Annotated in this window: 73 protein-coding genes and 1 riboswitch (1 of these 74 only partly in view); of the genes, 19 read left to right on the top strand and 54 right to left on the bottom strand. The window is 72.2% G+C overall.

Annotated elements, in window-relative coordinates; genetic code table 11:
- The 3 genes from ACFZCP_RS39560 to ACFZCP_RS39550 form a co-directional block, all read right to left on the bottom strand.
- Positions 1 to 212: carboxyl transferase domain-containing protein (locus ACFZCP_RS39560; protein ID WP_391439381.1), on the bottom strand; the 212-nt coding region annotated here is incomplete at its 3' end.
- 154 nt (positions 213 to 366) lie between these two features.
- Complete coding sequence (locus ACFZCP_RS39555; RefSeq protein WP_391439411.1) at positions 367 to 2,682, bottom strand: polysaccharide lyase family 8 super-sandwich domain-containing protein; 2,316 nt, start codon at positions 2,680 to 2,682, stop codon at positions 367 to 369.
- Positions 2,683 to 2,704: 22 nt separating this feature from the next.
- Positions 2,705 to 3,202: a hypothetical protein gene (locus ACFZCP_RS39550; protein ID WP_391439406.1), complete on the bottom strand. Its 498-nt coding sequence runs from the start codon at positions 3,200 to 3,202 to the stop codon at positions 2,705 to 2,707.
- Between the two features lie 294 nt (positions 3,203 to 3,496).
- On the opposite strand from ACFZCP_RS39550, the gene ACFZCP_RS39545 reads away from it, so the two are divergent.
- The 3 genes from ACFZCP_RS39545 (at position 3,497) to ACFZCP_RS39535 (ending at position 4,597) form a co-directional block, all read left to right on the top strand.
- Complete coding sequence (locus ACFZCP_RS39545) at positions 3,497 to 4,102, top strand: YceI family protein (protein WP_391439376.1); 606 nt, start codon at positions 3,497 to 3,499, stop codon at positions 4,100 to 4,102.
- A gap of 111 nt (positions 4,103 to 4,213) precedes the next feature.
- Complete coding sequence (locus tag ACFZCP_RS39540; RefSeq protein WP_391439372.1) at positions 4,214 to 4,336, top strand: hypothetical protein; 123 nt, start codon at positions 4,214 to 4,216, stop codon at positions 4,334 to 4,336.
- A gap of 24 nt (positions 4,337 to 4,360) precedes the next feature.
- Positions 4,361 to 4,597, top strand: a complete 237-nt coding sequence (locus ACFZCP_RS39535; RefSeq protein WP_362700496.1) for a hypothetical protein — start codon at positions 4,361 to 4,363, stop codon at positions 4,595 to 4,597.
- On the opposite strand, the gene ACFZCP_RS39530 is transcribed toward ACFZCP_RS39535, so the two are convergent.
- The gene (locus ACFZCP_RS39530) at positions 4,552 to 5,607 is read right to left on the bottom strand and encodes an FUSC family protein (RefSeq protein WP_391439366.1); all 1,056 of its coding nucleotides are present in this window, start codon (positions 5,605 to 5,607) and stop codon (positions 4,552 to 4,554) included. The two genes, ACFZCP_RS39535 and ACFZCP_RS39530, sit on opposite strands and share 46 nt — an antisense overlap.
- A 61-nt stretch (positions 5,608 to 5,668) precedes the next feature.
- Here ACFZCP_RS39530 and ACFZCP_RS39525 point away from each other — a divergent pair, with 61 nt between their 5' ends.
- Positions 5,669 to 6,109 carry a MarR family transcriptional regulator gene (locus tag ACFZCP_RS39525; RefSeq protein ID WP_391439361.1) on the top strand — a complete coding sequence of 147 codons (441 nt, stop codon included), beginning with the start codon at positions 5,669 to 5,671 and terminating at the stop codon, positions 6,107 to 6,109.
- 123 nt (positions 6,110 to 6,232) lie between these two features.
- Here ACFZCP_RS39525 and ACFZCP_RS39520 read toward each other — a convergent pair whose 3' ends face one another.
- Both ACFZCP_RS39520 and ACFZCP_RS39515 read right to left on the bottom strand, forming a co-directional pair.
- Complete coding sequence (locus ACFZCP_RS39520; RefSeq protein WP_391439356.1) at positions 6,233 to 7,588, bottom strand: hypothetical protein; 1,356 nt, start codon at positions 7,586 to 7,588, stop codon at positions 6,233 to 6,235.
- Positions 7,589 to 7,792: 204 nt separating this feature from the next.
- Complete coding sequence (locus tag ACFZCP_RS39515; RefSeq protein WP_391439353.1) at positions 7,793 to 10,804, bottom strand: carbohydrate binding domain-containing protein; 3,012 nt, start codon at positions 10,802 to 10,804, stop codon at positions 7,793 to 7,795.
- A 231-nt stretch (positions 10,805 to 11,035) separates the two neighbouring features.
- Here ACFZCP_RS39515 and ACFZCP_RS39510 point away from each other — a divergent pair, with 231 nt between their 5' ends.
- The gene (locus ACFZCP_RS39510; RefSeq protein WP_391439349.1) at positions 11,036 to 11,677 is read left to right on the top strand and encodes a GPP34 family phosphoprotein; all 642 of its coding nucleotides are present in this window, start codon (positions 11,036 to 11,038) and stop codon (positions 11,675 to 11,677) included.
- A gap of 96 nt (positions 11,678 to 11,773) precedes the next feature.
- On the opposite strand, the gene cimA is transcribed toward ACFZCP_RS39510, so the two are convergent.
- The 5 genes from cimA to ureA all read right to left on the bottom strand — a co-directional run bounded on the left by cimA (position 11,774) and on the right by ureA (position 17,781).
- Positions 11,774 to 13,384: a citramalate synthase gene (gene cimA / locus ACFZCP_RS39505; protein WP_391439343.1), complete on the bottom strand. Its 1,611-nt coding sequence runs from the start codon at positions 13,382 to 13,384 to the stop codon at positions 11,774 to 11,776.
- A gap of 300 nt (positions 13,385 to 13,684) precedes the next feature.
- Positions 13,685 to 14,296, bottom strand: coding sequence for a TetR/AcrR family transcriptional regulator (locus tag ACFZCP_RS39500; protein WP_362700482.1), 612 nt, complete (start codon positions 14,294 to 14,296; stop codon positions 13,685 to 13,687).
- Positions 14,297 to 14,312: 16 nt separating this feature from the next.
- Positions 14,313 to 15,353: an agmatine deiminase family protein gene (locus ACFZCP_RS39495; protein WP_391439332.1), complete on the bottom strand. Its 1,041-nt coding sequence runs from the start codon at positions 15,351 to 15,353 to the stop codon at positions 14,313 to 14,315.
- A gap of 11 nt (positions 15,354 to 15,364) precedes the next feature.
- Positions 15,365 to 17,089 (bottom strand): urease subunit alpha, encoded by a 1,725-nt coding sequence (locus ACFZCP_RS39490; protein ID WP_391439328.1) that lies wholly within the window; start codon positions 17,087 to 17,089, stop codon positions 15,365 to 15,367.
- The gene (gene ureA / locus ACFZCP_RS39485) at positions 17,086 to 17,781 is read right to left on the bottom strand and encodes an urease subunit gamma (protein WP_362700476.1); all 696 of its coding nucleotides are present in this window, start codon (positions 17,779 to 17,781) and stop codon (positions 17,086 to 17,088) included. Before ureA ends, ACFZCP_RS39490 begins: the two co-directional genes overlap by 4 nt.
- A 145-nt stretch (positions 17,782 to 17,926) precedes the next feature.
- On the opposite strand from ureA, the gene ACFZCP_RS39480 reads away from it, so the two are divergent.
- Positions 17,927 to 19,375, top strand: a complete 1,449-nt coding sequence (locus ACFZCP_RS39480; protein ID WP_391439322.1) for a cytosine permease — start codon at positions 17,927 to 17,929, stop codon at positions 19,373 to 19,375.
- Positions 19,376 to 19,497: 122 nt separating this feature from the next.
- Here ACFZCP_RS39480 and ACFZCP_RS39475 read toward each other — a convergent pair whose 3' ends face one another.
- Both ACFZCP_RS39475 and ACFZCP_RS39470 read right to left on the bottom strand, forming a co-directional pair.
- Positions 19,498 to 20,586: a branched-chain amino acid aminotransferase gene (locus ACFZCP_RS39475; protein WP_362700472.1), complete on the bottom strand. Its 1,089-nt coding sequence runs from the start codon at positions 20,584 to 20,586 to the stop codon at positions 19,498 to 19,500.
- A 326-nt stretch (positions 20,587 to 20,912) separates the two neighbouring features.
- On the bottom strand, positions 20,913 to 21,956 hold the full coding sequence (locus ACFZCP_RS39470; RefSeq protein ID WP_362700470.1) for a 3-isopropylmalate dehydrogenase: 1,044 nt from the start codon (positions 21,954 to 21,956) through the stop codon (positions 20,913 to 20,915).
- 143 nt (positions 21,957 to 22,099) lie between these two features.
- On the opposite strand from ACFZCP_RS39470, the gene ACFZCP_RS39465 reads away from it, so the two are divergent.
- Positions 22,100 to 23,653 (top strand): fibronectin type III domain-containing protein, encoded by a 1,554-nt coding sequence (locus ACFZCP_RS39465; protein WP_391439314.1) that lies wholly within the window; start codon positions 22,100 to 22,102, stop codon positions 23,651 to 23,653.
- A gap of 176 nt (positions 23,654 to 23,829) precedes the next feature.
- On the opposite strand, the gene ACFZCP_RS39460 is transcribed toward ACFZCP_RS39465, so the two are convergent.
- The 4 genes from ACFZCP_RS39460 to ACFZCP_RS39445 form a co-directional block, all read right to left on the bottom strand.
- Positions 23,830 to 23,961, bottom strand: a complete 132-nt coding sequence (locus ACFZCP_RS39460; protein WP_359061336.1) for a hypothetical protein — start codon at positions 23,959 to 23,961, stop codon at positions 23,830 to 23,832.
- Between the two features lie 396 nt (positions 23,962 to 24,357).
- On the bottom strand, positions 24,358 to 24,897 hold the full coding sequence (locus tag ACFZCP_RS39455; RefSeq protein WP_391439307.1) for a GNAT family N-acetyltransferase: 540 nt from the start codon (positions 24,895 to 24,897) through the stop codon (positions 24,358 to 24,360).
- Positions 24,898 to 25,011: 114 nt separating this feature from the next.
- Positions 25,012 to 26,643, bottom strand: a complete 1,632-nt coding sequence (gene pruA, locus ACFZCP_RS39450; protein WP_391439304.1) for an L-glutamate gamma-semialdehyde dehydrogenase — start codon at positions 26,641 to 26,643, stop codon at positions 25,012 to 25,014.
- Positions 26,644 to 26,682: 39 nt separating this feature from the next.
- Positions 26,683 to 27,609, bottom strand: a complete 927-nt coding sequence (locus ACFZCP_RS39445) for a proline dehydrogenase family protein (RefSeq protein WP_391439301.1) — start codon at positions 27,607 to 27,609, stop codon at positions 26,683 to 26,685.
- 284 nt (positions 27,610 to 27,893) lie between these two features.
- Between ACFZCP_RS39445 and ACFZCP_RS39440 the strand changes: the two genes are divergently transcribed.
- A complete protein-coding gene (locus ACFZCP_RS39440) occupies positions 27,894 to 29,132 on the top strand; it encodes a helix-turn-helix domain-containing protein (protein WP_391439294.1) in 1,239 nt (412 codons plus the stop codon).
- Positions 29,133 to 29,443: 311 nt separating this feature from the next.
- Here ACFZCP_RS39440 and ACFZCP_RS39435 read toward each other — a convergent pair whose 3' ends face one another.
- Entirely contained in the window at positions 29,444 to 30,886 is a 1,443-nt protein-coding gene (locus ACFZCP_RS39435) for an aminotransferase class I/II-fold pyridoxal phosphate-dependent enzyme (RefSeq protein ID WP_391439288.1), read from the bottom strand.
- Positions 30,887 to 30,933: 47 nt separating this feature from the next.
- Between ACFZCP_RS39435 and ACFZCP_RS39430 the strand changes: the two genes are divergently transcribed.
- Positions 30,934 to 32,196, top strand: coding sequence for an MFS transporter (locus ACFZCP_RS39430; RefSeq protein WP_391439281.1), 1,263 nt, complete (start codon positions 30,934 to 30,936; stop codon positions 32,194 to 32,196).
- Positions 32,197 to 32,387: 191 nt separating this feature from the next.
- On the opposite strand, the gene ACFZCP_RS39425 is transcribed toward ACFZCP_RS39430, so the two are convergent.
- The 3 genes from ACFZCP_RS39425 to ACFZCP_RS39415 form a co-directional block, all read right to left on the bottom strand.
- On the bottom strand, positions 32,388 to 34,175 hold the full coding sequence (locus tag ACFZCP_RS39425; protein WP_391439401.1) for an Ig-like domain repeat protein: 1,788 nt from the start codon (positions 34,173 to 34,175) through the stop codon (positions 32,388 to 32,390).
- Positions 34,176 to 34,230: 55 nt separating this feature from the next.
- Positions 34,231 to 35,310: a hypothetical protein gene (locus tag ACFZCP_RS39420; RefSeq protein WP_391439277.1), complete on the bottom strand. Its 1,080-nt coding sequence runs from the start codon at positions 35,308 to 35,310 to the stop codon at positions 34,231 to 34,233.
- A 422-nt stretch (positions 35,311 to 35,732) separates the two neighbouring features.
- Positions 35,733 to 36,317 carry a TetR family transcriptional regulator gene (locus ACFZCP_RS39415; RefSeq protein ID WP_391439273.1) on the bottom strand — a complete coding sequence of 195 codons (585 nt, stop codon included), beginning with the start codon at positions 36,315 to 36,317 and terminating at the stop codon, positions 35,733 to 35,735.
- Between the two features lie 97 nt (positions 36,318 to 36,414).
- On the opposite strand from ACFZCP_RS39415, the gene ACFZCP_RS39410 reads away from it, so the two are divergent.
- Positions 36,415 to 37,959 (top strand): MFS transporter, encoded by a 1,545-nt coding sequence (locus ACFZCP_RS39410; protein WP_391439268.1) that lies wholly within the window; start codon positions 36,415 to 36,417, stop codon positions 37,957 to 37,959.
- 257 nt (positions 37,960 to 38,216) lie between these two features.
- Here ACFZCP_RS39410 and serA read toward each other — a convergent pair whose 3' ends face one another.
- The 6 genes from serA to ACFZCP_RS39380 all read right to left on the bottom strand — a co-directional run bounded on the left by serA (position 38,217) and on the right by ACFZCP_RS39380 (position 48,395).
- Positions 38,217 to 39,818, bottom strand: a complete 1,602-nt coding sequence (serA, locus tag ACFZCP_RS39405) for a phosphoglycerate dehydrogenase (RefSeq protein WP_391439265.1) — start codon at positions 39,816 to 39,818, stop codon at positions 38,217 to 38,219.
- A gap of 281 nt (positions 39,819 to 40,099) precedes the next feature.
- The gene (ilvC, locus tag ACFZCP_RS39400; RefSeq protein WP_362698011.1) at positions 40,100 to 41,098 is read right to left on the bottom strand and encodes a ketol-acid reductoisomerase; all 999 of its coding nucleotides are present in this window, start codon (positions 41,096 to 41,098) and stop codon (positions 40,100 to 40,102) included.
- 124 nt (positions 41,099 to 41,222) lie between these two features.
- Complete coding sequence (gene ilvN / locus ACFZCP_RS39395) at positions 41,223 to 41,747, bottom strand: acetolactate synthase small subunit (RefSeq protein ID WP_362698014.1); 525 nt, start codon at positions 41,745 to 41,747, stop codon at positions 41,223 to 41,225.
- 30 nt (positions 41,748 to 41,777) lie between these two features.
- Positions 41,778 to 43,625 (bottom strand): acetolactate synthase large subunit, encoded by a 1,848-nt coding sequence (locus ACFZCP_RS39390; protein ID WP_362698017.1) that lies wholly within the window; start codon positions 43,623 to 43,625, stop codon positions 41,778 to 41,780.
- Between the two features lie 353 nt (positions 43,626 to 43,978).
- Positions 43,979 to 47,026 (bottom strand): EAL domain-containing protein, encoded by a 3,048-nt coding sequence (locus ACFZCP_RS39385; protein WP_391439256.1) that lies wholly within the window; start codon positions 47,024 to 47,026, stop codon positions 43,979 to 43,981.
- A 394-nt stretch (positions 47,027 to 47,420) separates the two neighbouring features.
- Positions 47,421 to 48,395, bottom strand: a complete 975-nt coding sequence (locus ACFZCP_RS39380) for an NAD(P)-dependent oxidoreductase (protein ID WP_391439253.1) — start codon at positions 48,393 to 48,395, stop codon at positions 47,421 to 47,423.
- Positions 48,396 to 48,480: 85 nt separating this feature from the next.
- Here ACFZCP_RS39380 and ACFZCP_RS39375 point away from each other — a divergent pair, with 85 nt between their 5' ends.
- Both ACFZCP_RS39375 and ACFZCP_RS39370 read left to right on the top strand, forming a co-directional pair.
- On the top strand, positions 48,481 to 49,479 hold the full coding sequence (locus tag ACFZCP_RS39375) for an aldo/keto reductase (protein ID WP_391439248.1): 999 nt from the start codon (positions 48,481 to 48,483) through the stop codon (positions 49,477 to 49,479).
- Between the two features lie 103 nt (positions 49,480 to 49,582).
- A complete protein-coding gene (locus ACFZCP_RS39370) occupies positions 49,583 to 50,731 on the top strand; it encodes a PQQ-dependent sugar dehydrogenase (protein ID WP_391439244.1) in 1,149 nt (382 codons plus the stop codon).
- A 21-nt stretch (positions 50,732 to 50,752) separates the two neighbouring features.
- On the opposite strand, the gene ACFZCP_RS39365 is transcribed toward ACFZCP_RS39370, so the two are convergent.
- The 7 genes from ACFZCP_RS39365 to ACFZCP_RS39335 form a co-directional block, all read right to left on the bottom strand.
- Complete coding sequence (locus tag ACFZCP_RS39365) at positions 50,753 to 50,950, bottom strand: DUF6191 domain-containing protein (RefSeq protein ID WP_391439239.1); 198 nt, start codon at positions 50,948 to 50,950, stop codon at positions 50,753 to 50,755.
- A gap of 37 nt (positions 50,951 to 50,987) precedes the next feature.
- Positions 50,988 to 54,062, bottom strand: coding sequence for an AAA family ATPase (locus tag ACFZCP_RS39360; protein WP_391439234.1), 3,075 nt, complete (start codon positions 54,060 to 54,062; stop codon positions 50,988 to 50,990).
- 158 nt (positions 54,063 to 54,220) lie between these two features.
- Positions 54,221 to 54,445 (bottom strand): hypothetical protein, encoded by a 225-nt coding sequence (locus tag ACFZCP_RS39355; protein ID WP_391439231.1) that lies wholly within the window; start codon positions 54,443 to 54,445, stop codon positions 54,221 to 54,223.
- A gap of 165 nt (positions 54,446 to 54,610) precedes the next feature.
- Positions 54,611 to 55,294 (bottom strand): hypothetical protein, encoded by a 684-nt coding sequence (locus tag ACFZCP_RS39350; RefSeq protein WP_391439228.1) that lies wholly within the window; start codon positions 55,292 to 55,294, stop codon positions 54,611 to 54,613.
- A 35-nt stretch (positions 55,295 to 55,329) separates the two neighbouring features.
- On the bottom strand, positions 55,330 to 55,905 hold the full coding sequence (locus ACFZCP_RS39345) for a GNAT family N-acetyltransferase (RefSeq protein ID WP_391439220.1): 576 nt from the start codon (positions 55,903 to 55,905) through the stop codon (positions 55,330 to 55,332).
- Positions 55,883 to 58,114, bottom strand: a complete 2,232-nt coding sequence (locus ACFZCP_RS39340) for an MMPL family transporter (protein WP_391439215.1) — start codon at positions 58,112 to 58,114, stop codon at positions 55,883 to 55,885. Before ACFZCP_RS39340 ends, ACFZCP_RS39345 begins: the two co-directional genes overlap by 23 nt.
- Positions 58,115 to 58,317: 203 nt before the next feature.
- On the bottom strand, positions 58,318 to 58,758 hold the full coding sequence (locus ACFZCP_RS39335) for a hypothetical protein (RefSeq protein WP_391439211.1): 441 nt from the start codon (positions 58,756 to 58,758) through the stop codon (positions 58,318 to 58,320).
- Between the two features lie 183 nt (positions 58,759 to 58,941).
- Here ACFZCP_RS39335 and ACFZCP_RS39330 point away from each other — a divergent pair, with 183 nt between their 5' ends.
- The gene (locus tag ACFZCP_RS39330) at positions 58,942 to 59,745 is read left to right on the top strand and encodes a methyltransferase domain-containing protein (RefSeq protein ID WP_362698049.1); all 804 of its coding nucleotides are present in this window, start codon (positions 58,942 to 58,944) and stop codon (positions 59,743 to 59,745) included.
- A 252-nt stretch (positions 59,746 to 59,997) separates the two neighbouring features.
- On the opposite strand, the gene gatB is transcribed toward ACFZCP_RS39330, so the two are convergent.
- From gatB to ACFZCP_RS39275, 11 genes are all read right to left on the bottom strand, one after another.
- Positions 59,998 to 61,512, bottom strand: coding sequence for an Asp-tRNA(Asn)/Glu-tRNA(Gln) amidotransferase subunit GatB (gene gatB, locus ACFZCP_RS39325; protein WP_391439206.1), 1,515 nt, complete (start codon positions 61,510 to 61,512; stop codon positions 59,998 to 60,000).
- 16 nt (positions 61,513 to 61,528) lie between these two features.
- Entirely contained in the window at positions 61,529 to 61,768 is a 240-nt protein-coding gene (locus ACFZCP_RS39320) for a hypothetical protein (RefSeq protein ID WP_362698055.1), read from the bottom strand.
- A complete protein-coding gene (gene gatA, locus ACFZCP_RS39315; protein ID WP_391439199.1) occupies positions 61,765 to 63,258 on the bottom strand; it encodes an Asp-tRNA(Asn)/Glu-tRNA(Gln) amidotransferase subunit GatA in 1,494 nt (497 codons plus the stop codon). The genes ACFZCP_RS39320 and gatA overlap by 4 nt, the downstream gene beginning before the upstream one ends.
- 2 nt (positions 63,259 to 63,260) lie before the next feature.
- Positions 63,261 to 63,557 carry an Asp-tRNA(Asn)/Glu-tRNA(Gln) amidotransferase subunit GatC gene (gatC, locus tag ACFZCP_RS39310; protein ID WP_067301103.1) on the bottom strand — a complete coding sequence of 99 codons (297 nt, stop codon included), beginning with the start codon at positions 63,555 to 63,557 and terminating at the stop codon, positions 63,261 to 63,263.
- A 104-nt stretch (positions 63,558 to 63,661) separates the two neighbouring features.
- The gene (locus ACFZCP_RS39305) at positions 63,662 to 64,156 is read right to left on the bottom strand and encodes a cupin domain-containing protein (RefSeq protein WP_391439192.1); all 495 of its coding nucleotides are present in this window, start codon (positions 64,154 to 64,156) and stop codon (positions 63,662 to 63,664) included.
- 121 nt (positions 64,157 to 64,277) lie between these two features.
- Complete coding sequence (locus ACFZCP_RS39300) at positions 64,278 to 64,649, bottom strand: DUF4267 domain-containing protein (protein ID WP_391439188.1); 372 nt, start codon at positions 64,647 to 64,649, stop codon at positions 64,278 to 64,280.
- A 412-nt stretch (positions 64,650 to 65,061) separates the two neighbouring features.
- Positions 65,062 to 67,302, bottom strand: coding sequence for an EAL domain-containing protein (locus tag ACFZCP_RS39295; protein WP_391439184.1), 2,241 nt, complete (start codon positions 67,300 to 67,302; stop codon positions 65,062 to 65,064).
- A gap of 257 nt (positions 67,303 to 67,559) precedes the next feature.
- A complete protein-coding gene (gene ligA / locus ACFZCP_RS39290) occupies positions 67,560 to 69,758 on the bottom strand; it encodes an NAD-dependent DNA ligase LigA (protein ID WP_391439177.1) in 2,199 nt (732 codons plus the stop codon).
- 15 nt (positions 69,759 to 69,773) lie between these two features.
- Positions 69,774 to 70,781 carry a methionine synthase gene (locus tag ACFZCP_RS39285; protein WP_391439174.1) on the bottom strand — a complete coding sequence of 336 codons (1,008 nt, stop codon included), beginning with the start codon at positions 70,779 to 70,781 and terminating at the stop codon, positions 69,774 to 69,776.
- Positions 70,782 to 70,888: 107 nt separating this feature from the next.
- Positions 70,889 to 71,587 (bottom strand): SDR family oxidoreductase, encoded by a 699-nt coding sequence (locus tag ACFZCP_RS39280; protein WP_391439169.1) that lies wholly within the window; start codon positions 71,585 to 71,587, stop codon positions 70,889 to 70,891.
- 7 nt (positions 71,588 to 71,594) lie between these two features.
- A complete protein-coding gene (locus ACFZCP_RS39275) occupies positions 71,595 to 72,134 on the bottom strand; it encodes a TIGR00730 family Rossman fold protein (RefSeq protein WP_391439166.1) in 540 nt (179 codons plus the stop codon).
- 51 nt (positions 72,135 to 72,185) lie between these two features.
- On the opposite strand from ACFZCP_RS39275, the gene ACFZCP_RS39270 reads away from it, so the two are divergent.
- Positions 72,186 to 72,509, top strand: coding sequence for a DUF427 domain-containing protein (locus tag ACFZCP_RS39270; RefSeq protein WP_362698087.1), 324 nt, complete (start codon positions 72,186 to 72,188; stop codon positions 72,507 to 72,509).
- A 37-nt stretch (positions 72,510 to 72,546) separates the two neighbouring features.
- Positions 72,547 to 73,329: an alpha/beta fold hydrolase gene (locus tag ACFZCP_RS39265; RefSeq protein ID WP_391439159.1), complete on the top strand. Its 783-nt coding sequence runs from the start codon at positions 72,547 to 72,549 to the stop codon at positions 73,327 to 73,329.
- A 51-nt stretch (positions 73,330 to 73,380) separates the two neighbouring features.
- On the opposite strand, the gene mnmA is transcribed toward ACFZCP_RS39265, so the two are convergent.
- On the bottom strand, positions 73,381 to 74,535 hold the full coding sequence (gene mnmA, locus ACFZCP_RS39260) for a tRNA 2-thiouridine(34) synthase MnmA (RefSeq protein WP_391439156.1): 1,155 nt from the start codon (positions 74,533 to 74,535) through the stop codon (positions 73,381 to 73,383).
- Between the two features lie 59 nt (positions 74,536 to 74,594).
- Here mnmA and ACFZCP_RS39255 point away from each other — a divergent pair, with 59 nt between their 5' ends.
- Entirely contained in the window at positions 74,595 to 75,356 is a 762-nt protein-coding gene (locus tag ACFZCP_RS39255) for an N-acetylmuramoyl-L-alanine amidase (RefSeq protein WP_391439152.1), read from the top strand.
- Positions 75,345 to 75,525: riboswitch (TPP riboswitch) on the top strand. (Overlaps the previous gene by 12 nt.)
- Before the next feature lie 133 nt (positions 75,526 to 75,658).
- Here the strand turns inward: ACFZCP_RS39255 and ACFZCP_RS39250 are convergent.
- The 3 genes from ACFZCP_RS39250 to ACFZCP_RS39240 form a co-directional block, all read right to left on the bottom strand.
- Positions 75,659 to 76,828, bottom strand: a complete 1,170-nt coding sequence (locus tag ACFZCP_RS39250; RefSeq protein ID WP_391439148.1) for an aminotransferase class V-fold PLP-dependent enzyme — start codon at positions 76,826 to 76,828, stop codon at positions 75,659 to 75,661.
- 164 nt (positions 76,829 to 76,992) lie between these two features.
- Positions 76,993 to 77,265, bottom strand: a complete 273-nt coding sequence (locus tag ACFZCP_RS39245) for a DUF4190 domain-containing protein (RefSeq protein ID WP_391439144.1) — start codon at positions 77,263 to 77,265, stop codon at positions 76,993 to 76,995.
- Positions 77,266 to 77,297: 32 nt separating this feature from the next.
- A complete protein-coding gene (locus ACFZCP_RS39240) occupies positions 77,298 to 77,465 on the bottom strand; it encodes a hypothetical protein (protein WP_362698105.1) in 168 nt (55 codons plus the stop codon).
- Between the two features lie 146 nt (positions 77,466 to 77,611).
- Here ACFZCP_RS39240 and ACFZCP_RS39235 point away from each other — a divergent pair, with 146 nt between their 5' ends.
- Positions 77,612 to 78,238 (top strand): TetR family transcriptional regulator, encoded by a 627-nt coding sequence (locus ACFZCP_RS39235; RefSeq protein ID WP_391439141.1) that lies wholly within the window; start codon positions 77,612 to 77,614, stop codon positions 78,236 to 78,238.
- Between the two features lie 145 nt (positions 78,239 to 78,383).
- Here ACFZCP_RS39235 and ACFZCP_RS39230 read toward each other — a convergent pair whose 3' ends face one another.
- Positions 78,384 to 79,364, bottom strand: coding sequence for a WYL domain-containing protein (locus ACFZCP_RS39230; RefSeq protein ID WP_391439139.1), 981 nt, complete (start codon positions 79,362 to 79,364; stop codon positions 78,384 to 78,386).
- 291 nt (positions 79,365 to 79,655) lie between these two features.
- Between ACFZCP_RS39230 and ACFZCP_RS39225 the strand changes: the two genes are divergently transcribed.
- Positions 79,656 to 80,255, top strand: a complete 600-nt coding sequence (locus tag ACFZCP_RS39225; RefSeq protein WP_391439136.1) for a TIGR03086 family metal-binding protein — start codon at positions 79,656 to 79,658, stop codon at positions 80,253 to 80,255.
- Here the strand turns inward: ACFZCP_RS39225 and ACFZCP_RS39220 are convergent.
- Positions 80,242 to 81,138 carry an acyl-CoA thioesterase domain-containing protein gene (locus tag ACFZCP_RS39220; RefSeq protein ID WP_391439134.1) on the bottom strand — a complete coding sequence of 299 codons (897 nt, stop codon included), beginning with the start codon at positions 81,136 to 81,138 and terminating at the stop codon, positions 80,242 to 80,244. The genes ACFZCP_RS39225 and ACFZCP_RS39220 overlap by 14 nt on opposite strands.
- Before the next feature lie 164 nt (positions 81,139 to 81,302).
- On the opposite strand from ACFZCP_RS39220, the gene ACFZCP_RS39215 reads away from it, so the two are divergent.
- On the top strand, positions 81,303 to 82,577 hold the full coding sequence (locus ACFZCP_RS39215) for an alpha/beta hydrolase-fold protein (RefSeq protein ID WP_391439131.1): 1,275 nt from the start codon (positions 81,303 to 81,305) through the stop codon (positions 82,575 to 82,577).
- Here ACFZCP_RS39215 and ACFZCP_RS39210 read toward each other — a convergent pair.
- From ACFZCP_RS39210 to ACFZCP_RS39200, 3 genes are all read right to left on the bottom strand, one after another.
- Positions 82,486 to 83,145: a trimeric intracellular cation channel family protein gene (locus ACFZCP_RS39210; protein ID WP_362698123.1), complete on the bottom strand. Its 660-nt coding sequence runs from the start codon at positions 83,143 to 83,145 to the stop codon at positions 82,486 to 82,488. The two genes, ACFZCP_RS39215 and ACFZCP_RS39210, sit on opposite strands and share 92 nt — an antisense overlap.
- Before the next feature lie 47 nt (positions 83,146 to 83,192).
- A complete protein-coding gene (locus ACFZCP_RS39205; protein ID WP_391439126.1) occupies positions 83,193 to 84,584 on the bottom strand; it encodes a M1 family aminopeptidase in 1,392 nt (463 codons plus the stop codon).
- A 99-nt stretch (positions 84,585 to 84,683) separates the two neighbouring features.
- A protein-coding gene (locus ACFZCP_RS39200) for a dipeptide ABC transporter ATP-binding protein (protein ID WP_391439120.1) crosses the window boundary here: on the bottom strand, positions 84,684 to 85,259 show its 3' end. It continues 888 nt past the right edge of the window; the window shows 576 of its 1,464 coding nt (coding positions 889–1,464); the start codon falls outside the window, past its right edge; the stop codon is at positions 84,684 to 84,686.

The following is an 85,259-nucleotide window of genomic DNA, read 5'->3' as shown; positions in this document are numbered from 1 at the left end:
AGCTGCTCGACCTCCTGGAAGGACCCCGGGTCCAGGAGCAGCTCGATGCGCTCCCGCGCCGTCAGCTTGCCCTTGGCGTGCTGCGCCTCGGTCGCCTTCTCGCTGGGGCCCGCCACGGCCTGCGCACGGATCTCGTGCAGCTCGGCGACCCGCCCGCGCGCGTCCGTCGGCTCGCCGGTCGGCTCACCCGTCGTCTCTTCCAAAACGGTCATGTAGTGACCTTACGAAGGACGCCAAGGAAAGCGAGCCGTCGACTCCGTACAGTCTCCAGCCCGTTTTCCTGGTACCACCGAACAGAACCAAAACCGCATGCAGCCGTTCCGACTGCTCAGAGGCCGCAGGTGTTGTAGGAGGGCCACAAAGACGTCACCGGAGAGTCACCTCACATTCGTGGGTGGCACATGCCATCCCTGGAGTGACACGGAGCCTCAGACGGCCCCCCGTGGAGAGGACCTCGACGGTGTCGTCGGCGCGGACGACGGAGCGCACCGGACGGTCCCAGACGACCTCCAGCGGCGCGCCCGTGCGGGGCGGCTCGCTCATGCACAGGGTAGCGGTCCCCGCCCGGCGCCTGACAAGCACACTCGCGGGCGCGGAGACCGCCAGGTCACCGGCTTCCTGCGCCTCCCAGAAGTTGGCGGCGGTCAGTCCGCTCGCGGGTACGGCCACGGCCTGGCGGCGGGCGTCGTTGGCGAGGACGCGCAGCCAGTGGCGGTCGGCGGACCGGGCGGCGACCTCGGCACGGGAGGCGCCGGGCAGCAGGACGTAGACGTAGGCGGCGTCGGCCGGATCGGTGCCGTGGTCGAGCCAGAGGGTCTGCCAGCGGCGGGTGCGCCGCTCGGTGGTGCTGGTGGTGTTGATGTCGGACCACGCGCCGCTGCGGTCCTCGCGCAGCGTGCGCAGGGCGCCGCCACAGGGCAGGAGCCAGCCGCCGTGGCCCTCCAGGTGGGCCCAGCCGGGGCCGCGGACGAAGGCCTGGGTGCCTTTCTCCCCCAGGTTGCGGTTGTCGACGACGGTCTCGACCGGGACGCCGTCGGCGCAGCCGATCCCGGCGCCGAGGCAGACGACCGCGTCGGTGAGGAAGAACCAGGACTTGCGCGCCTGAAGCGTCGAGCCGAGTCCCTTCAGGTGCTGGCCCACGGCCGCGTACGTGCCGTCGGTCGTGCCGCCGACCCAGCGGACGTCCGGCCGGGGGGCGCCCCACTCGCCGCCCGCCCGGTCGGCGAGCCGCTTGGTGGACACGGTGGTGCCCGGGAGCCGGTACCAGTCGACCGTCGGCCAGAACCAGTCCGTGTACTGGTCGCTCGTCCCCTCGGGCCACCAGGAGAGCATTCCGGAGCCGGTGTGCCAGCCGCGCGGGTTCTCGCCGTTGCCGCACTCGTAGTGCGCGATGCGCTCGTCGGCCATCGAGAGGGCGGCGGTGAAGCGGGGGCCGCGGTGCACGGCCCGCTCCATGGCCGGGAAGAGGTGGGTACCGGCGGGTTCCGCGGCGGCTGGCACGGGTGCGGAGGCGACCGTGTGCAGGCGGGCGAGGTCGGCCACCCCGAACTGGCCGGCCGTCAGGACCGGGGTCACGGTGTCCCGTTCGATCCAGCCCTTGATCCTGCCGTACCAGCGTTCCCGTTCCGCCGCGCTCGCGGCGCCCGCGAGCAGGGCGACGGCTGCGATCAGGGCCTGTCCGTGGTAGTGGTCGCTGCGCATGAGGTGCAGGTCGTCGGCGAGCAGGTAACCCCGGCTGACGGCACGGCCGTTGACGCAGTCCATCACCAGTCCGTCGTGGATCAGCGGCGCGAAGGCGCGCTCGACGCTGTCCAGGACGTTCTGCCGGGCCGGGTCGGTGACCGCCCAGTCGGAGCCGGCCAGCAGGGTGAGGAGCCGGCCGAGGCCGTCGAGCAGGACCTGGCCGTACGTCCCCGAGTAGGCGACCCAGGTGTGCTGGACGAAGGAGCCGTCGGCGTGGAGCCCGTCGCCCCGGGTGACGTACGGGAAGACCGGCGAGAGGGCGTCCCGGGCCAGCGCGATGCGCTCGCCGGCCCGGCCGAGGATGCCGCGCAGGACGACGGAGCGGCACAGGTCGACGCGGTTGGCGCCGGTGGAGGTGCCGGAGTAGTCGGTGAGCATCGCGTCCGGGATGAAGTGGTCGACGGCCGCGCAGGCCGCGGCGATGCGGGCCTCGCCGAGGTGGTCGTGGAGCGCGGCCGTGATGTCCATGAGGAGCCGGGGGCTGCCGATCTGCCACTCCCACCAGTTGCCGTAGCGGGTGGTGGCGGGGTTGTAGACGGTGGCGGAGAGGTGGTCGAGGCCGCGCAGGACGGCGGCGAGGAGGGTGCCGTCGCCGGTGACGCCGGTGCCGGGCTGGGTGTGGGCCTGGGCCATGGTCCACAGGCGGTCGTAGCTGAAGGTGATGCCGGAGGGCGGGTCGAAGGGGTGGCCGGGCCAGAGGGAGTCCGGGGACGGGGCCATGGTGGCCCGGAACTCCCGGGCCCGTTCCCCGAGTCCGGCGAGCCGGGAGGCGTACGGCTCGGCACTCGCGTCGTAGCCGGTGCCGAGCGCGAGGCCGAGCCAGCGGCTGCGGAGGGTGTCGTAGGGGTCGGCCGGGGCCGTACGGGCCCTGGGGACGGGGGCCGCCGCGAGGGCGGTGGCCAGCAGGAGTGTGCGCCGGGTCGGTCCGTTCGGGCCCATGTCGCCGGTCACCGCCCTCCGTTCAGCAGCCGCCGCAGTTGTAGTACAGGGCGTCCCAGTGGTTGCCCTCGTCGGCGTAGACGTTGCCGGATCCGGACTGCCACTGCGGGTAGCCGTCGCCGCGCAGGCCGATGTAGGTGAAGTTGTTCTTGATGTACGACGTGAGGCAGGTGTTCTTGCCGTAGTCGAGCTTGTAGCCGTTCCAGTGGGAGTAGGTGCCGGAGGCGTGGCCGGTCTCGGTGCCGCCGGTGATGTTGAGGGCGCAGCCACTGGCCCGTCTGAGCGTCTGGGCGCCCTGCGCGGTGGCGAGGTTGAGCTGCTCGAAGGACGTGCAGGTGGAGTTGTTCCGGTCGGTGCAGTTGCCGGACGACGACCAGGTGATGCCCACGCTGCGGAACATCTGGGCGGCGGTCGCCTGGCTGATCTTGGTGACGGCGAAGGCGTCGGTGGCGGTGCCCACGACGGCGACGCCGGGGGCGACGACGAGGGCGAGTGCGGTGAGGGCGGAGCGGACCTTCATGGCCTTCATGGCCTTCATGGCCTTCATGGCCTTCATGGGGACCCTTCCTGCGGTCGGCCGTGCTTCCTGTCGGGGCGGCTGTGCAGGTGGCGCACGCAGATGGTGCCCGAGGTCCGCCCATGTCCACCAGAAGGCGCATACGGTGACTCCCGGTTACCGTGAAAACACGATGCCGATGATGTTGAAACTTGAACTGAATGGGTCTACTGTCGATTCCGTCAGATTCGTTGAACGTTAAACAGGTAACGTCGCGGTCGGCACCAGCCGGCCGCACCCGTCCCCAAGGAGTACGTCATGGGCATCTTCAGTCGTAAGGAAAGCAACTCCGCCGCCTCCGCGCCCGCCGCCGTCAGCCCCGAACTGGCCGCGCTGACCGGTGACTACACGATCGACCCGGCCCACACCACGATCGGTTTCGTGGCCCGTCACGCGATGGTCACCAACGTCAAGGGCAACTTCCACGACTTCACCGGGGCGCTGCACCTGGACGGCACGGACCCGGCCAAGTCCACCGCCACCATCGATGTGCAGATGGCCAGCGTCGAGACCGGCAACGCCGACCGTGACGGCCACCTGAAGTCCTCGGACTTCTTCAAGACCGACGAGTTCCCGGTCATGACCTTCCGCTCCACCGGGGTGGAGGCCCAGGGCGGCGACGAGTACCGCGTCACCGGCGACCTCTCCATCCTGGGTGTGACCAAGCCGCTCACCATCGACCTGGAGTTCAACGGCTCCGCGAAGGACCCCTTCGGCAACGAGCGCGTCGGCTTCGAGGGCAAGGCCGACATCCTGCGCTCCGAGTGGGGCCTGACCTGGAACGCGGCGCTGGAGACCGGCGGCTTCCTGGTCTCCGACAAGATCAAGCTGGTCTTCGACATCTCGGCGATCAAGAACGCGTGAGCCACCGGCGGTCCGCCGGCACCGCCACGCCCGGGCCCCCGGTGACCCGCCCCTTCGCTCCCCCGCGAAAAGGGCGGGCGGGCGCTCGCGTGTGCGTGCCAGGATGACCCGATGAGATCGCCCTCGGAACACTCCGAACGGTACGAGTCGTACGAACAGACCGACTGGGTCCACCTCACCTCGTACGCGAACCTGCCGGGCTGCCCCCGCCCCGTGTGCGTCCTGCTCGGTTGACTGCGGGAACGCGGCATCGACTGGATGCCGTTCGAGGGGCACGAGATACGGATCGACCTGATGTGCGGCAGGGACGCGGAGGGGCGACCGCACGGCACGTTCGGGCTGAACGTGGACGCCCGGGCGCTGCGGCGCCTCGGACTGCATCCCGGCCAGCCGTCCTCGGTCGTCGACGGTCCCTCCCCGCCCGCCTGGTGGCATGCCGCCGGTGAGCGTTACGCCACCCGCTCGGTGGTACGCCGGCGCCACGACGGCCGCTGAACCGGCAGCAGGTACCAGGACGCCCCGACCGACAGGAGCGCGCCCACGGCGATCCCGCCGAGACGGGTGGGCAGCAGGCCTTCCGCGTCCTGGCCGAACCAGCCGAGGAGCAGGGACAGGGCGGTCGTCATGCCGGCCGCCCAGTAGGCGTAGTCGAGCGGGCGTAGCCACAGGGCCACGGCCAGCACGGCGAACATCACCGCCACCGCCGTACGGCCGCTGAGGCCGGCGGCTGCCACGCCCGTGGCCAGGAGGGTGCCGGCGCAGGCGCCGAGGAGACGCTCGACCCCCTTGCGCAGGACGTCGGTCCGGCCGCGGTTGCCGCTCACCACGACATACGCCGTCAGGACCGGCCAGGGCCAGTGCTCGCCGTAGAGCAGCCGGCCGAGGGCGAAGGACGCGGCCACCCCCACCGCCATCTGGACGGCCATGCGGGTGCTGGGGCGCGGGCGCAGCCGGGAGACGCGCCGGGGCCCTGCCGGTTCGGCTTCGGCGGGCCAGGGGCCGTAGGTGTCGGCCAGCGTCTGGACCAGGCAGACGCAGGACCAGGCCAGGACGCCGATCAGGGCCGACCAGGCCCAGTTCACGAGTGCGTGCTGGGCGCCGGGCGGCAGGGCGGGGCCCGGCACGACCAGCAGCGCCACGAGCGGAAGCGTGATCAGGGTGCCCGCCCTGGTCGCGGCGGGGCCGTAACGGCGGATCCAGACGGCCAGGGAGAGACCGGCGGTGAAGACGGCCGCGCCGAGCCAGTAATGGGCGGCGATCAGGCGGCCGACCAGGGCGCAGAGTGCGGCCACGGCCGGCAGCAGGGCGAGTGCGGTCAGACGGCCGCGCCGGTCGGCCGTCCGCTGCGTCCTCGCCAGTGTCACGGTCAGGACGACCGCGAGAACCACCGAGTCCGTGTGCAGCCCGGCCGCGCCCTCCAGCCACAGGGCGATCGACCAGGCGAGCAGGACGGCTGTCATGGTGACGGCAGATTCGTACGCGTTGCGTATCAGTCTGTCGGACACAGGCCCAGAGTAGGGCGCACAGCAGTGTCAAAGAAGTACGCGTTGCGTATCATCCTCTGGTGTGGATCACCTTTCCGAAGCCGCGCGTCTGCGGCGCGGCGCCGTCCGGCTGAACCGGCGTCTGAGGCAGGAGCGCGGGGACGGGAGCCTCAGCCCCAATCAGCTCGCCGTCCTCGGCCATCTGCGTCGGCACGGGTCGGCGGCACCCGGCGATATCGCGGCCGAGGAGCGGCAGCGGCCGCAGTCGCTCACCCGGGTCTTCGCGGAGCTGGAGGCGGAGGGGCTGATCGCGCGGGAGGCGGGCACGGCGGACCGGCGCCGGTCCGTGCTCACCCTCACCGAGCCGGGGCGACGGGCGCTGGAGCGGGACATGGCCGAGCGGGACGCCTGGCTGGCCGAGGCGCTGGGCACGCTCGGCGAGACGGAGCGGGGGGTCCTGGCGCTGGCGGCGACGCTGATGGAACGGCTGGCCTCGACGGACGCACCGGTCCGGCACGACTGAGGCGCCATCGCTCGGTACGGCACGGCTGATGCCCCGCCGGCTGGTACGGCACGGCTGGCGTTGCGTCGCCCGCTCCGGCACGGCTGAGGCGCGGGCTGGTGCTCCGTCGCCCGGTGCGGGGTGTCAGAAGCCGCCGCCGAAGTCGCCTCCGCCGTCCCCGCCGCCGTCGAAGCCGCCGCCGTCACCGAACCCGCCGCCGAAGTCCCCGGAGTCGAAGTCGGCGCCCGACACGTCGCCGCCCTGATAGCCGCCGCTGCCGAAGTCTCCGTAGCCGGTGCCGTAGTCGGCCCCGTACGACGGGGTGGCCATCACGCCGCCGAGCAGGGTGCCGACGAGCAGGCCGGGCAGGAGACCGCCGCCGAAGTAGCCGCCGGCCCAGGGGCCGTAGGCGGGGCCCGCGTCCCAGTAGGGGCGACGCCCGTGGTCGGTGTCGACCTCGCGGATCACCGGGTCGCGGCCGTCGGCCAGGCGGGTGGCGTCCGCCGCGCAGACCGGGACCCGGCGCGCGGCGCCGCCCGGCGGGGCCCAGTCGGCATCGGTGGCCGAGGGGCCGTGGCGCGGGTCGAAGAAGCAGGGCGGACGGCGCTCGGGGAGGGGGCGGTGCTCGCGGCGGGCGGCGAGCTGGGCGAGGGAGAAGCGGCCGTCCTCCAGAGCCTCGGTGACCGCGCGGACGTCCTCCGGCCTGCGGGCGTCGGCCATGTACTGCTTCGCCTTCTCGTAGGCGTCCAGTGCCCGCTCGTAGTCCGCGCGCATGCCGTCGTCGGCGCCCGCCTCGGCCGGGTGGAAGTCCAGCCGGTCCAGTTCCTCGCCGAAGGCGGTGATGTCCTCGTCCACGACCACCCGCAGCCGGTCCAGGGCCGCCCGCTGCTCCTCGGCGCGCCGACGGCGGCCGCGGCGGACCAGTGCGTAGGCGCCGGCGGCCCCGGCCACCACGACCGCGCCGACGGCGATCAGGGCCGCGCCGGACACCCCGCCGCCCGAGCCGGGGGCACCCCAGGTCGAGGGGGCATGGCCGCCCATGTTGGCCAGGGCGCGGTCGGAGAAGTCGGTGAGCTGGGTCCTGGCCTTCTCGCCCTGGACGCTGGTGACGAGGTTCTGCACGGCGGCGCGCGGGACGACCGAGGAATCGGCGCGGGCGTCGAAGCGGTCGCCGAGACGGATGGCGTACAGGCCGGTGATTCCGGTGGCCGTGCGCAGGCCGGAGAAGAGGTTCCGGGTGGGGTAGCCGGCGGGCAGGACCGCGATGAACAGGGGCTTGTTCGCGTCCTTGATCCGCTTCGCGAGGGCGTCCGCGTCGGCGGCGGACAGCTGGGCGGAGGCCGCCGGATCGACGTAGACCGGGCTCTTGCGCAGGGCCTCGGCGATCGTGGAGACGCTGGTGGCCGCCGTCGCGCCGGGCGTCAGCACCGTCACGATCACCAGGGTCAGGGCGGCCAGCAGCAGTGCCGGGAGGCTTCGGGTCCGCAGGACGGCCTTCATCCTTCGACGCTACCCGAAGCCTCCTGAAATGGAGCATTCATCCCAGCCGGGCGACCTCGCCCGGCATCCGTGTGGGGCAGTCCCGCCGGCCGTCCCTGACAGGGCCCCTCGGCGGGGACACCGTGTCGGGGCCCTCTCGGGGATCCCTCCCAGGGACCCCTCCCGAAGGGACCCCCCTCGGGGATCTCTCCGGGAGGGGCTGGGCTATGCGGCCCGGTACGCCTCCGTCAGCTTCCGCACCGCCTCTGCGTACCTGCCGGTCAGCAGCAGGTGGTCGGCGTCCGCGAACGGCCCCGCGACCGCCTCCGTGATCCGCTGCCCGGCCTTCTGCTGGACGATCAGCCGCGCCCGGTCGACCGCCTCCCGTCCGGTCCGGTCGGCGCCCGCCCGCTCGGCCGCCGCTGCCGACGCCGCGAGCGCACGCAGGGTCGCCGCGCCGCCCTGCGGGACGTGGGTGAGGGTGGTCAGGCCCCAGCCGTAGGGGAACTGGGGGTCGTAGGACGCGTCACCGACGTTGATCGGCAGCTGGGCCTCGGACCTGGGCCAGGTGACGGGGAGTTGTCCGGTGAAGGGCCGGGTGCCGTAGAGGACGTCGGCGACACCCTCGCCCTCGGTGCCGGGCAGCCAGGACGCCACGAGCGCGTCGATCCCGTCGAGCCGGTCCCCGATCAGCTGGGGGCGCCCGGAGACGACCAGCACGACGCACTTCATGGCCGCGCAGACCTTGTCCACGGCGGCCCGGTCGGCGGCGGACAGCTGGAGCGAGTGACCGTTGCCGACGTCACCGACGCCCTCGGCGTACGGGGTCTCGCCGACGACGACCACACCGGCGTCGTAGCCGCCGGTCGGTGCCGAGGCGTCCTTGGACCAGGTGACGTTCCCGCCCGCCTCGCGCATGCCCTGGAGGATGGTCGTGCCCCGGGTGATGTTCCCGGAGGAGCCCTGCCAGGTGAGGGTCCAGCCGCCGGTCTGGTTGCCGATGTCGTCGGCGTTGGACCCGGCGACGTACACCTTCTCGCTCTTCTTCAGGGGCAGCAGTCCGCCGCTGTTCTTCAGCAGCACCTGGGACTCGGCGGCTGCCTGCCGGGCCACGGCCCGGTGCGCCGGGGAGCCGATGCGCGCGGCCCCGCTGGTGTCGGCGTAGGGGTGCTCGAACAGGCCCAGCCGGAACTTCTGGGTGAGGATGCGGGAGACGGCGTCGTCGATCCGCCGCTCGCTGATCCGCCCGGCGCGCACCTCGTCGGCGAGCGTCGCGCCGAAGTCCTTGTAGGTGTACGGCACCATCATCATGTCGACGCCCGCGTTCACCGCCGTGCGGACGTGGGACGCGTAGTCGCCGGGGAGCTGGTCGATGGCGTTCCAGTCGCTGATGACGAAACCGTCGAAGCCCATCCGGCCCTTGAGGACGCCGTTGATCATGTCCGCCCGGGCGTGCATCTTCACCGGGCCCTGCCCGTCGCCGAGCACGTCCAGGGAGGAGTAGGACGGCATGACCGTGCCGATGCCCCGGTCGACGGCGGTCCGGAACGGCGCCAGGTGGACGGCCTCCAGCTGCTGCCGGGTGGCCTTGGTGACGCCCTGGTCGATCGTGTACGTCCCGGTGGTCGAGGAGCCGTACGCGGTGCCGCCGTCGCCGACGAAGTGCTTGGCGGTGGCCAGGACCTTGTCGTCGCGGCCGAGGTCCTTGCCGTTCGCGCGGCCCTGGAGGCCCTGGATGATCGTCTCCATGGACTGCACGAGGGCCGGGTCCTCGCCGAAGGACTCGTAGGAGCGGCCCCAGCGCTCGTCGCGGCTCACGCACAGACAGGGCGCGAAGTCCCAGGGGATGCCGGTGGCCCGTACCTCGGCGGCCGTCACGGCGCCGGTCCGCTCGGCGAGTGCGGGGTCGCGGGTGGCGCCGATGCCGATGTTGTGCGGCATGATCGTGGCGCCGGCCAGGTTGTTGTGGCCGTGGACCGCGTCGACGCCGTAGATCAGCGGGATCTGGAAGCGGGTCGCGCGGGCGCGCAGCTGGAAGCCGTCGATCATCTTCGCCCATGCCTCGGGGGTGTTGGGCGTGGGGGTCGAGCCGCCGCCGGAGAGGATCGAACCGAGTGCGTAACCGGCGACGTCCCCCTGGTTCGTCAGGGCTCCCCGCTCGGCCTGGGTCATCTGGCCGGCCTTCTCCGCGAGTGACATGCGGGACAGCAGGTCGGCGACGCGCTTTCGGACGGGCAACCCGGTGTCCAGGTACGGCAGTCCGTGCGCGTCGACGACGACCTGCGGGTTCTCGGCGGGGGCCTTGGCGCCGGTCACCGTGAGCTTCAGCGGAATCGTCCGGGCGGGTGCGGCGCCGGTGCCCTTCGCGGTCGGCACCTCGATCGTCCGTGTGGTGCCGGACGCCGTGCCGGCCGGGAAGGTGAGGGTGCCCGACACCGGCGTGTAGTCCTTGCCCGGGGTCGCGGTGCCGCCGGCGGTCTCGTACGTGACCGTCACCGGCTCCTCGATCGGGGCGGAACCGGTGGTGGCGACGGCGACCTCGACCGTGGCCGTGTCGCCCGCCCGGACCGTGTGGACGGCGGAGTCGGTGGTGACGGAGGCGCGCAGCGACTGGTCGGCCCTGCCGTACAGCTCGACGTCGTCCATCGCGAAGTCGCCCTTGGTGCCGGCCGGGAGGGTGACGGCGTACCCCCACATCTGCGTGAGGCCGAGGACGTGGTCGATGCCGCCGACGGGCTGGTAGTCGGTGCGGTAGACGAAGTCGGTGAAGGGGATCTCGATCTGCTTCCAGCCGGTGAAGTCGTCGGCGAAGGAGGTCGTCCACAGCTCGGAGGCCTCGCCGTTCGCGCCGCCGTCCTTGATCTCGAAGGCGATCTTCCTGGCGGTGTCCCGGCCGTCCCACCAGAAGCGGATGCCCCGGTGGGCGGACCAGTCGTGGGCGGGCTCGGTGGCGGCGAAGTCGTGGGTGAAGCCGCCGTAGCCGCTGATGTCGTAGCTGCCGGTGAGGACCTTGGTGCCCTCCGGTGCGTCGGAGCGGGCGGTCAGGTGCAGGGTCGGCGGGTCGTCGGAGTCGCTCCCCCAGGTGAAGATGCCCTCGGCGGGCTGGGAGGCGAAGGGGACCTCGCCCTCGAATCGGTCGACGGGAGAGGGTGCGGGGTCGTCCGCGGCGCGCGAGACGGCCGGGGACAGCAGTGCGGCGAACAGGACGGCGGAGACGAGCAGGGCGGTTCTTGGCATGGACCTTCCCTCGACTCTCTGGCTCACTCGGGCTCCCACGGTTCACTCATGACTTAGATCACGCCGTGAGTTAACTAAGGGCTCGCAGACCCGTCAAGACGTTCCGTCAGGAAGGGCCACGCCCCCATGAGGAGAACCCCCGCGCGCGTGCCCCAGTGGGTGGGGGACGATGAAGGAGTACGGCGCCCCGCCGGACGCCTCACGCCCGACGATTGCGACCTGGAGTGCGAGATGACCACAGCGCGGGACCTGTTGATCGTCGCCCTGGACGTGCCGTCCGCCCGGGACGTGGGCCAGGGCGACCTCTCGCTCGCCCTCGCCGGGGCGGAGGTGCTCGACCTCCTCGAAGTCCAGGCCCTCACTCTCCGGGAAGACAGCCTCGTCCCCTCCGCCGAGCGCGTCACCGATGACCGCCTGCTGGACGAGGCTCAGACCCGGCTCGTGAGGCAGGAACCGTACGAGACCGTCGAGGACTGGCTGTGGCGCCGCGGGCGCGGGCTGGCCTCCGCCTATGCCGACGCCCTGGAGAAGGAGGGGGAGAGCGGCGGGAAGCGCCGGCACCGGCTGCCCTGGCGCAGCGAGCGCACCGCACCCGCCGACTCGCCGGCCCGGCGCCACGCCACCGACCGCTGGAACGCGCACGAGCCCGTCCTCGTGGGCCTCGCGGCGGCCCTCGGCATCCAGGACGCGCCGCCGGCCGAGCGCACGGACTCCGAAGCCGCCGAGCGCGGGGACTCCGACACCACGGTCGACCCGGACGCCCTGGAGGCGGTCCTGGCCGCCGTCGGCGACGCCCTCACGGAACTGGAGGCCGTGCGGCAGCGGCGGCGCATCGAGGAGGACGCGTTCGACAACGTCTGGCGCGCCCCCTGAGGCGGATCGGGCGGGCGCGGCCCCTGGGGCGGACACCGGGGCGGACACTCTGGCACGGTCCCCGAGTCGGACACTCCGGCGTGCACCCGGGGCCGATCACTCGGCCGGTTCGACCCCGGCGCGCAGCAGGCCGTAGGTGCAGGCGTCCTCCAGGGCCTGCCAGGAGGCGGCGATGACGTTGTCCGCGACACCGACCGTGGCCCACTCGCCCGTGCCGTCGGAGGTGGAGATCAGGACGCGGGTGGTGGAGGACGTGCCGTGCTTGCCCTCCAGGATGCGGACCTTGTAGTCCACCAGCTCCAGCTTGGCCAGCTGGGGGTAGATCTTCTCCAGGGCCACGCGCAGCGCCCGGTCCAGGGCGTGGACCGGGCCGTTGCCCTCGGCCGTGGCCACGATCCGCTCGCTCTTGGCCCACAGCTTGACCGTGGCCTCGTTGGCGTGGCTGCCGTCGGGGCGGTCCTCGACGATCGCCCGCCAGGACTCGACCTCGAAGTACTTCAGCGGCCTGCCCTCGACCTCGGCGCGCAGGAGCAGCTCGAAGGAGGCGTCCGCGGCCTCGTACGTGTAGCCCTTGAGCTCCCGTTCCTTGACCCGCTCGACGACGCGGCCCACCAGCTCGCGGTCGCCGCCCAGGTCGATGCCGAGCTCCTTGCCCTTCAGCTCGATGGAGGCGCGGCCCGCCATGTCGGAGACCAGCATGCGCATGGTGTTGCCGACCAGCTCGGGGTCGATGTGCTGGTAGAGGTCCGGGTCGACCTTGATCGCGGAGGCGTGCAGGCCCGCCTTGTGCGCGAAGGCGGAGACTCCGACGTACGGCTGGTGCGTGGAGGGGGTGAGGTTCACGACCTCGGCGATCGCGTGCGAGATGCGCGTCGTCTCGCGCAGGTGGCCCTCCGGCAGCACCTTCTTGCCGTACTTCAGCTCCAGGGCGGCGACGACCGGGAAGAGGTTGGCGTTGCCGACGCGCTCGCCGTAGCCGTTCGCCGTGCACTGCACATGGGTCGCGCCCGCGTCGACCGCGGCCAGCGTGTTGGCAACCGCGCAGCCGGTGTCGTCCTGGGCGTGGATGCCGAGCCGGGCACCGGTGTCGGCGAGGACCGTGGAGACGACCGCCTGGACCTGGGCGGGGAGCATGCCGCCGTTGGTGTCGCACAGGATCACGACGTCGGCGCCGGCCTCGGCGGCGGTACGGACGACGGACTTGGCGTACTCGGGGTTGGCGCGGTAGCCGTCGAAGAAGTGCTCGCAGTCCACGAACACCCGGCGGCCCTGCTCACACAGGTAGGAGACGGTGTCCCGGACCATCTCCAGGTTCTCCTCCAGCGTGGTGCGCAGCGCCAGCTCCACATGCCGGTCGTGCGCCTTGGCGACCAGCGTGATCACCGGGGCGCCCGACGCCAGCAGCGCGTTGACCTGCGGGTCCTCGGCGGCCTTGGCGCCTGCGCGGCGGGTGGCGCCGAAGGCGACCAGCTGGGCGTACCGGAAGTCGATCTCCTGCTGGGCGCGGGCGAAGAACTCGGTGTCCCGCGGGTTCGCGCCGGGCCAGCCGCCCTCGATGAAGCCCACGCCGAAGTCGTCCAGGTGCCGTGCGATGGCGAGCTTGTCCGCGACGGTGAGGTTGATGCCCTCGCGCTGCGCGCCGTCGCGCAGCGTGGTGTCGAAGACGTGGAACGAGTCGTCGAGCTCGCTGGTTGCCGTCTCGGTCATGGTCTCAAGGCTCCTGAATGTGAATCTTCGGTCTTACCGGGATGACCGGCTCCACCGTCCCCCCAATACTCCCTCGCGCTCCGTGTCCCGGCTGGTGGTGGGCCGGAAAACGAAAAAACCCCTCGCGGGTGCGAGAGGTCTGCGCGCGGGTCGAGGACGACGATGGCCACCCGTACCTGGTCGTACGTGTGGTCACTGCGGACCGGCGCGCCTGCTGCCCATAATCATGGCGAACGAGAGCACGACGGCAGTCTGGCACAGCACAGCCCCCGGCTCACCGACCGTCTCAGGATGCGGGCGTCAGGCGTCCGGCGCGAGGAGTGTCTCGCCGAGGAACTCCCGCACATGGGTGATCACTTGGTCCCGCCCCGTGCCGCGCAGGCCGATGGCGACATGGATGGAGAAGCCGTCGAGCAGGGCGCGCAGCCGGGAGGCGTAGCGGTCGGCGTCGACGGGGCGGAACTCGCCGCGCGAGACGCCCTCGGCGAGCAGCGCGACCAGGTCGCGGTGCCAGGCGCCCTCGATGGCGGCCTGCCGCTCGCGGGCGTCGTCGTCGGCGTTCTGCGAGCGGTTCCAGACCTCCAGCCACAGCGTCCAGTGCGGGTCGCGGTGGCCGTCGGGGACGTACAGGTCGACGTACGCCTCCAGGCGCTCGCGGGCGGAGCCCGGGCGGGTGAGCAGGCGGCTGCGCTCGGCGCCGAGCCTGCCCTCGCTCCACTCCAGGGTCTGCAGCAGCAGTTCGTCCTTGGAGCGGAAGTAGTAGAGCAGATGGCCGCTGCTCATGCCGACCTCGCGGCCCAGCCCCGCCATGGTGAGCTTCTCCAGACCGCGCTCGGCGATCATGTCCATGGCGGTGACGAGAACCTCCTCGCGCGGCGGCGCGTTCCTCCGGGCACGGGCCGCACCGGCCATCTGCTGCTCCTGTGTGTCAGACCTTCGGCTGCTGCTGGGTGATGCAGTGGATGCCACCACCACCGGAGAAGATCGTACGGGCGTCCACCAGGGTCACCGTCCGCTCCGGGAAGAGACGGCGGAAGATCCCGGCGGCGATCTCGTCACGCGGGTCGTCGAAGCCGCACAGCACGACGCCGCCGTTGCACAGGTAGTGGTTGATGTAGGAGTAGTCGGCCCAGTGGCCGTCGGCCTCCAGGGCGGTCGGGGCGGGCACCTCGACGACCTCCAGGCTGCGGCCGTGGGCGTCGGTCGCCGACCTCAGGATGCCGATGACCTCCTGGGTGACCTCGTGGTCGGGGTGGGCCGGGTCCGGCTGGTGGTGGGCGACGACCACGCCGGGGCGGGCGAAGGCGGCGACGATGTCGACGTGGCCGAGGGTGCCGAAGCCGTAGGGGGGGTAGTCGCCGGTCAGGCCGCGCGGCAGCCAGATCGCCTTGCGGGTGCCGAGGTGGGCGTGGATCTCCGCCTCGACCTCCTCGCGCGACCAGCCCGGGTTGCGCTCGGGGCCGAGCTGCACGGTCTCGGTCAGCAGCACCGTGCCCTCGCCGTCGACATGGATCGCGCCGCCCTCGTTGACCAGCTTCGAGGCGTACGTCCTCGCGCCCGCGAGGTCACCGACGTACGAGGCGATCTTCGCGTCGTGCTCCCAGCGGGCCCAGTCCTGGGCGCCCCAGCCGTTGAACGTCCAGTCCACGGCGGCCAGTGCGCCCCGGCCGTCGGTGAGGAAGGTGGGGCCCATGTCCCGCATCCAGGCGTCGTCGAGGTCGCGCTCGACGGTCTCGACGCCCGGGCCGAGCAGCGTCCGGGCGTGCGCCGACTGGCCGGGGCCGCACACGACCGTCACGGGTTCGAAGCGGAGGACGGCGCGCGCCACGGACGCCCAGGCCATGCGGGACAGGCGGAGGTCGTCCGGGTCGTCGAAGGTGGGGTTGGGGCCCGGCCACGCCATCCAGGTGCGCTCGTGCGGGGTCCACTCGGCGGGCATGCGGAAGCCGTCGGCTGCGGGGGTGGTCATGTCCGGGGTCCTTAGAGGAAGTAGAGGCGGTTGAGGGAGACGGAGTCGGCGGGCGCGGAGCTGAGCGCGTCGCCGTCGAGGGTGACGAGGCCGGTGCGCCGGTCGACGTCGACCGCGCCGACGCGGTCGTTCAGCCGCAGGTCGGCCGGGCCGATGCCGCGGGTGCCGCGCACGGCGACCCGGCGGCGGCGGGTGGGCATCGTGTCGTTGCCCTGGTCCACTGCCGCCTGGGCGACGAAGGCGACGGAGATGTCGGCGGGGGTGGCGCCGTAGGAGCCGAACTGCGGTCCGAGGACGAGGGGTTCGCAGGTGTCGGTGGCCGCGTTGGGGTCGCCGGTCACGCCGTAGGCGGGGAAGCCGGACTTGAGGACGAGCTGGGGCTTGGCGCCGAAGTACTCGGGGCGCCAGAGCACGATGTCGGCGAGCTTGCCCGTCTCGATCGAGCCGACCTCGTGGGCGAGGCCGTGGGCGATGGCGGGGTTGACGGTCAGCTTGGCGATGTAGCGCAGCACGCGCGCGTTGTCGTCACCGGCGCCGTCGCCGTCCATCGGGCCCAGCTCGGCCTTCATCTTGCCGGCCATGGCGAAGGTGCGGCGGACCGTCTCGCCCGCGCGGCCCATGCCCTGGGCGTCGGAGGAGGTGATGCCGATCGCGCCCAGGTCGTGCAGCACGTCCTCGGCGCCCATCGTGCCGGCCCGGATGCGGTCACGGGCCATGGCCGCGTCGCCGGGCAGGTCGGTCTTCAGGTCGTGGACGGAGACGATCATGCCGTAGTGCTCGGCGACCGCGTCCCGGCCGAAGGGCAGGGTGGGGTTGGTGGAGGAACCGATGACGTTCGCGACACCGGCCATCTTCAGCACGTTGGGCACGTGCCCGCCGCCGCAGCCCTCGATGTGGAAGGCGTGGATGGTCCGGCCCTCCAGGACGCGCAGGGTGTCCTCGACCGAGAGGCACTCGTTCAGCCCGTCGCTGTGCAGGGCGACCTGGACGTCGTGCTCCTCTGCCACCCGCAGGGCGGTGTCCAGGGCGCGGGTGTGGGCGCCCATGTCCTCGTGCACCTTGAACCCCGAGGCACCGCCCTCGGCCAGGGCCTCGACCAGCGGAGCCTCGTGCGAGGACGAACCCCGGCCCAGGAAGCCGATGTTCACCGGCCAGGCGTCGAAGGCGTTGAAGGCGTGCCGCAGCGCCCAGGGCGAGTTGACACCCACACCCCACACCGGGCCGAACTCCTGCCCGATGACCGTGGTCACGCCGGAGGCGAGGGAGGCCTCCATGATGCGCGGCGAGAGCAGGTGGACGTGGGTGTCGACGGCGCCGGCGGTGGCGATCAGGCCCTCGCCGGAGACGATGGAGGTCCCGGTGCCGACGACGACGTCGACGCCGTCGAGGGTGTCGGGGTTTCCGGCGCGGCCGATGGCGTGGATGCGGCCTTCCCGGATGCCGATGGACACCTTGCGGATGCCCTGCACCGCGTCGATCACGACGACGTTGCTGATGACCACGTCGCAGGTCTCACGGACGGCGGCGGCCTTCAGGTGCAGCCCGTCCCGGGCGGTCTTGCCGAACCCGGCCAGGAACTCGTCGCCCGGCTTCTGGGAGTCCGACTCCACCCGGATCACCAGGCCGGAGTCGCCGAGACGGATGCGGTCCCCGGCGCGGGGGCCGTGCGTGGCCGCGTAGGCGTGCGGGTCGATGTGGATGGACTCGTCGATCTCGCGTCCCTTGGAGCGGCTCATCGTTCGCCTCCTTCCGGTGTCACTCCCAGATATCCGCAGGCAGCGGCCCTGCGCAGCGCCTCCTGCTTCGCTCCGGGCGCGTCCAGCGGCCCGTCGACCAGCCCGGCGAAGCCGATCGCGACGCGCTCACCGCCGATCGGGACCAGCCCGACCTCGGCGCTCTCCCCCGGCCCGAACCGGACCGAGGACCCGGCGGGTACGGCGAGCCGCATGCCGTAGGCCCGCTCCCGTACGAAGTCCAGGCGCGGGTTGGCCTCGAAGAAGTGGAAGTGGGAGGTGACCGAGACCGGCACGGTCGCGGTGTTGGCGACCGTGAGCCGGACGGCCGGCTCGGGGTCGGCGTGCGCCGGGCCCGGCAGCAGCGCGCCCGGGGCCTGCTCGCCGAGGCCGCCTCCGATGGGGTCGGAGACCACCGCGAGCCGGGAGCCGTCCTCGAAGACGGCCTCCACCATCACCTCGGTGACGACGTCGGCGACGCCCGGCAGAACGTCCTCGGGACCGAGGACCGACCGGGCCGCCTCGATGGCCTCCGCGAGCCGCCTGCCGTCCCGCGCCGCCTCGCAGACGGTGTCCGCGATCAGCGCGGTGGCCTCCGGCACGTTGAGCCTGAGGCCGCGCGCCCGGCGGGCCCGGGCCAGTTCGGCGGCTCCGAAGAGCAGCAGCCGGTCACGTTCCGTGGGGGTGAGTCTCACGACGCGGCACCTCCTTGTCTTCCACACTTTAGAGCATCACTCTAAACGCAGAATTCATGAAACAGAAGCATTGACCTGGGAACCGCGTTCACGCCACATTGAACGTCGCTCTAAACACGAAGGCGGCCGTCGAAGGAGACCAGCCATGCCGATAGAACAGCGCGGAGTCGACACCATCCCGGACGCGGAACGGACCAGCGGCCCGCGGGACCTGGTCTCGATCCTGCTCGGGTCCAACCTCTGCCTCGGAGTGATCATCTTCGGCTGGCTGCCGCCGTCCTTCGGGCTCGGCTGGTGGGCGTCGGTGACCGCGATCGTGGCGGGCACGGTGATCGGCACGCTGTTCACGGCCCCGCTGGCCCTGGTCTCCCTGCGCACCGCGACGAACCTCTCCACCTCCTCCGGCGCCCACTTCGGCGTGCGCGGCAGGCTGGTCGGCTCGGTCGTCGGCCTGCTCCTCGCCCTCGGCTACACCGCGCTGACCGTGTGGATCGGCGGCGACGTGATGCTGAGCGTCCTCGGCCGGCTCTTCGGGCTGCCCGCGGACGGGACGGCGTACGCCCTCGTCTACGCGCTGCTCGCCGCGGCGACCGTCGCGGGCGCGGTCTACGGCTACCGGGTGCTGCTCGCGATGTCCCGGGTGCTGGCGATCGGCATGACCGCCCTGCTGGTCCTCGGGATCTTCGCCTACGCCCCGCACTTCACGACCGCGGCACTGCCGGGAGCGGGCGGCTATCTGCTGGGCTCCTTCTGGCCGACCTGGTTCCTCGCGGCCGTCGCCGCGGGCCTGTCCGGTCCCATCGCCTTCATCACCCTGCTCGGCGACTACACCCGCTACATCTCCCCGGCCCGTCATACGAGCCGCCGTGTCCTGCACTCCACGTGGCTGGGCCTGGTCCTGGGCCTGCTGGTGCCCCAGCTGTTCGGCACCTTCACCGCGTACGCGGCCCACGCGGCCACCGACTACGCGGGCCCCCTGGTGTCCGCCTCCCCCACCTGGTACCTGGTCCCGCTGCTGCTGTCCGCCTCCGCCGGCTCGGTCGGCAACGCGGGCCTGATGCTGTACTCGATGGGCCTGGACCTGGACGCGATCCTGCCCCGCGCCTCCCGCGCCCGGGCCACCTGCACCGTCGCCGTCGTCGCCACCGCCTGTGTCTTCGTCGGCCACTACGCCTGGAACGCCCAGTCCGCGATGACGTCGTTCGTGCTGCTGCTCACCGCCATCGGCACCCCGTGGGCGGTCATCACCCTCATCGGCTTCGCCCGCTGTCGCGGGGTGTACGACGCCGACGCCCTCCAGGTCTTCAACCGCCGCTCGCGGGGCGGGGTCTACTGGTACCGGGCCGGCTGGAACGTGCGGGCCACCCTCTCCTGGGCCGTCGGCGCGGCGGTCGGGCTGCTGGCGGTCTCCCTGCCGTCGTACCAGGGCCCGCTGCTGCAGCTCACCGGCGGGGTGGACTGCAGCTTCCTGCTGTCGGGCGCGGCCGGCGGGCTGGTGTACCTGCTGCTGACGCCGGCCCGGGAACGCACAGGGGCCGCCGTGGAACTCGGGGAGGAGTCCACAGCGGCCCTGAGCACGTCCGGGAAGAGCTGAGCGGCGGCGCCCCGCAGGGGCGCGCGGCCGTCGTCGATGTGCGGCCCCGCCGCGCGGGCGCGACCGGCCGCAACGGCCCCGCAGACGCCCGGCGCCCCCTCGCCGCACGTTCGGCCGTGCGGTCAGCCGATCTTGCGCATCCAGCCGTGCTTGTCCTCGGCCGTGCCGCGCTGGATGTCGAGGAGGGCCTGGCGCAGGCGCAGGGTGACCTCGCCGGGCTCCGAGCCCGACTGCTTCCACTCGGCGCTCGCGCGCTTGACGGTGCCGACCGGGGTGATCACGGCCGCGGTGCCGCAGGCGAAGACCTCGGTCAGGCTGCCGTTCTCGGAGTCGCGCTGCCACTGCTCGACGGAGACGCGGCCCTCCTCGGACTCGTAGCCGAGGTCGCGGGCGACGGCCAGCAGGGAGTCACGGGTGACGCCCTCCAGGATGGAGCCGGTCAGCGTGGGCGTGACGATCTTGTTCCCGTACACGAAGTACAGGTTCATGCCGCCGAGCTCCTCCACCCACTGGTGCTCGACCGCGTCGAGGTAGCAGACCTGGTCGCAGCCCTTGGCGGCCGCCTCGGCCTGGGCGAGCAGCGAGGCCGCGTAGTTGCCGCCGGTCTTCGCGTCGCCCATGCCGCCGGGGACGGCACGGACGCGGTCCTCGGAGACCCAGATCGACACCGGCTTCACCCCGCCCGGGAAGTAGGCGCCGGCCGGCGAGGCGATGACGATGAAGAGGTACTCGTTGGCGGGCTTGACGCCGAGACCGACCTCGGTGGCGATCATGAACGGGCGCAGGTAGAGGGACTCCTCGCCGCCGTGCGCGGGCACCCAGTCCTTGTCCTGCTGGACCAGGGCGTCGCAGGCCTCGACGAACGTCTCGACGGGCAGCTCCGGCATGGCCAGACGGCGCGCGGAGCGCTGGAAGCGCTTGGCGTTCTGGTCGGGACGGAAGGTGGCGACCGAGCCGTCCGGCTGCCGGTAGGCCTTCAGGCCCTCGAAGATCTCCTGGGCGTAGTGGAGGACGTTGGTGGCCGGGTCGAGGGGGATCGGCGCGTACGGAACGAGCTGGCCGTCGTGCCAGCCGCGGCCCTCGGTCCACTTGATCGTCACCATGTGGTCGGTGAAGTGGCGGCCGAATCCGGGGCTGGCCAGGATCGCCTCACGCTCCGCGGCGGCGAGCGGATGGGCGGAGGGCTTGAGCTCGATCGTGGGCGTCGTCATGAGTGGGCGTCCTTCACTTCCTGATATAGAGCGGGGCAGCTCCGGTCTTCCGGCCGGGGTCCGGGGGTGATCCCCGGAAGATGCAGCACCGGTGGTGGTGTCGGGCCGCGCTCACTCCCGCACCGGCTCTCCGGGTGGTGCTAGGACGTCCGAGCTTTCCCTCATACCGCGGCTCCGCGTTCGATTATCGCGCGGGGCTGCGGGCGGAAGGAATCGGGGTGAATGCGGCCCAGGGTTGATGGTGGCACCCGGCGACCGCATAGGAAAAGCCGCCGGGTGCGGATGCGACCCGGCGGCTTCGAAACGATGTCGAGTGACGCGGCAGGTCAGCCGGCTACTCGTACGGCGAGCGCGTCGCCGATCCGGGAGGTGCTGCGGGCCGGCTCGCCGACGCGTTCCGTGAGGTCGGCGGCGACGGCCGCGTCGATCCGGTCGGCCTCGGCGTCGTAGCCGAGGTGGCGCAGCAGCAGGGCGACGGACAGGACCGTGGCGGTCGGGTCGGCCTTGCCCTGGCCCGCGATGTCCGGGGCCGAGCCGTGCACCGGCTCGAACATGGAGGGGAACTCGCGGCTCGGGTTGATGTTGCCGGAGGCGGCCACGCCGATGCCGCCGGAGACGGCGGCGGCGAGGTCGGTGATGATGTCGCCGAAGAGGTTGTCGGTGACGATCACGTCGAACCGCTCGGGCTGGGTGACCAGGTAGATGGTGGCCGCGTCGACGTGGATGTAGTCGGTCTCGACCTCGGGGTACTCGGCGCCGACCTTGGTGAAGACGTTCGTCCACAGGTGACCGGCGAAGGTCAGCACGTTGTTCTTGTGGACCAGCGTGAGCTTCTTGCGCGGGCGGGCCTGGGCACGCTCGAAGGCGTCGCGGACCACGCGCTCCACGCCGAAGGCCGTGTTGACGGAGACCTCGGTGGCGACCTCGTGCTCGGTGCCCTTGCGGATGGTGCCGCCGTTGCCCGTGTAGGGGCCCTCGGTGCCCTCGCGGACGACGACGAAGTCGATCTCCGGCTGGCCGGCCAGCGGGGTCGCGACACCGGGGAGCAGCTTGGAGGGACGCAGGTTGACGTGGTGGTCGAAGGCGAAGCGGAGCTTGAGCAGGAAGCCGCGCTCCAGGACGCCGGAGGGAACGCTCGGGTCCCCGATCGCGCCGAGCAGGATGGCGTCGTGCTGCTTGAGGGCGCCGAGATCGGCGTCGGTGAGGGTCTCACCGGTGGCGTGGTAGCGCTTGGCGCCGAAGTCGTACTCCTTGGTCTCCAGCTTCACATCCTGCGGCAGGACGGCGGAGAGGACCTTGAGACCCTCGGCCACGACCTCCTGGCCGATGCCGTCACCGGGGATCACTGCGAGATTGATGCTGCGAGACATGTCGGCACCCTACTCCTCGTCCCAGGGGATGACATGTCATGTCCGCCATACGGACACCCGGACGGGTTGCCGGCGTCATCCCGTCGGCTGTCGTTCACCCAGGCGTGGCACGGGTGTTGGCCCTCGGTGCAAGGGTCCCCGCCATGGAGACACCCGACGTCGGCATCCCGCGCCCGCTCGCGGAGCGGATGAGCATGGCCGAGCAGTACGAGTACCTGCGCACCCGGACGGTCCGGCGCCGCACCCTGGTGACGGCGGGCGCGGTCGCGGGCGGCCTGCTCACCGGCTGCTCCGGCGGCTCGGGCGCGGCGGGACACCCGGCGCCGGAGGCCTCGCGGGTGCCCGGCTCGGTGGTCCGCCCCTTCGGCCGCCATCTGGCCTTCGGCGCCGACCCGAAGACACAGATGCGCGTCTCCTGGCAGGTGCCGTTCACGGTCCGGCGGCCGTACGTGCGTGTCGGGCTGCGACCCGACGACCTCGGCCGGCGGGTCGACGCCGAGGTGCGCCCTCTGCACACGCCCGGGGTGCAGGGGGTGCGGCCCGCGGTCGAGCAGTACTACGTGCACGCGGCCTTGGACGGTCTCGCTCCCGGCACGACGTACTACTACGGCGTCGGCCACGACGGCTGGGACCCGGCCGCCCCCGCCCACCGCGCCGCCCTCGCCTCCTTCCGCACGGCACCCGCGAGGGCGGAGCGCTTCGTCTTCACGGCCTTCGGCGACCAGGGCGTGGGCCGGGCCGCGAACGCCAACGACCACCTCATGCAGCGCCAGAACCCCGCCTTCCATCTGCACGCGGGCGACATCTGCTACGCCGACGTCAACGGCGCCGGGCAGACCTCGGACGGCTACGACCCCACCTTCTGGGACCAGTTCCTGAAGCAGAACGAGCCGGTCGCCCGCTCCGTGCCCTGGATGGTGACCACCGGCAACCACGACATGGAGGCCTGGTACTCGCCGGACGGCTACGGCGGCCAGCTCGCCCGCTTCTTCCTGCCGGACAACGGCTTCGACCCGCGCGGGACACCGGGCGCCTACGCGTTCACCTACGGCAACACGGCTTTCGTGGCCCTGGACGCCAACGACGTGTCGTACGAGATCCCCGCCAACCTCGGGCACAGCGGCGGCCGGCAGACCAAGTGGCTGGACGCGACGCTGGGCGAGCTGCGCGCGGCCGAGGGCGTGGACTTCGTGGTCGTCTTCTTCCACCACTGCGCGTACTCCACCTCGCAGCACGCCTCGGACGGCGGGGTGCGGGCCGAGTGGCTGCCGCTGTTCGCCCGGCACCGGGTGGACCTGGTGATCAACGGGCACAACCACGTCTACGAGCGCACGGACGCGATCAGGGACGGGGAGGTCGGCCGGTCGGTGCCGGTCGGCGGCTCCACGGACCCCGCGCGGGACGGGATCGTGTACGTGACCGCGGGCGGCGGCGGCCGGGACCTGTACTCCTTCCCCTCGGGCGTCAAGGACAGCTACGAGGGGCACGTCACCCGGCACGACGCGGTGGAGACCTTCCACTGGGCCAAGGGCAAGGAGCGCGCGCCGGAGACGGCTCAGTGGTCGCGGGTGCGCTACACCGGCTTCTCGCTCCTGTCCGTCGAGGCGCGGCCGGGCCCGTCCCCGCGGCTCACGGTGTCGGCGCTCGCCGGGGACGGGCGGCGGATCGATCACTTCGAGGTGCGGCGCGGGAGGTGAAGCCGCGCCGCACCCCGCGGGGTCTCCCCCACTCGGGCGAGACCGTGAGTGGGGAAGGGTGCGGCTCCCGGATCAGTGACGGCGGCCCGGTGACCGACCCGGCGAGGGCCCGGTGACCGACCCAGCGGCGGCCCGGTGACCGGTCAGTGGTGACCCGGTGACCGGTCAGTGGTGGCTCAGTGGCCGGTCTCGCCGCCGTTGTCGCGGCGGTCGAGGGCGCGCTGGAGTGCGGCGGCGGCGTTCTTGCGGTCGGACTCGCTCGTGCGGGACACGTGGCGGACTCGGCGGCGGATGGTCGTCTCGGCCATGGTGAATCGACTCCTTCGGCGCAACGGAGTGCGGATGAGGGGTTACGAGACGCCGGGGGCGGGGGGCGGGCCGCAGGGGTTGCCTGCACGGGGCCCGGCTCACGACCGCCATTCGCTTGATCGAGCGAGACGTTCGGCTCCTACAAAAGTAAGGGAGCCGGCCGCGCCTGTCTGCACAATTACTCGGACTTCCTACTATCTGAGACGGCGGCCTGCGTCACACCCCGCTGACCTGCTCTTTCTCTGTCCGGCGGCGGAGTCGACGCCACTCCTCCAGGAGCGTTTGAACGGCGGAGGCCGCGACCGCGCCGGGCGCGGCGCGCGGCGGGAGCGGGGCCGGGTGGTGCGTGCCGGCAGCACGGTGGGCGGTCCCGATCCGGAGGGCAGGACGTGCCGTCAGGCGACATCCCCGTCACGCCAGTCGAGGACCAGGGCGTGAGCCGGGTCCAGGGGTGCGGCGAGGGCGGGCCTGACGTACAGGTCCCCTTCCTCCTCGGGCAGCCGCACGATCCCGTCCGGCGAGAGGGCGCACACCTGTCCGCCCCACCGCTGCCAGCCGCGGGCCGTGTACAGCAGGGCGCCGTCCTCGCTCGCGGAGAGCGCGCCGAGGTCGTAGGCCCGGTCGACGATGCCCTCCAGGGCCGCCATCACCCGGCCGCCGAGCCCGGTCCGGCGCACGTCGGCCCGTACCGCTACGGCCTCCACGTATCCGGTGCGCAGCCAGCGCCCCCGGTGCCGTATCCGGCGCATCACGACCGAGCCGTGCGCGGCGAGACCGGCGCCGTCGTGGACGAGGGCGTGCATGCCGCCGAGGCCGTGCTCCCAGTCCTGCTCGCCGAAGTCCCCCTCGAACGCCTCGTCCAGGAGGGCGCGGGCGGCGCGGAGGTCGGCGGGGCCAAGGCCGGCGGTGTGGGCCATGTGCAGGCGAGGGGTCATGGGGTCAGGCTGTCACCGCCGTGGGTCCCGTGTGACCGGCCGGGAATTGGAAACGGGCCGGGAAGCCTGTTCGGGTGGCAGGCTTCCCGGCCCGTTGCTCGGGGAAGGGGCTGATCAGCCCATGTGCGGGTACGCGTAGTCGGTCGGCGGGACCAGCGTCTCCTTGATGGCGCGGGTCAGGGTCCAGCGCAGCAGGTTCTGCGGGGCGCCGGCCTTGTCGTTGGTGCCGGAGGCGCGACCGCCGCCGAAGGGCTGCTGGCCGACGACGGCGCCGGTCGACTTGTCGTTGATGTAGAAGTTGCCGGCCGCGTAGCGCAGCTTCTCCATCGTGTACGCCGCTGCGGCGCGGTCGTTGGAGATGACCGAGCCGGTCAGGGCGTAGTCGGAGACCGACTCCATCTGCTCCAGCATCTCGTCGTACTTGTCGTCCTCGTAGACGTACACCCCGAGGAACGGACCGAAGTACTCGGTGCGGAAGATCTCGTTGTCCGGGTCGGTGGAGACGACGACGGTCGGGCGGACGAAGTAACCGACCGAGTCGTCGTAGGTGCCGCCCGCGACGACCGTGCAGGTCGGGTCCTCCTTGGCGCGGTCGATGGCGGCCTTGTTCTTGGCGAAGGCACGGTCGTCGATCACGGCGCCGATGAAGTTCGACAGGTCGGTGACGTCACCCATGGTCAGGTAGTCGACCTCGGCCGCGAACTCCTCCTTGAAGCCCGAGTTCCAGATGGAGGCCGGGATGTAGGCGCGGGAGGTCGCGCTGCACTTCTGGCCCTGGTACTCGAAGGCGCCGCGGGTCAGGGCGGTCTTCAGGACGGCGCGGTCGGCGCTCGGGTGGGCGACCAGGAAGTCCTTGCCGCCGGTCTCGCCGACCAGGCGCGGGTAGGTGCGGTACTTCTCGATGTTGGTGCCGACCGTCTTCCACAGGTACTGGAAGGTCCTGGTCGAGCCGGTGAAGTGGATGCCCGCGAGGTCGCGGTGGACCAGGGCGACCTCGGAGACCTCGATGCCGTCGCCGGTGACGAGGTTGATGACGCCCTTGGGCAGGCCCGCCTCCTCCAGCAGCTGCATGAGCAGGACGGCGGCGTGGGTCTGGGTCGGGGACGGCTTCCAGACCACGACGTTGCCCATGAGAGCGGGCGCGGTGGGCAGGTTGCCCGCGATGGCGGTGAAGTTGAACGGCGTGATCGCGTAGACGAAGCCCTCCAGCGGGCGGTGGTCCATGCGGTTCCACACGCCCGGAGAGTTCGCCGGGGGCTGCTCGGCGAGCAGCTGGCGGGCGTAGTGGACGTTGAAGCGCCAGAAGTCGACCAGCTCGCAGGGGGTGTCGATCTCGGCCTGCTGGGCGGTCTTGGACTGGCCGAGCATGGTGGAGGCGGCGAGGGTCTCGCGCCAGGGGCCGGCAAGCAGCTCGGCGGCGCGCAGGATGATCGCGGCGCGGTCGTCGAAGGACATCGCGCGCCAGGCCGGCGCGGCGGCGAGGGCCGCGTCGATGGCGTCCTGGGCGTCCTGCCGGGTGGCGTTGCGCAGGGTGCCGATGACGGCCTTGTGGTTGTGCGGCTGGACGACCTGGAAGGCCTCGCCGCCGCCCATCCGCTTCTCGCCGCCGATGGTCATCGGCAGGTCGACCGGGTTCTCGGCCAGCTCCTTGAGCCTGGCCTCCAGGCGGGCGCGCTCGGGCGAGCCGGGCGCGTAGCCGTGCACCGGCTCGTTGACGGGGGTGGGGACCTGGGTCACAGCGTCCATGAGATCCTTGACTCCTTGTACGTGAGCGGGTGTTCGGGCTCAGCCCTTGCTGACCATGCTGCGCAGGAAGAAGCGCAGGTTCGCCGGCTTCTCCGCCAGACGGCGCATGAAGTAGCCGTACCAGTCGGTGCCGTAGGCGGTGTAGACGCGCATGCGGTGGCCCTCCGCGGCCAGTCGCAGGTGCTCCTCGCTGCGGATGCCGTAGAGCATCTGGAACTCGTACTCGTCCAGTTTGCGCCCGGCCTGGTGGGCGAGCTCCTGGGCGATGGAGATCAGGCGCGGGTCGTGGGACCCGATCATCGGGTAGCCCTCGCCCTCCATCAGCGTCTTCAGGATGCGCACGTAGGCCTTGTCGATCTCGTGCTTCTGCTGGTAGGCGACCTCGGCGGGCTCCTTGTAGGCGCCCTTCACCAGGCGCACGCGGCTGCCGGCGGCGGCGAGACGGCGGGCGTCGGCCTCGGTGCGGAAGAGGTAGGCCTGGATGACGCAACCGGTCTGCGGGAAGTCCTTCCGCAGCTCCTCGTGGATGGCGAACATCGAGTCGAGGGTGGTGTGGTCCTCGGCGTCGAGGGTGACGGTCGTCCCGATGGCGGCGGCGGCCTCGACGACCGGGCGGACGTTGGCGAGGGCCAGCTCGTGGCCGTTGTCCAGGGCCTGGCCGAACATGGACAGCTTGACGGACATCTCGACCTTCTCGCCGAGCTCCAGCTCGCGCAGCCGGTCGATCAGCTGGAGGTAGGCGTCCCGGGCGGCGGTGGCCTGGCCGGGAGTGGTGATGTCCTCACCGACGACGTCCATCGTCAGCTCCAGGCCCTTGTCCGTCAGGTCCTGGATGATCGGGACGATGTCGGCCACGGTCTCACCCGGGATGAAGCGGTCCACGACCTGCTTGGTCACCGGGGCCGCCGAGATCAGGCGTCGCATCCGGTCGCTGCGCGACGCAGCGAGAATCACGGGACCCAGCACGGGGCACCTCCACAACAAAGGACCAAAAGACGGCCGAGAGCCCACGATTCGGGTACGGCACGGAGAACCACCGTGAAACCTAAGGATCTCTCCGATCGTCGGCCATCGACAGCTGTCACGCATCCGTGCCCTGGATCTCAGACAGATGTATGAAGGCCTCACGGAAATGCGGCAGAATGCCCGGATGACGGCCGATGCCGCGTCCCTGCCAGGGGGCGCCCCCGGATCCTCAGCCGGACGACCCGGGCGGCCCTGCAGAGCGGCGCGGAGATGTCGAGGAGAGTGTGATCAACAGCGATTCCCACCGGGGTGACTACCAGGAGCTGGTGGATGAGATCTCGGAACTGCTGGGCGCGCCCGCGACCCTGGAGAACCGGGACTTCGAGCTGATCGCCTTCGGCGCGTACGACAGCGAGGGCGATCTGGACGCCTCGGCTCTGGACCCGGTGCGCACCCGCTCGATCCTGACCCGGCGCTCCACGGCCGCGGTGCGGACGTGGTTCGAGGGCTTCGGCATCACGCGCGCCACGGGACCGGTGCGGATCCCGCCGACGCCCGAGGCCGGTGTCTACCGCGGCCGTGTCTGCCTGCCGGTACGCCATCGGGGCGTCGTCCTCGGCTACGTCTGGCTCCTGGACGACGACCCCGGTCCGACCGACGCGCAGCTGGCGGCCGCCATGCAGGTGACGGGCCGGATCGGCGCGCTGCTCGCCGACGAGGCGCAGGCGGGGGCGGGGCTGAGCCGGGAGCTTCGGGCAGTGCTGGGCGCGGAACGCGGCTGGCAGCAGGACATGGCGGTGGCCGAACTGCGCACGGCCCTCGGCGCGCGCGCCGCCGCACCCCACACGCTGGTCTGTGTCGCCCCGTGGCTCTCGGCCGATCCCGACGAGGCCCCGTCCGCGCGTACGGTCCCGCATGCCACGGCGCTGTGCACGGTGCCGTGGGGGGCCACGGCGCAGAGCCTCGCGGTCCTGGTGCGACTGCGCTCGACGGACGTGGGGGCGCCCGCGCTCACCGTGGCCACACGGCTGCTGAAGGAGGCGGAGGGGGCGCGGGGGGCCGCCGGACGCGCGTCCGGAAGCAGGCCGGGGGCGGGCGGGTCCGGCACCGGGGTTGCCGCCGGTGTCGGCGAACCACGCTCCGGGCTGGCCGAGCTGGGGGCGGTCTGGGAGGAGGCCTCCGCCGCCGCGCGGGCGGCGCTGGCGGACCCACGGTTCGGGCCCGTCGCCCAGTGGCGGGGCATCGGGCCGTACCGGCTGCTGACCGCGCTGCCGTCGCAGCCCGCGCACGACCCGGTGGTGGGCCCGCTCCTCTCCCCCGTCCACCAGGAGCTGGCCCGCACCGCCGAGGTCTACCTCGACTGCGCGGGGCAGGCCGGCCGGACGGCCGCCGAACTCGGCATCCACCGGCAGACCCTCTACTACCGCCTGTCCCGCGTGGAACAGCTGACGGGCCTGGACCTGGACGACGGCGAGGACCGCCTGCTGCTCCACATGACGCTGAAGAGGGCCCGCCTGCTCTAGCGGTCCGGGACGGCCCGGACGACGAGCCCGCCCGGACCCGGACGGCACCGAGGCCCCTGCTGCCGCTCACGACACCGGAGGTCACAGCTCCGGCTGCCCGACGCGGACCGCATGGCACCGAGGAGGGCACGGCGGCGGCCGAAGAGGGCGTGGCACTGCCCGAAGAGAGCGCGGCTCCGGCCGGACGCGGCGCTGTTTCAGCTGTCGGGGTAGGTACGGCACCGGCCGGACGCGGCGCAGCTCCGGCCGTCGGGGAAGGGGCGGCTCCGGCCGTCATGCAAGGCGCGGCTCCGGCCGGAGGTGGCGCGGTGTTAGCCGACGGAGAAGGTGCGGCCCGGGGGGTTCGGGCGGCCGTCGAGCAGGTCCCCCACCGTCGCGATGGCCTCCGTGATCGCGCGCTCGGGCACATCGCCGAAGCCCAGGACCAGTTGGGGCGGGCCGGGTGCCCGTGACGCGCGGCAGGCGCTCATGCCGTACAGGCCGACGCGTCGGGACAGGGCGTCGGCGAGCACCTGCTCCTCCCGGGCCCCCGCGGGCAGGTGGGCCACCGCGTGGAAGCCGGCGGCGAGGCCGGTCAGCCTCACCCGTGGCGCGTGGACGGCGAGGGCCTCGACCAGGGTGGCGCGGCGGGCCGCGTACATCGTGCGCATGCGGCGCAGATGGCGGTCGTAGCGGCCGGACTCGATGAGCCCGGCGAGGGCCAGCTGGTCGAGGGTGGGGGTGCCGCGGTCGGCGATCCGCTTCAGCTCGGTGAGCGGTGCGGTGAGCGCGGGCGGGCACAGCAGCCAGCCGATGCGCAGGGCCGGCGCGAGGGACTTGCTGACCGTACCGATCGAGATCACCCGGTCGGCCGCCAGGCCCTGGAGCGCGCCGACCGGCTCCCTGTCGTAGCGGAACTCGGCGTCGTAGTCGTCCTCCACGACGTAGGCGTCGCGCCGCCGCGCCCAGGCGAGCAGCTCATGGCGGCGATCCGGTGCAAGGACGACACCCGTCGGCCACTGGTGGGCGGGGGTGACGATCACCGCGCGCACTCCGGTCGCGTCCAGGGCCCGTACGTCGATGCCGTGCGCGTCGACGGGGACCGGGACCGGGGTGAGGCCCGCCGCCCGCACGGAGGCCGTTGCGGTGGCGGGGCTGCCGGGTTCCTCGTGGGCGACGGCCCGCACACCGGCGCGCGCCAGGGCCTGGAGGGTGAGGCCGAGTCCCTGGGCGTAACCGGAGCAGACGAGCGTGTGGCCGGGGTCGGCCGCCGCCCCGCGGACCCGGCGCAGATAGCCGGCGACGACCGTGCGCAGGGCGAGGCTGCCGCGCGGGTCGCCGTAGTCGAGGTCGGCCGTCGGCATGCGGCGGGCCGCTTCCCGGATCGCCCACAGCCAGTCGGCGCGCGGGAAGGAGGCGAGGTCGGGGACGCCGTGCCGGAAGTCGGCGATGAGGCGCGGGAGTTCGGCCTGCGGCTCCGGTGCGGTCGGTGCGGGGGGCTGTGCGCAGGGGGCCACGCGGGTGGCCGAGCCGGCGCGGGTGACCAGATAGCCCTCGGCCTGCAGTTGGGCGTAGCAGTCCTGGACGAGACCGCGGGACAGGCCCAGGGTGCGGGCGAGTTCGCGGGAGGAGGGCAGCCGTTCGCCGGCGGGTAGCCGCCCGGTCCGGATCGCGTCGCGCAACTGCCGCTCCAGTTGCGCGCGCAGCTGTTCGCCGCTGGCGCGGTCGACGGTCAGCAGCAACTCGGGGGACCGACCGGCCCACTGCACAGGCATGGAACCGGAGCTTACCGGGGGGCCGGTCGCCGCCTAGCGTCGACGTCATGACGACCTCCGCGAACCCCCGTGCCGCAAGCGGGACTTCACCCGCCCGGCCACCCCTGCTGACCCGTGCCCTGCTCCTGCGGTTCGTGAGCATGCTCGGCGCCTCGGTGAGCTTCTTCCTGCTGCTGTCGGCGGTGCCCGCGCACGCCGGCCGTGGCGGGGCGGGCCTCGCCACCGGTGCGCTGATGCTCTCCACGGTTCTCGGCGAGCTGGCCGGCCCCTGGATCATCGCCCGGTACGGCAACCGGCTGCCGCTGATGGCCGGGCTGTTCCTGCTCGGCGCGCCCGCACTGGCGCTGCCCGCCGCCGACGGCCCGGCCTGGACCGCGGCGGTCTGCCTGGTGCGCGGCCTGGGGTTCGCCCTCACGCTGGTGGCGGGCGGCGCCCTGACCGCCACGCTGATCCCCGCGGAGCGCAGGGGCGAGGGACTCGCCCTCGTCGGCCTGGTCGCGGGTGTCCCGTCGCTCGTCAGCCTGCCGCTGGGTGTGTGGCTGGCCGGGAACGTCGGGTACGGGCCGGTCACCACGGTCGCGGCCGTGGTGGCCCTGGCGGCGATCCCTTCGGTGCCGGGGCTGCGGGAGGGCGCGCCGGACAGGCGGGCAGACGCGCCGGGGCCGCGGGAGGCCCTCGGCATGGTCGGGGCCATGCGCCGCGCGGAACTGCGGCGGCCCGCGGTGGTCTTCGCCGCCACCGCGCTCGCCGCCGGGATCCTGGTCACGTTCCTGCCGCTGGCCGTCCCCCGCGCGTCGGCCGGTGTGGCGACGGCGGCCCTGCTGGTGCAGAGCGCCGCCTCGACCGGGGCCCGCTGGGTGGCGGGGCGGTACGGGGACCGGCACGGCTCCGGGAGGCTGGTCGTCCCGGGCCTCGTGCTGTCGGCCGCCGGGCTGCCGGTCGTGGCGGCGACCTCCCGTCCGGTGGCCGTGATCGTGGGTGCGCTGATCTTCGGAACCGGCTTCGGTGTCGCCCAGAACGCCACCCTCGCGGTCATGTACGGCCGCGTCCCCCGGGCCTCGTACGGGACGGTCTCCGCCCTGTGGAACCTCGCCTACGACGCAGGTATAGGCGTGGGCGCCGCGGGCTTCGGCCTCCTTGCCGGGCACACCGGGTACGGGTGGGCTTTCGTGCTGACGGCGGTGGCGATGGCGGCCGCGCTGGGCCCGGCGGTGCGTGACCGCAGGGCCGGTCACGCACCGCCGCACGGGGCGTCGGACACCCCGCTGACGGACGGGGGGTCGGACACCCGGCTGCCGCACGGAGACTGAGGCACCGGGCCGCCGCACAAGACCTCAGACACCCCACCCCGCACAAGAGCTCTCCCCCGGCGCGAAGGCCACGACACCCCACCCCCGCACGGAGACTGAGACACCCGGCCGCCGCACAACAACTCAGACCCCCACCCCGCGCAAGAGCTCTCTCCCCACCCCACACGAAGGCCGAGGCGCCCTTCAGCGGGTCATCGGCACTGTCCGGACCGGGGGCCGGTCACGGTGTTGCCGCCGTGGTCCAGGCCCGGCCGGTTGCCGTCGCAGGAGAGCGGACCGTCGACGCGGTTGCCCTCGAAGGCGGGCGTGTCCTCGCCGGGCATCGGCCCGCTGCCGCTGTTGCCGGTGATCCGCACCGCCCCGGTCACCTCGTTGCCGTCGGCGCCGATGCCGCCGGTGTTGGCGTCCAGGGTCAGCGGACCACGCACGACGTTGCCCGGGCAGGCCTGTGCGTCGCCGCCGAGCCGTACGAAGCCGCTGCTGTGTCCGACGGTGAACGGCCCGGTGAGAGCCGAGCCGCAGACGGCGACGGCGAGGGCTCCGTCGGCGGTGACGGGCCCCTCGATGCGGGCGTCCGAGACGGCCAGCGACCCCCCGGGCCGCACGGTGACCCTGCCGTCCTGGCTTCCGCCGGAGGCGATGCACACGGCCTGGCCGGCGTCGACGGTCAGGCCGCCGTGGTGGGCCGTGTCGAGGCAGGGCCGGCTGAAGCCGACCGTGAGATCCGTGGGCTCGCCGGTCGTGCTCGGAGCGAAGACGGGGTCGCCGCTGTAGGCGGCGGTGATCGCGTGGTGGCCGGGTCGCAGCCCGGCGGTGGTGAAGCGGGCCCGGCCGTGGTCGAGCGGCACGGTCGCCAGCGGGGCCGGGCCGTCCGAGAAGGTCACCGTGCCGCCGGGGGTACCTGCGTTCGCCGGGTCGACGACGGCGGTGAGGGTGACGGCGTGGCCGAACAGCGGGGCGGGCGTGTCCGCAAGGAGCGAGACGGAGGTGCCGTACCGGAAGGAGACGACCGCCCTGCCGGCGCCGTGGTTGACGCCCTGCAGGAGCCGGGCCTCGAATGCGGCGGGGGTCGCGTAGCTGCTGCCGCCGCCCCCGCCGGCCCCGTAGAGGTTGCCGGGGTTCCCGCCGCCGGAGCCGCCTCCGCCGCCGAAGTAGCCGCCTCCGCCTCCGCCGCCGCCGTTGCCGCCCCGGGCACCGTTGCCGCCCGTGCCTCCGCTGCCCGGGTTGGGCAGGCCGGTGTCGGGGTCGGTGTCGCTGCCGGCGCCTCCGGGGCCGCCGAGGGCGGAGTTGGGGCTGCCGGTGCCGGGCGCGTCCGGGCCGCCCCCGCCGCCGGCGACGCCGGAGCCGTCGGGGCCGCCGCCCTGGCCGCCGTCCCGGCCGGCCGGTCCGCCGCCGTCCCCTCCCCCCAGCAGGGGGCCGCCGTTGCCTGCGCCTCCTCCGCCGCCGGCGACCAGGACCCGGTCCGAGGGTCCGAAGCCGCCCACCCGCACGTCGGAGGCGCCGCCGCCGGAACCGCCCCCGCCATGGGCTCCCCCGCCGCCGGAACCGTGGCCGGATCCGCCGGGCCGGGCGAATTCGCCGTGCCGGGAAGTGCCCGGGACGCCCGCGGCCCCCACGGTGATCTGGAGCTGCTCGCCCGCGCTGACGGCAAGCCGTGCCCGGGTCTCGCCGCCGAGTCCGCCGGGTGCTCCGGCGTTCGGCGGGTTGGGGGCGACGAAGCCGGCCGCGCCGCCGCCCTCGGCGCCGTACAGGTCGACGGTGAGGGCGCTCACCCCGTCCGGCACGGTGAAGACGTCCGTGCCGGAGGCGCTGTAGGTGCAGGTGGGCGGGGTGGAGGTGAACAGGCCGCCGGCACCGCAGGGCGACACGGCGGGCAAGGCGGCGGGGCCGGCCGGTTCGGCGGCCGCGGCCGGCAGCGGCGCGAGGACCGCCACGACGAGACCGGCCGCGCCGAGGGCGGACAGGAACGGGGTGCGCATGGGGCTCAACGGGGTTTCCCTCAGGCAGGAGTTCGAAAGGAGGCGGGGCGTCGGCTCAGACGCCGTCGTCGGCGCACAGCGCCCAGACGTCCGAGTAGGTGCTCGGCGAACTGCCGCCGCCGGTGTGGGTGGAGGCCGTCCAGTACGCGGCGCCGGTGGTGCCGTCCGCGACCGGGGTGCCGCCGAAGTCACTGGGGTAGCTGCCGTTGAGGTGGTCACCGGGGGAGCCGGGACCGGTGAAGTCGGTGGTGGTGACGCTGCCCCCGCTGATCGCGGCACCGCCGCCGACCAGCTTGCCGTCGTTGCCGCCGCAGCCGACGGTCGCACTCTGGCCGCTGGTGGCGGCGGTGGGGCCGCTGACCTCGCCGAAGCGCACCTTGACGGTCACACCGCCGATGTTGATGCCGCTGCCGCTGCAGACGGCGTAGGCGTAGGTGGTGTTGCTGCTGTTGCCGCCACCGCCGTTCCAGCCGACGGCGGTCCAGGAGTCGGGGTCGCTCTCGCCGTCGGCGGCGGCCTTCTGCCCGTGGTCGTGCGCGGCGTCGTCGAAGGTGGGGAAGCTCGCGATCGGCTTGAGGCTGCCGACGCTCGCGGGTGTGATGCGGGCCCCGCCGCCGAGCAGGCGGGTGCCCGCGGGACAGGTGGCGGTGACCAGGCCGACCGTGCTGCTGCCGGTCGGACCGGCGAGCTTGTTCATCACCACCTGGGTGTGGTTGATGAGGCTGCTGTTCAGGCACACGGCGTACGGGGTGGTGGAAAAGCCGGCGTCGACCGCTCCCCCGCTGCCGCCGATGCCGAGCCAGTGCGTGACGTCGGTGCCGACCACTCCGGTGGTACCGGTGTACTCGGTACTGCCGTCGGGGCTCGGCGAACTACCGTTGATCTTGTTGCCGTTGGACGCCGTGCCGGTGCCGATGGCCTGGTCGACGCCGCCCCCGGAGATCAGGCCGCCGGCACAGCCGGCACTCGTGGTGATCTCGGAGAAGGTGGAGGCCGGTCCGGCGGTGGCGCCGGGGGTCTTCACCGTGACTGCCACGGAGTTGGCGTGGGCGACGCCCGGCGCGGCCAGGACGAGCGCAGCGGCGATGACGCATGTCTTCCCTGCGGCGATTCGCCGCACGAGTCCGGTCCTCATCGAGTACTCCCTCTGGGCAGGCCGCTGCCGCGGCCGAACGGGAACGCGGGGACGATCGGCCGTGTGGCCGTCGGTCGCGTACGGGGGGGCGACGGGTGAACTGCTCACAGATCAGGGCACGGTGGCCACATGTGGGCCGACTCCGCTCCCCGCACTCCGTGATCTTCTGGATCACTGATGAGTGGTCGCCTGCGGGGAGCGCCCGGGTGCCGCGGCAGCAGCGTCTCCCGGGTGTTCCGGACGCCCTCTGTCCGCTTGGAGCATGCGGACTCTAACAGTCACACAGGCCCGCATCTACGGCTTCCGCCCATGGAAATCCCTTGCAGATGCGGCCTTTCCCCTTCCCCGTGGCCACGCCTCGGAGGAACCACACACACGACCGCCGCACAGCCGGACCCGGCTCGTGCGATGCTCCAGCCGGGTCAGCTCTTCGCGGCCGCCGCGGCCACCCGCCGCAGCCCCTCGGTGAGTTGCTCCGCATTGGTCGCCGAGTCCGGATCGAACAGCCACTGGACCATGAGGCCGTTGAGGAGGGTCTGATAGAAGCGGCCCTCGGTGTCCACGGCCTCCTTGTCGAGGTCGGCCTCCGGGATGCCGCTGAACATCGACACGAGACCCGACCTGCCCTCCTCCTGCGCCTCGGCCAGCAGCTTGCGCACCTCCGCAACCCGGTCGCCCTGGAAGACGAGTTCGAAGCTCAGCAGCCAGATGGCCCGCGCCTCGGGCAGGGACCGGATGACGTTCTCCCACAGCTCCCGGAAGCGCGCCATCGATCCCGGAGGCTCTGCCACCTCCCCGCCCACGCCCGGGTCGAAGGTCTCGCCCACGCCCTCGATCAGCGAGATGTAGGCCTGCACCAGCAGCGCGTCCTTCGACCCGTAGTGGTAGCCGATGGAGGCGAGGTTGGTCCCCGACTCCTTCACGACGTCCCGCGCGGTGGTGCGCGCGAAGCCCTTCTCCAGCAGGCAGCGCTTGGCGCCTTCCAGCAAATCCTCACGGTGTCCCATGCGGACCACCCTACCGCCGATCCATACAAGCGTCCTATACAGATGACTTATACAATCGTTCTAGACAAGCGTTTAAGACGTCCGTACAGTCATCGGCATGACGCACTCGACGAGCTCCAACTCCCCTGCCGGGCGCGCCGGTCGCCGCGAATGGACCGCGCTCTGCGTGCTGATGCTTCCGCTGCTGCTGGTCTCCATGGACGTCTCGGTCCTCTACTTCGCCGTCCCGGCGATCAACGCGGACCTGGAGCCGAGCGGCACCCAGCAGCTGTGGATCTTCGACATGTACGGCTTCGTCCTGGCCGGCCTGCTGATGACGATGGGCTCGCTGGGCGACCGCATCGGCCGGCGCCGGCTGCTCCTGTTCGGCGCCGCCGCGTTCGGCGCCGCCTCCCTGGTCGCCGCCTACGCGAACAGCGCCGAGACCCTGATCGCGGCCCGCGCGGTCCTCGGCATCGGCGGGGCGACCCTGATGCCGTCGACCATGGCGCTGCTCCGCACGATGTTCACCGACCCCAAGGAGCGGACGAAGGCCATCGGCATCTGGTCCGGCGTGATGACCGGCGGCATCGCCCTCGGCTCGGTGCTCAGCGGCGTTCTGGTCCAGTACTTCTGGTGGGGCTCGGTCTTCCTGGTCAACCTGCCCGCGATGGTGATGCTGCTGATCCTCGGCCCGATCCTGCTGCCCGAGTCCCGCAGCCCCGAGCCCGGCCGCTTCGACTTCGTGAGCGTGCCGCTGTCGATGGCGGCGGTGCTTCCCCTGATCTACGGCCTCAAGGAGATCCCGTCCGAGGGCTGGCACCCGCAGTACGTCGTCTCCGTCACCGTCGGCCTGCTCTTCGCGGCCCTCTTCGTCCACCGCCAGCGCACGGCCGCCTCGCCGATGATCTCGCCGGCCCTCTTCCGCAGCCGGGGCTTCGCCCCCGCCGTCGTCCTGAACCTCGTCTCCGCGCTGGCGATGATGGGCTCGGCGATCTTCACCACGCAGTACCTGCAGTCGGTGCTCGACAAGAGCGCGCTGGAGGCGGCCCTGTGGGCGCTGCTGCCGTCGGTGCCGATCGGGATGGCCGCCCCGGCGGCCACGGCCCTGGTCCACAAGGGCGTGAACCGCGCCTATGTGGTCACGGCGGGCTTCGTCATCGGCGCGGCGGGCTACGGGATGCTGGCCCTGCTCGGCACGGACTCCCTCTGGCTCGCCCTCGTCGCCTCGGGCGTCCTGGCCTCCGGCATCGTCATGGTGATCTCGCAGATGGCGGACCTGGCCATGAGTGCCGCCCCGGTCGAGAAGGCGGGCTCCGCCTCCGCACTGCTGGAGACGGGCGCGGAGTTCGGCGGCGCGCTGGGCATGGCGGTCCTCGGCTCCATCGGTACGGCCGTCTACCGCCACGAGATGCCGGCGTCGGTCCCGGCCGAGGCCCACGAGACGCTGGGCGGCGCGCTCGCCGTCTCCGGTCGCCTGCCGGGGCGTGCGGGAGACGCCCTGGCCGCGACGGCCCGGGAGGCGTTCACCACCGGTATGCACGGCGCGGCCCTCGCGGGGACGGTGATCCTGGCCCTCGCGGCGATCGCGGCGGCGACGACCCTGCGTCGGATCCAGGTACGGGAGACGCCGGCGGAGGCGAGCGAGCAGGTCGCCGTCTGATCCCTCTCTCGGCACGAAAGAGCGCCGGGCGGGCTGACATCGGTCAGCCCGCCCGGCGCTTTCACGACGGCGATCAGCCACACGTTCCAGTGCGCCGGGCGCTTTTCGCAACGGCGACCGGCCACACGTTCCGGTGCGCCCGGTGCTTTCACGACGGCGACCGGCCGGAACGATCCGGCGCGCCCGGCGTTCGAGGGCGAGGCCGTCGGGCCGAAGCGGGGGTCCGGGGGGCGGCAGGCCCCTCGGACACGGCAGCCTCAGACCAGGTTCACGGAACGGGCCGACGTCGCCCCGATCTCCTCGGCGACCTCGGTCAGCACGCCGGGGGCAACCGTGTCGTCCACGGTGAGCACCGCCAGCGCCTCCCCGCCCGCCGCCGCACGAGCGACCTGCATGCCGGCGATGTTGATGCCGGCCTCGCCGAGGATGCGGCCGACGGTGCCGACGACACCCGGCCGGTCCTCGTAGCGCAGGACGACCATGTGCTCGGCGAGCGCGAGGTCGACGTCGTAGTCGCCGACGGCCACGACCTTCTGGACGTTCTTCGGGCCGGCCAGCGTGCCGGAGACCGACACCTCCTCGCCGCCCGAGAGGGTGCCGCGCACGGTCACCACGTTGCGGTGGTCGGCGGACTCGGAGCTGGTGGTCAGGCGGACCTCGACACCGCGCTCCTGCGCGAACAGCGGAGCGTTGACGTACGACACCGTCTCGTCGACGACGTCCTCGAAGACACCCTTGAGCGCGGAGAGTTCCAGCACCTTCACGTCGTGCTGGGTGATCTCGCCGTAGACCTCGACGTCCAGGCGGACCGCGACCTCACCGGCCAGCGCGGTGAAGATGCGGCCGAGCCGCTCGGCCAGCGGCAGACCGGGCTTGACGTCCTCGGCGATGACACCGCCCTGGACGTTCACCGCGTCCGGCACCAGCTCGCCGGCGAGCGCGAGGCGCACCGACCGGGCGACGGCGATGCCCGCCTTCTCCTGCGCCTCGTCCGTGGAGGCGCCGAGGTGCGGGGTGCAGACGACCTGGTCGAGCTCGAAGAGCGGGGAGTCCGTGCAGGGCTCCTTGGTGTACACGTCGAGACCGGCGCCGGCGACCCGGCCCTCCTTCAGCGCCGCGTACAGCGCCTCCTCGTCGACGATGCCGCCGCGGGCCGCGTTGACGATGCGCACGCTCGGCTTGACCTTGCGCAGCGCCTCGTCGCCGATCAGGCCGAGGGTCTCGGGGGTCTTGGGCAGGTGGACGGTGATGAAGTCGGAGACCTCCAGCAGCTCGTCCAGGGACAGCACCTTCACGCCCATCTGCGCGGCCCGCGCGGGCTGCACGTAGGGGTCGTAGGCGACGACCTTCATGCCGAAGGCGGACATGCGCTGCGCGACGAGGGCACCGATGCGGCCCAGGCCCACGACACCCAGCGTCTTCTCGGCCAGCTCGACACCCGTGTACTTGCTGCGCTTCCACTCGCCGTTCTTCAGCGCGGCGTTGGCCTGCGGGATGTTGCGGGCGGTGGAGACGAGCAGGCCGCAGGCCAGCTCGGCGGCCGTGACGATGTTGGAGGTCGGGGCGTTGACGACCATCACGCCGGCCTTGGTGGCGGCGGAGACGTCGACGTTGTCCAGGCCGACGCCGGCGCGCGCGACGACCTTGAGCTTCTTGGCGGCGGCGATGGCCTCCGCGTCGACCTTGGTGGCGGAGCGGATCAGGATCGCGTCGACGTCGGCGATGGCAGGGAGCAGTTCGGCGCGGTCGGCTCCGTTGCAGTGCCGGATCTCGAAGTCCGGACCGAGCGCGTCGACGGTGGCGGGCGACAGCTCTTCAGCGATGAGTACCGTGGCTTTTTGACTGGGGTACGAGCTCACGTGAGTCCTCACAAGTCCAATGCGGACGGCCGTCCCGACGGCCGCTGGCGGTGGAGGGGCTAGCCGCGGTAGACGCACGACGCTGTGGGCCTGACGCGTATGTTGTGCAGCAGTCTAGTAGCGCCGCAGCCGTCGTTTTGCGCCGCTGCGGAAGTATCACCCGTCCGGGGCTGGACGGGATGGACAACGCCTGCGGGTCGTCCTCGACCCGGCGCCGCCCAGTGGGGTGAACGCTGGAAAAGGGGGCCGGAGCAGCGTGCCCCGACCCCCTGACATGAGGCTTACGCCTCTTCGTTCACCCAGCTCATCAGCTTGCGCAGCTGCTTGCCGGTGGTCTCCAGCAGGTGCTCGGCGTCCTGCTGCTTGTACTCGTTGTACTTCTTCAGACCGCCGTGGTACTCGTCCATCCAGGTCTGGGCGAAGGTGCCGTCCTGGATCTCCGTGAGGACCTGCTTCATCTCGGCCTTGGTGGCGTCGGTGATGATGCGCGGGCCGGTGACGTAGTCGCCCCACTCGGCGGTCTCGGAGACGGACCAGCGCATCTTCTCCAGGCCGCCCTCGTACATGAGGTCGACGATCAGCTTCAGCTCGTGGAGGCACTCGAAGTAGGCGATCTCCGGCTGGTAGCCCGCCTCGACCAGGGTCTCGAAGCCGGCCTTGACCAGGGCGGAGGTGCCGCCGCACAGCACGGCCTGCTCGCCGAACAGGTCGGTCTCGGTCTCCTCGGTGAAGGTCGTCTTGATGACACCGGCGCGGGTGCCGCCGATGGCCTTGGCGTACGACAGGGCCAGCGGGAAGGCGTTGCCGGTGGCGTCCTGCTCGACGGCGGCGATCGCCGGGACGCCGCGGCCCTCCTCGTACTGGCGGCGCACCAGGTGGCCCGGGCCCTTGGGGGCGACCAGGGCGACGTCGACGCCGGCCGGGGGCTTGATGAAGCCGAAGCGGATGTTGAAGCCGTGCGCGAAGAACAGAGCGTCGCCGTCGTTGAGGTTCGGGGCGATCGACTCCTCGTAGACCTGGGCCTGGATCGGGTCCGGGATGAGGATCATGATGACGTCGGCCTCGGCGGCGGCCTCGGCGGGGGTCACCACGCGCAGGCCCTGCTCCTCGGCCTTCTGCTTGGACTTGGAGCCCTCGTGCAGACCGACGCGGACGTCGACACCCGAGTCGCGCAGCGACAGGGCGTGGGCGTGGCCCTGGCTGCCGTATCCGATGACCGCGACCTTGCGGCCCTGGATGATCGACAGGTCGGCGTCGGCGTCGTAGAACAGCTCGGCCACTTTGGGTTCTCTCCTTGGTGTGCAGGTTGTGCGTCCCACCGTATGCCGGTGAGGGGGCGGGAGGTTTCGGGGTCTCGGGATACGGGCGGCACAGCCGCCCGTATTCAGCCTTACGCGTCCAGCGTTACGCGGTTCGGTCGAGAGCGCGCAGCGAGCGGTCCGTGATCGAGCGGGCGCCGCGGCCGATCGCGATCGTGCCGGACTGGACCAGCTCCTTGATGCCGAACGGCTCCAGCATCTTGAGCATCGCGGACAGCTTCTCGCTGGATCCGGTCGCCTCGATGGTGACGGCCTCCGGGGAGACGTCGACCGTCTTGGCGCGGAACAGCTGGACGATCTCCACGATCTGGGAGCGGGTCTCGTTGTCGGCGCGGACCTTCACCAGGACGAGTTCGCGCTGGACGGCCTGACCGGGCTCCAGCTCCACGATCTTCAGCACGTTGACGAGCTTGTTGAGCTGCTTGGTGACCTGCTCCAGCGGCAGTTCCTCGACGCCCACCACGATGGTGATGCGGGAGATGTCGGGGTGTTCGGTGACGCCGACCGCGAGCGAGTCGATGTTGAAGCCGCGGCGGGAGAACAGCGCGGCGATCCGGGCGAGGATGCCCGGCGTGTTCTCCACCAGGACGGAGAGCGTGTGCTTGGACATGGTGTTCTGCTCTTCCTTGCCTGTTGACGGTCAGTCGTCTTCGTTGTCGCCGAAGTCGGGGCGGACGTCCCGGGCGGCCATGATCTCGTCGTTGGAGGTGCCGGCGGCGACCATCGGCCACACCATCGCGTCCTCGTGGACGATGAAGTCGACGACGACCGGACGGTCGTTGATGGAGTTCGCCTCCGCGATGACCCTGTCGAGGTCCTCGGGGGACTCGCAGCGCAGGCCCACACAGCCCATGGCCTCGGACAGCTTCACGAAGTCCGGGACGCGCGTGCCCCTGGCCCCCGGGTTGATGTCGTCGGGGCCGGAGTGCAGCACGGTGTTGGAGTAGCGCTGGTTGTAGAAGAGGGTCTGCCACTGGCGGACCATCCCGAGGGCGCCGTTGTTGATGATGGCGACCTTGATCGGGATGTTGTTCAGGGCGCAGGTGGTCAGCTCCTGATTGGTCATCTGGAAGCAGCCGTCGCCGTCGATCGCCCAGACGGTCCGGTCCGGCTGTCCGGCCTTCGCGCCCATGGCCGCCGGGACCGCGTAGCCCATCGTGCCGGCGCCGCCGGAGTTCAGCCAGGTGGCGGGCTTCTCGTACTGGACGAAGTGCGCGGACCACATCTGGTGCTGGCCGACGCCCGCGGCGAAGACCGTGCCCTCGGGGGCGAGCTGTCCGATGCGCTCGATGACCTGCTGGGGGGAGAGCGAGCCGTCCTCGGGCAGGTCGTAGCCGAGCGGGTAGGTCTCGCGCCAGCGGTTGAGGTCGCTCCACCAGGCGGTGTAGTCGCCCTGGTGGCCCTCGCTGTGCTCCTTCTGCACGGCCTGGACCAGGTCGGCGATGACCTCGCGGGCGTCGCCGACGATCGGCACGTCGGCGGCGCGGTTCTTGCCGATCTCGGCCGGGTCGATGTCGGCGTGGACGATCTTGGCGTACGGGGCGAAGCTGTCCAGCTTGCCGGTGACGCGGTCGTCGAAGCGGGCTCCGAGGGCGACGATCAGGTCGGCCTTCTGCAGCGCGGTGACGGCGGTGACCGCACCGTGCATGCCCGGCATTCCCACGTGCAGCGGGTGACTGTCGGGGAATGCGCCGAGCGCCATCAGGGTGGTGGTGACGGGCGCTCCGGTGAGTTCGGCGAGGACCTTCAGCTCGGCGGTGGCCTGCGCCTTGAGGACGCCGCCGCCGACGTAGAGGACGGGCCGCTTGGCGGCGGTGATCAGCTTGGCCGCCTCGCGGATCTGCTTGGCGTGCGGCTTGGTCACCGGGCGGTAGCCGGGCAGGTCCATGACCGGCGGCCAGGAGAAGGTGGTCTTCGCCTGGAGGGCGTCCTTGGCGATGTCGACCAGGACCGGGCCCGGGCGGCCGGTGGAGGCGATGTGGAACGCCTGCGCGATCACCCGCGGGATGTCCTCGGCCTTGGTGACGAGGAAGTTGTGCTTGGTGATCGGCATGGTGATGCCGACGATGTCCGCCTCCTGGAAGGCGTCCGTGCCGATCGACTTCGAGGCGACCTGGCCGGTGATCGCGACCATCGGCACGGAGTCCATGTGCGCGTCGGCGATCGGGGTGACCAGGTTGGTGGCGCCCGGCCCCGAGGTGGCCATGCAGACGCCGACCTTGCCGGTGGCCTGCGCGTAGCCGGTGGCCGCGTGGCCGGCGCCCTGCTCGTGGCGGACCAGCACGTGGCGCACGCGGGTGGAGTCCATCAGCGGGTCGTACGCCGGCAGGATCGCGCCGCCGGGAATACCGAATACCGTCTCAGCGCCGACCTCCTCGAGGGAGCGGATGAGGGACTGCGCACCCGTGACGTGCTCGACGGGGGCGGACTGCTGTCCTCCGGATCGGGGCCGCGGCTGCGGATGGGCCCCGGTGGCCTGCTCGGTCATCGGCATTCTCTTCTCGATGCTGAGGGTTTTTGCGAGGTTTGGGCGGAGTTCAAGCGCTGCACGAAAGGCGCTCGTGCAACAAAAAACCCCTCGTGCCGTAGGGCAAGCGAGGGGAGCGCGCCGGTGAGGTCGCTGGGGATTCCGGATCGTCGTCCGGTGGGTCCCAGTTCAGCCGACGCGCTGTCCAAGTACGAGAATTCGGGTGCGCATGGCACTGACCCTCCCCCCGGCACGCACCACGTGTCAAGTGGGTGGGACGGGAGTCTCATTATGTGAGCGAAGGGCACTGCCACCTCCGAAGACCGGCGTACACACCTCCGGTCTACACCCCCGCGGCCCTTTCCACAGCTCGTTCACCGACGGGGCGCCACCGTCGGTGTCGAGGCCACGACCGCGCTCAGTCCTTCGGACCTGCGCGCGGCCGCGCTCTCGACGCCGACGCGCCCCTGCGGCTCTCTGGCACTGCCCGCGAACGCCGGCTCGGCCGGTGGGTGCGGCACGGGATAGTGGCCGGATGCGAGGGCCCGGCGCAGCCGGTACTCGTCCAGCGGCCCCGCGAACGCCATGCCCTGCCCGTGGGTGCAGCCCATCGCCCGCAGCGCGACGACCTGCTCGGGCAGGTCCACGCCCTCGGCGACCGACTGGAGCCCGAGATCGCCGGCGATGCGCAGCAGCCCGCTGGTGATCTTGTGCAGCCGCGCGGACTCCACGACGCCCTCGACCAGACTGCGGTCGAGTTTCAGGATGTCGACCGGGAGCTTTCTGAGGGCCGTGATCGCCGCGTAGCCGCTGCCGAAGCCGTCCAGCGCGATCCGCACGCCGAGCCGGCTGAGCGCGGTCAGACGACGCTCCAGCTCCTCCAGCGAGGTCCTCGGATCGGTGTCGGACAGTTCCAGGACCAGCGCGCCGGGCGGCAGCGCGTGCCGGGTCAGGAGCGCCTCCACGGAGCCGAGCGGCATCGAGCGGTCCAGCAGCCGCAGCGCGCTCAGCCGGACGGCCACCGGCACCACGCTTCCGGTGGTGGCGCGCTCGGCGGCCTGCTCCACCGCCTCCTGGAGGACCCAGCGGTCCAGTTCCGCGGTCTTGTCGCCGTCCTCGGTCACCCGCAGGAACTCGGCGGGGGTGAACAGCACCCCCTGGGAGGAGCGCCAGCGCGCCTGCGTGGAGACCGATGTGATCCGGCCGTTCTCCAGACAGACCACCGGCTGGTGCAGCAGTGCGAACTCTCCGTCGTGCAGTGCGGCGCGCAGCCGTGTGGCCAGTTCCGCCTTGCGGACGACGTCCTGCTGCATCTGCGGCTTGTACAGCTCGACGCGGCCCTTTCCGGCCGACTTCGCGCGGTACATCGCGAGGTCGGCGTTGCGCAGCAGCTCGCCCGCGCCGAGGCCCGGTTCGGCGAAGGCGACACCGATGGAGGCGTTGACCCGGACATCGTTGCGGTCGATGGCGTACGGCTGGGAGAGGGTCACCCTGAGGCGGTCGGCGAGCTCCAGGATGTTCCGCTCCCGGGCGGCACGGTCGCGGGTGCCGTCCCCGACGATCAGGGCCGCGAACTCGTCGCCGCCGAGCCGGGAGGCGGTGTCCCCCTGCCGGACGGCGTCCTGGAGCCTGCGGGCGGCCTGGACGAGCAGTTCGTCCCCGGCCTGGTGCCCGATCGTGTCGTTGACGGCCTTGAAGCCGTCCAGGTCGATGAAGAGCACGGCCGTGCCGCGCAGGGCGGCGCCCCGGTCGGTGGACCGGCGGCCGGACAGGGCCTGCTGGACGCGCCGGGTGAACAGCGCGCGGTTGGGCAGGTCGGTGAGCGGGTCGTGCTCGGCGTTGTGCTGCAACTGGGCCTGCAGCCGCACCCTTTCGGTGACGTCACGGCTGTTGAAGATCAGGCCGCCGTGGTGCCGGTTGACGGTGGACTCGACGTTGAGCCAGCCGCCGCCACCGGAGCGGAACCGGCACTCGATGCGCGTGGTGGTCTCCGCCAGCGGGCTGGCGGAGAGGAAGCGGCGCACCTCGTGCACCACGCAGCCCAGGTCCTCCGGATGGATGAGCGCGGCCAGCTCGGTGCCCACCAGCTCCTCGGCGGGCCGCCCGTAGACCCCGGCGGCGGCCGGGGAGACGTAGCGGAGGATGCCGTTGGGCGCGGCGATCATGATGACGTCGCTGGAGCCCTGCACCAGGGAGCGGAAGTGGTTCTCCTTCTGCGCCAGTTCCTGGGTGAGGGTGATGTTGTCGAGCAGCATGATGCCCTGGCGCATGACGAGCGCCAGCACGACCGCGCCCGCGGTGATCAGCACGACGTGGTCGGGCCTGCGGCCGTTGAGGACGTTGTACAGGATGCCCAGGGTGCACACGGCGGCGGCGAGGTACGGGGTGAGCGCGGCGAGGGAACCGGTGAGCGGACCGCCGGCCGGGTAACGGCCGTGCTCGCCCCCGGGTGCGGGTGCGGGTGCGGGGACGTGCGGATGGCTCGTGACGCGCTGTCCGGGCACGTGCTCGTGGACCACGCGCGTGTGCCCGTCCGGTACGTGCCGCTCGTCCTGTGCTCCCGGGCGCAGCGGGGCGGCCCAGGGGGCGTAGGCGAGCAGCAGTGAGCCGGCGAACCAGCCCGCGTCCAGCATCTGCCCGGAGCGGTAGCTGCTGTGCAGGAGCGGCGAGGTGAACAGCGCGTCGCACATCACGGTGAGGGCGAGCGCGCCGATCGCCGTGTTCACCGCCGTGCGGTTGCCCGGGCTGCGGCGGAAGTGGAGCGCGAGCACCATGCTGACGAGCGCGATGTCGAGCAGCGGGTACGCCAGCGACAGTGCGGTGTGCGCCACGCTCGGCCCGTCGAACCGCGCGGCCTGGGCGAGCGCGAGACTCCAGGACAGCGTGAGCAGCGAGCCGCCGATCAGCCAGGCGTCCAGCCCCAGGCAGATCCAGCCGGCCCGGGTCACCGGCCGCTTGGCGAGGACCAGCAGGCCCACGATGGCGGGCGGCGCGAAGCACAGGAAGAACAGGTCGGCGTAGCTCGGGCTGGGCACGGTCCGCCCCAGGACGACCTCGTACCATCCCCAGACCGCGTTGCCCAGGGCCGCCATCGCCGAGGAGAGCGCGAACAGCAGCCAGGCCGACCGGAAGCGGACCCGCGGGCTGCGGGCGTAGAGGAAGCAGGAGACGGCGGCGGCACCTGCCGCGGCACTGAGACCGAAGTCGCCCATGATCAGCGCGAGACGGCCCGAGCCCCAGTCGAAGGTGGACCCGACGGCGTAGGACCCGCAGACCAGGGCGAGGATCAGCTGATGGACCAGGCGCGACCCGTCACCGGCGGCCGGTGGACGGGGCGGCAGCGGCGCGCCCGTCGCGTGCGCTGCGCGCACCACGCCGTCCAGGGCGCCCGGCACGGTCGTCACGGAGGGCGGCGCGTTCACCGGGGCCTCCCGATCCCTGCCGTTCCCGGGCTCCGTGGGTCCCGGTGCGCGTTCCTGCGGCGGCCGCCCGGCCTGGGGTGGTGGCTGTGATGAAGCGTGTGACGGTCGCGCCTGCGCGCGGCCGTGCGCCAGGGTCGCCGTCGGCGGCTCCGCCGCGTCGGATCGTTCGTCCATAGGCCGTGCATCGCCCGTCGCCCCCCTCACAAATCTGAAATGTCCATCCCCAGCGCCGATTGCTCGCGGCGCAGCCCCTTCCGGGACGATACACCAGTATCGTCACTCAGGGACATAGCCTCTCTACGCTCCGTGACGACCAGCGGCAATGCCGGTACGGCCCGCATCCGAAAGGTTGCGGAGGGTGCCGGAAGGGGCCCCGAGCCGGGGTGGGGAGGGGTTACGCCCCGTTCCTTCCCGGCGTCCGCGCCGCGTCCTCTCCCGTCGTCAGGATCACGTTCCGCAGGGGCTCGTGGTTCACGAAGCGGTTCACCTGGTCGACGAGCAGGCGCTTGGCGCGCGGCAGGAAAGCCGAGGTGGGGCCGCCCACGTGCGGGCTGATCAGCACCCCTGGAGCGTGCCACAGGGGGTGTCCCGGCGGCAGCGGCTCCGGGTCCGTCACGTCCAGCGCAGCGGTGATACGGCCGCTCTCCAGCTCGGCCAGCAGCGCCTTGGTGTCGACCACGGGTCCGCGGGCGACATTGACGAGCAGTGCGCCGTCCTTCATGCGCCCCAGGAAACCCTCGTTCACCAGGCCCCTGGTCTCCTGCGTCAAGGGCGTGCACAGAATCACGACGTCGGCGTCCGGAAGCAGAGAGGGCAAATCGGTGAGCGGATGCACGGGACCGCGCGCCGTGGTGCGCCCTGAGCGCGCGACGCGCGCCACCCGCGCAAGTTCAAAGGGCGTGAGCCGGTCCTCGACGGCCGCCCCGATGGAGCCGTAGCCGACGATGAGGACGGTCCTGTCGGCGAGCGCCGGACGGAAACCGGCGACCCACTCGCCCCGGTCCTGGGCCCGTACGAAGTCGGGGAGGCCGCGCAGGGAGGCGAGGACCAGCGTCAGGGCCAGCTCGGCGGTGCTCGCCTCGTGGACCCCGCGCGCGTTGCACAGCCGGACCCCCGGGCGCAGGTACTTCAGGCCCGGCTGCACATGGTCGATGCCGGCCGTCAGGGTCTGCACGACCTGGACCGCACTCATGCCCGGCAGCGGGCGCACGCCCACGCCGGGCGGCTTCATGTACGGCACGACGTAGAAGGCGCAGTCACCCGGGTCTCCGGGGAACTCCTCCTCCCCGTCCCAGAGCAGGTACCGGGGCCCCTCGGGCAGGCCCTCGATCTCCTGCGACGCGATGGGAAGCCATATGTCTGCGGTCATGACAGGAGGCTATGTCAGAGGCCATGTCGGGGGGATGGTGTGCAGAGGTTAGGTTGGGGCCCGGGAGAGGGAGGGTCACGAGCAGGTGGAGCGCAGGACGATCGGCGCGGGGGGACTCGCGGTGGGGGCCGTCGGACTCGGGTGCATGCCGATGAGCTGGGCGTACAGCGGGTCGCGGCAGCGGGGCGACGAGTCGCTCAGAGCCGTGCACCGGGCGCTGGACCTGGGCTCGACCCTCCTGGACACGGCGGACATGTACGGCCCGTTCACCAACGAGCTGCTGCTGGGGCGGGTGCTCAGGGAGCGCCGCGCGGAAGCCTGCGTGTCGACCAAGGTGGGCCTGCTCGTGGGCGAGCAGCACATCGTGGCCAACGGGCGTCCGGGATATGTGAAGCGGGCCTGCGACGCCTCGCTGCGGCGCCTGCAGACCGATGTGATCGACCTCTACCAGCTGCACCGCGCCGACCCCGAGGTCCCGATCGAGGAGACCTGGGGCGCCATGGCCGAGCTGGTGCGGGCCGGGAAGGTGCGGGCGCTCGGGCTGTGTGCGGTGGGGGCGCGCGCCGGCCGCCGTTCCGGGAGCCGCGTGCACGACACCACGCTGCGCCAGCTGAAGCGGGTGCAGCAGGTCTTCCCGGTGAGCGCGGTGCAGGCCGAGCTGTCGGTGTGGTCGCCGCAGGCCCTGGAGGCGTTGCTGCCGTGGTGCGAGGCGCGGGGCGTGGGCTTCCTGGCGGCGATGCCTCTGGGGAACGGCTTCCTGACCGGCACGCTCACTCCGGGCGAGGGGTTCGAACCCGACGACCTGCGCGCTCGCCACCCCCGCTTCACCGCCGAGATGATGGCCGCCAACCAGCCGATCGTCGCGGGCCTGCGGCGGGTGGCCCGCCGCCACGGGGAGGAGGTCACCGCCGCCCAGGTGGCTCTGGCCTGGGTTCTCGCCCAGGGCAGGCATGTCGTCCCGGTGCCCGGCACCAAGCAGCACCGGTGGGCCACCCAGAACGCGGACGCGGTGGACGTGCGGCTGACCCCCGAGGACCTGACGGCGCTGGCCCGGCTGCCGCCCGCGCAGGGGTCCTGGGACTGACCTCGCCGTCGCGTCCGGGCCGCGTGGCCGGGAACCGCGGACAGGGCGGGCGGAGTATGGGAAAGACAGGCTGCGGGAAACACCACGTCGAGGGGACCTGATCGTGCGACGTCGAGCTGTGACGGCCGTGCTGGCCGCGACCGCGCTCCTGCTGACGGCCGGCTGCTCCTCGGGCGGCAAAGGCTCACCGGCGGGCGGCGGGACCACGGCACCGGACTCCGCCCCCTCCGCGCGGCCCGGCGAATCGGCCGCGCCGGCCAAGGGGTCGGTCCGCGTGCTGCGTACGGTGGCCGAGGGCCTGAAGACACCGTGGGGCCTGGCCGCCCTGCCGGGCGGCGGGCTGCTGGTCTCCTCCCGCGACGAGGGCACGATCACCCGGATCGACACGGCGACGGGCCGAAAGACCGAGCTGGGCACCGTCTCCGGGGTCTCCCCCGCCGGCGAGGGGGGCCTGCTGGGCATCGCCCTGTCGCCCGGCTACGCCTCGGACCACATGATCTACGCCTACTTCACCTCCGCATCGGACAACCGCATCGTGCGGATGCTGTACGACGAGCACAAACCGGCGGGCGAGCAACTGGGTGCCCCCGACACGATTTTCAAGGGCATCCCCAAGGGCCGCATCCACAACGGCGGCCGTATCGCCTTCGGCCCGGACGGGATGCTCTACGCGGGCACGGGCGAGAGCGGCGAGCGGGGCCTGGCCCAGGACAGGAAGTCCCTGGGCGGCAAGATCCTGCGGATGACCCCGGAGGGCGAGCCGGCCCCCGGCAATCCCTTCCCCGGCTCGGCGGTGTACTCGTACGGCCACCGGAACGTGCAGGGCCTGGCCTGGGACACCCGTCAGCGGCTGTTCGCCTCCGAGTTCGGCCAGGACACCTGGGACGAGCTGAACGCGATCGTGCCGGGCGGCAACTACGGCTGGCCGCGGGCGGAGGGCAGGTCCTCTCAGGCGGGCCTGCGCAGCCCGATCGCCCAGTGGCACACCGACGAAGCCTCCCCCAGCGGCATCGCCTACGTCGACGGCGTGGTCTGGATGGCGGCCCTGAAGGGCCGGCGCCTGTGGCGCATCCCCCTGCAGGGCACCGGTGCCGCGGCGGCCCCCCGGTCCTTCCTCGACGGCACGTACGGCCGCCTGCGCACCGTTGCCGCGGCGGGCGGCGACAAGGTGTGGCTGGTCACGAGCAACACGGACGGCCGGGGTACGCCGCACAAGGGCGACGACCGGGTGCTGGAGGCGGAGGTGAAGTAGCCCCCGCGCCGCGTCCGTCGCTCACTCGTCGTCCGCGGGTTCCGCCCTGGCGGGCGGCCGCTCGGGCGGGCGTACGACCACCTTTCCCGAGGCGAGATCTATGGGCCCGCGGCCGGAGTCGGCGTCCCCGACGTCCTCCCGGGTCAGCTCCAGGCGGTTCTGCTCGTCCTGGGTGTGCTTGCGGCCGGGCGCGAACAGTTCCTCGAAAGCGTTGAACACAGCACCTCCCCCATGCCGGTCTCCTCCAGCGTACGGCTCAGCCCGCCGCGGGCGCGGCGACGGGGTCGGCCGGGAACAGCCCCAGCCGGTGCGCCAGCGCTGCGGCCTCGCCCCTGCCCGAGACGCCGAGCTTGGACAGGATGTTGGAGACGTGCACGCTCGCCGTCTTCGGGGAGATGAAGAGTTCCTCGGCTATCTGGCGGTTGGTGCGGCCGGCCGAGACCAGACGCAGGACGTCCCGTTCCCGGCCGGTGAGGCCGAGGGCCCCGGCCGGGTCGGCGGTCGCGAGGGCCTCCTGCGGGGCGCGGGTGAGGGTGAGGCGGGCGCGCTGGGCGAGCCGTGCGACCGCGTCGGCGAGCGGGCGAGCGCCGAGGCTTCCGGCGACCGCCCCGGCCAGCCGCAGCAGCTCCAGGGCCCGGTCGCGCTCGTTCTCACCGCCGCCCGTGGTGCCCTCCGGCCGTGCGGCACCAGGAGAGAGCAGGGACTGCGCGAGGCGGTAGCGGACACGGGCGAGGTCGTAGGGACGGTCCAGACACTCGAAGGCGGTGACCACCCCCGACCAGGCGTCCGTGGTGTCCGTGCCCTCTGCCCGGTCCAGTTCGGCGCGGATCCACCGCTCGTGCGCCGCCCACACAGGCGCGGCGACGGTGATCTTTCCGGCGCTCTCGCGCAGGCGGCCGAGGACCTCGGCGCGGTCCGCCGCGGCGGCGGGCAGCGCACGGGCGTCGGCCTCGGCGGTGGCGGCGGCCAGCAGCAGGGGCCAGGCGTAGCGGTAGGTGCCGGGCACGAATCCGCTCTCCAGTGCCCTGGACAGTTCGGCGCGGGCGTCGTGGATTCTGCCCTCCGCGGCGGCTACGCCGATGGCGACACGGGCCACCCGCAGCGACTGCTGGGGCATGGGGTCCCGGGAGCCGTAGCGTGCGTCGGCGGTGGCCAGGTGACGGGCGGCGCCGGCGAGGTCGCCGCGGGCCAGTGCGAGATGGGCGAGGCGCAGGGCGCCCGAGCCCTGGGGCTTGGCGCCGTGGCCCGCCCGGATCGCGTTCGCGGCGGCGTCGGCGGCCTCGTCCCACTGGCCGATCGCGTAGAGCGAGTCGGAGAGGTTGCCCCACACCCATGCCTCGGCGTCGCGCAGCCCGAACTCACGGGTGAAGGCGATGCCTTCGCGCAGCAGGGGCACGGACTCCCGGGAGCGGCCGACCGCCTGCAGCGCGGACGGCAGGTTCACGAAGGCCCGGCCCGCCACGCCCCGCACGCCCTCCCGGAGCGCGTCCTCCTTGACGTGGAACATCTCCGCGAACCCGGACTCGGCGTCGCCCGCGTCGATCAAGAGGCCGCCGAGGGTGAGCCGGGCGTGCAGTTCGATCTCGCGGGCGTTCACCATCCGCGCGTACTGCACGGCCCGCTCGGCGGCGGCGAGCGCGTCGGGTCCGGGCTGGTGCAGCATGCGCCAGGAGGCGACGTGGGCCAGCACCTCGGCGTGCACCTCGGTCGGGGGCAGCCCGCGGACGAGCTCCTGTGCGGTGGCCAGCTCCTGGCGGCCGTCGCCGCGGGCCTGCGCCTGGACGAGATGGGAGCGCTGCACCCAGAACCAGGCGGCGCGCAGGGGGTCCGGGTCCTCGTCCAGCAGCTGGAGCGCACGCTTGATGATCTTCAGGGCGCGTTCGCGTTCCCCTCCGAAGCGGCCGGCGACCGCCGCCTCGGCCATCAGGTCGAGGTAGCGCAGCGGGGTGGTGGCCGGGTCGCAGCCGCAGGGAGGGTAGACCTCGGTGTAGTCGACCGGGCGCAGGGCCGAGCGGACCTCCTCGGGGGCCCTCTCCCACAGCTCCATCGCCCGCTCCAGGAGCCGCAGTTGCTCGGTGTAGGCGTGCCGGCGGCGGGCCACGACGGAGGCGTCCAGGACGGCGGGCAGGGCCCGGGCGGCATCGTGGGCGTGGTACCAGTAGCTCGCCAGGCGCATCACGCGCGCGTCGGCGGGGACGAGCGTGGGGTCGGCCTCGACGGCCTCGGCGTAGCGGCGGTTGAGCCGGGAGCGTTCGCCGGGCAGCAGGTCGTCGGCGACGGCCTCGCGGACCAGGGCGTGCCGGAAGCGGTAGCCGCCGCCGTCCGGGGTCGCGCTGAGGATGCTGGCGCCCACGGCGGCCCGCAGCGCCTCGATGAGGTCGTCCTCGGCGAGGTGGGCGACGGCGGCGATCAGCGGGTACTCCACGGTGGAGCCGCCCTCGGCGACGATCCGGGCGATGCGCTGGGCGCTCTCGGGCAGCGCCTCGACCCGGACCAGCAGCAGGTCGCGCAGGGAGTCGGTCAGGCCGGTGCAGCAGCCTTCCCAGGCGGCGACGGCCAGTTCCTCCACGAAGAAGGCGTTGCCGTCGGAGCGTTCGTAGATGTCGTCGACCTGGGCGGGGTCGGGCTCGGCGGCGATGATGCCGGCGACCTGACGGGCTACTTCCTCACGGGTGAAACGGGCGAGTTCGAGACGCCGGACGGTGCGCAGCCGGTCGAGCTCGGCGAGCAGGGGGCGCAGGGGGTGCCGGCGGTGGATGTCGTCGGAGCGGTAGGTGGCGAGGACGACGAGACGACCGGTGCGCAGGGTACGCAGGAGATAGGCGAGCAGGTGGCGGGTGGAGGCGTCGGCCCAGTGCAGGTCCTCCAGGACGAGCACGACGGTGTGCGCTTCGGCGACCTGCTCCAGCAGCCGGCCCGTGAGTTCGAAGAGGCGGGCCATGCCCTGCTCGTCGTGCCGGCTGGAGGTGGCCTCGCCCAGCTCGGGCAGCAGCCGGGCCAGTTCCTCCTCCTGGCCGGCTCCGGCGGCGGCGAACTCCTCGGGCAGGGCCTCGCGCAGGGCGCGCAGCGCGGTGGAGTAGGGAGCGAAGGGCAGCCCGTCGGCGCCGATCTCGACACAGCCGCCCACGGCCACGACCGCGCCCCCGCGGCCGGCGGCAGTGACGAACTCCTCGACGAGCCGGGTCTTGCCCACCCCGGCCTCGCCGCCGACGAGCAGCGCCTGCGGCTCACCCGCTCCGGCACGGGCGAGCGCGGCGTTCAGCGTCTCCAACTCGTCGGTGCGGCCGACGAACACGGGACTGACGGATGCGGTCTCCACAGGCCCGAGCATCGCACGAGGTCCCAAGGACGGGGCAGCGGTTTTCCACAGCTGCGGTGCGATGGTCGTACCAACGGGCGGAAGGGTCGTACGACGCTCGGGGAGCGCCGTACGACCCCTGGACGGAAGGCGGCCGACCCCCGTGCGGCCGCCCTGCGCCGGTTCCTCGCTCACGCGGTGCGCGGGAGCCGCTGCCTGCGGGGCCGGTCGGTATGGGATTCGGCCTCCTGGGCGCCGCGCCGGACGGCCGCCTCGCGGCGGGCGGCGCGCCGGGAGAGCACGGCCTCGCGGGCCAGGCGGTCCTGCTCGGCCTCGCGGCGCAGCTGGGCGGTCCGCGTGCGGTGGATCTCGAAGTCGTACATGGTGTGTCCTTCGGGAGAGGTGGTCTCGTGCATCGCTTCCTGCGATGCCTCCACCTTCGTCTCCCAGGGGGGTGCGCCACATCGGGAGAGTTCCGCATCTTGGGGCGCGCCCCGGGCCCCCGGACACGCCTAAGGGGCCTCAGGGGCCCCGTAAGGTGCTCACGGATTCCCTAAGGCCCCTGATGAACTGCGGTTTCCTCAGCCGGTCGAGGGCAGGGCGAGCAGCGCGTCGGAGTACTTCAGGACGGCCAGGAGCAGGCCGACGGCACCGAGCGAGATGCCCGCCCAGGCGACGGACTTGATCCAGGCGGCCTGCGGGCGGCCGGGGGCGCCGAACGCGGGCCGGGCGAGCACGGCCACGCCGGTGACCAGCGCGGCCAGCGCGAACAGACCGGCCCACAGTGCGGTGGTGTGCCAGGCGTCGCCGTAGACAGCCTTGACCTGCGTGGCCACGCTCGCGGTGGACGAGGTCTTGAGCTGGCCGACGAGGGTCTCCCGGGCGGCGGCGACGGTGCCGATCCAGCCGCCGCTGAGCGAGACCAGGCCCAGCCCGGCGGAGACCACGGCGGCGGCACCCTGGCCGACCCCGGAAGGACCCGTCTCCTCGAACGCCTCGGGCTCCTCGGGCTCACCGGATTCGCCGGATTCGCCGTGCTCACCGGAGTCCCCGGACGCGCCGGGCTCCAAGCGTTCCCTGTTCTCCGCGTTCTCCGCGTTCTCCGCGTTCTCCGCGGCCGGCTGCCCGTCCGCTCCTGCGCCGTCGGCATCGGTTCCGGCCCCGGTCCCGGTCCCGGTCCCGGCTTCAGCGGCCGCGCCCGCGTCCCCCTCCTGCGGTGCCCGCTCGTCGTCGGTCTTGGTGACGTCCACGTTCTTCGTTGCCATGTCCGGCACCGTACGGACGCAGTCTGAGAGGTCTCTTAATGATCGTTGTGCCCGCCCCGCGCGCGTGCCTCGCGCCACTCGGGGGCCAGCACCGCCCAGATCTCGGTGTCCGTGCGCACGCCGCGGTGCGGGTAGTTCTCCCGCAGGACGCCCTCGCGGGTCATGCCGAGGCGCCTGGCCACGTTGAGGCTGCCCTCGTTGGCGACGGAGGCGAACCACTCCACGCGGTGCATGCCGCGCTCGTCGAACGCCCAGTCCAGCAGCACGCGCATGCCACGCGTGACCAGGCCCCGCCCGCTCGCCTCCGGTTCCAGCCAGCAGCCCGCCTCGCAGACCCCGCCGGGGGTGTCCCAGACACGGAACAGCAGGCCGCCGGCGAGCTTTCCGTCCAGCCAGATGCCGTGCAGGCTGCCCGCGTCGGCGGCCCGCTTGTCGGCGTACGACCTCAGGTAGGCGCGGGCGGCCTCCAGGTCCGTCACCACGTCCGGCAGACCGATGTGCCGGCCGATGAAGTCCCGTCCCCGGTCGATGTTGGCAAGCAGCTCCGGCGCGTGCCAGACCTCCAGGGGGCGCAGTTCCGCGCCGTCCTCACCCAGGGATATCGCGTACATCGTGCCGCTGCTCCTCTCGCAGTTCCTCGACCGGGACAGTGCCGAGACTCTCATGGACGGCCCGGCATTCGGGCGGCTCGATGCTGATGCGCGGCAGCCGGACCTCCAGCCAGGCGGGCAGCCACCAGTTGGCGGCGCCGAGCAGGTGCATCAGGGCGGGCACGAGCAGGGTGCGCAGCACGAAGGCGTCGAGGGCGACCGCCGAGGCCAGCGCGATGCCGAACATGGCGATCACGCGGTCGCCGCTGAGGACGAAGGCGAGGAACACCGAGATCATGATGACCGCGGCCGAGTTGATCACCCGGCTGGTCTCGGCGAGGCCGACCCGCACGGCCCGCCGGTTGTCGCCGGTCTCCAGCCACTCCTCGTACATCCGGCTGACCAGGAACACCTGGTAGTCCATGGAGAGTCCGAAGAGGACCGAGACCATGATCACGGGCAGGAAGGGCTCGATGGGGCCCGCGCGGCCGAGGCCGAGCAGTTCGCTGCCCCAGCCCCACTGGAAGACGGCGACGACGATGCCGAAGGCGGCGGCGACCGCGGCGATGTTCATCACGCCGGCCTTCAGCGGGATGCCGAGCGAGCGGAAGGCGACCAGCAGCAGCAGACAGCCGAGCCCGACGACCACACCGACGAACAGCGGCAGTTTGCCGACGATCACATCCGCGAAGTCGTCGTAGCCGGCCGTGACTCCGCCGACGTGCACGTCGAGGGAGGTGCCGGTCTCCGCGCGCGGGAGCACGTCGCTGCGCAGCCGGTCGACGAGGTCGCTCGTCCGCTGCGACTGGGGCGCGGAGTCGGGGACGAGGGTCAGATATGCGGTGTCGCCGGCGGAGTCGTAGGTGACGGGGGTGACGGAGGCGACGCCCCGGGTGGCGCGCAGGGTGGTGTCGAGGCTGTCCAGGGCGAGTTCGTCGCCGCCGCCGTCGACGCGCGTCACCAGGGTCAGCGGGCCGTTCACTCCGGGCCCGAAGCCTCGCGCGAGGAGGTCGTAGGCCTGCCGTGTGGTGGACGAGCGGGGGTCGTTGCCCTGGTCGGAGGTACCGAGGCGGAGGGAGAGCGTGGGCAGCGCGAGCAGCGCGACGACAGCGACGGCGAGCGAGCCGAGCAGCCTCGGCCGGCGTTCCACGAACGCGGACCAGCGGGCGGCGAGACCGGTGGGCAGCTCGGGTCGCGGCCCGCGCCTGGCGAGCCGGCGGCGCTCGCGGCGGCTGAGGGCGCGCGGTCCGATCCAGGAGAGCAGGGCGGGCAGCAGGGTGACGGAGGCCGCGACGGTGAGCACGACCGTCGACGAGGCGGCGACGGCGACGCCGTTGAGGAAGCCCAGGCGCAGGCTGAGCATGCCCAGCAGAGCGATGCAGACGGTCGCACCCGCGAAGACGACCGCACGCCCCGTGGTGGCCACGGCGTTCGTCGCGGCCTCGGTGACGCTCAGGCCGCGTTTCAGACCGCGGCGGTGCCGGGTCACGATGAAGAGGGCGTAGTCGATGCCGACGCCGAGCCCGATCAGCGTGCCGAGCATGGGCGCGAAGTCGGCGACGGTCATGACGTGCCCGAGCAGCCCGATGCCGGCGTACGCCGTGCCCACACCGATCAGCGCGGTGGCGATCGGCAGCAGGGCGGCGGCGACCGAGCCGAAGGCCAGGAGGAGGACGACCGCGGCGACGACCACGCCGACCACCTCGGCGGTGTGCCCCCCGGAGGACCGGGTGAGCCCGATGGCGCTGCCGCCCAGCTCCACCCTGAGGCCGTCCCGCTCGGCGGCCCCGGCAGTGCGGACGACGGCCTCGGCCTCGGACTTGCTGATGTCCTCCGCCTGCCGGGCGAAGGTGACGGTGGCGTAGGCGGTACGGCCGTCGGCGCTGATCCGGTGCGCCCCGTGCCGGCCGTACGGGCCGGCCACCGAGGCCACGTCGGGCAGGTCGGCGATCCGGTCCAGGGTGCGGGTCATGGTCCGTTCGACGGCGGGCGCGCGGACGCTGCCCGTATCGGTGTGCCAGACGACGGTGTCGCTGTCGCCGGCCAGGGCCGGGAAGCCGGATTCGAGCAGCTGGGCGGCGCGGCCCGATTCGGTGCCCGGGACCTCGTAGTCGTTCGAGTACGCCGGACCGGCCACCGCGGCGGCCGCGGTGATCCCGCCGAAGGCGAGGAGCCACAGCAGGACGGCGACCAGACGGTGCCGGACACACCAACGGGCGAGGGCTGCCACGGACGTGCTCCCAGAGGACGATTTGTTGATCTTTGGCCGGGAACGATCGTCCATCCACTGAACAGCCCGCAAAGAACGCATGAGCAATCGAAGGACACTCTTGCAGGCGTAGGTGATCGTTTGCCGCGTTCGCGGGGCTCTTCGCAAGAGTGGGAGGCAGGTCACAGGACAGTTCTGCGAACTCTGTCGCTCCGGGGGACACTTCAGTCGGACTGGTCCCCGAAAGCCATGATCATCGTCCCGGCGATCAGCAGCCACAGAGCACGGCGGGTACGGCCGTGGAAGCCGAGGAACGCGGCGAGCGCGCACACGGCGGCGCCGAGGGCGTAGGCGGCGGGGACGAGGGCCGCGGCGGAGCCGGTGAGCCGGAGCAGCGCCGCGGCCAGTCCGGCGAGGGTGAGCAGGGCTCCGGTGCCGGCGGCGGTCCAGCGGGCCCGGCGGGCCTCCGAGATGCCGTCCGCATCGTCCGCGCCGTCGACGTCGACGTCGTACGCACTGTCCGCGTCATCGGCGCCGTCCGCGCCGCACGCACCGTCCGCGCCATCCGTGTCGTCAGCGTCGTCCGAGGCGTTCGCCGGTTCCTCCGCCTCGGCTATGGCGGGGTCGGCGCCGGTGTCGATGTCGGAATCCGTGCGTCCACTCATGACGGCTGAGCGTAGTACCCACGGCCGAACAATTCGGATGCGGTGTGCCCGGGCCGCTGCTAGCGTCCCGGCGTCCGTTCCCGGCATGTCGCCGCCGACCGAAGCAGGTGCATTTTTTGATGGTCCGACCGAGCTCCCACACATCCCTCTTCCGTACGAAGGAACCAAGGAGCCCGTTCACCGATGGCCGACATCACGCCAAGGACCCCGGACACCTCGCTCACTGACCGTCTCACCCATCCCCGCTACCCCCGCAGCAGCCGCTACGACGCCCGCTGGGCCGTCGAGAACCAGATGGGGCCGCACGCCCTGTGGCTGCTGGAGTGGCTGGCACCCGCGCTCGGTCTCGACCGGCTGCCGCCCGGCGCCCGGGTGCTCGACCTCGGCTGCGGGCGCGCCATGACGTCCGTCTTCCTGGCCCGGGAGTACGACGTCCGCGTCGTCGCCGCCGACCTGTGGGTGAAGCCCGACGACAACGCCGTACGCCTCGCCCAGGCGGGAGTCGCCGACCGGGTGCTGCCCGTGCATGCCGAGGCGCACGACCTGCCGTTCGCCGAGGGCGGCTTCGACGCGATCGTCTCCGTCGACGCCTACCAGTACTTCGGCACCGCCGACCTCTATCTGCCCACGCTCACCCGGCTGCTGAAGCCGGGCGGGCGGATCGGGATCGTCGTGCCGTCGGTGCGGCAGGAGATCGACGGAATCGAGCCGCCCGCACACCTCGAAGCCCACTGGGACCCGGGGTTCTGGTCGTTCCACTCCCCCGCGTGGTGGCGGCGCAACTGGACGCGCACGGGGGCCGTGACCGTCGAGACGGCCGACTGGCTGGAGGACGGCTGGCGCGACTGGCTGCTGTGGAGCGAGGTGTGCGCCGAGGAGAGTCCGAGCGAGTTCATGGCCGGCCTGGCCCGCGACTCGGTGGAACTGATCGACGCCGACCGCGGGCGCCTTCTCGGGTTCGCCCGGGTCGTGGGGCGCCGCGAGTAGCCGGTTCGCGCGCCGCGGGCAGCCGATTCGGGCACGGGGGCAGCCGGTTCGCGCGCCGCGGGCAGCCCGCGGGGCACGGCGCCCGTGCACCGGGTCCGGCAGGTGATCGTCCGGCCCGGCAGGTGACCGCCGGGCACGGCAGGTGTTTGGCCGGCCCGGCGAGAGACCGCGGGCCGCGCGGGTGACCGCGGGCCGTCGCCGACAGCGCAACGGCCCCGGAGAACATGTCTCCGGGGCCGTACGAACGGGGGCTCAGCCCTCGCTCACGCCCAGCTTCTCCAGGATCAGTTCCTTGACGCGGGCCGCGTCGGCCTGACCCCGGGTCGCCTTCATGACCGCGCCGACCAGGGCGCCGGCCGCGGCCACCTTGCCACTGCGGATCTTGTCCGCGATGCCCGGGTTGCCGGCGATGGCCTCGTCGACGGCCGTGCCAAGGGCCGAGTCGTCGGAAACCACCTTGAGGCCGCGCTTGTCGACGACCTCGTCCGGGGTGCCCTCACCCGCGAGGACGCCCTCGATGACCTGGCGGGCCAGCTTGTCGTTCAGGTCGCCGGAGTTCACCAGCTCGGTGATCCGGGCGACCTGCACCGGCGTGATGGCCAGCTCGTCCAGCGCCGCGCCGGACTCGTTGGCGCTGCGCGCCAGTTCGCCCATCCACCACTTGCGGGCGGAGGCCGCGTCGGCGCCGGCGTCGATCGTGGCGACGATCAGGTCCAGCGCGCCGGCGTTGAGGATCGCCTGCATGTCGGTGGCCGTGATGCCCCAGTCCGCGAGCAGGCGGGTGCGGCGGGCCAGCGGCATCTCCGGCAGCGCGGCGCGGATCTCCTCGACCCACTCGCGCGCGGGCGCCACGGGGACGAGGTCGGGCTCCGGGAAGTATCGGTAGTCCTCGGCCTCCTCCTTCACGCGGCCCGAGGTCGTGGACCCCGTGTCCTCGTGGAAGTGGCGGGTCTCCTGGATGATCGTCCCGCCGCCGTCGAGCACGGCCGCGTGCCGCTGGATCTCGAAGCGGGCCGCGCGCTCCACGGAACGCAGCGAGTTGACGTTCTTCGTCTCCGAGCGGGTGCCGAACTTCTCGGCGCCCTTGGGCATCAGCGACAGGTTCACGTCGCAGCGCATCTGGCCCATCTCCATGCGGGCCTCGGACACGCCGAGGGCCCGGATGAGCTCGCGCAGCTCACGGACGTAGGCGCGCGCAACCTCGGGGGCACGCTCGCCGGCGCCGACGATCGGCTTGGTGACGATCTCGATGAGCGGGATGCCCGCGCGGTTGTAGTCCAGCAGCGAGTGGGACGCGCCGTGGATCCGGCCGGTGGCACCGCCGACGTGCGTCGACTTGCCGGTGTCCTCCTCCATGTGGGCGCGCTCGATCTCCACGCGGAAGGTCTCGCCGTCCTCCAGCTGCACGTCGAGGTAGCCGTTGAAGGCGATCGGCTCGTCGTACTGGGAGGTCTGGAAGTTCTTCGGCATGTCCGGATAGAAGTAGTTCTTCCGGGCGAAGCGGCACCACTCGGCGATCTCGCAGTTCAGCGCGAGACCGATCTTGACGGCGGACTCGACGCCGGTCGCGTTGACGACCGGGAGCGCGCCGGGCAGGCCGAGGCAGGTCGGGCAGGTCTGCGAGTTGGGCTCGGCGCCCAGCTCGGTCGAACACCCGCAGAACATCTTGGTCTTGGTGCCGAGTTCGACATGGACCTCAAGGCCCATGACGGGGTCGTACGACGCCAGCGCGTCCTCGTACGACACCAGGTCGGTCGTGGTGGTCACGGTGAAAACTTCCCTCTCAGCCCAGCAGGACGTCGTCGTCGCCCAGCCGCTTCAGCTCGCGATAGAGGATGGCGAGGCCGGTGACGATCGCGACGGCGGACACGGTGGCGTCGACGAGACGCAGGGTGTCGTGCTCGGCGCGCGCCTTCTTGATCTGCTTGGCCACACCGAACGCGCCGAACGCGGTCCCGGCCATCGACAGGTACGTGCCGGACTTCGACTTCTTGAAGCCCTTGGCCTTGTTCAGTGCACTCACAGCGACGGAGCCTCCTCGAGCAACGGGTGCCCCCAGTTTTCCACGAAGGCGGCCTCGACGGCGGCGCCGACCTTGTACAGCCGGTCGTCCTTGAGCGCCGGCGCGATGATCTGCAGGCCCACCGGGAGGTTGTCCTCCGGGGCGAGACCGCAGGGCAGCGACATGGCCGCGTTACCCGCCAGGTTGGTCGGGATGGTGCACAGGTCGGCCAGGTACATCGCCATCGGGTCGTCGGCGCGCTCGCCGATCGCGAAGGCGGTGGTCGGGGTCGTCGGGGAGACGATCACGTCGACCTGCTCGAAGGCCTTCTCGAAGTCCCGCGTGATGAGCGTGCGGACCTTCTGCGCGGAGCCGTAGTAGGCGTCGTAGTAGCCGCTCGACAGGGCGTACGTGCCGAGCATGATGCGGCGCTTGACCTCGGGGCCGAAGCCGGCCTCTCGGGTCAGGGAGGTGACCTCCTCGGCCGAGTGGCTGCCGTCGTCGCCGGTCCGCCGGCCGTAGCGCAGGCCGTCGAAGCGGGCGAGGTTGGAGGAGCACTCGGACGGCGCGATCAGGTAGTACGCCGACAGCGCGAGGTCGAAGGACGGGCAGTCCAGCTCGACGATCTCGGCGCCCAGCTCCCTGAGCAGCTCGACCGACTCGTCGAAGCGCTGGATGACGCCCGCCTGGTAGCCCTCGCCGCGGAACTGCTTGACCACGCCGACGCGCATGCCCGCGACGCTGCCGTTGCGGGCGGCCTCGACCACCGGCGGGACCGGGGCGTCGATGGAGGTGGAGTCGAGCGGGTCGTGGCCGGCGATGACCTCGTGCAGGAGGGCCGCGTCCAGGACCGTACGGGCGCAGGGGCCGCCCTGGTCCAGGGAGGACGAGAACGCCACCATGCCGAAGCGGGAGACCGCGCCGTACGTCGGCTTGACGCCGACCGTGCCGGTGACGGCGGCCGGCTGTCGGATGGAGCCGCCGGTGTCGGTGCCGATGGCCAGCGGGGCCTGGAAGGAGGCGAGAGCGGCGCTGGAACCGCCGCCGGAGCCGCCGGGGATCTTCGTGAGGTCCCAGGGGTTGCCGGTCGGGCCGTAGGCGCTGTTCTCGGTGGAGGAGCCCATGGCGAACTCGTCCATGTTGGTCTTGCCGAGGATGACGACGTCGGCGGCCTTCAGCCGCTTGGTGAGCGTCGCGTCGTACGGCGGGATCCAGCCTTCGAGGATCTTCGAGCCGACGGTCGTGGGTACGCCCTCGGTGGTGAAGATGTCCTTGAGTGCGAGCGGGACGCCGGCCAGCGGGCCGAGCTTCTCGCCGCGGGCCCGCTTCTCGTCCACGGCGCGGGCCTGGGCGAGGGCGCCCTCGCGGTCGACGTGCAGGAAGGCGTGGACCTTCTCGTCGACAGCCTCGATGCGGGCGAGGTGGGCCTCGGTGACCTGGACCGCCGTCAGCTCGCCGGAGGCGATCTTCTCGGCGGTCTCGGCGGCCGTGAGCTTGATGATGTCCGTCATGGTCAGTCCTCCCCCAGGATCTGCGGCACCTTGAAACGCTGCTGCTCCTGGGCCGGGGCGCCGGAGAGCGCCTGCTCGGGGGTGAGCGAGGGACGGACCTCGTCCGTGCGCATGACGTTCGTCAGCGGCAGCGGGTGGGAGGTCGGCGGTACGTCTTGGTCGGCGACCTCGCTGACGCGGGCGACCGCGCCGATGATGTCGTCGAGCTGGCCCGCGAAGTGGTCGAGTTCTTCGGGTTTCAGCTCCAGACGCGCCAGCCGGGCGAGGTGGGCGACCTCCTCGCGCGTGATGCCAGGCATGCAGCGATCCTCTGGGGTGAGTGTGTGTCGTTTGGGCCCAATCCTATGGGGCGGGCCCCGGTACCCGTGAAACGGTTTGCCGGGGCCCCTCTGCCATCGCTCCGTCAGCGCCGTCGCGCGTCCCAGATCTCGCTCCTCAGGAAGTGGTTGTCGTACAGCTCCTGGACCTCCAGCAGGCTCTCCGGGGTGGCCTCGCCGAGGGCGATGCGCTGCAGATGGCGGAAGTACTCGAAGCGCTCGACGCCGGGCGTCAGGACGATGAGCAGGTCGGCGTCGGCACCGGGCACGGCGGCGAAGGCGTGCGGCTTGCCGGGCGGGACGATGACGAGGTCGCCGGGGCCGGCGGTGACGACGTCCTCGCCGGAGAGGACGTCGGCGGCTCCGTCGAGCAGGAAGAACATCTCGGCCGAGTTGTCGTGCAGGTGCGGCTTGGCGCCGTCGGCGCCCGCCGTGAGGGTGACGCGCTGGGCGGACAGGGCGCCGCCGGTGCGGCTGCTGTCGGCCAGCAGGCGCACGGTGGTGGGAGCACGGCCGACGACCTCGGCGTCGGCCTCCCGGACGATCACGGACTCGTCGAACTTCGGAACGAACAGCGACATCTCAAAACCCCCTGGTGACGATGGTGCCGTGATCGGACCTGATCCGGTGAACGGACGTGGGGCCGTGATCGGACGTGATCCGTGAACGGACGTCATGCGGTGATCGGACGTGGTGCCGTGGTCAGACGAGGAAGAGCAGGGCGGCGCTGATCAGTACAACGACCGCGGTGGCGAAGTGGATCCCGAAGGCGACGGCCTTCGTGCCGCCGTTGCGCAGGACTATCAGCATGTCGCCGAGCGGGACGAGGGCCACGCAGACCATGAACCAGGCCTCGGCCTGTCCCCCGACGAAGGCCAGCAGCGCCAGGCCGATGACACCGCTGGCGCCGTCCCTGAGGCCCTTGATCGTCAGGTAGGCGCCGGCGTCGCCGTCCGGCCGGGCCGGGACGCCGTACCCCGCGGCGGCGGGACCGGGCTGGAACAGGAACCGGTACCCGAGGAACAGGCAGAACAGGTCGAGCACGACAGCCAGGGTGTACGCGGTGACAGTCATCCGTCTTCTCCTCGCTAGCACTGCTAGGGACAAGAGCGAAGGTAGCAGAGCATCGAAAGGATTGCTAGCACTGCTAGAATCACGGTCACGCCGATCCAGACGCGCCGGGAGCGCGAACGAGCGGAAGGTGAGCGGCTGATCGTCACGGCCGCACGGGAGCCGGCCGAGGCGGGCGACGACTGCGGCCTCCTGACGGAGACGTTCTGGGCGAGCCTGCACGGGCTGGTGACGCTGATGCGCAGCGCAGCGGACGACTGCCGGCCCAGGCACAGGAAAGGCGGTTGGCGCTGCTGATCGGCCACTTCGCGGGCAGCTGAAGGCAGCCGAGCACACGCAGCCGCCGACGGCGGTCAGCCCCCGTCGGAGGTGGCAACCAGCCCGGCCGAAGGGGCGGGCCGGCGGGCCGGGAAGACTACTCTGCGGCCGGCAGCGCCGCTCGCGGCCGCTGCCACCCGCGTGAGCCCCGCGCCAGCAGCCACGCGGTCGTCTCGTCGGGGGGCATCGCCGCGGCGACCAGCCACCCCTGCACCGCGTCACAGCCGAGATCCCGCAGCCGCTCCCAGGTCTCGTCGTCCTCCACCCCCTCGGCGACGACCAGCAGCCCCAGCGAGTGCGCCAGGTCGACCGTGCAGCGCACGATCTCGGCGTCCTCGGTGTCCACGGCCAGCCGCGCCACGAAGGAGCGGTCGATCTTCAGCTCGCTCACCGGCAGCCGACGCAGATTCACCAGCGAGGAGTACCCGGTGCCGAAGTCGTCCAGCGACATCTTCACGCCGTGCCCGGTGAGCCCGGCGAGGGTGTCGGCGGCCCGCTGCGGGTCCTCCAGCAGCACATGCTCGGTTATCTCCAGCTGGAGCGCGCCCGCGGGGACGCCGTGCCGGGCCAGGCGCGCGGCGACGGAGCCCGCGAAGCCGGGTGTGTGGACATCGCGCGGGGAGACGTTGACCGCCACGGGGACCCGCAGTCCCTGGGCCCGCCAGCGGGCGACCTGGGCGAGCGCGGTCTCCAGCACGTACTCGGTCAGATGGGGCATCAGCCCGGAGGACTCGGCGATGGCTATGAACTCGTCCGGCGGAACCTTCCCGCGCTCGGGATGCACCCAGCGCACCAGCGCCTCCAGGCCGGCGACCTGTCCGTCGAAGCGGACCTTGGGCTGGTAGTGCAGCTGCACCTCCTGCGCGTCCAGGGCGCGGCGCAGATCGCCCAGCAGGCCCAGCCGGTCCGGGGTGTTGGAGTCCCGCTTGGACTCGTAGACCTCGACGCCCGTACGGTCCCGCTTCGCCTGGTACATCGCCACGTCCGCCCGCCGCAGCAGCCCCTCGGCGTCCAGGGCGTGGTCGGGGAAGACGGCGACGCCCGCGCTGGCCTCCAGGACGAGGGTGAGTCCGTCCAGGTCGAGCGGCGAGCTGAGGGCGGCGACGAGGCCGCGGGCGACGCGGGTGGCCGACGTGGTGGAGTCGGCGACGGGCAGTAAGACGGCGAACTCGTCACCGCCGAGCCGGGCGGCCTCCGCGCCGCGCGGCAGCGCGAGCCGGAGCCGGTCGGCTACCTGCAACAGCAGCCGGTCGCCGGCGAGATGACCGAGGGTGTCGTTCACCGACCGGAAACGGTCGAGGTCGATCAGCATGAGGGCGGTGCGCGCGCCTATCCGCTCGGCGTCGTCGAGAGCGGTCCAGATGCGCTCCAGCAGCCACTGCCGGTTGGGCAGTCCGGTCAGCGGGTCGCGCAGTTGCTCCTCGGCGCGGGCACGGGCCATCCACAGCGTGGAGTCGAGGGCGACCAGCGGGATGGCGAACAGGGGCAGCAGGATCGGCTGGGCTTCGGCGACCACGCACACCAGCGGCGCGATCCCGAGCAGCGCGACGGCGACCAGGCCCTGCCTGATCACGGCGGTGCGGGCGACGGTGGGCAGTCCCCCGCCGCGCGGGGCGTGCAGGTACCAGAGCAGTCCGCGGCTCACCGCCAGGTAGGCGGCCGCCACGAGCACCGCCTCGGGGACCGTGGCGATGCTCCAGCTGTCCGGCCGCCAGGGCTCCTCCACGCTCGGCACGCGCCCGAAGGAGGCGAGCACCAGGGCGCCGACGCTGATCCCGAGGATGTCCACGGCACCGTGCAGCAGGCCCTGCCGCCAGCGGTGCCGCCTGGCTATGCCGACCAGGACGACGACGGTGAGGCTGACCATCCAGGCGGGCACCCAGCCGTACAGCAGCAGGACGGCGAGGGTGAGGGCGGCGCCGGAGCCGGTGCCGCCCCACCAGCGGGCGCGGCCGAGCATCACGAGGTGGCCGACGATGATGCCGGTGAGTACGGCCAGCGCCCAGCCGACCGTGCCGCCCGGGAAGAGTGCGTGGCTGCCGGTGAAGGCGCGGTAGAAGCCCGCGCCCAGGGCGAATCCGGCGGCGGCCACGACGGCCGCGGGCAGCGCGGGCCAGGACACGTGCCGTTCGGATTCGCTGCCGGGCAGCGCGGGGGCCGGCTCGATGGCCAGCGGGATCGGGGTGTGCGCCTCGGGTGCGGTGCCCCCTGCGGCCGGGCAGGTCCCGGAGCCCGGGCGCCCTGCGCCCCGTCCGGTCCACCGGCTCCCCCGCCACGCGCCCGCACGGCGGCGCAGGCGCGGCCGTACGTCCGGGGCGGCGCTCTCGGTCGGTTCCATTCCCGTCCCTCTCACAGCCGGCGGTGCCCACGCCATGCAGCCCGATGCCCGACAGCCATCGGCGTCCGCGTCGAACATCACTTCCCCGTGCCCTCTGCGAGCAGGGGAATGCCCCAACCGCAGCTGGGCACGGCAGGTGCACACCTCAACAGTAGGCCGCAGAAGGCTTCCTCGGGCAGCGGTCGTCGACGGTTGCCCGAATGCGCCCGGGCCACCCCTATGCATCTGATATGCGCCGATCGGGTGGCCTTCAACCGCTACTCTCCGGTCGGAAGCGCGACTTCGGCCGCCGCGTCGGGTCCCTGCTCCAGGAGGACGCCGAAACCGTCCTCGTTCAGAACCGGAACCTTCAGCTGCATGGCCTTGTCGTACTTCGACCCCGGGTTGTCACCGACGACGACGAACGCGGTCTTCTTCGAGACAGAACCGGTCACCTTGGCACCGCGGGTCTGCAGTGCCTCCTTGGCCCCGTCCCGGGTGAAGTTCTCCAGCGTGCCGGTGACGACGACGGTGAGCCCCTCCAGCGGGCGCGGCCCCTCGTCCTCGCCGGACGACTCGTCCTCCAGCGGGACTCCCGCGGCCTTCCACTTTCGGACGATCTCCCGGTGCCAGTCCTCGGCGAACCACTCCTTGAGCGCGGCGGCGATGATGGGGCCGACGCCGTCGGTGGTGGCGAGCTCTTCCTCACTGGCCTGTTCGATACGGTCGATGGAGCGGAACTCGCGCGCGAGGGCCTGCGCGGCCACCGGTCCGACGTGCCGGATCGACAGCCCGTTGAGGAATCGGGCGAGCGGCCGCGCCTTGGCCGCCTCGATGTTCTCCAGCAGGGCGAGGGTGTTCTTCTTCGGCTCGCCCTTCTGGTTGGCGAAGACCGTGACGACCTTCTCCTCGCCTGTCTTGGGGTCCCGCTTGGGCAGACCGCTGTCCGCGTCGAGGACATAGGCCTTGATGGGCAGCAGCTTCTCCACCGTCAGGTCGAAGAGGTCGCCCTCGTCCACCAGCGGCGGATCGGCCGGCTCCAGCGGGCGGGTGAGCGCGGCCGCGGCGACCCCGCCGAAGTGCTCGATGTCCAGGCACTCGCGGCCCGCGAGGTAGGTGACGCGCTCGCGCAACTGGGCCGGGCAGGTACGCGCGTTGGGGCAGCGGAGGTCGATGTCGCCCTCCTTCATGGGCCGCAGCGGCGTCCCGCACTCGGGGCACTCGCCCGGCATCACGAACTCCCGCTCGCTGCCGTCACGCAGGTCCGCCACCGGCCCGAGGATCTCCGGAATGACGTCGCCGGCCTTGCGGATGACCACGGTGTCGCCGATGAGCACGCCCTTGGACTTGACGACCTCCTGGTTGTGCAGGGTGGCGAACTCGACCTCGCTGCCCGCCACCGTGACCGGCTCGACCTGCGCGTACGGGGTGACGCGGCCGGTGCGCCCGACGCCCACCTTGATGTCGATGAGCTTGGTGTTGACCTCTTCCGGCGCGTACTTGTAGGCGATCGCCCAGCGCGGGGCGCGCGCGGTGGAGCCGAGACGGCCCTGGAGCCGGATCTCGTCCAGCTTGACGACGGCGCCGTCGATCTCGTGCTCCACGGAGTGGCGCATCTCGCCGTCGTAGTGGGCGATGAACTGCCGTACGCCGTCGAGGTCGTCGACCACGCGGTTGTGCGAGGAGGTGGGCAGGCCCCAGGTCTTCAGCAGGTCGTAGGCCTGGGAGAGGCGGGTCATGCCCGTGAAGCCCTCCAGGGCGCCGATGCCGTGCACCACCATGTGCAGCGGGCGGGTGGCGGTGACCCGCGGGTCCTTCTGGCGCAGCGAACCGGCCGCCGCATTGCGCGGGTTGGCGAAGGGCTTGTCGCCGGCCGCGACCAGACGGGCGTTCAGCTCCTCGAACTTCTCCATCGGGAAGTAGACCTCGCCGCGGATCTCCACGAGGTCGGGGACGTCGTCGCCGTGCAGACGGTCCGGGATCTCCGCGATCGTGCGGACGTTCGGGGTGATGTCCTCGCCGGTGCGGCCGTCGCCCCGCGTCGCCGCGCGCGTGAGGCGGCCCTGCTCGTAGGTGAGGTTGACCGCGAGACCGTCGACCTTCAGCTCGCACAGGAAGTGGTACTCCTGCTCGCCCAGCTCCCTGGCGATGCGGTCGGCCCAGGCAGCCAACTCGTCGTCGTTGAAGGTGTTGTCGAGCGACAGCATCCGCTGGCGGTGCTCGACCGCCGTGAACTCCGTCGCGTACGAGCCCGCGACCTTCTGGGTCGGCGAGTCCGGCGTGCGCAGCTCCGGATACTGCTCCTCCAGCGCCTCCAGAGTCTTCAGGAGCGTGTCGAACTCCGCGTCGCTGACGACGGGAGCGTCCTTCACGTAGTACCGGAAGCGGTGCTCCTCGATCTGCTCAGCGAGCTGCGCGTGCCTGTCACGTGCCTCGGCGGGCACTGCCGTCTCCGCCTGCTGCTTGTCGCCGGCCACCGTGTTGTCCTCCCGTTACTCTGGGTTGTCCGCGAGGGATCTCGCCGCCTGGACGCAGTGGGCGAGCGCCTGGCGTGCGTAGGCCGGGGAAGCACCCGCGAGACCGCACGCCGGGGTGACCGTGACCGCCTCCGCGAGCAGCCCGGGTTGCAGCCCCAGCCTGCGCCACAGCGTCCTGACACCCATGACGCTACCGGCAGGGTCTGACAATGGGCCGTCCGTGCCCGGCACGACACCGGCGAACAGACGGGTGCCCGCTTCCACGGCCTCGCCGATGGTGTCGTCGTCACGCTCGGTGAGGAGCGAGAAGTCGAAGGAGACGGCGGACGCGCCGGCCCGGCGCAGCAGGGCGAAGGGGACGTCGGGGGCGCAGGAGTGGACGACCACGGGTCCGCCGTCGTGGACGCCGATGGCGTCGCGCAGAGTGGCCTCCACGATCTGCCGGTCCACGGCCCGGTGCGTGCGGTATCCGCTGGCGGTGCGGACCTGTCCGCGCAGTACGGAGGTGAGGGAGGGCTCGTCGAGCTGGAGGACGAGCCGGGCGCCGGGGATCCGCCGCCGCACCTCGGCGAGGTGGAGCCGCAGGCCCTCGCCGAGGGAGGCGGCGAGGTCACGGCAGGCGCCGGGGTCGGAGAGGACGGCCTCGCCGTTCTTCAGCTCCAGCGCGGCGGCCAGCGTCCACGGCCCGACCGCCTGCACCTTGAGGTCGCCCTCGTAGCCCTGGGTGAACTCCTCCAGAGCGTCCAGGTCCTCGCCCAGCCAGGACCGGGCGCGCTTGGTGTCCCGGCCCGGCCGGTCGCCGATCCGCCAGCCGCTGGGCTCCACGCGCGCGTACAGCTCGACCAGCATGCCGGCACTGCGGCCGATCATGTCGGCGCCGGGGCCCCGGGCGGGCAGCTCGGGCAGATACGGAAAGTCCTCGAAGCTGCCGGTGACCGTCTTGGCGGCCTCCCTCGCGTCCCCTCCGGGCATGGACCCGACGCCGGTGGCCCCGGAAAACCTGAACTCGCTCTTCTCACTCACCCCGGCAGGGTATGCCGCCGCACCAGGGGCCTCCGCCCCCTGGCCCCCCCGGCCCGTGCCCGCCCACCACCCGACCCGGTCGGCAGACGTGCCGGGGGGCGACACGGTCACCGACCCGGCCGCACCGTCAAGTCGTTGACCTCCGCGTCCCTCGGCAGGTCCAGGGACATCAGGACGGTCGTGGCGACCGACTCGGGGTCGATCCACCGGTCCGGGTCGTAGTCCTTGCCCTCCTGCTGGTGGACCTTGGCCTGCATGGGGCTCGCCGTGCGGCCGGGGTAGACGGAGGTGACGCGGACACCGTTGCCGTGCTCCTCCTGGCGCAGGGAGTCCGCCAGGGCCTTCAGGCCGTGCTTGGAAGCGGCGTACGCGGACCAGCCGGCGTGCGCGGTGAGCCCGGCGCCGGAGTTGACGAAGACCACATGGCCGCGGGTGGCGCGGAGCTGGGGCAGGAAGTGCCGGGTCAGCTCGGCAGGGGCGATCAGGTTGACGCTGAGCTGCCGGCTCCAGGACTTCGGGGTCAGCTCGCCGACCTCGCCGAGGTCCACCACTCCGGCGATGTGGAGCAGCGAGTCGACCCGCTCCGGGAGCGTCTGGTGCGAGAAGGCCCAGGAGAGCCGGTCCGGGTCCGACAGATCGCCCACCAGGGTGCGGGCCCCGGGGAACTCGGCCGCCAGTTCCTTCGCGCGGCCCGCGTCGCGCGCGTGCAGGACGAGTTCGTCCCCGCGCGCGTGCAGACGGCGGGCGACGGCCGCGCCGATGCCGGAACCGGCCCCGGTGATCACATGAGTAGCCATGCGAGCCATGCTCGCATCAGCGGGGCGGGAGCGACGTCTCGAGGTGGGCGAGCGCGGCGGCCGGCTCGTCGGCGAAGAACATCAGCTCGGACAGCGGACGCGGCAGGAAGCCCTCGTCCTCCATGCGGCGGAACTGCTCCTGCAGGCCGTCGTAGAAGCCCGCGGTGTTCAGCAGCGCCACCGGCTTGTCGGTGCGGCCGTGCTTCTTCAGCTCCAGGATCTCGGTGGCCTCGTCCAGCGTCCCGGTCCCGCCCACCATGATCACCACCGCGTCGGCCTTCTCCAGCAGCAGCCTCTTGCGCTCGGCGAGATCGGCCGCGATGACCATCTCGTCGGCTCCGGGCCGCGCCTTCGCCGCCAGGAAGCCGACCGAGACGCCGAGCAGCCTGCCGCCGGCCTGCTGCACACCGTCGGCGACGACCTTCATCAGTCCGACGTCGGAACCGCCCCACACCAGCGTGTGCCCGCCCTTTCCGAGCAGTGTCGCGAACTCGCGCGCGGGGCGCGTGTACCGCTCGTCGAGATCGGCCGCGGACAGGAAGACGCAGATGTTCATCTGCCCCACCGTACGCGGGAAGAAGTCCGGGCCCGCCGGTGCTGTCCCTGTATGGCCCATGGACACACGATCACCATCGAGAAGAGCGAGCGGCACGTGCGCGTGGTGCACGGCGACCAGGTGCTCGCGGAGACCGACCGCCCCCTCGTCCTGCACGAGACGGGCTGTCCGCCGCGGTACTACGTCCCCGCCGAGGACGTACGCCTCGACCTGCTCACCCCGTCGGACACGCACACCGTCTGCCCCTTCAAGGGCACGGCCTCCTACTGGTCGCTGCCGGACGCGCCCGACCTGGTGTGGGCGTACCCGGACCCCAAGCCGGACGTGGCGGAGATCAGGGATCACTTCTGCTTCTACGACGCCGACGTGTCGTGACCGATGAGCCCGGCGCCGTGCGGCAGTCTGCACGGGCATGGACAAGAAGACGACATCCCGCGACGGCACCTCCCTCGCGTACCGAGTGACCGGCCAGGGGCCGGCGGTGATCCTGGTGAGCGGCGCGATGTCCACCGGCGGCACGGTGGCACCCCTCGCGCACCGGCTCGCCGACCGCTGTACGGCCGTCGTCTACGACCGGCGGGGCCGTGGCGAGAGCGGTGACACGGCGCCGTACGCCGTGGCCCGCGAGGTCGAGGACCTGGCCGCCGTGATCGAGGCGGTGGGCGGCGAGGCGGCGCTGTTCGGCGTCTCCTCGGGCGGTGCGCTGGTCCTGGAGGCGGCGGCGAGCGGCCTGCCGGTGCGTCGGGCCGCCGTGTACGAGGCTCCGTTCGCGGATTTCCTGGACGGCGGCGCCGAGCGGGAGGCCGCGTACAAGGAGAACCTGAGCAGGGCGCTCGCCGAAGGCCGGCGCGGGGACGCGGTGGAGCTGTTCCTGCGTCTGACGGGCCTGGGCGAGGAGATGATCCAAGGCGCCCGCCAGTCGCCCATGTGGGCCGGTATGGAGGCCGTCGCCCCGAGCCTCGCGTACGACGACGCGGTCATGGGCGACGGCCTGCTGCCCCGAGATCGGCTGGCCGCGATCCCCGTGCCCGTCCTGGTGGTCGCGGGCGGGGCGAGCCCCCGGTGGATGCGCGAGGCGAACCACGCCGTGGCCGACGCGGTGCCGCAGAGCACCTACCAGGTGCTGGAGGGACAGACGCACATGGTGGAACCGGACGTCCTCGGACCCGTGCTCGCCGAGTTCTTCACCGGGTGACCCTGCCGGACCGAGCAGCTCACCGGGCGCCCCTGCCGGACCCTGCAGGGCTCACCGGGCGCCCCGGCCCGGACGGTCAGACCGCGCTGTCGCCCCGCGCGAGGTCGACGCGATCGTCGCCGAGCCCACCACGCGCGTGCCGTCGTACAGCACGATCGCCTGGCCGGGGGCGACGCCGCGGACCGGCTCGGCGAAGGTGACGCGCAGCTCGCCGTCGACCGGCTCCGCGGTGACCTCGGTCTCGCCGCCGTGGGCGCGCAGCTGGGCGGTGTAGGTGCCGGGGCCGGCCGGGGCGGTGCCGCACCAGCGCGGCTTGATCGCCGTCAGGGCGGTGACGTCCAGGGCCGCGGCCGGGCCGACGGTCACCGTGTTGGACACCGGGGAGATGTCGAGGACGTAGCGCGGCTTGCCGTCGGCGGCCGGGGTGCCGATGCGCAGACCCTTGCGCTGGCCGATGGTGAAGCCGTACGCGCCCTCGTGCGTGCCCAGCTTGGCGCCGGACTCGTCGACGATGTCGCCCTCCGCCCTGCCGAGCCGCTGTGCCAGGAAACCCTGGGTGTCGCCGTCGGCGATGAAGCAGATGTCGTGCGAGTCCGGCTTCTTGGCGACCGCGAGGCCCCGGCGCTCGGCCTCCGCGCGGATCTCCTCCTTGGTGGTGACCGTGTCGCCGAGCGGGAACATCGCGTGGGCGAGCTGCTGCTCGTCCAGGACGCCGAGCACGTACGACTGGTCCTTGGCCATGTCGGAGGCGCGGTGCAGTTCGCGGGAGCCGTCCTCGCCCACGACCACCTGTGCGTAGTGACCGGTGCAGACCGCGTCGAAGCCGAGGGCCAGCGCCTTGTCCAGCAGCGCGGCGAACTTGATCTTCTCGTTGCAGCGCAGGCACGGGTTGGGGGTGCGCCCGGCCTCGTACTCGGCGACGAAGTCCTCGACGACGTCCTCGCGGAAGCGGTCGGCGAGGTCCCAGACGTAGAAGGGGATGCCGATGACGTCGGCCGCGCGGCGGGCGTCGCGCGAGTCCTCGATGGTGCAACAGCCCCGGGCGCCGGTGCGGAAGGATTGTGGGTTCGCGGAGAGCGCGAGGTGGACGCCGGTCACGTCATGGCCCGCCTCGGCCGCGCGGGCGGCGGCGACGGCGGAGTCCACGCCGCCCGACATGGCGGCGAGGACGCGGAGGGGGCGGGTGGGCTGCGGGGTGTCAGTCATAGCCCTTCCAGAGTACGGGGCGCGGGAACCGGGGCCGCCGGACATCCGTTGACGATCACATGGGGGCGAGGACCGGGCGGACGGCAGGGACGGCGGGCGGCGACGCGGACCGGCGGCTGGGGCGGCGGGCCCTGCTCGTCGGCGGGGCCGCGGCGGCCGTGGGCACGGCCGTGCTGGCCCGGCAGGAGCTGTCCCATCTGTGGTGGCGGCTGCCGGGGGTGGACAGACCGCGGGTGGCGGGGGCGGTCGACTTCCGGGGGGCGCGGTGGGTGGCGGCGTCACCGGCCAACTACCGGCGGGCGGACCGGCCGGACGACTACACGGTCGACCGGGTCGTCGTCCATGTCACGCAGGGCGGCTACCGCAGCGCGGTGAAGGCCTTCCAGGATCCGGCACACGGGGCGGCGGCGCACTACATCGTGCGCAGGGACGGCCGGATCACCCAGCTGATCCGCGAGCTGGACGTGGCCTTCCACGCGGGCAACCGGGGGTACAACGAACGCAGCGTCGGCATCGAGCACGAGGGCTTCGTGGAGGACGCCTCGTCCTTCACGGACGCGATGTACGCGGCCTCGGCCCGGCTGACGGCGGCGATATGCCGTCGTTACGGCTTCTTGGCCGACCGGGAGCACATCATCGGCCATGTGCAGGTGCCGGGGACCGACCACACCGATCCGGGGCCGCACTGGGACTGGGGGCGGTACATGAGGCTGGTGCGACAGGCGCCGACAATCGGGGCACAACAGCAAAAAAATCATGATGTGCGCCATGCCGTATTGCATCGGACGTTCTATGCTGGAAGTGGCCTACGAGGCGAGTGAGGGAGTTCGAGCGGAGTAGCCGACTTGGGCGAGAGACACAAGGTTTCCGCTGGGGCCGACGTCGACGGTCGGACTGAGAGGCCGGAAAGTCGCACGTACTGGACTGGAAGGCGACCCCCAGTCACCTGATCCGGACAATACCGGCGAAGGGAACCCGTCTCGTAGGTTCTTTGCGTGCGCCGGCCTTCTGGACGCGCCCGCCTTCCGCGCAAGCCGGTCTTTCGAGTGCACCAGCCCTTCGTACCGTGCCGGTCCTTCGTGTGCGCCCGTCTCCCGGAGCCGCTGCCCGGCCGTTCAGCCGCTCAGCTCAGGCCCGCGGCGCGGGCTCGTTCCACCGCCGGACCGATGGCCCCCGCGACCGCCTCGACGTCCGCCTCCGTGGAGGTGTGGCCGAGGGAGAAGCGCAGGGTGCCGCGTGCCAGGTCCGGAGCGGTACCGGTGGCGAGCAGGACATGGCTGGGCTGGGCGACGCCCGCGGTGCAGGCGGAGCCGGTGGAGCACTCGATGCCCTGCGCGTCCAGCAGGAGCAGCAGGGAGTCGCCCTCGCAGCCGGGGAAGGTGAAGTGCGCGTTGGCCGGGAGGCGGCCCCCGGGCGCCGGGTCGCCGCCGAGGATCGCGTCCGGTACGGCCGCACGGACGGCGTCGACCAGACGGTCCCGCAGGGCACCGATCTCGCGGGCGAACCACTCGCGCTGCTCGGCGGCGAGGCGGCCGGCCACCGCGAAGGAGGCGACGGCGGGAACGTCGAGGGTGCCGGAGCGGACGTGGCGCTCCTGACCGCCGCCGTGCAGGACGGGTACGGGGGTGTACTCGCGGCCGAGCAGGAGCGCGCCGATGCCGTAGGGGCCGCCGATCTTGTGGCCCGACACCGTCATCGCGGCGAGGCCCGAGGCGCCGAAGTCGACCGGAACCTGACCGAAGGCCTGGACCGCGTCGGCGTGCAGGGGGACACCGAACTCGCCCGCCGCATCGGCCAGTTCACGTACCGGCAGCACCGTGCCGATCTCGTTGTTGGCCCACATCACGGTGGCCAGGGCGACATCGTCGGGGTTGCGGGCGATGGCCTCGCGCAACGCCTCGGGATGGACACGGCCGTAGGAGTCGACGGGGAGGTACTCGACGGTGGCGCCCTCGTGTTCGCCGAGCCAGTGCACGGCGTCGAGCACGGCGTGATGCTCGACGGGGCTGGCCAGGACGCGGGTGCGAGCCGGATCGGCGTCGCGTCGGGACCAGTACAGGCCCTTCACCGCGAGATTGTCGGCCTCGGTGCCGCCCGAGGTGAAGACGACCTCGCTGGGGCGGGCACCCAGCGCTTCAGCGAGGGTTTCACGGGACTCCTCGACCGTACGGCGGGCCCGGCGGCCTGAGGCGTGCAGTGAGGACGCATTGCCGGTGATGCTCAGTTGGGCGGTCAGTGCCTCTGCCGCCTCCGGGAGCATCGGGGTCGTGGCGGCGTGGTCGAGGTAAGCCATGGTGACGCCGATTCTACGGCGCGCCGCCCGTCGGCCCCGCTGCGAGGTCGCACTTTGGCGGCGAACGGTCTGCCCATGGCGGGAGCAGGAGCGGGAGCGGGAGTCGCGCGGCCGCGCCCCGTCGTCCTCGGGGCCTCGGCGGCGTCACGGTGCGGGTGATCGGGTCACAGGCTCCACGACACCGTGTGGGACATCTCCATGGCGATCACCAGGACCGCCAGGTCGGCCACGCCCAGGCCCAGGCCCAGGTACGCGCGGCCCCGGCGGGACGTGCCGCGCCACAGGGCGACGCCGGCCAGGGCGATGGCGATCGGGCCGAGGAAGATGTTGAGGACGAGCAGGCCGAGAAGGCCGAGGATGAAGGACGCCACGGCCATGCCGTCGGCGTCGCGCGTGCGCGTGTCGGGGCGACCGGCGGCCGGTGCGGTGAGTTGCATGGTGCTCAGCTCCTGGAAGTCGTTGTGGACGGTCAGTTGGCCGAGGTGCGGCGACGGCGGCCGTGGCGCTCGCGGACGGCGAAGACGGCGAGCCAGACGGCGATGACGACGGCCGCGGTGGCGGTGACGCCCAGCGGCGCGTGGGCCACGGTGCCCAGCACGACGCCGAGCAGCATGAGTGCGGCGACGAGGAAAATCATGGGTTCGGATCCCCCCTCCGGGATGCCTGGTACGAAGCCTCGTGTGAAGCTTCGGTGAACAGTTGTAGTAACAGTTGTTCACTGACTTTGAGTCTAGCGCCTCGCACGGCTTTAAAATTCCAGAGAACAGTTGTTAACTGGATGACATGAGTCACACCCTCGGCATCCGGCAGGCCCAGAAGCAGAAGACCCGGCAGGCGTTCCTGGACGCCGCGCTCGCCCTGCTGGAGGAACAGAGTCTGAGCAGTCTGGGTCTGCGCGAGGTCACCCGAGCCGTCGGCGTCGCTCCGACCGCCTTCTACCGGCACTTCCGCTCCACGGCCGACCTCGGCGTGGCCCTGGTCGACGAGGCGCTGGGCAGCCTGCACCCGATGGTCCGCACCACGGTGTCCACGGCCGGCGGCAGCGAGGAGCGCATCTCGCGGGCCATCGAGCTGATAGCCGACCACGTGGACACGCACCCCGCCCACGTCCGTTTCATCGCCCGTGAGCGCCACGGCGGCGTCCAGCCGGTGCGGGAGGCCATCCGGGACCAACTCGCCCGCTTCGCCGACGAGGTGAAGACCGAACTGGCCAAGGACCCGCAGGCCGAGGGCTGGAACGACGACGACCTGCTGATGCTCGCGCACCTCTACGTCGACCAGATGCTGGTCACCGCCTCCCTCTTCCTGGAGGCCCTGGAGGCCCCGCAGGACGAGCGGGAGCGGGTCACCCAGCTCGCCACCCGGCAGATGCGGCTCATCACCATCGGCCGCCGGCACTGGCGGGACTGACCCCGCCCCGCCCGCCCCGACGCCGCCTTCCGGCCGGCTCCGGTCGCCTCGGGCCGGCCCCGCCGCCCCTGACCCCCGGGACCGTCCCGGCCGCCTCCGGGCGCACCGCCGGTATTCCCGAGGTGCACCGCCCGGCCCCGGGACTTCACCGGCCCTCGCGGGCCTCGTCCCGGTACAGGTCCGTGACACGACGGGCCGCCAGGAGCAGTTCCGCGCGGGCCTCGGGCGGGTCCAGGATCTCCACCTCGTCGGAGAACGGCAGGAGTTGGCGCACCGCCGGCAGCGTCGGGTACGAGAGACGGGCGGTGACCCAGTCGCTCTCGCCGTCGTCGTCCGGCAGTTCGGTCAGCTGCGCGGCGACCAGGCGCCGGAACCTGTCCAGGCACGCGCGCCGGACCCGTACCGTCAGGCCGATCACATCCTCCGCCCGCTCCTCCACCTGCCGGCGCAGCACCTCCCAGACGTCGGCGAGTTCCACACCGGGCCGGCGCCGCGCCGCCTCCTCCAGCAGGCGGACCGCGCGCACCCGGTCGGCCCGGAAGAGCCGGGGCCCGCCGTGCCGGTCGGCGACCAGGTACCAGACGCCGGCCTTGGCGACCAGGCCGTAGGGGTCCACGGTGTACGTGCGCGGGTCCCGCTGCCCGCTGTGGCGGTAGCGCAGCCTCAGCCGCCGGTCGGAGAAGACCGCGTCCTGCAGCCCCTCCAGGTCGACGGCCTGCTGCGGGCCGCCGCGCCAGCGGGTGGCGTCGACCAGGATGCGGCGGCTGGTGGCCTCGGCGGCGGGCCGGTGCGGGGCCGGCAGGGCCGCCATCACCTTGCGCAGGGCCGAGCCGAGCGCCGCGTCCAGGCCCAGCGCGGCGTGTGCGCCCTGGGCGGCGAGGATGAACAGGGCCCGGGACTCGTCGGCGGTCAGGCCGGTGACGTCCGTGCGGAATCCGGCGAGGAGTTCGATGCCGCCGTGCCGGCCGCGCTCGGCGTACACGGGGACGCCGGAGGCCGACAGCGCCTCGACGTCCCGGTAGATGGTGCGCACCGACACCTCCAGCCGGGCGGCGAGTTCGTGCGCGGGCACCCGGCCCCGGGTCTGCAGGAGCAGCAGGATCGACAGCAGCCGGTCGGACTTCACGCCCCCACGATCCCGTCGCACCGGACCCCGGCGCAAATGTTGACGGAATCTGTCAGGTTATCCGCGCATCCTTCTCCACGTACCGATCGAACCGACCGGCTGCACGGACGGACCGTGCGGCCCGTACGCGACCGGACCGGCCAGGCAGACAGATCGTGCGGACCGACCGTTCGGACCGACCGACCAGGAAGTCCGTCCCGGCCGGCCGTCCGGACCGGCGTTCCGTCCGGGCCGGCCGCATCCGCCGACCGCGCCGACCACCCGCAGCAGTGACCATTCGGAGAGGCACCCATGACCACCACCGGTTTCATCGACCCGCGCCCCGTCTACACCCGCGCCACCGAGCAGGCGGCCGCGCTCATCGAGGCGGTGCGCCCCGAGCAGCTCGGCGGCCCGACGCCCTGTGCCGAGTTCGACGTACGGACCCTGCTGAGCCACATCGTCGGCGGCACCCGGCGGATCGCCGTGGTCGGGGAGGGCGGTGACGGACTCGCCGTGCATCCCTTCGCCGAGGGCGTCGAGGACGACGGCTGGGCGGCGGCCTACGAGGACGTGCGGGTGCGGGTCCTGAAGGCCTGGGAGGCGGACGAGCGGATGACGAGCCCGGTGCGGGTGCCCTGGGGCGAGGTCCCGGGTCATGCGGCGCTCTCCGGCTACGTCATGGAGCTGGTGACGCACACCTGGGACCTCGCCGAGGCCCTCGGCCACCCGGCGGAACTCGACCCGGAGCCCGCCGAGTTCGCGCTCGCCACCGCCCGCCGGGTGCTGCCGGACTCCCGTCCCCGCGACGCACAGACCCCCTTCGACGCCCGCCGGGAGGCGTCCGAGGGGGCCGGTGTCTACGAGCGGCTGGCGGCCTGGACGGGCCGTGTGCCGCTCAGCCGCGGCTGAACCGGGCGAGCTGGCGGGACTGGGCGACCAGACGGTCCTCGCTGTCCCAGATCTCGGCGTCCTCCTCCAGGAAGCCGCCGGCCAGGTTGCGGGTGGTGATCGAGACCCGCAGCGAGCCGGGGGCCGGGCGCCGGCGGACGTGGACGGTCAGCTCGACCGTGGGCACCCAGCCCTTGAGACCGATCTCGAAGGCGGTGGGCGGCAGGGCGTCCACCGCGAGCAGGAGCGAGAGCGGGTCGGCGTCGCGGCCGTCGGCAAGCCCGAACCAGGCGCGCATCTCCCCCTTGCCGGAGGGGGCGCCGACCGCCCAGCCGAGGGTGGCCGGGTCCAGCTTGAGCATCAGCCGCTCGGCGATGGCCGAGCCGCCCGGCAGCGGCTCCGGTGCGTCGTCGGCACCGAAGCAGTACTCCAGCGGCGGGATCGCGGGCGGCGTCGCCGTCGTACGGACGTCGTCGGGGAGGTCGGAGAGGTCGCCGTAGGAGGCGAGGACGCGGATGCGTTCGACCTCGTTGCCCTCGTCGTCGTACTGGAGGAGGGAGGCCTGGCCGGTGGAGAGGGTGCGGCCGGTGCGGACCGTCTGGGTGCGCACGACCGCCGGGCCCGGCCGGGACGCGGTCAGGTAGTAGGCGGAGACGGTGAACGGGTCCGGGTGCGGGAGGGCGTCCGCGAGGGCCCGGCCGAGGACCGCCAGCAGAAAGCCGCCGTTGACGGCGTCGAAGATGGTCCAGCCGGCCGAGAGGTCGATGTCGTAGACACCGGGCTCGCGCCGGGTGACCGCCGTGTCCCGGTCGAACTCGCTGTCGCCGATCACGGCCCGCGACGGGGATCCCCCCGCTCGGGGGAAGCCGAGGGTCGAGGAGGGTGCGGAAGCTGCTTCTGGCATGGGTGAACGGTACAACAGGAAATTACTAAGCGGTAGCTTTGCGTGTTGCGTTCGCATGACGGATTGCGGCAGGATCCCCTCTACAGAGTGAGGTTCCGGCAATTTCTCGGTAAGTGTCCGGACACGTCCACAACCCCGAGCCCCCGATTTCCCTCTATGGGGACATGAGCCTCACCGGGACTCCGTTCCTCTACACGACCATCATGCTGTCGGTGGTCGCCCTGATAGTGCCGCTCGTCCTCTGGTCGAGGATGCGAGGGCCCAAAGCCCTGCGCACCGCGGCCCGGGTGCTGATGCTGCTGTTCGCCCAGGGCACCGCCGTCACGCTGGTCTTCGTGCTGGTCAACAACCAGAACAATCTGTACGACAACTGGGCCGACCTGCTGGGCACCGGCAACCACGTCCAGCAGGCCGCCGACCTCGGCCGGGACGGCACCGGCGGCATAGCGTTCAAGAAGCTGCCCAAGGTCAAGCAGGACTTCAAGCAGGCCGACGGGCCCGGGATGCACGCGGCCGGCGGGGTGCGCGTCACCCAGCTCAAGGGCCGGGTCTCGGGTGTGAACGCCGAGGTCTACGTGTGGCTTCCGCCGCAGTACAACGATCCGGCCTACCGCAACAAGAAGTTCCCCGTCGTGGAGATGCTGCCGGGCTACCCCGGCTCCGCCAAGGCCTGGTTCGGGGCGATGAAGACGCACGAGCAGCTGCTGCCGCTCATGCAGAGCGGCGAGGTGGCTCCCTTCATCCTGGTGGCCCCGCGCACCAACCTGCTGGCCGGCGTGGACACCGGCTGCGCCAACATCCCCGGTCAGGTCAACGCCGACACCTGGCTGAGCATCGACGTGCCGAAGATGGTCACGGACAACTTCCGGGCGCTGCCCGCGCCGCAGGGCTGGGCCGTGGCCGGATACTCGGCCGGCGCGCACTGCGCGGTGAAGCTGGCCGTGGCGCACCCCGACCGCTACCGGGCCGCGGTGAGCATGTCCGGGTACAACGACCCGATCGGCGAGCGCAACTCCCTCGCCGCGCAGAACCCCACCCTGCGCGCCGAGAACAACCCGTTCCTGATCCTCAGGAAGGCGGTCTCGCCGCCGCGGGTCGCGCTGTACTTCTCCGGCGAGTCCGGGGACGGCTACCAGGCGGGCGTGGCGATGGAGTCCGCCGCCAAGGCGCCGACGACCGTGCACGTGGTGTTCCTGCCGCGCAGCGCGGGCGGGCACAACATGACGCTGTGGCAGCCCCAGGTCCCCACGGTGTTCCGTTGGCTGACCCTGCAGATGGGCCAGAACCACGCCCGGGGCCAGGACCGGTCTCTGGCCGGGGCCCCCGGGACCACGGGGGCCGCAGGGACTACTCCTCGGACACGGTCGACCGGCGGTTCCAGGCACGCGGCGCTCGCCAGTGGAACTTCATCGCCAGCAGACGCAGGACAAAAGCGGTGACCACGGCGAGTCCGCTGGTGAGCGGAGTCAGCGCGTCGTAGCGAATGCACAGCACCACCATGGTGGCGCCGACGATCGCGGGGACCGCGTACAGGTCGCGGTCCCAGCGCAGCAGCGAGGGAACCTCGTTGGCGAGCACGTCCCGGAGCACGCCACCGCCTACCGCGGTGGCGAGGCCGAGGGTCGCGGACGCGGTCAGGTTCAGACCGTAGGAGTACGCCTTCGTGGTGCCCGTGACACAGAACAGGCCGAGGCCGGCCGCGTCGAAGACGAGCACCGCCGACTGGATGCGCTCCACGTGCGGATGCAGGAAGAAGACGACGAGCGTGGCGATCAACGGGGTGAGGAAGTACCCGAGGTCGGTGAAGGCCGCCGGGGGCACGGCCCCGATGACCACGTCGCGGAACAGTCCCCCGCCCAGCGCGGTGGCCTCGGCGAGCACGGCGATGCCGAACACGTCGAAGTTCTTCCGGACGGCCAGCAGGGCGCCGGAGATCGCGAACACGAAGATGCCGATGACATCGAGCGTGTGCTGGACGGAGGGGCTGAAGAGTTGCTGGAGCTGCACCCTGACATTCTCACCTGTCAGGGCGCGCGAACCTTACAAAGCCAGGCCTAGAGGGTCGGCTTGCCTGGCGTGAACAGCCAGGTGGTGAAGAGGTCGTCGAGCTGCTGCCCGCTGATCCGCTCGGCGAGGCGGATGAAGTCGGACGTGTCCGCGTTGCCGTACCGGTGGAGCCGGGTCCATGTGGGCAGCAGCTTGAAGAACGCCCGGTCGCCGATCCGCTCCCGGAGCATCTGGAGCGTCATCGCGCCGCGGTCGTAGACGGCGGAGGCGAACATCGTGTCCCGCTGCGGGTCGGCCACCTTGATCTGCCAGAAGGACGAGGCGGCCGCGCGGGAGTTGTAGTCGGCGAGGAAGGAGTCGTGGGCCGTGCGGGTGCCCTGGTGCTCCGCCCACAGCCACTGGGCGTAGGTGGCGAAGCCCTCGTTGAGCCAGATGTCCTTCCACTGCGCCACGCTCACCGAGTCGCCGAACCACTGGTGGGCCAGCTCGTGCACGATCGTCGTCTCGCTGCGCACGGCCGAGTAGGCGGGCTTGCTCTGCACCTCCAGGGAGAACCCGGCCTCGGGCATGTCGTCGACGATCGCGCCGGTCTCCTCGAACGGGTACGGCCCGAAGACCTTCGACCAGTAGTCCGTGGCCGCGGCGGTGACCGCGTACACGTCGACGCTGTTGCTGTTCTTCAGGACGGGGTCGACGGCGACGTAGACCGGGATGCCGCCCGGGGTGCGGCCGGTGCGCACGTCGAACTTCCCGATGGTGGCGGTGGCGAGGTAGGTGGCCATGGGCCGGCCCTCCCGCCAGTGCGTGTACGTCGAGCCGCCCCGGTCGTAGGTCGACACGAGCCGGCCGTTGGAGACGCCGGTCAGGCCCTTGGGTGCCTTGATCCGGATGTCGTAGGTGGCCTTGTCGGCGGGGTGGTCGCTGGAGGGGAACCAGGTGGAGGCGGCGTTGGGTTCACAGGCGACGAAGACACCGTCGGCGGTCTTCATCCAGCCGTACTTGGAGCCGAAGACGATCGGGCCGCCGAGGGGCTCGGGTATGCCGCCGTAGGTGACGGACACCGTGAACCGCCTGCCCTTGGCGAGGGTTCCGCGCGGGGTGACGGTGACCTCGTCGCCGTTGCGGGTGAACCGGGCTCGTCTGCCGTCGACCTCGACCTTGGTGATCTCCAGTTTCTGGAGGTCGAGATCGAAGGAGGAGAGGTTCTGGGTGGCGCGCGCGGTGAGGGTCGTACGGCCGTCCAGGCGGCCGGTGCCCGGGTCGTAGGCGATGTCCAGGTCGTAGTGGCGGGCGTCGAAGCCGCCGTTGCCGAGCTGTGGGAAGTAGGGGTCGCCGATGCCGGCCGCGCCGGGCGTGGGGGCGGAGGAGGCGCCGATGACCAGGAACGAGGCCGCCGCGGTGGCGACGGCCCCTAAACGTGCCGAACGGGAGAGTGCCATGGTCGGCCCTTTCGAGCGTGTGCCGGTCTGTGGACGGACACGGACGACTCTGCACTCTCCCGTTTGGCCATGTGCATGACTTTGCCCAGTTGTCATGCGCTACTTGTCGGTTGACTCCTTCGAGCCGGCCTCGGGCGCCTTGGCGCCGGATTCGGAGGCGCCTTCGGCGGTGGCCTCGGCGGTGGCCTCGGCTGCGTCGTCCGAGGGCTGCTCCTCGGAGGCCTGGTCCTCGGAAGCCTCGTCCTCGGAAGCCGCCTCGTCCTCGGAAGCCGCCTCGTCCTCGGAAGCCGCCTCGTCCTCGGAAGCCGCCTCCTCTTCGGAAGCCGCCTCCTCTTCGGAAGCCTCCTCCGCGACGGCGGTCGGCTCGGTGGCGGCGGCCTTCTCGGGCGCCTCCTTCGCGGCCTCGGGGGCGGCCGGCGTCTGCGCCGACCCCTCCAGCACCGCGTCCGGGACCAGCTCCGCGGCCTCCTTCGCCGCCGACAGCAGGACCGTGTCCTGCGGGGCCTGGTCGGCGAAGTTCTCCGGGTGGTGGCAGGCGACCCGCTGGCCGGGCCTCAGCTCGACGAGCTGCGGCTCGGTCGTCTTGCAGATCTGCGTCGCCTTCCAGCAACGGGTGTGGAAGCGGCAGCCGGACGGCGGGGCGATGGGCGAGGGCACGTCGCCCTTGAGCAGGAT

It is taken from the genome of Streptomyces sp. NPDC007971 (assembly GCF_042958635.1).
GTDB lineage: Bacteria > Actinomycetota > Actinomycetes > Streptomycetales > Streptomycetaceae > Streptomyces.
The sequence above is the reverse complement of the archived record's forward strand: the minus strand, read 5'-3'. Positions and strand labels throughout refer to the sequence as shown.

Bases quoted from the DNA above. Each gene is read 5' to 3' on its own strand.
- ACFZCP_RS39470 (WP_362700470.1), bottom strand. From the start codon at position 21,956: ATGTCTCGCAGCATCAATCTCGCAGTGATCCCCGGTGACGGCATCGGC.
- ACFZCP_RS39250 (WP_391439148.1), bottom strand. From the start codon at position 76,828: ATGGCTTACCTCGACCACGCCGCCACGACCCCGATGCTCCCGGAGGCG.
- ACFZCP_RS39500 (WP_362700482.1), bottom strand. From the start codon at position 14,296: ATGGCCGGTGCGGCCCGTGCCCGGAGGAACGCGCCGCCGCGCGAGGAG.
- gatA (WP_391439199.1), bottom strand. From the start codon at position 63,258: ATGACGGACATCATCAAGCTCACGGCCGCCGAGACCGCCGAGAAGATC.
- ACFZCP_RS39425 (WP_391439401.1), bottom strand. From the start codon at position 34,175: ATGCGCACCCCGTTCCTGTCCGCCCTCGGCGCGGCCGGTCTCGTCGTG.
- ACFZCP_RS39520 (WP_391439356.1), bottom strand. From the start codon at position 7,588: ATGAAGGCCGTCCTGCGGACCCGAAGCCTCCCGGCACTGCTGCTGGCC.
- ACFZCP_RS39350 (WP_391439228.1), bottom strand. From the start codon at position 55,294: ATGGCAACGAAGAACGTGGACGTCACCAAGACCGACGACGAGCGGGCA.
- ACFZCP_RS39275 (WP_391439166.1), bottom strand. From the start codon at position 72,134: ATGAACATCTGCGTCTTCCTGTCCGCGGCCGATCTCGACGAGCGGTAC.
- ACFZCP_RS39255 (WP_391439152.1), top strand. From the start codon at position 74,595: ATGGGGGCGAGGACCGGGCGGACGGCAGGGACGGCGGGCGGCGACGCG.
- ACFZCP_RS39490 (WP_391439328.1), bottom strand. From the start codon at position 17,089: ATGAGCCGCTCCAAGGGACGCGAGATCGACGAGTCCATCCACATCGAC.
- ACFZCP_RS39555 (WP_391439411.1), bottom strand. From the start codon at position 2,682: ATGGGCCCGAACGGACCGACCCGGCGCACACTCCTGCTGGCCACCGCC.
- ACFZCP_RS39205 (WP_391439126.1), bottom strand. From the start codon at position 84,584: ATGGCACTCTCCCGTTCGGCACGTTTAGGGGCCGTCGCCACCGCGGCG.
- ACFZCP_RS39410 (WP_391439268.1), top strand. From the start codon at position 36,415: ATGACGCACTCGACGAGCTCCAACTCCCCTGCCGGGCGCGCCGGTCGC.
- pruA (WP_391439304.1), bottom strand. From the start codon at position 26,643: ATGGACGCTGTGACCCAGGTCCCCACCCCCGTCAACGAGCCGGTGCAC.
- ACFZCP_RS39330 (WP_362698049.1), top strand. From the start codon at position 58,942: ATGGCCGACATCACGCCAAGGACCCCGGACACCTCGCTCACTGACCGT.
- gatC (WP_067301103.1), bottom strand. From the start codon at position 63,557: ATGCCTGGCATCACGCGCGAGGAGGTCGCCCACCTCGCCCGGCTGGCG.
- ACFZCP_RS39240 (WP_362698105.1), bottom strand. From the start codon at position 77,465: ATGATTTTCCTCGTCGCCGCACTCATGCTGCTCGGCGTCGTGCTGGGC.
- ACFZCP_RS39265 (WP_391439159.1), top strand. From the start codon at position 72,547: ATGGACAAGAAGACGACATCCCGCGACGGCACCTCCCTCGCGTACCGA.
- ACFZCP_RS39235 (WP_391439141.1), top strand. From the start codon at position 77,612: ATGAGTCACACCCTCGGCATCCGGCAGGCCCAGAAGCAGAAGACCCGG.
- ACFZCP_RS39215 (WP_391439131.1), top strand. From the start codon at position 81,303: ATGAGCCTCACCGGGACTCCGTTCCTCTACACGACCATCATGCTGTCG.
- ACFZCP_RS39245 (WP_391439144.1), bottom strand. From the start codon at position 77,265: ATGCAACTCACCGCACCGGCCGCCGGTCGCCCCGACACGCGCACGCGC.
- ACFZCP_RS39345 (WP_391439220.1), bottom strand. From the start codon at position 55,905: ATGTACGCGATATCCCTGGGTGAGGACGGCGCGGAACTGCGCCCCCTG.
- ACFZCP_RS39305 (WP_391439192.1), bottom strand. From the start codon at position 64,156: ATGTCGCTGTTCGTTCCGAAGTTCGACGAGTCCGTGATCGTCCGGGAG.
- mnmA (WP_391439156.1), bottom strand. From the start codon at position 74,535: ATGACTGACACCCCGCAGCCCACCCGCCCCCTCCGCGTCCTCGCCGCC.
- ACFZCP_RS39455 (WP_391439307.1), bottom strand. From the start codon at position 24,897: ATGACCCCTCGCCTGCACATGGCCCACACCGCCGGCCTTGGCCCCGCC.
- ACFZCP_RS39295 (WP_391439184.1), bottom strand. From the start codon at position 67,302: ATGGAACCGACCGAGAGCGCCGCCCCGGACGTACGGCCGCGCCTGCGC.
- ACFZCP_RS39495 (WP_391439332.1), bottom strand. From the start codon at position 15,353: ATGACCACCCCCGCAGCCGACGGCTTCCGCATGCCCGCCGAGTGGACC.
- ACFZCP_RS39360 (WP_391439234.1), bottom strand. From the start codon at position 54,062: ATGCTCGGGCCTGTGGAGACCGCATCCGTCAGTCCCGTGTTCGTCGGC.
- ACFZCP_RS39335 (WP_391439211.1), bottom strand. From the start codon at position 58,758: ATGAGTGGACGCACGGATTCCGACATCGACACCGGCGCCGACCCCGCC.
- ACFZCP_RS39355 (WP_391439231.1), bottom strand. From the start codon at position 54,445: ATGCACGAGACCACCTCTCCCGAAGGACACACCATGTACGACTTCGAG.
- ACFZCP_RS39420 (WP_391439277.1), bottom strand. From the start codon at position 35,310: ATGAGGACCGGACTCGTGCGGCGAATCGCCGCAGGGAAGACATGCGTC.
- ACFZCP_RS39225 (WP_391439136.1), top strand. From the start codon at position 79,656: ATGACCACCACCGGTTTCATCGACCCGCGCCCCGTCTACACCCGCGCC.
- ACFZCP_RS39220 (WP_391439134.1), bottom strand. From the start codon at position 81,138: ATGCCAGAAGCAGCTTCCGCACCCTCCTCGACCCTCGGCTTCCCCCGA.
- ACFZCP_RS39270 (WP_362698087.1), top strand. From the start codon at position 72,186: ATGGCCCATGGACACACGATCACCATCGAGAAGAGCGAGCGGCACGTG.
- ACFZCP_RS39540 (WP_391439372.1), top strand. From the start codon at position 4,214: ATGAGATCGCCCTCGGAACACTCCGAACGGTACGAGTCGTACGAACAG.
- ACFZCP_RS39515 (WP_391439353.1), bottom strand. From the start codon at position 10,804: ATGCCAAGAACCGCCCTGCTCGTCTCCGCCGTCCTGTTCGCCGCACTG.
- ACFZCP_RS39480 (WP_391439322.1), top strand. From the start codon at position 17,927: ATGCCGATAGAACAGCGCGGAGTCGACACCATCCCGGACGCGGAACGG.
- ACFZCP_RS39380 (WP_391439253.1), bottom strand. From the start codon at position 48,395: ATGACCGCAGACATATGGCTTCCCATCGCGTCGCAGGAGATCGAGGGC.
- ACFZCP_RS39510 (WP_391439349.1), top strand. From the start codon at position 11,036: ATGACCACAGCGCGGGACCTGTTGATCGTCGCCCTGGACGTGCCGTCC.
- ACFZCP_RS39460 (WP_359061336.1), bottom strand. From the start codon at position 23,961: ATGGCCGAGACGACCATCCGCCGCCGAGTCCGCCACGTGTCCCGCACG.
- ACFZCP_RS39545 (WP_391439376.1), top strand. From the start codon at position 3,497: ATGGGCATCTTCAGTCGTAAGGAAAGCAACTCCGCCGCCTCCGCGCCC.
- ACFZCP_RS39475 (WP_362700472.1), bottom strand. From the start codon at position 20,586: ATGACGACGCCCACGATCGAGCTCAAGCCCTCCGCCCATCCGCTCGCC.
- cimA (WP_391439343.1), bottom strand. From the start codon at position 13,384: ATGACCGAGACGGCAACCAGCGAGCTCGACGACTCGTTCCACGTCTTC.
- ilvN (WP_362698014.1), bottom strand. From the start codon at position 41,747: ATGTCCAAGCACACGCTCTCCGTCCTGGTGGAGAACACGCCGGGCATC.
- ACFZCP_RS39390 (WP_362698017.1), bottom strand. From the start codon at position 43,625: ATGACCGAGCAGGCCACCGGGGCCCATCCGCAGCCGCGGCCCCGATCC.
- ACFZCP_RS39435 (WP_391439288.1), bottom strand. From the start codon at position 30,886: ATGCCTGTGCAGTGGGCCGGTCGGTCCCCCGAGTTGCTGCTGACCGTC.
- ACFZCP_RS39280 (WP_391439169.1), bottom strand. From the start codon at position 71,587: ATGGCTCGCATGGCTACTCATGTGATCACCGGGGCCGGTTCCGGCATC.
- ACFZCP_RS39465 (WP_391439314.1), top strand. From the start codon at position 22,100: ATGGAGACACCCGACGTCGGCATCCCGCGCCCGCTCGCGGAGCGGATG.
- ACFZCP_RS39535 (WP_362700496.1), top strand. From the start codon at position 4,361: ATGCCGTTCGAGGGGCACGAGATACGGATCGACCTGATGTGCGGCAGG.
- ACFZCP_RS39300 (WP_391439188.1), bottom strand. From the start codon at position 64,649: ATGACTGTCACCGCGTACACCCTGGCTGTCGTGCTCGACCTGTTCTGC.
- ACFZCP_RS39430 (WP_391439281.1), top strand. From the start codon at position 30,934: ATGACGACCTCCGCGAACCCCCGTGCCGCAAGCGGGACTTCACCCGCC.
- ACFZCP_RS39550 (WP_391439406.1), bottom strand. From the start codon at position 3,202: ATGAAGGTCCGCTCCGCCCTCACCGCACTCGCCCTCGTCGTCGCCCCC.
- ACFZCP_RS39415 (WP_391439273.1), bottom strand. From the start codon at position 36,317: ATGGGACACCGTGAGGATTTGCTGGAAGGCGCCAAGCGCTGCCTGCTG.